Source organism: Stenotrophomonas sp. PS02301 (assembly GCF_029959485.1).
In the GTDB taxonomy this organism is placed as follows: domain Bacteria; phylum Pseudomonadota; class Gammaproteobacteria; order Xanthomonadales; family Xanthomonadaceae; genus Stenotrophomonas; species Stenotrophomonas maltophilia_Z.
In genome coordinates this window covers 1-88,371 of the sequence record NZ_JASCOO010000008.1, presented here as the reverse complement: position 1 = coordinate 88,371, position 88,371 = coordinate 1, and the positions used below count along the sequence as shown (strand labels likewise).

Here is an 88,371-nt window from a genome sequence, read left to right as displayed (position 1 = left end):
GATCGGAACCGGCCTGGCCGCGGGCGGTGCGATCGCGGCCGGGGCCGCTGCCGCAGGCGCGGCTGTTTCCGGCGGCGCGGCCCTTGCCGGTGGCGCTGCCGCCGCCGCCCGTGGCGGGGCGGCTTTGGCTGGTGGCGCATCGACCGCCTACAGCCTGGGCGCGGCCGGCCAAACCGGCGCATCCGCCGTCGCATCCGGCCTGCGCAATGTCGCCAGCGCGGGCGCACAGGCCACCGTCTCGCCGCTGAAACGCGCCGCTGGCCGCGCCGCCGACAGCTTGAAGCAGAGCTACCAATCCGGCGCGCGCTCCGCCTTCGCGGCGACAGGCGGGGCTTCGACCGCCGGCACGGTCGGCGGCGAAGCCGAGGCCGCTTCCCAAACCGCTTCCACCACCGACGGGCCGCCGGCCTGGGCCAGGCGCATGAAGCGCTCCCAGCAAATGACGCACGGCGTTCAAGCCGCCGCCCACGCCGTTCGCAGCGGCGACAGCCACGGCGGCGGCTCCACCGTCAATCTCTCCGAAGGCGACTGACCATGTTCAACCGACCCGCTACCCACTACGGCAAGTCCCCGCAGCCCGAGACGCCCTATCAACGCGCCGCCCAGGTCTGGGACGAGCGCATAGGCACCGCCCGCGTGCAGGCCCGCAATTGGCGCTTCATGGCCTTCGGCTCCCTCGCGCTGTCGATGGGCCTTTCCGCCGCGCTGGTCTGGCAATCCATCAACGGCTCGATCGTGCCGTGGGTGGTCCAGGTCGACCGCCTTGGACAGGCGCAGGCCGTCGCGCCGGCGACGGCCGACTATCAGCCGAACGATCCCCAGATTGCCTTCTACCTGGCGCGGTTCATCGAACAGGTCCGCTCGATTCCCGCCGACGCGATCATCGTGCGTCAGAACTGGCTGCGCGCCTACGACTTCACGACCCAGAGCGGCGCGCTCGCCCTCAACGACTACGCCCGGTCGAACGATCCTTTCGCCAAGGTCGGCAAGCAACAGGTGGCGGTCGAGGTGTCGAGCGTTATCCGCGCCTCGCCGTCGAGCTTCCGCATCGCCTGGATCGAGCGTCGCTATCAGGACGGCTCGCTCGCCTCCACCGAACGCTGGTCCGCCATTCTGACTGTTGCCGTGCAGCCCCCGCGCGACGCCGACACGCTGAAGAAGAACCCGCTCGGAATCTACGTCAACGCCATCAACTGGTCGAAGGAGCTTGGACAATGACGCCAGCACTCCGCAAAGCCGCCCCCTGGAGTGCAGGGCGTCCGGCTTTCCGCATCCACGCCAATCCGGCTTTCCGTAAGTCCGGCTTGCCGCTTGTGCTGCTCTGCACCTCGGCGCTCGCCGGCTGCGCCACCAGCAATATGCCGCCGCCCGAAATCGCCTACGACAACGCCATGCCCGCCGTGCAGGCGACCGAGCCGCCCAGTCCCGTGCAGGTCGTGGAACTCCCCAAGCCCCTGCCGCTTCCCGGCCAGTTGAAGCCGGTCGGCAAGGACGGCAAGCCCGTTCCCGAAGCCGCCGACCCGACCGTGCGCGTCAACCAGGCCAACGCCGCCGCGCGGGTCCAGCCCGTCCGCGACGGCTTCATCAACTCGATGCAGGTCTATCCCTTCGTCAACGGCGCGCTCTATCAGGTCTATGCCTCGCCGGGGCAGATCACCGACATCGCGCTTCAGCCTGGCGAGCAGCTCGTCGGCGCCGGACCAGTCGCCGCCGGCGACACCGTGCGCTGGATTATTGGCGACACCGAAAGCGGCGCAGGCGCCGCCAGGCAGATCCACATCCTCGTCAAACCAACGCGGCCCGAACTGCTCACCAACCTCGTCATCAACACCGACCGCCGCACCTACCATATGGAACTGCGCTCGACGCCTTCGACCTACATGGCGTCGGTCTCCTGGCAATATCCGCAGGACCAGCTCATCGCGCTACGGCGGCAGAATGCCGAGGCGCAGGCGGCGCAGCCCGTCGCCACCGGCATCGACCTCGCGCGGGTGAACTTCCGCTACGATGTAAGCGGCGATCGAGCGCCGTGGCGGCCGCTGCGCGCGTTCGATGATGGCCGGCAGGTGTTCATCGAGTTTCCGCGCGGCATCGGCCAGGGCGAAATGCCACCCCTGTTCGTCGTCGGCGCGGAGGGCGACACCTCCGAACTGGTGAACTACCGCGTGCGCGGCAATTACATGATCGTCGACCGGCTGTTCGCCGCCGCCGAGCTGCGCTTCGGGGCGGGCAAGTCCCAGAAGCGCGTGCGTATCTCCCGCACCGATGGGAGGCCGGCATCGTGAGCGACGAACGCGATCCCGAAAGGGAAGAGAGCCGGACGCCCGATGCGGGGCCGCGGCCGGACGCGGCCGACGAGACCGACGACCAGCCGCTCACCGGCGAGCCGGTCGCGCCGATGCGGCTGCGGCCCGAGCCTCCGCGCGTCACCCGCTTGTCGCGCAAAGTGCTGGCCGGGCTCGGACTCGTCGCCAGCCTCGGCGTCGGTGGCGCCCTGCTCTATGCACTCCAGACCCGCAACGCCGGCAATCAGGGACAGGAACTCTATTCCACCGACAACCGCAGCACGCCGGATGGCCTGAACGGTCTGCCGAAGGACTATAGCGGCGTTCCGAGACTCGGCCCGCCACTGCCCGGCGATCTCGGCCGCCCGATCCTCAGCGCGCAGAATGGCGGCCAGCCGATTCCCGCACCAGGCATGACCACGCCAGCGCCCCCCGTGCCGAGCCCGGAGGAACAGCGCCGCGCGCAGGAGCTGGAAGCGGCGCGCACGGCGCGTCTGTTCTCATCGACGGAGACACGGCCCGCCAGCTCCGTAACAACCGCGCCTGCGGCCGACCTCGCCAGCCTCGGCCTCGCGCCGCAGCCCGCGACGCCCTCGGCGCAGGATCGCCAGCTCGCTTTCCTAAACCAGGCGCCCGACAAACGCACGGTCTCGCCCGATCGGGTCGCGGCGCCCGCATCGGCCAATGTGCTTCAGGCCGGCGCGGTGATTTCCGCCGCGCTCATCACCGGCATCCGCTCCGACCTTCCCGGCCAGATCACCGCGCAGGTGACGGAGAACATCTACGACAGCCCCACCGGGCGCATCCTGCTGATCCCGCAGGGCACGCGCGTCATCGGCCAGTATGACAGCGGCGTCGGTTTCGGCCAGCGCCGCATCCTGCTGGTCTGGAACCGGCTGATCTTCCCGAACGGCCGCTCCATCGTCCTCGAACGCCAGCCCGGCGCTGACGCCGAAGGCTATGCCGGGCTGGAGGATGGCGTCGACTATCACTGGGGCGAGCTGTTCAAGGCCGCGGCGCTCTCGACCCTCCTCAGCGTCGGGGCCGAAGCCGGCTCATCCGGGCAGGAAAGCGACATCGTGCGCGCCCTGCGCAGCGGCGCGTCCGACAGCATCAGCCAGACCGGCCAGCAGATCGTCCAGCGCCAGCTCAACATCGCGCCGACGCTCACCATCCGGCCAGGCTTCCCCGTCCGCGTCATCGTCACGCGCGATCTCGTGCTCGAACCCTACGGAGGCTGACATGGGGAAGCTGAAACTCGGCCCGATCGCCGATGACAAGCCGGTCAAGATCACGCTCGAGCTGCCCGCCAGCCTTCACCGCGATCTCACCGCCTACGCGGAGATTCTTGGCCGCGAGGCGGGACAGGCGGCCACCGATCCGGTGCGCCTGATCGTTCCCATGCTGGAGCGGTTCATGGCGACAGATCGCGGTTTTGCGAAGGCGAAGCAGGCGGGTTCATCACCGCGTCCGCCTGCCTGACGGCCCTCCGATCGGTTTGCGACAGTATCCGGGCGAGGCTCAGAAACCTGCGGCAGGCCGGATTGTCGTTCCGGCGCGACCAGATCGCGCTGAACGGCAAGACCTCGCCCATGATCGGGCGATAGACGATACCGGGAATCTGAGCCCCTGTGGTCGCCTCGCTGGTCAGCGTCAGCCCGCGCCCGATGGCTACCATCGACAGCAGGACATCCCGGCCGACATAGTGCGGGTGGATATTCGGATGGTGGCCGAGACCGGCCAGTCGCTGGATCAGATAGTCATAGATCTCCGGCCCTGGCGCCGCATTGCTGACGATGAAGTTTTCGCCCGCGAGATCGTCCCAATGCAGGGTCTGCTTCGTCGCCAGGCGGTGTTCCGTCGGCAGGACGGCGAACACCCTCTCCGACCAAAGCTGTTCTCTCTCGCAATCGGGCCATTCGGACGTGCCGGTGATGAACGCCACATCGAGTTGAAGCTGGCGGACCGCCGCCACATGGACCGACGGATTGCCTTCGATCAGCTCGACCGCCACCCGCGGGTGCTCGTCGTCGAGCGTCTTCATCAACTCGAACAGAAAGCCCGACGCCAGCGATGAGAAGATGCCAACCTTGATGATTCCGTCCTCGGATCGGCCGATCGCGGCGACGTCGTTGAAGCCAAGCTCAATCTGCTGAAGGGCGACGCGGACGCGGCGAAGGAAACGCTGCCCTGCCACCGTGAGCGAAACCCCGCCGGGATGGCGGTGGAACAGGGAAGCGCCGAGCCGATCCTCAAGATCGCGGATGCGCCGGCTCACGGCAGACTCCTGAATGTGCAGAAGGGCGGCCGCCTTGCGAAAACTCCCCTGCTCGGAAGCCGTGACAAAGTATTGGATATGACGCAACCTGAGCATAGCGGGGCCACCTTTCTCCTATTCTGCCGAGCAGAAAGTTACATCACGGCGACTCCCCCACTCCTGAACAAATATAGTTTCAGTCCACGCGACCACCCACCATTGCTATGCTCTCATTCGACAGACTTCTCTATGAACCCGAGGGTATTGGCGTTCTCCACCAGAGTCCTCACTTTGGCGCGATCCAGACCGCCAGGCACATCGGCCTCGATCTCGAGCTTCAACTTCACGCGACTGCCCGGAAGCGTGGTGAGCTGCTCGACGATCGCCTCGACAATCTGATGAATATCCCGCGCCGGCCGCTCCGGTGAGATCATCACGGCGCCGGTGAAGCGCGTCGGATTCTTCTCCGTCGGCTGTGTCGCCGGCCCACTGCCTACATCGCGTCCGCCGGGCGTCGGCGTGCCGCCATCAGGGCTTCCAGGTGCGTCCCCAGGGCCAGGTTGCACCGGCGCGGGACGGTGCGCCTCGGCCTCATTCGGTTTGATGATGACGCTGTCGCTGTCGATGACCACGGGCGCGTTGCCCGCACGTTCGATCGCGAGTCCCAGATAGGTGCCCGTCTTTTCGTCCCACCGCTCGGCATAGGCGAAGGGACCGGGCAGCATGCCGCTGATCGCCGCCTGCACGGCCTTCACCAGGACATCCTGACCTTTCAGACGCGGCAGGTAGATGTAGCGATTGAGATATTCCCGCAGATCCTTGAGCGACAACCGCGGCTTGTCGTTCCAGATGTATTTCTGGAGATCACGATCGAGACGCGACGGCCCCAGCTCGACGAGCAGGCCCTCTTCAGCCACCAGCTTCTTGCTCGCGCGGGCCAGCAACCCGTCCTGCGCCGGAATCTTGCCGGACACCCACTCCCAATCCGCCTGGGCGCTCTCCTGAGCCGGATAGTGCAGATAACACCACGCCTCCTTGAGGCGCGTCTTCATCGTCTCGTTGGCTTCGGCCAGTTTCGTCTTGGCGAGCGCGCTGTCGCTCTGGGTGAGGTTCAGCCGCTCCGTGTCACGGACAATCTCACCCCAGGCAAGGGAGGCGCGCACCGCGTCTTTCAGATGATCGAGCTGACGGCTTTCCGCCGCGATGAACACCAGCATGTTGCGATAGACGCGCGGCGTACTGCCGCGCTGCGTGAGGATGTCCTTCGCCTCGACGAGCGCGTCGGAGCCGTCGCGCCCATTGTGCGGATATTTGACGCCCAGCACGACGGCGCGGACTCCGCCCGCTTCATCGGGGACTTCGGCCGACGAGGCCGGCGCGACCTGCACGGCGTCGAAATGCCCGCGATCGGCGAGCCCGTTAACATATTTGCCGAGTTCCGCGTCGATCGTCACATCGACGAGCGCCGCCTCGATCTGCGCCGCTTTGTCCGCCGCGATGCGGTTGAGGCTCGCGGACATCGAATACCAGTAACGGCCAAGATCGGCGTGCATGAACTTGGCCTGGTTGGTCAGCCGCCGCAGCGCGTCGCCGAAGATCGCCGGACGCTCACCGGGCTGCACGACGCCAAGATTGATCTGCTTGTCGTCGAGGCCGGTATTCTGCTGCTGATGCGTCGGCGCCGTGCCCATGAAGATCGCGCGCGCGACGCGCCGGGTCGCCGAATAACGGTTCAGGTTGGGCGCCGACTGATCGACCTTATACGGGGTGGATGCCGTGCCATCGACGTCGCCGGCGATGATCGATTGCCAGCTCACATCGAGATAGTGGAGCAATTCCGGCTCAACGCGCGGCGAACTCACCGCCACGCTGCCGGGCATAATCATCACCGACGGATCGGCGTTCATCCAAAGCTCGTGAATGGCCTGCGCCATTAAGCGCAGCACGCCGCGCGTGCGCTGGAACTTTTCGAGCGAGCCCCAGCTCGTATAGAGTTGGTCGAACAGCTCGGGATGGATCGGATAAGCCTTCTCCAGCTTGCGCCGATAGTCCTCGTCCGCGCAGCCCTGCGGGAAATCGTTGGCGTTCTCTCGATAGAGCTTGGCGAACTGTTTCAGCGTGTTGTCGCGGTGATGGAACTTGTCGCCGGGAATGTCCTTGAAGAGCCGCCGCCGGACGATCTCATAGCTCTCTTCCTGGCTCGCCGGCCGCCACGAGGATTCCACCCGGCTGAAGGTTTGCTTGAGGCGCGCCAGCGCTTCCTGCCCGCCTTCACCACCCACCTCGATCTGCGAGGCCGGCAAGGAAGCGACCAGCAGCGTGCCGGGGCTGGCCTTGACCGCCTCGGTCAGCGACTGGACGAAGGACAGGTTCGCATCGAACGACCCGGACGGCAGCCCCTCGACCTTGTAGATTTGCCGCAGATAGGCGACCCATTCGTCGATCAGGATCAGGCACGGCGCATACTTCTTGAAAAGCGCCTCAAGCAGGTTCGAGCCCGGCGCGATGCCGCTGGCGTCATTCTCCGCCACCATCGCATAGGCGTCGGCGCCGCCGAGCTGCCAGGCGAGTTCACCCCAGGTCGTGCGGATTTTCCGGTCGCCCTCGGCGTGGAGCACGTCCTGCGGCCCCCGCGACGTGCCGACGAGCACGGCGCGGTTGATGGCCTGCGGCACGCTGAGCCCCTGCTTTTCGAGCAACTGGTCCAGGCCGGAGAGATCCTGCACGGGCGTCGGCCCCGCCATGTGATAGAGCGCCAGCATCGAGTGCGTCTTGCCGCCACCGAAGTTGGTTTGCAGTTCGACGACGGGATCGCCGCCAGCGCCGGACAGCCGCTTCGCGGCCCCGATCAGCAGCGCGCTCAAGCCTTCAGTCAGATAGGTGCGGCTGAAGAACTGGCGCGGGTCGCGGTATTCCGGTGGCGCGCTGCCCGAATGCACCTTGGCGAGGTCGGCCGCGAACTCGGCCTGCTGGAACTCGCCGGTGGCGACATCCTGGTGCGGCTCGACCACCTCGCGCCACGGCAGAAGCCCCGCCACCGTCTCGACCGAGATTTCGAGGCGCTGGGTTTTCCGCCGCTCCTCATTGCGCTGAAGCTCGGTGAACTTCGTGCGCAGGATGGTATCGCGCATCTTGCCGAGCTGTTCGGCCGTCTCACCGGCGCTGATCGCCTCCATTAGCCGGCGCATAGAATCGAGCGCGCGTTCGGCGTCATCGTAGGTGAAAGTCTCATTGTGCGAGAGCTTGTTGCGGACATCGCCCAGTTCATTGACCAGCGAGCGTTCGGCGCGGCCGAGAACCGCCTTGAACGCCTCGCTCCAGAAGCGGTCCATCACATTGAACAGCGCAGCCTGATCCCAGCCGACCTCGCCGTTGCTGTTGGGGCGCAGGCTTGGGAGCTTCTCCAGAACCTGGACCTGCCAGTGCCCCTTGAGCGAGGTTTCGAGCCGCTTTTCGACGAAGGGGATCAGCGCCGAAGGCAGCAGCTCCATCCCTTCAAACACATATTGGCGGGTGCTTTTTGCCACGTTCCGTTCCCCCCTTAAATATCCAGCCGGATCTGACGATCGCCGCTCGTGTCGTGGATAGCCGCCGCTGCCTTCGTCAGCTCGGTCCAGTCGGCGATCAGGGCGTTGTAGGCTGTGGCCTCCTTCGCATCCTTCCGCTTGTTGGCGCTGATGTCGTAGAGGCAGTAGGCGAGATCCTTCACGGCCTCGGCGTGAATGTTGATCTTCTTCAGCAGGACGGCGGTATCGTGGGAAATGCCGTCCTTCTCATGCTGCCGGACGAGGTGCTGAAGGCACTCCCACACTGTCAGGTGGCGGTCGTCTTCCGGGTCCCAATCGTCGTCGAGTTCATCACGCGAGAGAATGCGGACCTTACCGGCAGCGCTTTCGACGATGCCCGCGTGCTTGACACTATCGACGGAAATACCTCGCGCACGGGCAAGGTTGTCGGCGACACCGTAATCCCCCTTGCCGGTCCCGTTCTGCTCGAACCAGGTGATGGCGAACCGCGTGTCCGCGTCGAACTCACCCTGGATGCCGCCAAGATATTCATCGAGTTCCCGATTGATGAGCTGGAGTGCGGTCTTCACGCTCATCGGGCTGTCGTCGGATTCAAGAACGGCCTTGAAGCGCGAGAACACCCCCATGCCGGGGCCGATGGCCGATTGCGGCATATCCGCTGGTGCGATATTGGCGGCCTGAAGTTTGGAGATCGCCGGCGGTAGTTCCCGTTTAAGGGCACGGATGAACTCCGCACGGGTAACACTTTCGGCCGTGGCTTCCTTTTTTCGACAAACGAGCACGACGGAGTTGGCCAAGGCATTGGTCCCCGAGGCGATCATGCGGTTCGCCATTTCCGTGCGTATCGGCCAAGTGCCGACAACGGCGTAGCCAGCCTCGACCACAGCTTGCAGAAAAGTCGCCCAACCAGTTGAGCTGATACCTTCCTGGGCAACCTCGCTCTGCTTGAAAGCATAGTAGATTGTCGCAGGGAACACGTCTGAGGACTGTCGGGCCATGCTTTCTATGGCGACTGTCATACCCTTCAGAAAGAAAGACTCCGCCGCCTCTCTCCCACCATGCCGATAAGGAGTTGCAACAAGTTCATCCGCTTTTGGAGTCGCCAGCAATGAGAAAAGGTCTGGATAAACGTCCCTGAGAGCCTTCCTAAGCCACACGAACAAGAAATCCGATAGATCGGCATATCCAATATTATCGTAGTAAGGCGGATCGCTCGAAATTACTTTTCCCTCGGCGATCCTCTGCGCTTGGGCATTCTCCTGAACCACTGATCCCGTTGAAAGCGATGGAAGAACCGAGACCGACATTGAAACCCAATTAACGCTGGGCTCCCAAGCTCCTGAAGATGAGCAAAAGACATTACCCTCGCCAAAATCCCACGTCATAGGAATGGACTGCCGGGCAAACGTGTTTCTGAGCTGTAGTTTAGTTGAACTTGAATCCCACGTTGCTATCGACGTATGCCGATCTGCAACTTTGTTGACGACCATTCCCAAATACACACTCACCGCTTCCGCGTAAGCCTTTGCGCCGTTGCCGCCATCACGCAGCGGGGTCGGATCGGATGATTGGTCGGAAGCCAATGCGTCGGTCTCGATCCGCGCCCGGGCCTCGTGCACGAGATCGCTGAAGGTGTTCAGAGCTACCAACTGACGGTCAGTGAACAAGTCGCCAAAAGTCGTCAGGCCGTAGTCCACCGTCCAGAAATTGCGGGGATCGTTCGGGAGGCTGGTTTCCGGCTTCCACTCGGGCTTTGCCGAGAAGGCTAACCTTTCGTCTGCCTCCGTGGGCCCGACATAGGCTCGACTGCGGTTTCCCTCGGCGACGATGGCGATCAGCGTCTGCCCCATTTTACCGGCACGCCCATTGCTCTTCACATAGTCGGGGGTGATCGCTGTATCCGACATAATGCAGCGGAAATTCGCACCGCGACCCGCCTTGGTCCCTTCCTTGGCAGCCGCGATCTCAGCCTTGGTGCCGCCATGCCTGATCCGATAGGAAATGGTTTTCGCCTGCTTATCAACGATAGGCTCGACCCAAGCCTCCTTGCCGACCTTGGTGCTGAGCAGGAAGCTCGACGCGATCGGCACCTGCACGTCGGAGAACGCAGGATCGGGGCTGGGCACCGTTCGCGCCCATATCCAGGCAATTACGGTTGCCTTGCCGCCACCATACTCCTTCGGCAAGTCCACCTGCGGGTAGAGACGCCCGATACGCTCCCACGCCTTCTCCCGCATCCACTCACCATAATATTTGACATCTTCAGCAAGTCCCTCGGCATTGCGGTAGAAATGCCGCTCCTTTGCGCCGGGATGGACCGGCTCCTTGTCCTTGAACTTCGGCGGAATCTCGATCATCGCCTTCCCGATCATCACCGCGACCGGGTTCAGGTCTGATCCATAGGCGGGCAGGCCGAGACGCTGCGCCTCCAGTGGGATCGATCCACCGCCCGAGAAGGGGTCATAGACCGGCGGCAGCTCGCCACCGCAGCTCTTGCGGATTTCGGCGCGGGCGCGCTCCAACACCTCCTCGTTAGTCGAGTTCTCCCACTTCACCAATTCCTCGATGATGCCGAACAGGCGCTTGCGCTCGGCCTCCTGAGCTTCGTGTGTGGGAAATTTGCCGGGGTCGCTCGACGGATCATCGACAAGCTGGGCGAAGAGCACGGCCCGGCACGCCGCCAGCGGCCGGCGCGCCCACCACAGATGCAGCGTGGAAGGATGCCCGTGCCGGATCGACTTCTCCCGCGCCGAGGCGGCGTTGATCGCCTCAAGGGGAATCGCAACCTCGATCAATTTCTTCTTGGTGTTATTCGTCGAGGTCATAAACGAGCCTGTAGGTTGCAGGGTGGATGGTCAGTTCGCCACCGTCACGCAATGCGCGCAGGCGGGCACCCGTCATCTCGACGGCATCACCCTCGGGGTTGATGAGAATGAACGAATAGAGGTCCGGCTTCTGGTCGAGCAGACCCCAGACGTCCGCTTCAAGCTGGAGCGGTTCGTGCTCCAAGCAATGGTCCTTTGGATAGTAGTGGCGAAGAATCTCACCACCCGCCGAGCGGCGCTCCCATGGAAAGCGCGCGCCGTTGCCGCGGCCGATCCAGCTCCCGTCCGCATGGAAGAAGCGATCCTCGCCGTCGACCTTGTAGCCCTGGGCCAACGCAAAGCGCGCCATGACGCTCGGGCGCGGGGGCTTCGGCGCGGCGCGCGGCCTGGTCGCAACCTCCGTTTCGATCAGCTCGCGATCTGGCTCTCCCGTGGGAGGCGTGGGTTCGGGGAGCGTCGCGGGCTCGTCCTCCTCCGCCAGGTGGAGATCGTCCGCATCGACCGGCTCGGCGTCGTCGCCCGCGCCTTCAGCAATCTCGTCGCCACCATCGTCATCGCCGGGAGCGGCGGCCGATTGGGCCTCGACGATTGGCGCGGCGACCATTTGCTCAAGCCCCAGAGTGAAGTTTTCCTCGAGATATTCCCGGATGTCCTCGGGCGAGCGCTCGAACGCATAGGCCAGGGCCGCGCGAATATCCGCGCTTAGGCTCCTGCCGATCTCTTCCGGGACCCGCTTCGCCAGCTTGGCCTTGGATAGCGGGCTGACGAACAGCTTGCCGTCGAGCCATAGGATGTCGGTGAGCCGAGCCGTTCCGGCGGGCACACCGTCGAGATAGGGAATGACCTCCAGCTTGGGGGTCTGGACCCAGCTCGTCGCCGCGATCGCTTCCGCCAGCGCCCGCACGCGCTCGGTCTCGGCGGCATCGGCAAGCTCGATCCGCGCGAGTTGGGTTCCGAACGCCGTCAGCCAGGCGCGACGATCTTCGATGCCGGCCAGCAGCGACGGCTGGTTGAAATGCTCCTCGACGAGGTCCGACAAGGCCGGCAACGCCGAGAATGGCGGCGCCTGCACGGTCTCCCCCGACAGCCGCTGAAAATCGGCGGTCTTGCGCTTGACCCATTCGTGCAGATGGCTCCACCGGAACAGGGTCTGCATGCTGAGGCCATAGGCAAGTGTATCGACCGGCGCCCACTCGCCCACGAGGTTCAGCCAGTGCCCGCGCTCCTCCCAGATGCGGATCGGGTATCGGACCAGCAAGGTGCGAACACGCCTGGCGTCGTCGGCCGAGAGCGCCTTCCCCGAGGCCAACGTCCCAAGCCATTGCAGCGCCAGGTCCGCGGAGGGGCGGTCGGCGACGCCGATACGGTGCCACAGGCTGAGGTCGAGCACGGAGGCGCGCACGACCGCCGCGCCAGGAACATCCTCTTCGTCCCCGGCCAGAAAGACGCCGCCGGACGTCGCCCACGTCCCGTCCTGGGCGAGGATCAGCTTCTCTGCCTGGAAGGCGTTCTTGATGTTCTGCGCGTCAGCGGTGGAGCACCCGTCGAGCATCTGATCCAGGCGGCGATACCATTTCTCGACCTCATGCGCCGGGGCCTTGTCGGATTTCGCCAGGGCGCGCAGGCGGTCGAGCAGGCGTCCGGGACCGCTCGGCGTGCTGCGGACACCGAGAAGATCGAGCAGCGGGCGCGTCGTTTCCCGATCGAGCAAGCCATGCACGAAAGGCTCGACGTCGATCAGTGCCTCCGTCTCCGGTGTCCTGCGCACCAGGTCGGCCGGAAGCTGGATCATGTTGCGGATGTCAGGAAGGCAGGGCTTGGCCCGCAACTTCAGCAACCAGTCCGCCAGCAACGGCTCCGAACTGACCGATCGCGTCGATCCGGTGGTCGCCACCTGCAACAGGCGAGCGCTCGACGCCCGCGACCAGTAGGCGTCGCGCTGTTCCAGAATCTTTCCAACCACCTTGGCCCAGATGCCGGGATCGGCCTTCGACAACGCCTCCCAATGCCGCCAGTAATCGGCGGGGAAGTCCCAGTCATCGAGAACGAAGCTCTCCGTGACATAGGCATAGTAGAGCGCCTGGCGTTGGCCGCGCGTCTGCGCCTCCGTCACCGCGCGCTGGCGTCCGTAGAGGCTGGTCCGCTTCTGCGCGAGCGGCGCCATCGTCTGAAGCCCCGAACGGCCCGACGATACCCAGCGCAGCCAATCCTCCCGCGTGCAGGATTTGAAACTCGCCACATAGTCACCGTGAAGGAGCTGCGTCTTTCGGACGGACTCCGGCAGCAACTCCTCGAGCGCGCCATTCTCGTCGAACAACACCCCCTTGCCGATCGGCCGAAGTTTCAGGTCGGCGCAGGCATACCGGAAAGAGTCGCCAATGGTGACGCCCAGCTTGGCCGCGATCTGGGCGAGTTGGACGCACTCCGCGAGCTTCGGCTGGCCGGCCGCGAAATAGTCGGCAGCGACCCGCTCGATCACGGCATTGACGTCGCTCGTTCCTTCGAGGCCGATCTCCTCCAGCACCGCGAAGGCCGCCTCAACCGGGTCGTTGCGGTTCTCTACCTCCGCCTTGTCACGGCGCTGCTCGGCGAGGAACCGGGTCCAGTTCTGGTTTAGGACGATCAGATGGCTGGCGAGAAACTCCCAATCCTCTTCCGACTGAAGCAGCTTCTTCTCGCCGAGCCGAACGATCTCCGACGCCGCGTAGAGCACCTCCTTGCCTTGCACAGGCACGATCCTCAGGCCGTCGGTGTCGTGACACTGCCAACCCGTCACCTCGGGCGCAATATAGGCCCACAGGTTCAACAGGTGCCGCCAGGTCGCGGGCCGCGGCAGATGATTGCTGCGCAGGCGCTCGAGCAAATCGGATTTCGAGAACTCCTCGACCAGACCCCAGTGAACCAGCTTGGTCCGGTTCTTGGCCGAGACATGCTGGCACAGCGCCGGCCGGGATTTGGCGTCGAGCAGCGCCATGGCCTGGTCAGCCGGCCAGATGTCGAAGACAGGCCGCGGCACGGTAATCGCGGCCTTGGCGTCGACCAGCCGTCCCTCTTCGGTCAGAAGCATCGGTCGGTCTTCGATGGCCGCGTCAAACGCCAGTTCGACGATCGCGCCGCACGCCCCTTCGAGCGTGGTCGCCTCGCGGTCGACGTCGGGCAGCAGACCATAGGCGTCCGCCCGATCCCGCGCGCTGGTCTTCGTCTGCTCCAGCCACTCCATCATGGCGCTGGCGGCCAATTCTCCAGCGCGGTTCAGGAGCCAGCGGTTGGTCGGCGATGTCTCCGGGTCCTTGATCTTGAGACGAGCGGGGTCCTGGATGAAGGGCGCGTTGCAGGCGAAAGGTAGCGTCGTTTCCACGCCGGTCGGCAGCACGACATAGAGCCGGCCCTTCGCGCCCAGCACGATCTCCACGCGGCAGGGCGGGAAATCGCCGCTGTCCTCGGCCCCCAGCATCCGCTCCTTGCGGATCTCATCGAGCGCTTCGGCCGGGAAGGCTTCCTCCCCCGACCGCACGAGGAGGAACGGATCATCCGCTTTCTCATCCAAAGCCATCCATTCGCTCTCGGCGATGGGGCCAGGCCCGAGACTTTGCCAATGCACCTCGCTGTCGCCGATCCGCAGGCGACGAATCTTCTTGAAGAACAGCAGCGACACCGGGCTCTTCAGCCACTCGTCGAGGTTCTTCTCGACCTCGCGGCGCAGCAGCGGGTTGGCGATCGCCACTTCGACGCGCGTGGTTGCCGATGTCTGGTGGCGGCTGTCGATCCAGTGCGGCTCGGTGAACCGAGCTCGCTCGAAGGCCACGGCCAGGGTCGGCGTGAACAGCTCGACCCGATCGCCCAGGCTGAACGTGCTCTTGAATCCGATCCCGCGGAACCCGATCGTGTGCAGCGCGCGCTTATTGGAATAGCCGAAGCGGCAGATCGAAGCGAAGTGGGCCTCGATGAAGTCCTCGCCATTGTGCTCGAATACGAAGCGATCGTTCTCGATCGAAACCCGCGCTTCGCTTGCGCCGGCGTCATCGGCGTTCTGGAGCAGCTCGGACAGGATATGACGGGGGCTCTGCACCTGCTTGAAGAGCTGGTGCCAAGGCCCAGCAAGCTCCGGGTCCGCCTCAAGCTGGTCCCAGCGCTTGGTGGCGCGTTCCTGGATCGACCGGAAATAGTCGGGAGGATTGGCGAGGATGGTCTCGATCTGGCGGCCCGCGCTCATAGCGGCACCTCCAGCGTCGACGGCGTGGCGACCAGTTCGGGTCCGCGCGGCGGGGCTGTCTTGCGCCAACCGCCCTTGACGGTCTGGATGGCGGAGATCGGCAACCGTTGCGCGGCCGGCAGCTCGTGCAGATCGCAAACGTGCCAGAACACCGCCCAGTGGCCCTGATTGTCGGACGTATATTGGCCCGTCGTCGGCGGGCGATGCGTCATCCCTTTTGAATGTTTGCCGTTTCCGCTTTCCTCGCAGCCGACATACCAACCCAGCCAGGACACCACAAAACTGAGCTTGGCGGCCACGTCCTCGTGCGACGGATAGATCAGGACCGGCACGCGCGCGCCACCGCGCAGTTCATCGACCTTGCGAAACAGCTCCCACTTCCGCGATCCGAAGGCGACGAAACCCGTGGCGCTGGCGATTGCGCGCCCGGATTGAAGGTGCTCCAGCGGCACGGGGGCCAGGATGGAAAAATCCGAAATACCGGTCATCTCGCCCCCTATGCCGGCTCTTGCGCCCGCTCCAGCAGGCGTCGGAGGTCAAACTGGATCGCGGTTTCGAGGAACGACGGTTCCCGCTCCACCAGAGGGCCGCGCACATAGCGCGGCGCATGGGCGGAACCCGCGGCGACCGAGACGATGGCGAGAATGAACTTATCCGGCTCGTGCAGCGAGGTGATGACCTCCTGCCGCGTGACCATCACGCTGTCGGCGCCGTCGATCCGCCCCTTGACCTCGATGAAGCGCAGATGCCCCGCCTTCGGATCGTGGGAAGCGATGTCGTAGCCGATCTTCTGGTCAGAGACGTCGGCCGGCTCATTGCCCAGCGCCCGCTCGGCCGCCATGACGGCTTCCATCGCCGCCAGCTCGATCGCCCGGCGCGCAGCGGGGTCTTCCGCGAAATGGTCCGGGACGCTTGACGTCTGACGTCCTTCCAACAGGCCCCGCGGGATGACGACCATGCCGCCGCGCACGCGCGGCGGCTGCGATGAGATGAACCGTTCCCGTTCAAGCTGGTCCATGCGGCGCTTCTGCCGATCCGCCAGGTCTTCGGCCCGGCGCTGCGCGTTCTGCCAGTTCACGCGCGTCTTCTTGCCGGCGCGCTCCTCTTCCTTCAGCTCGAAGGCGCGCGAGTCCCAGTAGTTGATCTCTTTCTTCAGCCGGGCGCGAACTTCCTGCTCGACCTTTTCGATCTCGGGCAGGCGCCGCGCCTTGACCTCGGCGACATGGCCTTGCGCCAGTTCGACCGTCGCAAACCGGATCGCGGCCTTTTCCAGATCGGTGGTCAGCCAGCTCTCGTCCAGAAGGTCGCGCACGCTGGCGACCTCCTCCGGTTTGGCGGGGCGCAGATTCAAATGCGGTGCGATGCCAGCGTTGACGGTATTTCCGGTCTTGTCGATCGCGGCGAACTGGAGGCGCTGCGAAATCACATGCGGCTTGCCGGCGCTGGTGACACGTCCGTCCTGGACCGTGTGCTCCAGCAGGAAAATCGCCGACAGCCCATCGCCGGCGTCGGTGTCGTCCACCAGGATCGCGCCCTGCCGCATGATCTGCTCATACTGCTCGCGGATCAGGCTGATCACCGCTTCGAGCAGCGGATGGCCGGGGCAGACGAAGGCGGCGACTGGCTGCTGATTGATCTTGTCCTTCTCGAAGCAGATCCGCTCATACTGGGTCTGAAGCGGGGCGCCGGTCCCGATCTGGCGATCCCGCTCGCGGATACGCACCGGGACATGGGTGATTTCCCAACGCCCTTCCTCGCGGCGCTTGATCCGGCCGCCCAGATGCTGGAACGCCTCGACGAAGAAGCTCTGGATGTGATGCGGCTGTAGGCGCAGCGCCTCGGCACGCTCCATTTCGAGCCGCAGTTCCTCGACCTTCGCCTCCGGCATGGTGTCGTTGGTCAGGGCGCGGCGACGCAGCAGTTCGAGCAGATTTGCCTGGTCGACAGCGCCATCGACCTGCTGGAAGAGACGCGCCTTGACGTCCTCTTGCTCGCCATACTGGATCGCCTCGAACAGCAAGTCCTTGAGCGCCACGCCGTCGAACAATTCGCCGAGCACGTCATAGACACGGCCGCCCAGCGCCTCGCGCGCAGCCTCCAGCTTTTCGAGCAACCGCGCGTAAACCTCGCCCTCGCGCGTATCGGCCGCGACGAGATTCCAGAGGTGGCAAACCTCGGTCTGGCCGATGCGGTGGATGCGGCCGAACCGCTGCTCGATCTTGTTCGGGTTCCACGGCAGATCGTAGTTGACCATGAGATGGCCGCGCTGAAGGTTCACGCCCTCGCCGGCCGCGTCGTTGGCGATCAGGACCAGCATGTCCTTGTCCTGCATGAAGCGCTCGACGACCTTGCGCCGCTCTTCACGCGAAACGCCGCCGTGGATCACCTCCACGGCCTCGGGATTGCCGAGCCGCGCCCGCACCTTGTCGAGCAGGTAGTGCAACGTGTCCTTGGGCTCGGTGAAGATGATCAGCTTGCGGCGATTGCCGGCCGCGTCGACCATCAGATCGTCGTCGAGGATGCGATTGAGCTGGCTCCACTTCGTATCCACGCCCGAGCGCAGCACGCCGAGCGCCATGGTCTCCAGGCCCTTCAGCGTCTCGACTTCCAGGGCGAGTTGCTCGACCGTCTCGGCCGTCGTCGCGCCCGTGGAGATCAGATCCTCAAGCTCGTCGATCTCTTCCTGGCCATATTCCTCGATGTTGCCCAGCATGTCGGCGTTGATCGTCGGTTCGCTCGCGCCGGCCCGTCGGCCCTTGGCCGCAAGGCGCGCTTCGCCCAGCTCGTTCTCCAGCCGCTCGCGGCGGCGCTTGAGGGACTGGTAGATGGCCGCTGGCGATGAGGCGAGACGCCGCTGAAGAATCTGCAAGGCGAAGCCGACATTGTTGCGCTTCTTCCCGTCACCTTCGGCGAAGCGCTGCACGCGGTTCATCTCGGTGCGAACATATTCGGTGACGGCGGTGTAGAGCGCGGCTTCCCCTTCCGAGAGCTGATACTTGACGGTGCGCGCCCGCCGCTCGGGGAAGAGCGGCCGGCCATCGAACTTGAGCAGTTCCTCTTTGGTCAGCCGCCGCATCATGTCTTCGGTGTCGGCATAATGGACGCCATCGCGGAACCGGCCCTCGAACCGATCGCCGTCGAGCAAAGCCATGAAGAGTTGGAAATCCTCTTCCTTGCCGTTGTGCGGCGTCGCCGACATCAACAGCAGGTGCCGGCAGACCTGACCGAGCTTCTGGCCGACCTGATAGCGCCGCGTGTATTTGACCTCGCCGCCGAAATAGGTGGCCGACATGCGATGCGCTTCGTCGCAGATAATCAGATCCCATTCGCGCGCGCTCATGAGCTTCTCCTGAAGCTCCTCGTTGCGCGCCAGCACGTCGAGGCGGACGATCAGCCGATCCCGGTCGCTGAACGGATTGCCCGACCGCGAGTTCTCGATCATGTCGCGGGAGAGGATGTCGAACTCGAGATTGAACTTCTGGCCGAGTTCGTCCTGCCATTGCTCGACCAGGCTGCCCGGCGCGACGACGAGGCAGCGTTCGAGATCGCTGCGGGCAATCAGCTCCTTCATCAGCAACCCGGCCATGATCGTCTTGCCGGCGCCGGGATCGTCGGCGAGGAGGAAGCGAAGCGGCTGCCGTGGCAGCATCTCGCCATAGACCGCCGAAATCTGGTGCGGCAGCGGATCGACCAGACTCGTGTGGATCGCCAGATACGGGTCGAAATAGTGCGCCAGCTTGATGCGGTTGGCTTCCGTCACCAGACGCAGCAACGCGCCGTCGGCGTCGAACGACCATGGCCGTCCGCTCTGCTCGACCTCAAGCCGGTGCTCGTCGTCCCGATAAAGAACGGCCTCGGCCACCGTGCCATTGTGATCGCGAAAAACGACGCTGATCGCCTGATCGCCGATCCAGTCCACCGAGATCACATGCACGGCCTGCGCCGAAGCAATGCCCCGCACGGATGCGCCGTTCTTTATTTCCTCAAGCCTTGCCGCCATTAGCCGGCGCCCCCCGATTCTCTCATAGCTGAAACTCCGCCTTCTCAAGCGCAGCCTCAGTTTCTTTGCGGTTTATCGTTACGATATGCTGCGTATGGGCGCTCTGTTTCGCGGCGTCACCAAGCAAACCCAGACGCTTCAAAACATAGAAGAGCATCGCGTAACGGACCGAGAGCACACCATTTCCCTGATCCAGCCCATAATCCTTGGCGACGACCTTCTTCTGGCTCGCCGTAAGCCCCGGATGCGGGCCGATGATGACATCGAAATAGTTATTCCAGAGCCAGTCCCCCTCGCCGGCTTCCCCAGGCTCGCCCTTCCCACCGACTTCGAGGATGCGCGGCAGCAGGAAGTCCTTGAACTTGTGCTCAAGGTGGCAATAGGCCCGCGCGTGCCAGCGGAACCCGTCATAGCCGAAGGCGTGCGGCGTGATCCGCCGCCAAATGGGGTCCGGCCGCACCTTGTTCATCGACTGGTAGAAGACGTCGATCGAGACGCCCTCGCGGCTGGCGTCGAGAATCCTGCGCAGCACCGCGATGTCGATGTCCCGCCTGGGGGTCAGCGCGACATCGGCGCTGGGAAGCGCCGAGATCCACGAATCGCTCGCGGGCACGGCGCCTTCGGCGACCGAACGAAGCTGCGAGAGATAGATGTAAGGGTCCGGCTCGAGGAAGCGCAGAACGAACTTTTCGGCGGCGACATAGCGCTTGGCGCGGGTGTCATACTCCATGTTTCCCGGCGCGCGCTCCTGATAGAGCGTCAAATCCTTGGACGCCTGCGGCACCGACACGCCGAACGCCTCAACGAGGTCGGCCCGGTTGATCGAGCCCTCCCAGAACAGCCGGAACTCGATGAACTCGAGCCGGCGCCCCACCCCCCATTTCAACGCCGTTGCGGCCTCTGCCATTGCTTCCGTCCCGCGTCAGTGAGCATAAAAACTATATGGACAATCCATCGTAGTCCGTGTAATTATTATTCCCATCAGAGGCGCTCGTCAATGGTGATCGGCGCACGGATTGGGAGGCAAGTCATGCCGAAACGCGGTTCCAAGGGCGAAGTCACCAGTAAGCGGGCGGCCAGTGCCGCCGCCAAGGTGTTGCGCAACCCCAACAGCAGCAAGGCCGCGAAGACGGCGGCTGCTTCGGCGCTGACTCAGCGTCCGAACAAGAAGTAGCACCCGAAAGGAGGGCAACCATGGCCGTCGCGAGTCGATCCACCCTAGTCGTTCACGGCCGCCTCGCCATGCGGGAGAGCCGCCTGGCGGCGGGCCGTCACGGTCGCCACGGCCTCCAGATCATGTCCTTCGAGCAGGCCGCCGTCCGGCTGGCGGGCGGCTTCGCCCGCCCTATCGACGACGAGAGCCTGCGCGCGGCCATCCAGGCGGCCTTGCCTGCCACGCCGATGGGGGAGCTGGAGAGCATCAAGGCTCTTCCCGGCATGATCGACGCGGCGGCCGACACGCTCCACAAAGCCTGGCGCGCGGGCATCGATCTTGCTGCATGCGCGGCCGATCATCCGCGTCTCGCCGCCATCGCGCGCCTGGAAGCGGCCGTCGTCGACCAGCTTCCGCCCGGCATGATGCGGCCTCTCGACATCGTCACCGCCGCAACCGCCCGTATCGGTCATGCCCCGGCGGTCCTCGGCCCGTTGGAGATCGTCGGCCTTACCGAACTCTCGCCCTGTTGGCGGCCACTGCTCCAGGCGCTCACCGCCCATATCCCCGTGCGATGGGCGGCCGGCCCGAGGAGCGTTCCCGCATGGCTGGACGGCACCGGCGTCACGGTCGCGCGCGCACCGGCGCATGCGCCGGGAATCAGTGCCGCCAGCGCGGCGACGGCCTATCACGAGGCCATTGAGGCGATGCGCTGGGCGCGCAGCCTGCTCGCCTCGGGCGTCCCGGCTTCGGAGATCGCCATCGCGACCGCCTCGCCCGCCGACTATGACGATCATTTCCTGGCCCTGCGCGCCGACGCCAACATCGACCTTCACTTCGTCCATGGCATCCGCACCGTCGCCACCCGCGAGGGCCAGGCGGCTGCGGCGCTGGCCGACATCGTGGTTCGCGGCCTGTCGCAGTCGCGGCTGCGCCGCCTCGCGGCGCTCTGCCGGGACAGCGGGCCTTTCGAGACCCTGCCCGAAGGCTGGCTGCGGGTGCTGCCGACCGATGCGCCGCTCTCGACGCCGAGCGCCTGGAACCGCCTGCTGGCCCGGCTGACGCCGGAAGACTGGCCCGACGGCGCCGACCATGTTCCGGCGCTGCGCACGGCGGTCGAGACCCTTGTGAAAGGATCGGAGGCCGCCAGCGAGATCGGAGAAGCCTTCCTCAAGGGCCGCGCGCTCGCGATCTGGCGCAAGGCTCTGCTCGCCGGCCCCGCCGCCTCGATCGACGCCACGCTGGAAACCCTGAAGCAGGATGATGGGCTGGAAGCGTGCGTCTCCGTCGCCTGGATGCCGGCCAGCGCGCTCGCGGCGTCGCCCCGCCGCTTCGTGCGGCTCCTCGGGCTCAATTCCTCGCGCTGGCCGCGCGGGATCGCCGAAGACCGGCTGATCCCGGACCATATCATCCCGACTCCGGTGCTCGACCCGCTGCCGGTCAACCTCGCCGACCGCCGCGACTTCGAGACGATCCTCGCCACGACGGCCGACACCGTCGTTCTGTCGCGCGCACGGCGCGACAGCGACGGGCGTCTCCTGGGTCGCAGCCCTCTGCTCGCCGGGCGTGGCGACGAAACCTATCTGCGCCGCAACGCGACGCCGGCGCACGCCTTCAGCGAAACAGACCGCCTCATGGCCCGGCCCCAAGAGTTCGCAGCCGATCCGCAAGCGGTCGGTGCGCAGGGCTGCTGGCGCGATTGGCGGCAGGCCAAGATTACTCCCCATGACGGGCTCGTGCGGGCAGATCATCCGCTCGTTCTCGCCATCCTCGGCCGCACCCAGTCGGCCAGCTCGCTTCGCCGCCTGCTGCGCAATCCGCTCAGCTTCGTGTGGGTCTATGCGTTCGGCTGGCGCGAACCGCAGAGCAGCGCCGAACCGCTCGTGCTCGACGCGCTCGGGATCGGCGATCTCGTCCACATGGTTCTCGACCGCGCCTTGCGCGACCTCGAAGCCGGAGGCGGGCTCGCCGCCGCCGACACGGAGACCGTCGAAGCGGCGGTGGCCCGCGCCGCGCAAGCCGTCGCCGGCGATTGGGAAAGCGAGCGTCCGGTTCCGCCGGCCGTCATCTGGAGCCGCACGATCGACGACGCCCGCGTGATGGCGGGCCGCGCCTTGTCCTATGGTGATGATGTCCTGCCGGGCGCACGCTCCTACGGAGAGGTGCCCTTCGGCGGCTTGGAGCCGAAATCCGACGCGGAAACGCCCTGGGATGCGAGCGCGCCGGTCACGATTCCCGACACGGGCTTCAACATCGCCGGCTATATCGACCGGCTCGACATCTCGGGCGACGGCAAGCGCGCCCTCGTGCGGGACTATAAGACCGGACGGCCGCCGCGCGGCGACATCCGCCTCAATGGCGGACGAGAGCTTCAGCGCTGTCTCTATGCCTTCGCGGTGAAGGCGCTCCTCGGCGACGATGTCGCCATCAGCGCCTCGCTGCTCTATCCGCGCGAGCCCGTCGATCTCCAGCTCGACGATCCCGAGGCCGTGCTCGAGGAGATTACGGGCTATCTGCGCGCGGCACGGTCGAGTCTCGCCGGAGGCGCGGCCCTGCCTGGCCCGGATACCGGCGGCGACTATGACGACCTCGCCTTCGCCCTGCCGGCCAACGCCAGCGCCACCTATTGCAAACGCAAAATGCCGGCCGCCACGGAGCGGCTTGGCGAAGTCGCTCAGGTCTGGGAGGCGGAATGATGAGCAGCGTGTCCAAGGTGCTGAAGGACGACGGCGCGCGCCGCGATGCGATCAGCCTCCATGATCACTCGATCCTGGTCGAGGCCGGCGCGGGCTCAGGCAAGACCGCCGTCATGGCCGGCCGCATCGCCGCCATGCTGGCCGAAGGCGTCGCGCCGCGCTCCATCGCCGCCGTCACCTTCACCGAACTCGCCGCGAGCGAGTTGCTGTCGCGTGTCCGCGAGTTCGTCGCCGATCTCTCGGCCGGCACGATCGCGACCGAGCTGCGCGTGGCGCTGCCCGATGGGCTGTCCCAAGCCCATCGCGACAATCTCGCCGCCGCCAGCGCCGCGATCGACGAAATCACCTGCTCGACCATCCACGGCTTCTGCCAGCGCCTAATCAAGCCCTATCCGGCGGAGGCCGACATCGATCCCGGCGCCGGCGTCATGGATCGCAACCAGGCCGACCTCACCTTCCTTGAGATTGTCGATGGCTGGCTGCGCGAACGCCTGTCCGGCGGTCAGGGCGGTATCCTGGCCGAGATGGTGCTGCACAGCCCCGGCGAGACCGTGGCGCTCATCCACAAGATCGCCGAGAATCTGCGCCGTCGCCCCACGCTCACGGCCCCGCCCGTCTCTCCGCTTGGCGGCCACCTCACGGCGTTCCGGCAGGCCACGGCGGATTTCGCGAACTTCATGGATGGCACGGCGGCGGCCGAGCCGGAAACGGTGACGATCGTCGAGCAGCTGGCCGAAATGGCGACCGCCGTGGCGAACGGTCCCGATCCCGCGACGCCCGCGGGCCTCGTTCGGCTCCTGACCGCGCGGCCCCACCCGGATCTTTGCACCAAGACCGGCGCCTTCGCCTCCTACCGCAAGAAGGGCAAATGGGCCGCCACGGCCAAACAGGCCGGTCTCTCCAAGGCCGATAGCGACCGGCTGAACGACGCAGCCGAGACCCACTACACCGCCTGTTGCGACGCTTGGGTCGCGTTGGCGCAGGCCGTCGCCGGCCATGCCCTGGCCGCGCTGATCGACGAAGCGCGTCCGATCCTGCAACGCTATCGCGACCACAAGCGCGCCAGCGCCCAGCTCGATTTCGACGATCTGATTTTCGCCGCGCGCGACTTGCTGCGCGACCACGACGCCGTGCGCCAGGCGCTGGGACAGCGTTTCGCCCATGTCCTCGTCGACGAGTTTCAGGACACCGATCCGCTGCAAACCGAAATCTTCTGGCGGCTATGCGGCGAGCCGGTCGATGGCGATGACGACTGGACCCGCTTCCAAATCCGGCCGGGCGCGCTCTTCCTGGTCGGCGACCCCAAGCAGGCGATCTATCGCTTCCGGGGCGCCGACGTCGGCGCCTATGTGCAGGCGCGCGACGCCTTCCGCGCCCAGGACCCCGGCGGCCTTCTCTCGATCTCCACCAACTTCCGCTCCTGCGCCTCGATCCTCACCTTCGTCAACGAGCGCTTCGAGGCCGTGCTCTCGGCCGATGGCCAGCCGGGCTTCACCGCTCTCGACCCGTTCCATGACGATCGGGGCGGCCTGTGCGTGGCGGCTCTCGACATCGCCGTGGCCGACGAAAACGGCAAGGCCAGCGCCGAACAGCAGCGCGACGCCGAAGCCGACGCCATCGCCGAGCTGTGCGCCCGGCTGATCGAAAGCCACCCCATCATCGACCGTCGCAGCGGCGCCGAGCGCCCCTGCCAGCCGGGCGACATCGCCTTGCTGGCGCCAACCGGCGCGGAGCTGTGGCGCTATGAGGAAGCCTTGGAACGCCGCGGCATCCCCGTGGCGACCCAAGCCGGCAAGGGACTGTTCCGCCGCCAGGAGGTGCAGGATCTGATCGCGCTGACCCGCGTTCTGGCCGACCGCCGCGACACGCTCGCGCTCGGCGCGCTGCTGCGCGGGCCTCTGGTCGGACTCACCGAAGAAGACCTGCTGAACATCATCTGGGGACTTCCGCGCTCGGAGGAACAGCCGGATCGGATTCCGCGCCTGGATCTCAGCATCGACCCTGCCGTCATCGCGCACCCACTCGCGCGCGACGTCATCGAGCGGCTGCAATCGCTCTCCCGGCGCGGCAACAGCACGACCCCGCACGAGCTGCTCTCGCAGGCCGTGGACGTGTTGCGCGTCCGTCCGCTCCTCCTCGAGCGCCATCGTGGCCAGGCCGAGCGCGTGCTCGCCAATCTCGATCTCTATCTCAGCCTGTCGACCGGCTACGCCGTGCGCGGTTTGCGCGCCTTCGCCGAGGCGATGACAGCGGCGTGGTCCGACGAGGCCCGCGCCGTCGAGGGACGGCCCGACGCCCAGGAGGAAGCGGTCGCGCTCTTCACCATGCACGCGGCCAAGGGGCTGGAATGGCCGATCGTCATTCCGGTCAACACCATGACCGGCGTCATGGCGCCCGACAGCGCCGTGATCGACCGCCAGACCGAGACCTTCTATTGCCCGGTCCTGGGCGTCGTGCCCGAGGGCTACGAAACCGCGCGCCAGGCGGAAAAGGAGGAGCTGGACCGCGAACGCATCCGACTCTGGTATGTCGCAGCCACCCGCGCCCGCGAACTCCTCGTCTTGCCCCGGCTCGACGCCACGCCGTCGAAATCGGCCTGGATCGGTCTCGTCGATCTGTCGCTCGCCGACCTGCCCGCCCTGGACGTCTCTCACTTGCCTGCCGGTCTCACGACCGCAGGTGCGGGCGCGGGCAACACCCAGACGCGCGCGAGCTTCGCCGCCGAAGCCGAAGCCATCGCGGCCGCGCAGACGCGGTTGACCTGGCTCGCGCCCAGCCGTGACGAAAACGCCACCGGGACCGTGCTGCGGGAAGAAGAAGCCGCGCTCTGGACGGGATCGGCCGACGATCAGCCCCCCGAGCTGGAAGCCGCCGTCCTCGTGCAGGGGGGCCGCGAGCGCGGGCTGATCCTCCACAAGCTCATGGAAGAGGTGCTGACCGGCGAAATCCCCGAAGCGGAAGCCGCCCTGACCGAACGGGCTGGCCACCTCATCCGAGCCCTCGGGCAGTCTCCGGTCGCCGACCCGGCCACGGGGCTGTCGGCGCAGGAACTGGCGGCCTGTGTGGTCCGGACCCTGGCTCTGCCTGACATCGCGGCCCTACGGCCGGGTCTTCTGGCCGAATTTCCCGTCTATTCCGCACAGGCGGCCGACGGCGTGGAAACCGCAACGGCCGGGATCGCCGATGCCCTGACCCTGACGGCCGAGGGCCGCCCCGCCGTCGTCGTGGACTGGAAAAGCGATGTGACGCCGGCAACGGGAACGCTCGATCACTATCGCGCGCAGGTGCGGGCCTATCTCGACATGACCGGCGCCGAGCGCGGACTGATCGTGCTGATGACCTCCGGCGCCGTCATTCCCGTCCTGCCGACGAAGCCGACCGAAAGCGAGGCGGCCTGAGTCCATGTCGTCTCTTGCCTGGATCGATTTCGATGAAGCCGAGCGGCAGCGCGCGCAGCGCATCATGGCGCTCTTTCAGGAGCGCGAGACCCGCGACGAGCTGGGGCTGGGGGCGATCCGGGATTCCATCGCCGATCACCTCTTTCCGGGCACGAGCACGATCCAGACGCGCCTGCGATACATGCTGTTCATTCCCTGGCTCTATCGGGCGCTGGAAAAGCGCGAAGTCCCCGAAGCGCAGCTCCGCACCGAGGCGCGCGACACCGAAATCCGGCTTGCCGACGCCCTGAAAGCCGGCGGTGAGTCCAACGGCATCATCGGCCGGGATGCAGGACCACGGCTCCAGCGGTTGCCGAGTTCCGTCTATTGGGCTGGCCTGGGCGCGTGGGGCATCCGGGTCTTTCCGGGCTCGCTCGACAGTCTGTTCGTCGCCTTGCGGGGCCGTGGCCGGTCGCGCGGCGCATCCAGCGGCGAAGACGCTCTGGCCGGCGCCCAGACGCCCGCCGTCTGGAATCCGGCCTTGCCCCAGATGCCCGGCGACCTGCTTGAGCACGCCGTCTTCCGCCTGACCACCGACGAGGCGCAATTCCTCATCGACCGCCTGATCGCCAGCCAGCCCACCGCACTGCTCACGATGCTGGCGCGCGAAGGCATCGACGCGGACTGCGACTATATCTGGACGCACCCCCATCTGTCGGCGTTTCCATCCGCAGCGCGCCGCCTCGTCCAGCATGGGGAAATCTTCTCCCATGTGATGCACGGCGCCGCGCTGCTCTATAACCTCGCGCTCAGCGAGCTGCGCCAGCGCGACGACTGGATCGAGGACTATCGCGCTCGGCTTGAAGCCTGGAGCGACGAACTCGATACCGGCGCCGTCCGCGCGTGGTCGCTCGATGATTTCTGGAATGTCGTGGAGCACCCGGCGCACGCCGTCCGACCGGCCGCCAAGCGGTTCGTGAGCGAGTGGCGCGATCTGGTTCTAGCCGGGACGGAGCAGGTAATCTCGGCGCCCGCGGCGCAGCGGCTCGTCGAGGAGCGCGAACGCCGGCTCAAGACCAGCCAGTCCCGCTACGCCAATCACGCCGTCCGCGACCGCTGGACCGGCGCATCGGGCGCCGACCGCCTCAGCTTCCGCTGGGCGCAGGCCAAATCCCACCTGCGGGATCTCGCCCATGCTGAATAGGCGCAGCCTCGATCCCGAACAGCGAACGCTCTACGGCGCCAATCTTCAGCCGCCGGCGGGCTATGTCTTCGACGCGGCGGTCGCCACGACCTTCTCGCTCGACTTCGAGACCGCGCTCGCCGTGCCGGTCAGTCTGGCGCTCTTCGCCGCCGAGAACCGCGACGAAATTCTCTCTCATCCTCTGGCGCTACTGGAAGGCGCCGAGCGCATCGCCGGCCGCCTCGTCGTCTTCACCGACGCCGGCCATATCCAGGCGAGCGCCCGGCCGCATTCCCGCCTTTGCTCGCTGCTCGAACGCATCATCGTCGAGGTCGCCGCCCCTCAAGGCGGGGCTTTCCATCCCAAGATGTGGGCGCTGCGCTTCACGCCATTGCGGCCCGAAGACCCCGCCCGCCTGCGTCTGCTCGTTCTCTCCAGAAACCTGACGCGCGATCGCTCATGGGACATCGCCGCCACCCTCGACGGCGTGATCACCAAGCAGCCCAAAGCCGTCAATCGCCCGGTCGCCGACTTCCTTCGCCAGCTCCCCGACCTCGCGACCGTCGGCGTTCCCGACGGAACGAAGACGCTTGTCGATGACCTGGCCGAAGACATGCGCCGCGCCGAATGGAGCCTGCCCGAACCGTTCCAGAGCGTCTCCTTCGCCGTTAACGGCCTCGGCGGAAAGCCATGGCGCCCGGAACCCTGCGTTCGGCTGGGCGTGGTGTCGCCCTTCTGCGACGATCAAACCTTGTCGATGCTCGCCGGCCTGGCCAGCGCCGAAAAGCCCATCTTCATCGGGCGATCCGACGAACTCGCCCAGGTGCCCGGCGCCACGCTCGATGGCTTTGCCCGCGTGGCCGTGCTCGAGGAAATGGCGGCCACGGAAGATGGCGAGGAGGAGGACGCAGCGGCCCTACAAGGGCTCCATGCCAAGGCGTTCATCGCCGAACGCGGCTGGGACACCGCGATCACGGTCGGCTCGGGAAACGCCACGCGGCCGGCGCTGCTGACCGGCAGCAATGTCGAGATCTTCACCACCCTGACCGGGAAGCGATCACGGGTCGGCAGCGTCGAGGAAATCCTCGGCGACAAGGGGTTTGGCCGGCTGACGCGGCCGTTCGTCCGCGACGAGACGGGAGCCGCCGATGCCGCGCAACGAGCCGCCGAGGCTCGTTTGGATCGGGCACGGCGCGAGATTTGCCGCAGCGGCCTCACGCTCCGTTGCGAGCGCGGCGAGCACGCCGCCGATGGCGCGCCGGTCTGGCGGGTCTGGCTGATCCCGTCCAAACCGCTGCCCCTTACCGGGCTCGGTGCGCTGCGAGTTTGGCCGATCACGCGGGGCGAAGGACATGCGCGCGATCTGCTGGAGCCGCTCCGGCAGGGACAGCCCGCCGACCTTGGCGCAATGCCCTTGGTCGACCTTACCCGGTTCCTCGCCTGTCACCTGACGGACGAGACGGAAGACGTCTCGATCCTGTTCAGCACCGGGCTCATGATGGAGGGGCTGCCCGCAGAGCGCCACGCCGCCATCCTGCGCTGGGTGATCGACAGCAAGGACGCCTTCTTCCGCTATCTCCGCCTGCTCCTCTCCGAATTAGGCGATCCCTTCGCCGCCGCCCTCGCGGCGCAGGACGGGTCAGGTCAGGGCGCTTGGCGCGCGGCAAGCGACGACGCGCCCATCCTCGAGGAGATGGTTCGGGCCTTCTGCCGGGGCGGAGACCAGCTTCGCGCCATCGAACGGCTGATCGCACGCTTGGAAACCGGCGACGGTGACGATACCGATCCGATTCCGGCCGAGTTCCGCGCACTCTGGAATACATTCCGAATTGCGCTCGCCACGCAGGATGCCGCGCATGCCGAATGAACGGTTTCGCGCCGACGCGGCGCTCGCTCCCCTCAAGGTCTTTCAGCGGCGCACCGTCGACTACGTCTTCGATCGGCTCTACGGCCAGGACGATCCTGTCCGCCAGTTCCTGGTCGCCGACGAAGTCGGCCTCGGCAAGACGATGGTGGCGCGCGGGGTCATCGCCCGCATGATCGAACACCTGTGGGACAGCACCAAGCGGATCGACATCCTCTACATCTGCTCGAACCAGGCGATCGCCGCCCAGAACCTCAACCGGCTGAACGTCCTCGGGCGGCGCGAGCTGGCCCTGCCGACCCGCATGACGCTCGTTCCCCTGCAACTGCGCGACCAGGCGGGCCTCGACGCCAACAGGGTGAACTTCATCAGCCTGACGCCGGGCACGACCTTCGATCTGCGCTCCGCGACGGGCGTGACGCAGGAGCGCGCCTTGCTGTTCCATCTCCTGCGCGACCTCGTTACGCGCCCGCGCGGCCTGCACAATCTGTTGCAGGTCACGGCCGGCGTCGAGGGTTGGAACCGCGCCGTGGACAACCTCACCCTCGAAGGCGTCGACAAGCGCATCATCGAGCATTTCCGCCGCGACGTGCAGGCGGATCGCGACATCTTCGAGGAACTCGAACGGATTTGCGAACTCTTCCCGCGCCGCCGGGACACCTATCCCGCAGAAATGACACAGCCCCGCAACAGCCTGGTCGCCCGGCTCCGCGCCAAGCTGTCCCACGCCTGCGTGGATGCGCTGCAACCCGACCTCATCATCATGGACGAGTTCCAGCGGTTTCGGGATCTGCTGCATGGCGACAGCGACGCGGCGATCCTCGCGCGCGAACTGTTCGACTACTCGGGAGGCGACGGGCACGCCGCCCGCACCTTGCTGCTCTCCGCCACACCCTACCGAATGCTCACGCTCGCCGGCGACGAGCCCGACGAAGGCGACCACTATCAGGACTTCCTTGAGACTCTGAGTTTCCTCTACGGCCGGGAAAAGGGGCCGGAGGTGGCAGCCACGCTGGCGCGTGAAATGCGCGCCTTCCGCGGCCTCTTGCATGCCCTGCCACAGTCACATGCCTCAGCGGTCGAGACCCGCCAGACCATCGAACGGCGCCTGCGCCGTGTGATCGCCCGAACCGAGCGGGTCGCATCCACGGTCGAGCGCGACTCCATGATGAGCGAGCCTCCCATCACGGTCTCGATCGCGCCCGCCGACCTCGCGCAGGCATCCGCCGTTTCTCAGGTGGCGCGCACGCTCGATGCGCCGGAAATCATCGAATACTGGAAGTCTTCGCCCTATCTGCTCAATTTTATGCGCCACTACAGCCTGAAGCGGCTGCTGGAAGACCAGATCGACGCGCCTTCGGCCGTGCTCCGCACCGCAATCCAGGCGGCTCGACCGGCCATGCTCGATCACGACGCCATCGACACCTATGCGCCGCTTGACCCGGCTAACGGTCGCATGCGCGCGATCATGGACGACATCTTCGGCCAGCATCTGGAACAGAACCTCTGGATACCCGCCGCCATGCCCTATTACGGCGAGGCGCGAGCCGGGGCGCCGCTGACCAAGGCGCTGATATTTTCGTCCTGGTCCATGGTGCCCGATGCGATCGCAGCCCTGCTGTCCTACGAAGCCGAACGGCGCATGGGCGTCGGCGAATCCGGCCGGCGCTATTTCGAGCAGCATCGCCTGCGTCCCTTGCAGTTCCGGCAGGATCATGGCCGGCTCGCGGGTCTGCGCGCGCTGCTGCTGATCTATCCCTCGCCGGCGCTGGCCGAGCTGGCCGATCCGCTGGCGGTGTTCAGCGAGACGGGGGTCGCCTTGTCGCTGGAGGGAATGCGCTCCGCTGTGGGCGACCGCCTCAAGCCCGCCCTCGGTGCTTTGAAGGAAGGCGCGGTGTCGCATCAGGACGCGCACAGCGCCGAGTGGGCCGCCCCAGCCGTGATCGATGACCTGCTGGGCGCGCGATCCCGCGCCTGGCTGGAAGCGACCCACGGCATGCGCGCCCTGGCGAGCGAAGACGCCTTCCACGATCATATCACCGAACTGGCGGCAGCGGTGAAGACGCACGACATCGGCGCTTTGTCCGACGATCTTTCGGACCTGCTGGTTGACGTCGCGCTCGGCAGTCCGGCCGTCTGCGCGCTTCGCGCCCTCAAGCGGATCGCGCCCGAGCTGGCGTGGGATGACCCACGCTTGCTCAGCGCCGCCGCTGAAGTCGCCTGGTCGTTCCGGGCGCTGTTCAATCAGCATGACGCGGTCGCCTTGCTGAGACGGGATACCGACGATCACTACTGGCGCCGCGTGCTGGCCTATTGCGCCCAGCACAACCTACAGGCCGTCCTGGACGAATACGCACATTACCTCGTCGATGCCGAAGGTCTCGGCGCCTACCCAGCCTACGACCGCGCAATCGGTGTCGCTCGCGCCATGGCCCAGGCCCTCGCTATCCGCCCGTCGCAGATCGACGTCGATGACGTGCAAGTCGATGGAGAGTCCCTCGCCATCAGCAAGTTCCAGATGCGCGGACGCTTCGCGATGCGGCTCGCCGACTACAAGGACGAAGACGGCGCCGTCGCGCGGCTCGGAGGCGTGCGTGACGCCTTCAACTCACCGTTCCGGCCGTTCGTTCTCGCCACCACGTCAGTCGGCCAGGAAGGGCTGGACTTCCATCCCTATTGCTATCGCGTCTATCACTGGAACTTGCCGGGCAACCCGGTGGACCTCGAGCAGCGCGAAGGCCGCGTCCACCGCTTCAAGGGCCATGCCGTGCGCCTCAATCTGGCCGAACGCCAGGCCGCGGTCGTCAGGGGCCGTGGGCAGGCTCCTGACGATCCGTGGAAGCTGATGTTCGAGCACGCGCGATCCGAGGCGGCGGTCGACACCGATCTCATCCCCTATTGGATCTACGAAGGTTCCGTGCGCGTCGAACGGCGCGTGCCGATGCTGCCGTTCAGTCGGGAAGTCACGCGACTCGCCTGGCTCAAACGCAGCCTCACGGTCTATCGACTGGCCTTCGGTCAACCGCGGCAGGACGATCTGCTCGACTACCTGCAAACCCTGGCCGGCGACGGCATGGACTCCAACCTGCTTACAGACCTGCAAATTCGGCTTGAGCCAGAGGTGTTCGACAGGTCAGCGTGATGACCTCACCGCGCCTGGCTCCAAATGCCCTTTGCGAGCGGGAAGACCACTCCGCATCCCCGCCTATTTATATCCCCCACCATCCGCCTTCCCTACGCCTGACGATTGATACTTCCCTGGCCACTTCCGCGCGCTCATGTTCGGTCGTGCAGGAGCGTGCGCCATCGAGGCTCGGCCAGCGTGTCGGTGCCTCTGAATGACCAACGCATTGCGAAATGCGTCTCGCGCTCGACCATCAACGATTATCAGCGGCAGGTCTCCTGCCGAAGGAGGGCGTATGTCAGAGACCACATTCCTCACGCCGGAAGAGGTGGCCGAACGCTATCGTGGCAGCGTTTCGGTCGGCACCCTTCGGAACTGGCGTGCGATGAAGATCGGGCCGTCGTTCGTAAAAATCGGCAAAGCGGTGCTCTACCGGATCGACGAGCTTGAGGCGTGGGACGACAGGAATCGTGTGCAGTGCCGCGCCCCGAAGCGAATTGAGCAAAGCGCCATGGATCGAGCTTGATCGCTCAGCACAAATGGCGGGCGCGCCGGTTGGCGCTCCCGACGCGCCCGCCCGCCTTCGGTTCATGCGAGGCGAACCGCCCCTCATGCGGCTGGACCATATGACGGCCAGCCTGGTGGGCCTCATGCGGGTTCGCCGCCATTCCCACCGCCATGCTTGATCCGCCCCACGGTGCGGCTTCTCCTATGGTCCCCGCGCTTATCGGGTCCGGGTCCCCATATCTGACTCAGTCGCTCGGCGTTTCCGCAATCGGGCCGAGCGTGTCGATCTCGGCGATCTTCTGAACCCACATTCCCCAAGTAAATCGCTGATTTTGCTGTCAGGATCTCAATATTTCCGATATAAATCATGGTGTTGATGGCCGTGAGGGGCGCGTTTGATGGATCACCCAGAGGGTGCGGGTTCGAAGCGGGCAGATCGGGTCGAGTTCGACCGCCGGGTGCATGTGGAGTTCCGAGGTGCGCAGCTCAGTTCCGACGGCGGCCTGCTGGTGATGCGCGAGCTGGATGACGCGCTCGGGCTGTCCGATCTGGCGGCAAAAGCATTGCGCGACACCCGGCGCGGCAAGAACACGGTCCACCGGCTTGACGGGTTGTTCCGGCAATCGGTGTTCGGGCGACTGGCCGGATACGAGGATGTGAACGACGCCGACCGCCTGGCCCTCGATCCGGTGATGCGCCAGGTCGTGGGTGGAAGGGCTGTCGATGCGCAAGCGGCCTCGGCCTCGCAGATGGGACGGTTCGAGACCGAGACACTGGCACAGCCCGAGAACCGTGCCGCGCTGGCCGACCTGAATGGCCAATGGATCGACCGGTTCCATGACCGTAACGGGCTGAAGTACATCGTTCTGGACATGGACAGTTCGGTCAGCCCCACCCATGGCGATCAGGAGGGCGCGGCCTGGAACGGGCATTTCGACTGCACCTGCTATCACCCGAACTTTTTGTTCAACCAGTTCGGCATGCTGGAGCGCTGCGCCTTGCGCCATGGCAACGTCCACAGCGCCGATGGCTGGCGGGACGTTCTCGACCCCGTCATCGCCCGCTACGCGGAGCGCGACCTTTGCGGCCGGTTCTTCCGGGCTGACGCCGCCTACGCGATCCCCGCGATCTATGAGCGGCTGGAAGAAGCCCGATTCTTCTACGCCATCCGGCTGCCTGCGAACAACGTCCTGCGCGAGAAGATCGCGCATCGGCTGACGCGCCCTGTCGGGCGACCTTCGCTGACCAAGGTCAAGCGCTTCTACGAAGACTTCGAGTATCAGGCGGCATCCTGGGACAAGGAACGCCGGGTGATCGCCAAGATCGAATGGCATCCGGGCGAACTGTTCCCGCGTGTCGGCTTCATCGTCACCAACCTGCCGATGGAGCCCGACTGGGTGGTGCGGTTCTATAACCAGCGCGGCACCGCCGAGCAGCACATCAAGGAAGGTAAATATGCCTTCCACTGGACGCGGCTGTCATGCCGGAAGTTCCGCGACAATGAGGTGCGACTGCAACTGCATGCGCTGGCCTACAACCTGGCCATCTTCTTGCGCTGCATCGAGTTGCCCGAGACGATGGCCGACTGGTCGTTGACCAGCCTGCAACTGAAGCTGATCAAGATCGGGGCACGTGTCGTCCGCCATGCCCGCGCCATCACCTTCCAGCTGGCCGAGGTGGCCGTCACCGGTCCGATGGTCCGCGCCATCCTCGCCGCCATCCGCCGATTGCGAGCGCCTCCGCTATGCGCATGACCGCCATCCACGCCCAAACTGAACGAAAACGGCAGGATGGGTCTGTCCGCTGCGCTGAAAAACACCGCCACCAGGGCACAACACGGCGGCTTCGCGGGCCGATCTGCCCTGTCTCAGCGCCTTGCGCGCCCGACGACGCCGCTCGGGACGGAAAATGATTGTCCTGCGGTCGGATTCAGGCGAAACTCACGTCAGACGGCATGCCACTTGGGGAATGTATGTTCAAAGGCGAGCAGTACAGTGAGGACTTCACCAAGCTCAATCCGCTCAAAGCCGTACCCTGCCTCGAGCTCGACGACGGCGCGGTCATATCTGAGGCTGTTGCGATTGCCCGTTACTTCGAGGCTACGCAGCCTGAGCCGTCTTTGCTTGGCAAAACACCGAAAGACCAGGCTTTGGTCGCGATGTGGCAACGGCGGGTCGAAGAAGGCCTGATCGGGGCGGCCACGACCTTTTTCCATCACGCCACTGACGGTTTGGGCGAGGCGGATCGCTATCGCAATAAAGAATGGGGCGAGGCGAACAAACCTCGCGTTGAAGAGACCATGCGCTGGTTGGACCAAGAGCTGGAGGGACGGGACTTCGTCGCTGGCGACACGTTCACCTTTGCCGACATTACGGCGCTCTGCGGTGTCGATTTTGCGGGTCTGTTTGGCATTTCGATCCCGGCTGACTGCACGCGTCTCGCGGCGTGGCACGCGCGCGTCTCTGAACGTCCGAGCGCCAAGGCCTGAAACTGATCAAGGAGAAATAACATGAACGATTCACAACAAAAGAAATCTGCGATCATTGCCGGTATGGCGCCGGGCTTTGGAGCAGCGATTGCAAAGACGCTGATCGCGGATGGCTACAACGTGTACGGCCTATCCCGGAAAAGCAGCCTTGAGGGAGAAGACCTCGGCGCGTCTTACACCCACCTGCCTTGCGACTTGAGCGATCAGGCGCGTGTCGAAAAGGCGATTGAGCTGATTGACGGGCAGGATGGCCCTGCAACGGTGCTGATCTACAACGCGATGCAGCTCATCCCGAAACCCTTTCTGGAACTGACACCAGAGGAGTTCCAGGCGTCTTGGGTGTCGACCTGCTTCGGTGCAATGATCACGGCGCGGGCCGTGCTGCCCGGCATGGTTTCTGCAGGTAGCGGCACAGTGATCTTCACCGGCGCAACAGCGGCTCTCAAAGGCAATCCGCGCTTTGCAGCCTTCGCATCAGCGAAGTTCGCGCTGCGTGGCCTGGCACAGTCCCTTGCCCGCGAATTTGGCCCGCAAGGGATTCACGTCGTGCATTCCGTGCTCGATGGCATCATCTGGGGACCCCAAGCCCAGGAACGCTTCAACATCAAGGAAGAAGATTGTCTCGACGCTGACGCGATCGCGACGGCCTATCTGCAGCTGGTCAATCAATCCCCCAAAGCCTGGACACATGAATTCGACATGCGCCCTGCGACTGAGAAATTCTGAGGACTTCATCATGACGTACAGTGTACCAGAGAGTGTAAACACTGATCTTTCTCAACCGGCCATCGTTCATTCTGCTGAACAAGAGTGGTCGCCTTCTCCGACAGCCGGGGTTGACCGCCGTTTTCTGGAACGCGACGGGGCCGAAGTTGCCCGGGCAAGCTCGGTGGTCCGCTATGCGCCGGGAAGTGCGTTTCCGGAACACACCCATGACATGGGCGAAGAATATCTGGTTCTTGAAGGCGTGTTTTCTGATGGCGACGGAGATTTCCGCACCGGGTGTTACGTGCGCAACCCTCCGGGCAGCAAGCACGCGCCCTTCACGAAGGATGGATGCACAATTTTTGTGAAGCTGCGCCAGTTCCAAGAAGATGATCGCCAGACCGTCCACAAGCATATTGATGACCTCGCATATGAGCCAACCGGAACGGACGGTCTGACCCGCGCGCAGCTCCATCGGGATGCGTCCGAGACGGTCGTTTCAGAGAGGCTTGCGCCAGGAACCAATTGGGCTGACCGCGGCGATCTTTCCGGCGAAGAGATTTTCGTCATCGAAGGGGAGCTGCTTTACGGCGACACCCTATGCGGCGCGGGCACATGGCTGCGGTTCCCGGCTGGGGAAGAATTGCCCATCCAATCCCCGTCAGGCTGTCGCATCTGGGCCAAGCGGGGCCACTTGGGGCATCTCACCTGATCGGCCGAATAACACGCCGCCCTGAAAGCGGGTTGCTAGAGCGACCCGCATTTCAGGCTGATCTCGTCATCGAAAGGAAACAATAATGACTGAAATCCACTGGATGGCCGCAACTGGCCTCATGACCGCCCTGTTTTGGATGGTCTATGTCTTGAACCGCTTTGCCGTAATCGGGATACCAGCATCGCTGGGAAATCCGAACCCTGAGCATAAGCCCTTGTCGGACTGGGCGCAGCGCGCGACGGCGGCCCATCAAAACGCGATGGAAAACTTTCCGATCTTCGCGGCTCTGGTGTTGGGAGTCGTCGCCCTGAATTTGTCCTCCAGCCTCACGATCACACTCAGCATGCTCTACTTCTTCGCCCGTCTGGCGCACTTTGTCGTCTACACGCTGGGTATCCCGGTCGCTCGGACATTGACCTTCGCCCTTGGGTGGGTCGTCCAAGTGGTGCTGGCCTTGGTCATCCTCGGGGTCGTTTGATCGTGGCAGCGAAACTCAGAGCGCGCGCCACTCGCTCCGGTGACGTGGCGCATCTCCTAGCTAGAGTCGTCGCGTCCTGCCACCCTCCCCAGTCGTGCAGCAACGGGGTGGAGTTAGTATTTGTTGCGGGATTGCATCGTGTCTCGACGCCTTAAATTAGGTGCAGGGGAACCGAGTTCTGGCATACCTCTTTGTATATCTGACTTGCAGTGTTTTCTGTCTGTCTGCGAGGCAGGTAGCATTCGCAAAGCGGCAGAGGCTATTGGCGTTGGCCAACCGTCTTTGAGCAGACGCATTCAGAAATTGGAGGAAATGCTTGGGTTGTCGCTCTTTGAAAGGCGTACGACAGGAGTGCGCCTGACGCCTTTTGGATGGCGTTTTATGTCACAATCCCGGATGCTTGTTGCCGGGGTTCAGGACGCTTTAGAATCCGCCTCTATGGCTGGGACTGCTATGACTGGAAAACTGGACGTTGGCATTGCAGCCTGCCTTTCCGGCGGACCCGTGCGAAACCTGTTTTCGGCTTTTATCGAAGCCCATTGCGATGTCGCCATTCAGGTGATTGGAGCGTCCAGCAACGAACTCTCCACTCTATTGAACCAACGCCTCGTCGACGCAATCATCACTTCACGTGCGCCAAAGCCAAGTGTCGAAGACAGTGTTTTACTTTCGCGCGAGCGGATGCTTCTTGCGGTCTCGACGGACCACGAATGGTCTGAACGTCATCAAATACTCTGGGAAGAGTTGAATGAGGCTTCTGATGTTCTTTGGGTGACGGAGCCATTTACGGCTTTCGATACACACAGGCTAGGGCACACTGCGGCTTTCGCAAAATCAGAACTCGTTCACCGAAATCGGCTGAGTCGCGAAGAGATCATGGGTTTGGTCGGTCTGGGGTTGGGCATCACATTTGTCTACGAGCACTGTAGAGGGATTACCTACCCTAATGTCACCTATGTTCCCATTGGGGGTGATGGTGAGCCAACTTCTTTTTCTCTGACATGGCTTCCAGAAAACGATAACCCGGCCCTTCGACGATTCATCAGTCTGGCGAAGATCGAAGCAAAGACGAACGGTTCTCTTTCTTGAGCTTCGCGAACCCGCGATCGGTCTTCATGAAACGCTCCAGCATGGGCGCGATGAGCTTGGCCGGTTCGAGTTTGCCCCCGTTCTCAGCCGCAAGAATCTCCGCATAAGCTGTCAGATCCCGATGCACCTGCGCTGGTAGCTCGATCGTCAGCTTGACGGGCTTGTCGTCGCGAATGTCGCCTAGCTTCAGCTTGCTCATCGGGCATCTCCTTGCGGTTCGAGGATTAGATCGCGCGTCACCATCACGCGTACCGGAAATCCTGGCCGGATCGTAAGTGTCGGCGGAATCTGAAGCTGGCGCTGGACGATGGCCTCGCCGGCGCGTCCGATCGTGTCCTGCGTGCCGTCTCTGATTGCCTCGGCGATCTCGTCGCCGCCATCTTCGCCGGTCTCAAGCCCAATATTGAGGATGGTCGCCAGACCCGCCGCGCGGAATAGTTGGCCCCAGTGATTGTCGACACCGTCTTCGAGCCCGGCGTATCCGGCCTGAAACTCGCTGAGATAGTCCTGCTGATGGGTCGCCAACCAACGGACCACGCGATTGTTCGCAAGGAGCTTGGCGACGTATCCACGCGCGACGGTCAAATGCAGATTGTCGATGCCGTAGGTTTCCTCGACCGACTTGACCTGCGTCTGGAGCGCCGCCAGTTCCCGCTCCATCCGGGCGATCTGTTGACCCGAGGGCGTCGGCTTGCCGCCGCCCTTTCCCCTCTTGGTGGCGGCAAGCTGGTTTTCGGATGTCGCCGCGCGCAACGCGCGGGCAAACATGACCGTGAAATTGTTCTGGCCGATCATCAGATCGGCGGCTTCGATCTGCCGCACGGCCGTCATCTGACGCAGAATGTCGAACACCTTCATCGAGCAAGGCGTGTCTTTCAGCATCTCGGCCGCCTCGGGGCTGATCCCTTCCAGCAGCCGGAAACGCCGCAGCACTGACTCGACCTGGAGGTTCAGGGCCGCGGCGATGTCGGCGGATGACACGCCTCGATCCATCGCGCGCGCAATCATCCGGTGCTCCTGGATCGGCGGGATGCGGTTGACGCGCTTGTTGTAGGTATAGGTGTCGTCGTCAGAGGCGAGCAGGCACTCCACCTCAACGATGCCGAGTTCCTTCAGCGCTTCCAGCCGAAGGTGGCCATCCAGGAGAAACCAGGTTCCGGGGTTCTTTTCATCCGCCATAACGACGGGCGCTTCGATCAGACCGATCGCCTTGATGGAACTTAGAACCTGCGAATAGGACCGGCTCGCCTTGGCGCCGTTCGGCAACGTCTTGAGCGGAACGATCGCCGCGACAGGAATTGTCAGGAAGTCTCGGTCGAAGGCGAGATGAATACGCCCATCCTCCCGTCCCCTCGGTTCATCTGCCATGATCGCCTCCCGAAACGCGGACTTTGAGCGCCCGAGGCATGGTCGCCAGCCCTTCCGCTCTCAGCAGATTGATGAAGCCGTCGTTGGCGAGCAGATCCTTCAGCGCCTCGACGACGAACAGCAGGCGGGTCTGCGTGAAATCCGACTTCTTGACGAGCAGGCGCTGCTTTTCCGCTTCACGTTGATAGACCTGCATGAGATCGGCGGCGGTCATTCGGCGGACCCCGGTGCCTTTCCGACCCAACCGCCCGGCAGGCAAACCTCCCTTGCGCTGGCTTCGCATCCGCATGTCGAGCAGGCGGCGGACGGCGGCCAGCTTCTTGCCCCTGAGCTTGCCGGTCTCATAGGCGTCAAGGAGCAGATTCTGTGCCTCTTCCGTCTCCGACTTGGAAATCTCCATCGCCAAGGTGATCGGAATGAGCCCGGTTTCGACCGCGGCCACCAACCGTTCCTCGCCGCGCTCAAGAAGCGAAGCGATCATATTCACCCAGGACGCCCCGACGCCGATCTTCTCGGCGATCTCGGCATCGCTATAGCCGCGAGACCTCAGAGCGCCGATCTCTTTCATGACGTCTATGGGCCGTGGGGTGCGCCGCGCGATATTCTCGACCAGGCTCATCACGAGGCACTCGCTCTCGCTGGCCTCGATCACCACGGCCGGAATCTCCGTCTGACCCAGCATCTGGAAGGCTTCCAGCCGGCCTTCGCCACAGACGAGATCGTATCTCGGCCCCCCGGCGCCATCACGGCGGCTCACCGTGATCGGACGCTTCAGGCCGATGGCCTCAATGTTGTTCACGATCTCCCGGTGCTGACGCTTGTTGCGCGCGCGTGGATTCAGAACGGTGATCCGGGAGATCGGGATCATTTCGACCCTGTTCGGACGGACGGCAGGCATCAAGCGGCCTCCCCAAGAGGAATGGGCGTGGCAATGTCGTAGAGAAGCTCGAGGCCGTCGAAGCGATAAGCGTCGAGCCCGAGCGTATTCTCCTCTCCCAGCCGCAGCTTTTCGGAGAGCATGTCGATACGCGGGAACAGGTAGTAGTCGAACGGCGCGCGATTGGCGCTGTCCATTCGCACGACGATAGTGATGTCGGGCGCGAGCGAGGTGTCGAAGCGCAGATGCCACCGCAGCAGCCCGGTCGGCGTCTCGACGCACCGGGCTACCACCACCGAGAGGCTGAACTCGCCGTTGACGATCACCCGGTCGGTCTGAAGATCCTGCCAGGCGTCGCTACCCGCAGCCCGCAATCCGTCGAGCACCTCGCGGACGATTTCGGGATGGAGCTTACGCAGCTCGCGGTTGATTTCGACATATCGGTAGTCGCGATCCGGCGTGAAGCCCACGAGGCCGTAGGCGCGAAGCAGGCTGCCAAAGCGAGAGCTATAGGCGCTACTGGATGGCATCTCCTCGCATTCGTCGATGACGATGCCGGACAGCAAACCCCTCTGTTGGTAGAGCTTCCTCAGAGATTGGAGCATCTCCTCGTCACTCAAACGGAAGGAGCGCGCGCTGATGATGGTCTTGGCCGCCTCGAACAATTCCCGTTCGACGACGGCCACGAAGGCGTCCGGCGACCTGATCCACATCTCGGGATCGTTCTGGACGCGCTTTTTCTTCAGCTTGAAGGAGCGACGATTCCATACGTTGTCGCCGACGTATTTCTCGTTGATCAGAATCTGATGGACCGTTCCCCTGGTCCAGGGTCGTCCAAGATCGGTCGGTAGGCCCCGTTGGTTGAGATCGGCAGCGATCTCCCGCTCGCTGTATCCCTGATGGACGAAGGCTTGGTAGATGCCGCGCACCAGATCGACTTCTTCCGCCGGGCCAAGCGTCAGGATCACCCGATCGGTCTGGATGCTCTTGTGCTCCCCACGGCCCAGAACCCCTTTGATGACGCCATGCTCGTCGATCAGGGTTCGGCGGAGACCGAAGCCGGCGGGTCCGCCCTGACGGTAGCCCTTCTCGATCAGCCGGCCCTGGCCCGCAAAGACCTTGGTCGATAGCTCGCGGCTATACTCGCCGGCCATCGCACGCTTGACGCCTTTAACGATGGTCGAGATCGGGCTGCCATCGTTGTCGAATTGCTCCGCGCAATACTCGACGGCGATGCCGGCGCGTCGGCAGATATACTCGTAATAGGCGCTCTCGTCGGCATCCTGAAAACGCCCCCAGCGGCTGACGTCATAGACGAGAACCAAGGTGAAATCGGTGTTCCCGGACTGCACGTCCTCGATGAGCTGTCTGAGCGCGTCGCGTCCCTCAATCTTGAGGCCGCTTTTCCCCGCATCGGCATAGGTTCTGACGATCTCTATTCCGCGGGCTTCAGCATACTGCTTGATCGCGTCGGACTGGTTTTCGGTCGAATATTTTTGATGGTCCGTGGACATGCGGACGTATTCGGCAGCCCGAAGAGGACGTTCAGGCTGCCCTGACCGATCATCGTAAAGTCGCTGGCCCATCACATTACGCCCTCCCGAAATTGCCTGCGGCGGTCCGGGCGACCTACCGCCGCAGCGCATGACGGGCCTCTGCCGCCACTCCGCACGGAAACCAGTTTAGCTGCGGAGAAAACGGAAGATGTTGCCGAAAACGGGCAGGAAATTTCCCCTATGGACAGGCGTTCTTGGCGGACGTGACACCTACGCGCAGACCATCGCCGAGCTGCTGCGCAAAGAGCATGGAGACAGCCGCCGTGCGATCAAGCAGCTCATGCGTCAGACGGATGCGAGCGAGAGGACCGTGAAGCATTGGCTCTCAGCGCAGCACGGGCCGGATACGGTGTATTTCCTGCGCCTGGTGGTTTCGTCGCCCGTCATCAGGGCCTTTGTTCTCGGCCTGCTCGAAGGCCCGGCGGCGATCCCGTTGACCGGCCCGGTGGATCGCATATCGCTTGCCAGAGCCCGTGAAGCCTATGCGGCCGGCGAAGCCGCTGGCGGACGTTCAGCAACGGGTGCGCGAGAATATGACCCTGAACGTGTCCCTGAACGTGACCCTATAAATGTCCCTGATCGGGCAGAGATCAATGAGCGACAACGCTGGTTTCTGAGCCGAGTCGTCGAGGGTCGATGCGACGCTAGGGAGATCGCAGCTGTTTGGGACGTCAGTCTGAAAACCGCGCGACGGGACATCGCCGCGCTCAAGGCGGCAGATCTCATATGCTATGTTGGATCACGGAGGAAAGGGCGGTATCGCAAGACGACTGGATAGCCGGAATGCCAGCTCGTGGATGCCCCGAGGGGCTCCGCCGAATCGGTGGGCTTGAATTGTGAGGCGGAAAGGATGAAGTTCGGTGCCGTGCGTGACGCGAACTCGCTGAGCGCGCTGATGATCGCCCGTGACGATCACGATAGCGCATTAAGTGCAGCTCCCAAACCCCGGCACCACCTTCAGGGGTTCTTCAAAAAAATCATTGAATATCAAAATGATAATGAACTCCGTGGGATGAGCCACAACCACCCCTCCGGCAGTGCCGAGCCCTCGTTGGAGGACCGCCGGATCACCGCGCTGCTGCAGCAGGCCTTGGCCCTGGTGGATATCCGTCTGCTTGACCATGTCGTGATCGGCGACGGGGCACCGGTATCGATGGCCGCGCGCGGCTGGATGGGCCCCGGAACCACCTGAGCCGGGGTGGGAAACGGCGCCGCTCGGCCCCGGTTCAATGGATCGGGGTGGCTTCTGGGCTAAAATTGCCGATTCCGCCGCTCCAGTCCCAAAGCAGGCCTTGTGAAAAATCTCCTCCGCGCCCTGATCAGCCAAGGCATCGAAGCCTTGCGCGCCAACGGCACTCTGCCGGCCGATACCCTGACCCCGGAATTCGTGGTCGAACGCCCGAAGACCCGTGAGCACGGCGATTTCGCCACCAATGCCGCGATGCTGCTGGCCAAGCCGGCGCGCAGCAATCCGCGCGCCCTGGCCCAGGCGCTGCTCGATGCCCTGCCCAAGAGCAATGATGTGCTGCGCGTCGAGATCGCCGGGCCGGGCTTCATCAATTTCCACCTCGCCCCCAGCGCCTACCAGCGCGAAGCGGCCAGCGTGCTCAAGGAAGGCGCCGATTACGGCCACAACCTGAGCGGCAACGGCCGCACCGTGGGCGTGGAATACGTGTCGGCCAACCCGACCGGTCCGCTGCATGTCGGCCACGGCCGCGCGGCGGCGATCGGTGACTGCCTGGCGCGCCTGCTGGAAGTGAACGGCTGGAACGCCAAGCGCGAGTTCTACTACAACGACGCCGGCGTGCAGATCGAAAACCTGGCGCTGTCCACCCAGGCGCGTGCGAAGGGCCTCAAGCCCGACGACGCCGGCTGGCCGGAAGCCGGCTATCGCGGCGATTACATCGAGGATGTGGCCAAGGCCTACCTGGCCGGCGCCACGGTGGAGCTGGAAGGCCACTCGGTGGTCGGCGAGCGCGACCCGGACAACCTCGATGCGATCCGTCGCTTCGCGGTGGCCTACCTGCGCAACGAGCAGAACCAGGACCTGGCCGCGTTCGGCGTGGATTTCGACATCTACTTCCTGGAAAGCTCGCTGTACAAGGACGGCAAGGTCGAAGAGACCGTCGCCCAGCTCAACGCGGCCGGCCATACGTATGAGGAAGGCGGCGCGCTGTGGCTGCGCTCGACCGACTTCGGTGACGACAAGGACCGCGTGATGCGCAAGTCCGACGGCACCTATACCTACTTCCTGCCGGATGTGGCCTACCACCTCTCCAAGTGGCAGCGCGGCTACGAGCGCGCGATCACCGAGCTGGGCGCGGACCATCACGGTTCGCTGGCGCGCGTGCGTGCCGGCCTGCAGGCGCTCGACGTCGGCATCCCGAAGGGCTGGCCGGAATACGTGCTGCACCAGATGGTGACGGTGATGCGCGGCGGCGAGGAAGTGAAGCTGTCCAAGCGGGCCGGCAGCTACCTGACCCTGCGCGACCTGATCGAAGAAGCCGGCCGCGATGCCACCCGCTGGTTCCTGATCGCGCGCAAACCCGATTCGCAGCTGACCTTCGATATCGATCTGGCCCGCCAGCAGAGCAACGACAACCCGGTGTTCTACGTGCAGTACGCGCATGCCCGGGTGTGCAGCCTGCTGCGCCAGGCGCAGGAGAAGAAGCTGAGCTACACGCCGGCCGAAGGTCTGACCGGCCTGTCGTCACTGGGCGATGAGGCATCGCTGTGGCTGATGGTGGAAATGTCGCGCTTCCCGGAAGTCGTCGAAGCGGCCGGCCTGGCGCTGGAACCGCACCTGATCGCGCAGTACCTGCGTGAATTGGCGCACGCCTTCCACACGTGGTATCACGGCACGCAGGTACTGGTAGCCGACGAAAGCGAACGCAACGCCAAGCTGACGCTGGCCTGCGCCGCGCGCCAGGTCCTGGCCAATGGTCTGAACATCCTGGGCGTTTCCGCCCCGGAAAAAATGTAAGCAGTGGAGAAGCAGTAAATGGCAGCACGACGCGGCAAGAGCCAGGCACGGCGCAACAGCAACCAGGGCACCCCGGGATGGGTGTGGCTGGTCGCGGGTGTGGCGATTGCGGCCGTGGTGTTCCTGGCGGCACCGAACCTGTTCAAGAACGACGGTGATGGCTTCCTGCGGGTCGGCCCGCAGCCGGACCCGAACGCCCAGCCGGCCCCGGTGAGCGATGCCGATACCGACGTCGGCACCGAGCTGCCCAAGCCCGGCGCCGCCAAGCCCGCCGAACCGGCCAAGCCGGCGGCGACGCAGTACGACTTCTACACCCTGCTGCCCGGCAAGGAAGTGGAAATGTCCGATGCCGAGCTGGCGGCCAGCGCACGCGCCGAAGATCAGCGCCGTGCCAAGGCCGATGCGCAGCGCGCGCAGGCGGCGCTGGAAGGCCGTCCGTTGCCGCCCGCACCGGCGCCGACCAGCACCGCCGCGACCACCACGCCTGCGCCGGTCAGTACCGCTGCGTTGCCGGCGCCGGTGAATGAACGTCCGGCTGCCACGCCGGCACCGGCGGCATCGGCCCCGGCCACGGTGGCCACCGCGCCGAAGCCGGATGCACCTGCGGCGACCGCCCCGGCTGCCGCCGCTGCCGCCGCCGATCCGGCCGCGGGCAACGTGCGTTACATCCTGCAGGCCGGCGCCTTCGGTGCCTCCGGTGATGCGGAAGCGACCAAGGCCAAGCTGGCGATGATCGGCCTGGCTGCACGCGTGGAATCTGCCCAGATCAACGGCAAGACGGTGTACCGCGTGCGCATGGGGCCGTATGGCAGCGCGGGCGAGCTGGCCGAAGCCAAGCAGAAGCTGGATGGGACCGGGCTTCAAGCTATGGCGATCAAAGCGCAGTAGCCGCGCTGCGACGTATACAGGAACGCCGGGCATTGCCCGGCGTTTTTTTTGATCGCCCAGAGCAGCCGACCAACGGTCGGCTCTACCGGGTGGCGGTCCGGTTGGATCAGTCGCGCGCGACCTGGAACCCGGCGAACGACTGGCTGACCGGCATCACTTCGAGGCGATTGATGTTCAGGTGCGCCGGCAGCGAGGCGACCCAGAAGATCTGCTCGGCGATGTCATCGGCGGTCATCGGGTTGGCACCGGTGTAGAGCTTGTCCGAGGCCGCCTGGTCGCCATGGGTGCGGACCACGGTGAACTCGGTTTCGGCCATGCCCGGCTCGATCGTGGTCACGCGCACGCCGCTGCCGTGCAGGTCCGAGCGCAGCCCCAGCGAGAACTGGCTGACGAAGGCCTTGGTGCCGCCGTAGGCGTTGCCGCCCGGGTACGGGTACACGCCGGCGACCGAGCTGATGTTGATGATCGCGCCCTTGCGTGCGACCAGCTGTGGCAACAGGCGATGGGTCAGCGTCACCAGGGCGGTGACGTTGGTGTCGATCATGGTGCGCCAGTCTTCCAGCGAGGCGCTCTGGGCCGGGGCGGTGCCCTGGGCCAGGCCGGCGTTGTTGACCAGCAGGTCGATGTCGGCGAAGCCGGCCGGCAGGGCGGCCAGGGCCGCTTCCATTGCCGCGCTGTCGCGCACGTCGAACACCGCCGCGTGCACGCGCTCGGGACCGTAGGCATCGACCAGCGGCTGCAGGCGCTCGGCACGGCGCCCGGTGGCGATCACGCGCCAGCCGGCCTGGGCGAAACGGTGGACAGCGGCGGCGCCAAAGCCGGAGGTGGCGCCGGTAATCAGAGCGGTACGGGTCATCGAGGTACTCCGTGGAGATCCCGACCATTTTCGCACCGATGCCCGCCCGGTGCAGAGCCGGGCGCTGCTCCGCTGACTGCCGCTACGGGGCGTCGCGTCAGCGGATGCGGAACACCCGTGCCTTGGGCAGGTCTTCATCCACCTGCAGGAACCAGCGGCCGGCAATGCCCGGCACCACGACAATCCCGGGGTTGCTGCGGGCGGTCTTGAGCGTCATCTCGCCCTTGAGCACCTGCCACTGCTGGCCGTTGTCGAGGGTGAACACGGTGCCGGGAGCCCAGCCGCTCACCTGGCCGGTGACCTTGGCGGTGATGGGGCCATCGTCCAGCCCGGGGAACATCGGGGCCGGCGTCGGCACACCCGGGCCTGCGGCAGGTCCTGCCGCGGCGGCCACCGGTGCCGGGGCATCGGCCTCGGCCTGGCGCAGCAGGCGGTTCAGCGTCTGCAGCTGGGCCGGGGTCAGCCCGACCTCGGCCAGCGCCTGCGGATCCAGCCGCTGCTCCAGCGCCACATACGGAACCTGCGCGCCCGCCTGGCCCGCCAGCAACATGCCTACACACCCGAGTACCTGCCACCTGCGCATTGCCTGCTCCACTGCCTGTCGATGCCTGATCGCGGCACTGTGCTTCACTTTCATGGCAGCCAGATGACAGCGACCACCGGTCGCAGCCGGCGGCGCGCCCGGCACGGGGTAAAATGGCCGCCAGCCGCGCAGCCGCGCCGGCGGTATTGGACGTCCCATGATCAACAACGATGTACTGCGCAGCATCCGCTACATGCTCGACCTCAGCGACGGCATGATCGCCGACACCTGTGCCCTGGCCGATCCGGCCTTCGTGGTCGACAAGGCCGATGTGGCCGGCTGGCTGCGCAAGGAAGACGAAGAAGGCTTCGTGCCCTGCGACGACCGCACCCTGGCGCATTTCCTGGATGGCCTGATCGTGCATTTCCGTGGCCGCGACGAGAGCCAGCCGGTGCGCCCGGTGGAAAAGCGCATCACCAACAACCTGGTGCTGAAGAAGCTGCGCGTCGCCTTCCAGCTGAAGGACGTGGACATGCACGACGTGTTCGACGCCGCGGGGTTCTCGGTCTCCAAGCCGGAACTGTCCGCACTGTTCCGCCAGCCGGACCACAAGAACTACCGCGCCTGCGGTGACCAGATGCTGCGCAATTTCCTCAAGGGCCTGACCCTGCGCGTGCGCGCCGCCTGAGTGAGGCCTTGGTGCGTGGCTCCGGTGCCGGGGCCACGTGCTGCAGCAGCGCCTCCATGAAGGCCCGCGCCGCCGGCGTGGGCAGGTGTGACCAGACCGCATGTACGCGCCGCGTCGGTGCGCCCTGGATCGCCACACAGGCAACATCGCTGAAGCCGGCCGCGATGGCCTGCGGCACGATGCCCACTGCCAGGCCCTGCTGTACGAAGCGCTCCACCAGCGCCATGTGATTGATCTCGAACGGTACCCGGTGCGGCAGCCCCGCGGCGGCGAAGGCTTCATCGGTCTGCCTGCGCGCACCACTCCCATGCGCGAAATCCACCAGTGGCAACTCGGCCAGTGTCGCCAGCGAGAGCCGTTTACGCCTCGCCAAAGGGTGGTCCGGAGGCAGCACGGCGACCATCGATTCCTCGGCCAGCAATCGGTGCTGGGTGCCCTCGATCGGGGTGCCCGGCGACAGCCCGACCAGCGCCACATCCAGCCGCCGCTCGCGCACATCGGCCATCAGCACTTCGCTCTTGTCCATGCGCAGGCGGAACTCGACCTGCGGATAGCGCCGGTGAAAGGCCGCCAGGCAAGCGACCAGATCCACCGCGGTCAACGAGGTGATCTGGCCGATGTGCAGGATGCCGCGCACCTGGCCACCGACGGCGGCAACGTCATCGCGCAGATGCCGCAGCGAGGCGAGCACCTCGCGTGCGTGCGTCAAGAGTGCTTCACCGGCGGGCGTTACCCTGACCTGACGCGGCAGGCGCTCGAACAGCGTGGCCTGCAGTTCGTCTTCAAGATGGGCGATCTGGTGGCTCAGCGCCGACTGCACGACGTGGCAGCGCTGGGCGGCACGGGTGAAGTTGCCTTCTTCGGCCAGCGCCACCGCGAACTCGAGTTGCTTGAGGTTCATCGTGCCATCTCATTTTCAGATGCATTGGATGATAACTATTCATTTCCCTCATTTGCCGATCGGGCGGACACTGGCGCCCCTTCTTTCCTGGAGCCCGTCATGACCCACGACGTGCCCTCGCCACTCAGCCGCTGGCAGGTCCTGCTGATGGCCTTCGCCACCGGTGTCGCCGTGGCCAGCAACTATTACGCGCAGCCGCTGCTGCACACCATCGCCGGGCAGTTCGGGGTGTCCTTCGCGCGTGCCGGGACGGTGGTGACCGTGGCCCAGCTGAGCTATGCGGCGGGCCTGATCCTGCTGGTGCCGCTGGGCGATCTGTTCGAACGGCGCCGGCTGATCGTGGTGATGTCGCTGCTGTCGGCGGCGGGGCTGGTGCTGAGCGCGCTCAGCCATCAGTTCGTCTGGCTGCTGGTGGGCACCGCGCTGACCGGGCTGTTCTCGGTGGTGGCACAGGTGCTGGTGCCGTTCGCGGCGACGCTGGCGCGGCCGGAAGAGCGCGGCCAGGTGGTCGGTACGGTAATGAGCGGCCTGCTGCTCGGCATCCTGCTGGCGCGCACGGTGGCCGGGGCGCTGTCCTCGCTGGGCGATTGGCGCACCGTGTACTGGATCGCCGCAGCCGCGCTGGTGCTGACCACGGGCATGCTGTATCGGCATCTGCCGCGCTTCCATCAAACCGCCGGGCTGGGCTATCTGCAGCTGCTGCGCTCGATCGGCACGCTGTTCGCGCAGGAACCGGTGTTCCGCCTGCGCACCGTACTGGGCGCGTTGAGCTTTGCGATGTTCGCGATCTTCTGGACGCCATTGGCGTTCCTGCTCGCGGCCGAACCGTATGGCTACAGCGATGCGACGATCGGCCTGTTCGGGCTGGTGGGTGCAGCCGGCACGCTGGCCGCCGGTGTAGCCGGGCGCATGGCCGACCGTGGCAAGGCCGCGTTGGCGACGACCGTGGCGCTGGTGCTGCTGGCCGCATCGTGGCTGCCGCTGGGCTTCTCCACGCACTCGCTGATCGCACTGGTGCTGGGCGTGATCGTGCTCGACCTGGCCGCGCAGCTGTTGCACGTGAGCAACCAGAACGTGGTGTACGCCCTGCGACCGGAAGCACGCAACCGGCTCAATGCCGGCTACATGACCGGGTATTTCATCGGCGGCTCGCTGGGCTCACTGGCCTCGGCGCAGGTGTTTGATCGCTTCGGCTGGACCGGCGTGTGCCTCACCGGTGCGGGCGTTGCGCTGGTGGCGATGGGCATCTGGGCGGTGTCGCAGGCAAAGCGGGAGCTTTGAAACCACGCCACCGCGGGACGTAGGCAAGGGAACGGTAGATCCACGCATGGTGTGGATCTACCCGAACGCGCCTCAGAAGGTGGTCTGTACCGCGACCTCGACGCGCGATCCCGCATTGCCCGGGAACAGGCGTTTCGCGGCGCCGCCGGTGTCGTGCCCGGTCACCCGCAGCTCCCACGGGCCGTGCACACGCCACACCACGCTGAGCTGGCCATGCAGGTAATCATCGGCCTGCGCGCTGTCCAGCCAGTAATGGCCCACCGCGCCCTCGACACGCCACTGCTCGCCCAGCGGCAAACGCGCGCCGAGCTGCGCATAGGTGCCGCCGTGGCCGCCGGCCAGCGCGTTGTCGGACACGCCGACCTGCAGCCAGGCGCGTTGCCGCCAGGTCACCGTGCCATTGAGCTCGGTCCAGTCCAGATCGACCGTGGTCGAGGGATAAAGGTAGCGGGTCAGATTGACGTCCACGCTCCAGTCCGGCGTCAGCGCACCGCTCCAGCCGGCGATGAGGTCGAATTCGCTGCGCGCGCCGTTGTCCGGGCGGAACGAGACGCCCGAGCCCCACGCCGAGGCATACCAGCCGTTGGCCGTACTGAGCTTCACGCCGGCCTGCGCGGCCGGATCGCCGTCGCTCTGCGAGCTGCCGCGCCAGATGTAATCCGAGGTCAGCGCTGCATTGCCTTCCACCGCGGCCGCGGCCGCCCCGCTCATGACCAGCCCCACCAGCACCACGCCGCAGCGCAGGCGCTGTTTCCACTGTTGATCCACCACGTGTCCCACTCCAGATGACGGCCGCGCCGTCGAGAGCGATAGTCTCCCCAGGTGGGCCGTAACGCCGCCATGGCCTACCCGCGCGATCGGCGCAACGTTTCTGTAAATCCTGCGTCAGGATGGCGCCCGCGGGTGCGCGGTATCATGGCCACTCTGACCTGTTGCGAGTAATGGCGTGGACGCGATCCTGACCCCGGTATCGATTGGCGAGCTGATCGACAAGATCACCATCCTGGAAATCAAGGCCGACCGCATCGCCGATGCGGGCAAGAACGCCAACGTCCGCAAGGAACTCGAGGGCCTGTGGCCGCTGTGGCAGCAGCAGGTAAGCGCTCAGCCGGGGCTGGAGGCATTGAAGACGCAGCTCAAGGCAATCAACGAGCGCATGTGGGAGATCCAGGATCAGCTGCGCGACAAGGAAGCGGCGCAGGTGTTCGACGATGCCTTCATCCAGCTGGCGCGCGGTGTCTATGGCACCAATGGCGAGCGGGTCAAAGTGAAGAACGAGATCAACCGCATCGCCGGCTCGCAGCTGGTCGAAGAAAAGCAGTACCAGGGCGAGTAAGCCCGCCGGTGCGCGCCGGGCTCAGTGCCCGGTCGCGGCCATGAAGCGTTCGCGGTCCTGCTGGGTGCGCCGGCGGATTTCAGCCAGCGCTTCATTCTCGGTGGCTTCCAGCATCGATTCGAACAGCCGCTGGAAGTGGTTGCGCATGGCCGACCGCGCCGCTGCCGGGTCGCGCTGGCGCAGTGCATCCAGAATCCGGGTGTGTTCCTCGTCGCGGGTGTCATCGTCGTTGTGGCAGACGTTGGCGTAGACCTGCTTGACCCGCGGCAGCTCGTTGCGCATCCGCCAGATCAGCTGCACGCAGTGCTCCACCACCGGGTTGCCGGCGATCCGCGCGATCGACAGGTGGAACTGCCGATCCGCCTCGCTGGCCGCTGCCTCGCCCGAATTCGGGTCGACCATGGCCGCGATCAGGCCGGCCAGGTCCTCCAGTTCGTCATCGGTGATGCGGCTGGCCGCCATCGCGGCCGCCTCGGCCTCGATCACCGCACGTGCCGCGGTCAGGTCGAACGCCGAGACGTCGGGCAGTGCGCCCGGCGCCTGCGACGGCTTGGCCTTCACGTACACGCCGGAGCCGGTCTTGATGGTGATCAGGCCCTGTGCTTCCAGCGCGATTTCTGCCTCGCGCACCGTCACCCGGCTCACGCCCAGGCGTTCGGCCAGGTCGCGCTCGCCCGGCAGGCGCGAGCCCGGCGGGAACTCGCCCTTCTCGATCAGCGCGACGATTTCGGCAGCAATGGACTGGTAAAGACGGGGTTCGGACATCATCAAAGGCCTGCTGACAGGTGGCTGGGGACCGACAGGCGACCGCGCCTTCAGAGAGCGGCGCGGTCGGAAAAACCGCGCCACTGACCTCAGAAGCGGTAGCGCACCCCCAGATAATACCGCCGCCCGTACGTGGTGTACTCGCGGAAGCTGCCGAGGATGGGCATATCCGACACCCGCGGCTCATCGGTGAGGTTGCTGGCCGACAGCGACAACGACAAGTGCTTGTTCACTTTGTAGGTGGCGCGGAAGTCCAGCGAGCCATTGTCCCGCACATAGCGGTTCTGCGACGGGTCGCCGACAAACTGCTGGTAATAGTCGGAGCGGTACTTGTAGATCGCCTGCAGATCGAGCTTGCCCAGGCCCCAGTACACCTGCGCCGAGGCCACATGCTTGGAGAGGCCGAAGATGTTGGCCGGTTCGACGATGCCCGGTGTCACCACGCCGGTCGAGGGGTCGGTGGACTCGCCCAGGCGCAGGTCTTCGGTCTTGAAGTTGGAATCGGCGTAGTTGTAGCTGGCCTTCACGCCCAGCCCGGAGAAGATGCCCGGCAGGTAGGAGAAGCTGTGCGAGGCGGTGAACTCCACGCCGAACAGATCGCTCTTCTGGTCGCTGGTGGCCAGCTGCTCCACCGGCACGGTCACGCTCTGACCGTCGATATCGAAGGTCTCGTTGACGATCACCGGCATCGAGCCGCCGTTGAATTGCTTGTAGTACAGCGCACCGGACAGCATGGTGTCTTCGTTGGCGTACCACTCCAGCGAGAGATCGCCATTCCACGACATCAACGGCTTGGCGCGCGGGTTGCCGGTGGCGGTGATGCTGCGCAGCGCATCGCCCACACTGTTGAACTCGGTATCCACCTCGCCCAGGTTGAAGGTGCGGCCGTAGCCTTCAGCGGCCAGGTCCGGGCGCGACATCGCCCGATACGCACCGACGCGCAGCAGCAGGTCCGGGCGCAGTTCGAAGGCGGCGTTGAAGCTGGGCAGCCATTCGGTATTGCTGGATTTGAGTACCTGCGAGGTGAAATCGCCGGTCGGCTCCAGGGTCACGGTGCCGTCGGGATTGTTGATCACATCCAGGCCGCTGCGCAGGCCGACCGAGCGCACTTCGGTCCGCACGCCGCGCACGCCGATGTTGCCGGTCACCGGCAGGCCAAACCATTCGGCGCTGTAATCGCCCATCAGGTACAGCGCGCTGGTTTTCTCGGTGACATCGTTATTGGCCGGGTTGCGCAGGTCCGCGCTCAGGCCGGTGTCGTCCACGCCGGTGAAGGCCTTGAACAGGCAACGGCTGTCGAAGCTGGCCCACTGGTCGATGGTGTTGCCGCTGGCATTGGCCAGGAAATCGTCCTGCGGGAAGGCTTGGCGGCAGGCCAGGTTGGCAGCGCGGATCGCAGCGACATTGGTGGTGGTCACATCCACGGTGTCGGTGTAATCGGTGTAGGTCGCCTCGGAGCGGCGCAGGCCGCCCTTGATCGCGGTGAAGAAGCCGCTTTCCGGGGTGAACGTGGCATCGAAGCGGCCGGCACGGATGGTGTGCTCGCGATGCTGCTGGCGACGACGCACCAGCGCCGAATCGGTGAAGTTGTCCGGGTTGTTCACATCGAACGCGGGATCAAGATAGATGCTCGGCACGTCACCGCTGTAGTCATAGGTGTAATCGACGTAACGGGTGTTCTTGATGCCGCCGACCGGCCGACCGCTGACGTCGGTGCGACCGGCGCGCAGGCGGGTGCTGCGTTCGATCTGATCGCGCTCGGTGTTGGAGTAGGACAGATCGGTGGACAACGTCCACGCCGGGCTCGGCCGGAAGATCACGTTGAGCCCGCCGCCGGTGTATTCCTCCTGGCGCTCCAGGAAATTGCCGGTGGAATCGACCGTGGTGCTGCCGGTGTGGTGCAGCAGCGCGCCGTCGTCGGTGACCACGCGGTTGTTGAGGTTGCGCATCATCGAGGACAGCGACAGATCCGAGCGGTCTTCGGTGTAATCACGCTTGGAGTGCTGGTAATCCAGGTTCACTTCCACCGTATCGCTGGGCCGCCACTGCAGCGCGGCGAACTGCGAATCGCGCTTGTCGTGCTCGATGAACTGGCGGTAGATGCGGCTGCTGGGCACCAGGTAATACGGCACGCCGTTGGCGACCTGGTTGCCGTTGACCTGGGTGCAGTTGCGCGTCGCGCCGACCACTTCACGGCCATCGCAGGCCACCCAGGTGGAGCTGCTGGAGAACATCTCTTCCGGGTTGCTGCCTTCCAGCGCCTGCACACCGATGGAGACACCGAGCTTGCCGGCGTTGCCCATGTCGAACTGGTCGATGTAGCTGGCGGTACCGCGCCAGCCGACGCCGTCCTTGTCCTTCAGGCGGTCATCGTAGTCCTGCCAGGTGCCCCGGCCATCGAGCTGGAACGTGCGTTTGCCGTACTCCAGTGGTTTGACCGTCTCCATGTTGATCGTGCCGGCCACGCCACCTTCGACGAAGTCGGCGCGCTGGGTCTTGTAGATCGCCACGGTGTTGATCAACTCGGACGGGAACTGGTTGAAGTTCACCGAGCGGTCGCCACTGCCATTGGTGGCCTCGCGGCCATTGAAGGTGGACGAACCGAGGAACGGGCCCAGGCCACGGATCGAGATTTCCGACGCACCGCCCTTCTCGCGATGGGTGGAGGCACCGGTGATCGTCTCAATCGCTTCACCGATCGAGAGCGCCGGCAGATCACCGATGTCGTCGGCGGCCAGCACATCGGAGACCACGGTCTCCTCGCGCTTCTTGTCGATCGAGGTCTGGATGGTACTGCGGATGCCGGTCACCTGGACCTGATCCAGGGTGGTGGCTTGCCCCGGCGGCGAGGCCGGTGCGTCGGCATCCTGTGCGTGGGCCAGCGGCAGTGCCGCGGTGGCGCACAGGGCATAGAACAGCGCGCTGTGCAGCGCGGTGCGGCGGAGGCCTCGTGGTGAGGCCGTACGGCGGTCATGCAACATCGTGATCTCCCTCCCAGGATGGATCGTCCGATTACACGGATTCGATCCGGACGATTCACGACTGATGAACCAATGTCAATGAATTGGTACTAAAGTCTACCCCGCACCACTGTCCAGACCACTTTGCATGGAATTAATGTGCGGATGCAGCAGAAAAATGCGCAAACCACATACCACATTCATCTAAAGTGGTATGCGATTGTGGTTGACGTGCGCGCCCGGCAACCTGTTAGGATCGTGGCTCGCGTCAGTCGCCACGGTTCATCTGGGAGGGTAAGCCCGTGACTTTGCAACACTCGCATGCGCCGTTGGCGCGGCGTCCCATGGCCAAGGCCCTGCTGTTGAGCCTTTCCCTGGCGGCATTCCCTGCCGTGGCGGCCGATTATCTGGTGCGCGACGCTGCTGCCTATGCCACCGCCGTACGCGCCCTCGCCCCCGGCGATACGGTGATCCTGGCGAACGGCGTCTGGCGCGACGTGGACCTGCTTTTCCGGGGCACCGGCAAAATTGGTCAACCAATTAAGTTGACGGCGCAGACGCCCGGCAAGGTGATTATCAGCGGGCAGTCCCAGCTGCGTCTGGCCGGTGAGCACCTGGAGGTGTCCCATCTCGTCTTCCGGGATGGTTGGGCGCCTGGCGGTGAAGTGATCTCGTTCCGGCGGTCAGCCAGCGAATGGGCCAACCACAGCCGGGTGACCGGGATCGTGATCGACCGCTACAACAAGCCGGATCGCCAGCAGTCCGATCACTGGGTGGCGCTGTACGGCCAGCACAACCGCTTCGACCACAGCCAGCTGGTCGGCAAGACCAATGCGGGCACCACCCTGGTGGTGGTGCGCAACGCCACCAGCGGCCTGGACAACCAGCACCGCATCGACCACAACTGGTTCGGCCCGCGCCCCAACCTCGGCTCCAACGGCGGCGAGACGATGCGCATCGGCACCAGCCACGACTCGCAGTCCGATTCGCGCACCGTGGTGGAGAACAACTGGTTCGAGCAGTGCGATGGCGAGGTGGAGATCGTCTCCAACAAGTCCGGCGGCAACACGTACCGCGGCAACGTCTTCCAGGACTCGCGCGGCTCGCTGGTGCTGCGCCACGGCCACGGCAATCAGGTCGAACGCAATGTGTTCCTCGGCCATGGCAAGGCGCATACCGGCGGCGTGCGCGTGATCAACCGCAACCAGACCGTGCGCGACAATTACTTCGAAGGCATCGCCGGCGACAACTTCGCTGCGGCGTTGAGCGTGATGGCCGGTACCCACAACGCGCCGTTGAACCGCTACGAGCAGATCGATCACGCGGTGATCGAACGCAACAGCTTCATCCAGGTCGGCACGCTGTTGCTGGGCGCGGGGCTGGATGAAGAGCGCAATGCGATGCCGATGAACAGCCGCATCGCCGGCAACCTGTTCATCGGCGATGGGAAACGCGATCTGCTGCGTACGCAGGGCGATCTCTCCGGCATCACCTTCGCCGGCAACGTGCAGAGCCCTGCCGTGTCACCCGGCTTCCCCGGCGGTGTCAGCGGCCAGTCCGTGTCCCTGCAGCGCGCGGCCAACGGCCTGCTCTACCCCACCGCCGCCATCGATGCCGGTGCCCCGCGCGATCTGAACCCGATTCCCCGCGACCAGGTCGGCGTGGACTGGTACCCCAAGACACTGCCCAGCACCGCACTGGATAGTGGCGCGGTGCGCAGGGTCGCACCGGGCGAGGACACCTTGACCGCCGCCGTGGCGGCCAGCGCCCCCGGCGACCGCCTGCAGCTGCAGCGCGGCCGCTACACCGTGAGCCAGGTGCTGGCGGTGAACCATCCGCTCAGCGTGGTCGGCCCCGCACATGGCCAGGCCAGCGTGCAGTTCTCGCGGCCGAGCCTGTTCGAGATCGGCGCGCGTGGTTCGCTGCGCCTGGCGCGGCTGGATATCGATGGTGCGCTCGCCCCGGATGCCGCCGGCAACGCGGTGATCCGCGTGCCGCCGGGCAGCCAGGCCTTCAACTACACGCTGCGCATCGAGGACAGCCGCGTACACGGGCTGACCGCCAACAAGGCCTTCGATGTGATCGCCACCGGCAAGGGCAGCCTGGCCGCGCAGATCGCACTGGCCAACGTCACGGTGGAGGACATCACCGGCAGCGTGATCGCCGCGGCCGCCGAGACCGATGATCTGGGCACCTACAACGCTGAGCAGGTGGATCTGCTGGACTCCACGTTCCGCCGCATCGGCGGGCCGGTGGTGAACCTGTATCGCGGCGGCACCGACGAAAGCACCTTCGGTCCGGCGCTGCAGGTGCACGGCAACCAGTTCGAGCAGGCCGGGGTGGCCGATGACACCAGCCTGCGCCTGCATGGCGTGCAGTTCGCCAGCATCCGCGGCAACCGCTTCGAGCGCAGCGGCCGCATCCGTTTCAGCCATCGCGTCGGGGAACCGACCCTGCGCATGGGCGACAACCCGCTGACGGCCACCGCGCCGTTGCTGTCTGATACCCCTGTTGAGGCCCTGCCATGAATCACGCCCCGCCCCTGATGCTGCTGCTCGCCGCCACCCTTGGCGGGGCCGCGTTGCCCGCTGCGCAGGCCGCACCCGCCGCCCGGCAGGCGCCCGCCGAGGCCGCCACCGCGCCGGTGCTGGTCACCGCCGCGCAGTGGACGCAGATGCGTGCCGAGGGTGCGCGCTCGCCGCTGTTCGCCAAGGAACAACAGCGTGCCGAACAGCGCGTGCGCGCGATGATGAAGGCCGGCATCGACGTGCCGGTGCCCAAGGACAAAGGCGGCGGTTACACGCACGAACAGCACAAGCGGAATTACCAGGCCATCCAGGCCGCCGGCGCGCTGTATCGGCTGACCGGTGACAAGGCCTATGCCACCTTCGCCCGCGACCTGCTGCTGGGCTACGCCAAGCTCTACCCGGGGCTGGGCGCGCACCCGCAGGGCCGCGGCCAGATTCCCGGCCGGCTGTTCTGGCAGACCCTCAACGATTCGGTCTGGCTGGTCAGCGCGGCGCAGGGCTACGACGCGATCCGCGACACGCTCAGTGACGCGGATCGCAAGACGATCGACGACAACGTGTTCCGCGCGATGGCCGATTTCCTGTCCGGCACGCCGGAAAATTTCGACAAGATCCACAACCACGCCACCTGGGCGGTCGCTGCCGTGGGCATGACCGGCTACGTGCTGCGCGATACCAGCTACGTCGACAAGGCCCTGCAGGGCAGCAAACGCGATGGCAGCGCCGGCTTCCTGAAACAGGTGGATCAGCTGTTCTCGCCGGACGGGTATTACGAAGAAGGCCCGTACTACCAGCGCTATGCGCTGGCCCCGTTCATCCTGTTCGCCAACGCCATCGAGCGCAACGAACCGCAACGCGGCATCTTCAAGCGCCGCGATGGCGTGCTGCTCAAGGCCGTGGATGCGCTGGTGCAGAGCAGCTACGGCGGCTACTTCTTCCCGATCAACGACGCCATTCTCGACAAGGGCCTGGACACCGAGGAACTGGTGGCCGGCATCGATATCGCCTACGCGCAGACCGGTGATTCACGCCTGCTGTCCGTCGCCAAAACACAGAAGCGCGTGCTGCTCTCGCCCGAAGGCCTGCAGGTGGCCCAGGCACTGGCAGACAACAAGGCCAAGCCGTTCGCCTTCGTACCGACCCTGCTGCGCGATGGCCCGGACGGCACCGAAGGCGCACTGGCGATCCTGCGCATGGGCGGCGAGAACGGCCAGGCGCTTGTGATGAAGAACACCAAGCAGGGCATGGGGCACGGTCACTTCGACAAGCTCAACTGGTTGTTCTACGACAACGGCCAGCGTGTGGTCACCGATTACGGCGCCGCGCGTTTCCTCAATATCGAAGCCAAGGCCGGTGGCATCTACCTGCCGGAGAACAGCAGCTGGGCCCGGCAGACCATCGCGCACAACACGCTGGTGGTGAACGAACAGAGCCACTTCGGCGGCGACTGGAAGCAGGGCCAGCCACTGGCGCCGACACCGCTGCTGTTCGCGGTCAGCGACGACACCCAGATCGCCTCGGCACGGATGGAGGGCGCCTATGACGGGGTCAGCTTCACCCGCACCCAGGCCCTGCTCTCGCACCCTGCGCTGGGCGAGCCGGTGGTGCTGGACCTGCTGCGCGTCACCGGCACCAAGGCGGCGCGCTATGACCTGCCGCTGCACTTCAACGGTCACATCATGGACGTGGGCTTCAAGACGCAGTCCGCGGTCGCCGCACGTCCGGTGCTGGGCAAGGCCAACGGCTACCAGCATGTGTGGATCGATGCGGCCAGCGAGCCGACCCGCGACGCACGCAGCCTGACCTGGCTGCTGGACGGTCGCTTCTATACATACCGCTTCGCCAGCACCGCGCCCTCGCGTGCGTTGATCGGCGAGAGCGGCGCGAATGATCCCTCGTTCAACCTGCGCCGTGAGCCGATGCTGCTGCAGCGGGTGGATGGCCAGGCCGCCACCACGTTCTACGGCGTGCTCGAACCGCACGGCCAGTACGACGGCACCGCCGAAACCGTGCGGGGCGCCAACAGCCGCATCGACCGCCTCACCCACTACCGCGGCAAGGATGCAGACGTGCTGGTGCTCGACCTGGCAGGCGGCAAGCAGCTCGCCGTGGGCATCGCCGATGATCCGGCCAAGGGCGGATCGCATGAAGTCAGCGGCGGCGGACACAGCTGGCGCTGGGACGGTGGCTGGAAGCGCTTCGATACCGGCACCCGTACCGGCAAGGACGGCAAATGAAGGTCACCACGCAGGCCCGCACCTATGTCCGTTGGCTGATCGTGGCGCTGATCGCCATTGCCACGGTGATCAACTACATCGACCGCAACGCGTTGGCCGTGATGTGGCCGCAGATTTCCAAGGACGTCGGTGCGACCAAGGAAGACTACGCGCTGCTGGTCACGGTGTTCATGCTGTTCTACGCCGCCGGCCAGTTCGTGTTCGGCCGCCTGTTCGACATCATCGGTACGCGCCTGGGCTTCGCGCTGTCGATCGCGGTGTGGTCGATCTCGATCGCGCTGCACTCGGTCACCCATTCCATCCTGTCCTTCAGCATCGTGCGCGCCATGCTCGGCATCAGCGAAGCCGGCGCGTGGCCGGGTGCGGTCAAGGCCAATGCCGAGTGGTTCCCGGCGCGTGAGCGTGCGCTGGCACAGGGCGTGTTCAATGCCGGCGCGTCGATCGGCGCGATCGTGTCGGCACCGCTGATCGCCGTGCTGTTCCTGTGGCTGGGCTGGCGCGGCACCTTCATCCTGATCGGTGCGATCGGCTTCATCTGGCTGCTGCCGTGGCTGATCATCTACCGCGCCGGCCCGGACAAGCACCCGTGGGTGAGCGCGGCCGAGCGCGCGTTGATCCTGGATGCACCCACCGAACAACCAGCCGTGCCGGTCCCCGAGTACGTGCCCAGCATGCGCCAGCTGCTGGGCCATCGGCAGACCTGGGGCATCCTGATCTCGCGGTTCTTCCTGGACCCGATCTGGTGGCTGTTCGTGTCCTGGCTGCCGCTCTACCTGGCCGATACCTTCGGTTTCGACATCAAGCAGATCGGCATCTTCGCCTGGGTGCCGTATGTCGGCGCGATGATCGGCAGCCTCGGCGGCGGCTGGTTGTCCGGGCGCCTGATCGGCGCCGGCTGGAGCGTGGACAAGGCCCGCAAGGTGGTGATCACCCTGGGCGGCGCGATCATGGCCCCGGCGCTGCTGGGCGCGGTGCTGGCCACCGATCCGGTCTGGGCCGTGGTGACCATCGCCTTCGTACTGTTCGGCTTCCAGATCGCCATCGGCAACATCCAGACCCTGCCCGGCGACATCTTCAGCGGCAAATCGGTCGGCTCGGTCGCCGGCCTGGGCGGCATGGCCGCGGTGGCCGGCACGCTGATCACCACCTGGCTGGTGCCGGCGATGACCCACGAATCCTACGCACCCATTTTCATCCTGGTGGCCGCCCTGGTGCCGGCCTCCCTGCTGGCGCTGTGGCTGGTCACCGGTCGCGTGGAAAAACTCCACGGCCCGGTCGAGCGCCGCTGAGCCCGCTTCTTCCCTTTCCCCCAACGCATCAAAGGAGTGTTTCATGACCCAATTCAAGGACAAGGTGGCGATCGTCACCGGTGGCGGCCGCGACATCGGCCGCGAGATCTCGCTCAAGCTGGCCGCGGCCGGTGCCAAGGTCTGCATCAACTACGCCAACGACGAAGCCAGCGCGCAGGAGACCCTCAAGCAGGTCGAAGCCGCCGGCGGCACCGCGATCGTGCATCGCGCCGATGTCACCGATGCCAAGGCCGTGGCGGCCATGGTCGCTGCGACCCAAGCCGCGTTCGGCCCGCAGATCGACGTGCTGGTGAACGTCGCCGGTGGCATGGTCCAGCGCCGTCCGCTGGCCGAGATCGATGAGGCGTTCTTCCACAAGGTGATGGACCTCAACATGAGCTCGGTCTACCTGACCACGCATGCGGTGGTGCCGCACATGCCCGAAGGCGGCGCGATCGTGAACTTCGCCTCGCAGGCTGGGCGCGATGGCGGTGGCCCGGGCGCGGCGATCTACGCCACAGCCAAGGCTGCTGTGATGACTTTCACCCGCGCCATGGCCAAGGAACTGGGCCCGCGCGGCATCCGTGTCAACGCACTGTGCTGCGGCATGATCGCCACCCGCTTCCATGACGAATTCACCAAGCCGGAAGTGCGCACCGCCGTGGCCGGCAACACCCCGCTGCGCCGCCAGGGCCGACCGCAGGAAGCCGCCGATACCGCGGTGTACCTGGCCTCGGATGCGGCCGGTTTCATCACCGGTGCCAACGTCGACGTCAACGGCGGCACCTACTTCTCCTGATTGACCCGCTGACCGCCTGGGAGGGCCGCCATGCTGCGCTGGATCACTGCATTCTCTCTTGCACTTGCCACCAGCGCTGCGGCGCTGCCCGCCCAGGCCCAGGTCTGGGTGCCGGCCTGGACCGCCTCGCCGGCGCCGGATCGTCTTGATGGCACCCCCGAGGCCCCGGTGCAGTTCGCCAACCAGACCGTGCGCCAGGACATGCGCCTGGCCAGTTCGGCCCGCGCCCTGCGCTTCCGCATCAGCAATGAACTCGGCCAGGCCCCGCTGCATATCGGCGGGGCCTCGGCCCACCTCACCGGCACCGCCACCGCGGCCAAGCCGGTCACCTTCAATGGTCGCGGCGAGATCGTGGTGCCGGTTGGCGCTGCGCTGCTCAGCGACCCGGTCGCGATCACGGCGCCGGCGCTGGCCGACATATCGTTCACCGTGTATTTCCCGGATGCCACCCGCCCGGCCGTGCGGCGTACCGCGCTGCGCATCGCCGACGGCCGCCAGGCCACTGTGGGCGACGCGGTCAAACTCGCCTACCGGCAGAACGTGGTCTCCGCCGTGCTCGCCGAACGCACGCGCACGCCGATCGTGGTGGTTGCCCTCGGCGACTCCATCACCGAAGGCGCCACCGCCACCCGCGGCAGCAATGGCGACTGGCCTGCACTGCTGTCCGCCCGTCTGCAGCAGGCGTGCCCGGATCAGGTGGTGGTCGTCAACGCCGGCATCAGCGGCAACAAGGTCATGGACCACGGCCGCAGCCACAGCGCGCTGGCGCGGCTGGACCGCGATGTGATCGCGCTGCCGAACGTGGACCGCGTGATCCTGTTCGAAGGCATCAACGACATCCGCCATGATGGCGGCACCCCACCCGTGGCCGGCCGCAACGCAGAGGACATGGTGCTGGGCTACCGGCAGATCGCCGAGCGCCTGCACAGCAACGGCATTCGCCCGATCGCCGCCACGATCACGCCCTTCGGTGGTTCGGACCGGTACGAGCCGATCGCCGCCGCCACCCGCACCACGCTCAACAGCTGGATGCGCGGCGGGCGCAGCGGTTTCGATGGCCTGATCGACTTCGACCAGATCCTGCGCGATCCGTCCAATCCGGAGAACCTGCCCGAGGAGATCACCCGCGACCACCTGCATCCCAACGACGAGGGCTACCGGCGGATGGCCGAGGGGATCGATCTGGCGCTGCTCGGGTGCCCGGCGCGATGAGTGCCCTGACCTTCCAGGTTGCGGCCGAGAATGGCCAGCGTTGGGACGCGCTGGCGCTAGGCGAGGTGATGCTGCGCTTCGATCCCGGCGAAGGCCGGATCCGCAGCGCCCGCCAGTTCAACGTGTGGGAGGGCGGTGGCGAGTACAACGTCGCCCGCGGCCTGTGCAGCACCTTCGCCCATCGCACCGGGGTGCTCACCGCCCTGCCGCGCAACGAGTTGGGCCTGCTTGCACAGCAGCTGATCCAGGGCGGCGGGGTGGATGCCAGCCAGATCGTGTGGCGCGACTATGATGGCATCGGCCGCAACACCCGCATGGGCCTGAACTTCACCGAGCGCGGTTTCGGGGTGCGTGCGCCGCTGGGTATTTCCGATCGCGCGTACTCGGCGGCCTCGCAGCTGCAGCCGGAGGCGTTCGACTGGGATGCGCTGTTCGGGCAACACGGCGTGCGCTGGCTGCACACCGGTGGGATCTTCGCCGCGCTGTCCGAGCACAGCGCGCAGACCGCGATCACCGCGGTGCGGGCCGCACGCCGGAACGGCGTGGCGGTCTCCTACGATCTCAACTACCGCGCCAGCCTCTGGAACAGCCATCCCGACCCGGATGCCGCGCGTCACGCCAACTGCGCCATCGCGGCCGAGTGCGATCTGTTGATCGGCGATGAGTATTCGTTCGCCGCGTGCCTGGGGATGGACCTGAGCGATCTTGGTCGCCGCCACACGCCGATGGATGTCGGTCCGGCGGAGGCAGCCGCCGTGCGCGCGATGGCGCAGTTCCCGGCGCTGCAGGCGGTGGCGTTCACGCTGCGCGACGCCGCCAACGCCGCCCGCCACGGCTGGGCCGGTGCGCTGCGCACACGGTCGCAGCTGTATGTCTCCGACGCACGCGAAGTGGATCTGCTCGACCGTGTCGGCGGCGGCGATGCCTTCGTGGCCGGCGTGGTGCATGCCCTGCTCAGCGGCAAGGGCGAGCAGGCGGCCGTGGATCTGGGTGCGGCACATGGCGCGCTGGCGATGTCCACGCCGGGCGACTACGCCATCACCAGCCTGGCCGAAGTAGAGGCCGTGGCGCGGGGAGATGGCGCCGCCGCACGACGCTGAGCGCCCTGCGCGCGAGGACTCAGTGCGCGATCGAGAGGTGTTCCAGGGCCTTGCGCGTAGAGAGTGTCAGCGGCGCGGGCAGTGCATCGGCGGTGAACCAGCCCAGCCCGAGCAGTGCCTCGGGCTCCTGCACGGACGCGATCGTGGTGTCCTGGGCGCGCACCAGATACACCGGGGCGACCCAGTGCTGGGCAAGCGCCGGCTCGAAATGATCGACCACGCATAACAGACGCTCCACCGTCACCTGGAGTGCGGTCTCCTCCTCCACCTCACGGATCACCGCGTGTTCGACGGTTTCCATCCAATCGACCTTGCCACCGGGCAGCCCCCAATGCCCCTGCTCGGGCGGACGCCCACGCTGGACCAGCAGGATCGCGCCGTCGGCGCGCTGGATCACGGCACCACAGCCGAGGCGAGGCTGCTGCAGATCGGAGGACGGGGGCATTGGGCATCTCCATGAGGGTGCCGCATTATCCCTCGCGCCCGCTGCGGACATCGCGCTCACGAAAAAGGCCCGGCAATGCCGGGCCTTTCCTGCCACGCCGGTCAGGCACGTGGCGATGCGGTCACGCTGGGATTACCAGCTGAAGCGCGGGCCGACCGACCATTCCTTGTCACCATGGCGATCCATCTTGATGTCGCCGTTGATGCCCCAGTTCTGGTTCAACTTCACCTGGCCACCCAGGCGGCCGTAGAACTGGCCATCCGGATTGACGCCGTGCTTCTTGCTGTAATCCTCGTAGCCGGCCATGGCATAGACTTCGGCGTGCTGGCCGAACGCGGTACGGATACCGGCTTCAGCGCTGTAGCCGTTGAAATCCAGGCCTTCCTTCGGGTCGAACTTGTTGTAGGCAACGCGGCCCACGAAGTCGGTGCTGTTGCCGATTTCCTGGTTGTAGCCGACGCCGACGCGCCACTGGTCAACCTTGAAGTTGCCGATGTCGGTCTTCTGCTGGTTGTACTCACCGAAGGCGTGGAAGTTCGGCAGGAAGGCATAGGAACCCTTCACGCCCCAACCGTCGGCCTTGCCGCCATCTGCGTCGGTCTTGACGTAGTCGGCTTCAGCGTAGTTGTAGGACAGGCCTTCAGCCGCCGAAGCGGTGAACGGGAGGGCGGCGGCCAGGGCCAGAGCAATCAACGAAGTCTTCATGGGGGTACACCTTTATGTCTTGGACTACTTGCACCCGGCATGGAGGCCGGACTGCATCGGGAATGTAAATTCTCCGTTATTCGACACAACCCGCCCTGAAGTTGACCGCGTCGACAAAAGTGAATTTTAGGGCGCCGTTCAGACGCGCTCTGGCATACGCGCGTGGCCTTTTTCAGGCGATGAGGACGTGAATGCCCGTCCTGCGCGGCGATCACGCGGGTAACTGAAAAGGGGCGGGGCGAAGGCCACGCGCGGGAACCGCGCGGGGAAAGGATTCTGGTCACGACGGTGCCCTTTCGGGGCGTCACGCGCTGGGGAAGCCGCTCTTGGGGAGTTATCGGCTAACGCGTCCATCCTCCTGGATGCACCGAGGTCCGTGCCGTGGGGCGTTGGACCGCAGGGCGCCGTGGGGCGTCCTGCCCGGCAAGGCCATCATGTGCTGAATGCGTCAGCTGGCCTATCAGGATGTTCCGCACCATGACTCAGAGTTTTCTGACGTTTGTCCCGAAGGCCGCCGAAATTGGCGGATTGGATGCTGAATTTGTTCACTTCGTGACCGTCCTGGACAGATTCACCGCCCGCAACGGCCACCGCGCGCACTGTCGATGTTCCATCCCCCGGTTCGTCGTATGTCATGAAGGCGCCCATCCCGGCGCGTCATCTGGAGCTTTTGCCATGGCCTATATCGATGGTTTTGTACTTGCCGTGCCGACCGCGAACAAAGCGAAATTCCTGGAACACGCGCACATGGGCGATGCGATCTGCATCGAGCATGGTGCGCTGCGCGTGGTGGAGTGCTGGGGCGACGATGTCCCGCACGGCAAGCAGACCGACTTCCATCGCGCGGTAGCGGCCAAGGATGATGAGGCCGTGTTGTTCTCCTGGATCGAATGGCCGGACAAGGCCACGCGCGATGCCGGCATGCAGAAGATGATGGAGGACCCGCGGATGAACCCGGAGAACAATCCGATGCCGTTCGACGGTAAGCGGATGATCTACGGCGGCTTCGTGCCGGTGGTGGAACTCAAGAGCTGAGCGGTTCTGCTATCGCTCAACGCGGGTGTGCGGATTCGTCGTCGCTCTGGAATCCGCCGCCCGTGCCGCCACCGCCGCCCATTCCTCCACCACCACCGCCGGTTTTTCCACTGCCTTTTTCTGCCGCATCGCCCTTTCCCTTCGCACCGGCCGAGGGCCGTGCGGGACCCTGGCGCGGGATGGTGACCGTGGTTGGAATCGGATCCAGGTCCAGCGCCTGACGGATGAAGTCACGCAGCGACACCACCAGCTCGGCCGTGGGAACGAGGCGACCCTGGGCCATCTCGTTGGCGGCGTGAGCGGCCAGGCGCACCTGCTCGTCGGTGCCCAGCAGCACGATGTCCGACAGGGCCGCTTCCACCGCATCACGGATCCGCCGCGCACGCTCGCCACCGTTCTCGGCCTCCGCCGGCAGGTGCAGCGCATCGCCGTCTTCGCTGCCGTCGGGCAGCGCGCGGAAATCCCGGCGATGGCGTGGATCGACATCGAGCGTGCCGGTGAATGAGCCGCCAAGGACCTTGTAAGCGGCGATCAGCGTACGCAGACGCTCGTTGATCTGACGATTCTCGCGTTCGCGGCGCTGCTGCATGGTCTGCATGACCAGGAGCCGGATGCCGACGCCGATCAACGTAATGATCGCCAACCCGACCAGGGTGGAGAGCATGGCCTGCCAGGAGCTGAAGTCGAGACCGCGCATTGCATCTTCCCGTGAACGTGTGCCGGTCAGGTTAGCAACAGACGCAGGGAGGTGATGGTGATGGCCGGGTCCGGGAGCCTGATCGCACAGTGACGCGATGCGCTCGACCGGGATGCCAACATGACCGTGGGCGGGCACAGGCCCACCCCACCATGCCGCTCCCGCCCTCAGGCAGGAGCAGCACGTTACAACTTACTTACTTGCGCGCGCGCTTGGCCGGCGCCTTGCGTGCAACCGGCTTGGCGGCAGCACGCTTGGCCGGGGCGGCCTTGCGGGCCGGAGCCTTCTTCGCCGGGGCCTTCTTGGCCACAGCCTTCTTGGCGGTAGCGACCTTCTTGCCGACGATCTTCTTGGCCGCTGCGGTCTTCTTGGTCACGGCCTTCTTGGCGGTGGCGACCTTCTTGCCAACCGACTTGCGGGCGACGGCGGTCTTCTTGCCGGCCACCTTCTTGGTGGTCGCGGTCTTCTTGGTCACCGCCTTCTTGGCGGTCGCCGACTTCTTGACCACAGCCTTCTTGGCGGTGGCGACCTTCTTGCCGACGGTCTTCTTGGCGACGGCGGTCTTCTTGCCGGCCACCTTCTTGGCCGCTGCGGTCTTCTTGGTCACGGCCTTCTTGGCGGTCGCCGACTTCCTGGCAACAGCGGTCTTGGCAGCGGCGACCTTCTTGCCGACGGTCTTCTTGGCGGCAGCGGTCTTCTTGGTCACGGCCTTCTTGGCGGTCGCGGTCTTCTTGGCGACAGCCTTCTTGGCGGTGGCAACCTTCTTGGTCACGGTCTTCTTGGCAGCAGCCGCCTTCTTGGTCACGGCCTTCTTGGCGGTCGTGGCCTTCTTGCCGGCAGCCTTGGTGGTCTTGGTCACGGCCTTTTCAGCGGTGGCCTTCTTCTTGGCGACCTGCTTCTTGATGGCAGTGGCTTCGGCCTTGGCGTTCTTCTTGGCCGCTTCCAGCTTCTGCTTGGCGGTGGCCAGGGTCTTGCCGACCGACTTGGCCGCCTTGTCAGCCTTCTTGGCGACGGTCTTCTCGACCTTGGTCACGGCCTTCTTGACCTTGGCGACCTGGGTGGTGGCCGCCTTGCGGGCGCGCTTGGCGGTCTTCTTGACCGAAGCGACGGCATCTTCCGCAACGTGTGCGATGGTCTCGCCGACGTTGGTGGCGGTTTCTTTTGCATCTTCGACGGTCTGCGAGAGAACCGTGGTCACACCATTACCGTTGCTCATTGAGTGCCTCCTGAGGGGCCTGGTTAGTCAAATCGCTGGCGATGCTATACCGGCGCGGTCCATCGTGGAACGGTCTTGATGCGATGCTCGTGCCACGCCGACAGTAGCACCCCCATCGTCGGCAGCAAGCAACGCACCAGCCACTTGCACGAAACCCCTTGAAAACAGCATCAGCGCTCCAGCGCGTGGCGCACGCGATGTGTCTCGATGCGCATGTCGGCTGCATTCAATGAGCCCATGATTGATCGTCGCACTTGATCCATTCCCTGCCCTCGCACCCGGCATTTGCGCTGGTTTCGATGACGCGGATGCGCCTTGCGGGTGCATGACCCGGGTGCGCCTGGACGTTGCCAGGCACACCACACCGCCCTCCTTCGCACCTCGCCACCGGCCCATATCGGCCCCGCCATCCGTGCCCAGGCAACGTCACCGCAAGGCCGACGACGTGGCGAATTTCATCCAAGGTTTAGCCGATTGCGGACACACTCATTCAGGTTGAATTACCGTATACGTGTTTTCCCTGCCCCGTCCCCTCCGACACGGAACCGCCGGACCATGCGACCGCTCCCGACCCTGCTCACGCTCGCCCTCGCCGCTGCCTTCGGCGGGTTCACCGCCACGGCCATCAACGCGCACCTGGACAACCGTGCCGAAGCGGCGCCGGCCGCGTACACGATTCCAACCACGGCCGCGCTGCCCGCAGCGATCGCCGGCCAGGCGGTGCCCTCGCTGGCGCCGATGCTGGAGCGGGTGATGCCGGCAGTCGTCAGCGTCAACACCAAGCAGGTGGTGCGCGTGCGCAACCCCTATTTCAACGACCCGTTCTTCCGCCGGCTGTTCCCGGAAGTGCCGCAGGAACGCATCAACGAATCACTGGGCTCGGGCGTCATCATCGATGCCGCCGAGGGCCTGGTGCTGACCAACCATCACGTCATCGACAACGCCGACGACGTGCAGGTGACCCTGGCCGACGGGCGCACGGTGAAGGCTGAATTCATCGGCTCCGATGCCGATACCGATGTCGCGTTGATCCGCATTCCGACCGGCAACCTGACCGAGATCAAGCTCGGCGACAGCGCCCAGCTGCGCGTGGGCGACTTCGTGGTGGCGATCGGCAACCCCTTCGGTTTCAGCCAGACGGTCACCTCCGGCATCGTCTCTGCGGTGGGCCGCAGCGGCATCCGCGGGCTGGGCTACCAGAACTTCATCCAGACCGATGCCTCGATCAACCCGGGCAATTCCGGCGGTGCGCTGGTCAACCTGCAGGGGCAACTGGTCGGCATCAATACCGCCAGTTTCAATCCGCAGGGCAGCATGGCCGGCAACATCGGCCTGGGCCTGGCGATCCCCTCCAACCTGGCGCGCGATGTGGTCGACCAGCTGGTCAAACACGGCGTGGTGGTGCGTGGCACGCTCGGCATCGAGGCGCAGAACCTGACCCAGCAGATCGCGCAGGGCCTGGGCCTGACCGAGACGCGGGGCGCGCTGGTGACCCGCGTGCTGGCCGGGTCCAGTGCCGCGGCCGCCGGACTCAAGCCGGGCGATGTGGTGGTGTCGGCCAACGGCCAGCGCGTGGACAGTGCCCAGGCGCTGCACAACGTGGAAGGCCTGCAACCGGTCGGCAGCACGCTGACCCTGGACGTGCGCCGTGAGGGCAAGCCGCTGCAGATCAAGGCCACGCTGAAAGAACAGGCACGCGCGGTCACCGGCGAGTCGCTCGATCCGCGCTTGGGCGGGGCCACCTTCGTCGATCTGCCCGAGTCGCTGCGCCAGGCCGGTGTCAGCGGGGTGTTGGTCAGTGACGTCAAGCGCGGCAGCCGCGCGGCAGCCTCCGGGCTTGCGCAGGGCGACGTGATCACCGCGGCAACGGCAGGTGAGTTTGCCGACCTCGCCAGCTGGCGCGCCAACTTCCAGCAGCGCCCGGCGCAGCTGGTGCTCAGGATCATCCGGGGAAATGGCGGCGGCCAGCTGGTGATGCGCTGAACGCGGCGTCAGCCGTAACGTCGCTTACACCCGGCCGATGCTATTACCTTGTGTTCGTTGCCGTCGGATCGTCCGCGGTCACCTTCCCCATCGCATAGCAGGAGATACACGATGAGCCCCACCAATACCGAGAACCTGAAGGAACACCTGGGCGAAGCCGGCTCGCACCTGAAGTCGGCGGCCACCGCTGCCGGCGGTGCGATCAAGGGCGCCACCGGCGCTGCCGGTGATGAGCTGCGCCTCGGCAAGGCCAACGTCAAGGCCGAGCTGTCCGATACCGCGCTGTCCGGTCTGGCCGCAGCCGAGTTCGGTGGTGCCGCCGCCAAGGAACAGGTCGATGCACTGATGGACAAGGGCAAGGACCTGGTCGACAGCGCCGCCGAACTGATCCGTGAGCGTCCGCTGGCCTCCTTCGGCGTCGCCTTCGCCGCCGGCTGGATCATCGCCAAGCTGGCCCGCAGCGGCGGCGACAAGTAAGCAGCGGCGTGAGCGATCAAGCCCAGTCGCCCGCCCCCGGTGGCGCGGATACCCCGCCACCGGACAGCGGTGAAAAAGCACCCCGCCTGGACGAGAGCATCCGCCAGGTGGGTGAGGCCGGCCGCGAGACGGTGGATTCGGCCAAGCACACGCTGCGCTCCCTGCGACGGTTGGCCTCGGCCGACTTCGCATTGGCGCGCAGCGCGTTTGGCCGGGCACTGGCCTGGGCCGGCGTGGCGATCGTATTCGGCGCGTCGGCCTGGTTGTTGCTGGCCGGTACGCTGATCGCCCTGATGCAGCGATGGGGCCTGTCCTGGTTCCATTCGCTGCTGATCACGTCGATCGTCAGCCTGCTCGTCACCGGTTACGCGATGTGGCGGGTCTCGTTCTTCTTCCGCCATACCGGCATGCATGCCACCCGCCGCCAGTTGTCGCGGCTGGGCCTGTATGACGAACCGAGCGATGAAGATCCCGATGCCGACGTGGATACCACGGGGGTGAAGCGATGAACTTCGAAGCCTTGCGGCAACGCGTCCAGCGTGCCGAGCTGGTGGTGGCGGTGCGGGTGGAGAAAACCCGCAGCAGCTGGTTCACCCTCAGCACCGTCTGGCGTACCGGATGGACACCGCTGCGCATCATCACCGTCGGTCTCGCCGGCGGCTTCCTGGCCGGCAAGCTGGAGCCGACCGGGCTCGGCGCGAAAGTGCAGGGCGCGCGTTGGCTGCAGATGATCGGCTCGGTCTCCAATCTGGTGGCCAGTACCCAGGCCGCGTTCGCCTCGATGCAGGCCAGCGAAGCGGCTGACACCGCCGAGCAGGCGGCCGACAAGGTGGATGACGCCACCGATCAGGCGCCGCGTCAGGCGGCTCGGGCTCCGGCAGCAGCCGCGCCACGGCTCACTCCGGAACGGCGTGCCGATCCGGCCTCGCCGCATCAGCCGCAACCGGCGGAAGCCGCCACGGACCTGTCCGAACGCTGATCGCACCGCGCTCGGACGCACTATCCAAAGGCCCTGCGATACCCGTCGCGGGGCCTTTCTTCGTCTGCACGCCCCCCACACGCCATGCGCACCCGGCTTGCCCAATAATGACGCTCCTTTCCAGTGTGCGACCTGCATGAGCGTTCCGGTATCCCCTTCCGCTGAAGCCGCTGTCGCACCTTCCCCGCCCCGGCCACGCGCGCCGATGTCGCTGGTGATCCTGGCCACCCTGGCGGTGGCCTTTACCCTGTGGGCGGCGCAGGACGTGGTGCTGCCGATCCTGCTGGCGATGTTCTTCGCGCTGGTCGGCAACCCGATCCTGCGGGTGCTGCAGAAGATCTGGATCCCCCGTTTCCTCGGTGCGGTGCTGGTGCTTGGCGTGGGCCTGAGCGGCGCTGCCGCACTGGGCGTGCAGTTGGTGGGCCCGGCGATGGAGTGGGCCCAGGAGGCACCGCAGCAGCTGCGCAAGGTCGCCCGCCAGGTACAGAACCTGACCAAGCCGGTGCAGCAGGCCAACCAGGCCGCCGAGAACTTCGCGCGGGTGGCCGGTGGCGAAGGCAGCCGCCGGGTGCAGATCGTGCGCACCCAGATGGATGATCCGTACAAGGTCCTGACCCGTGCACCACGGTTGGCTGCTTCGGTGCTGGCGGTGGTGCTGTTGACCCTGTTCTTCATGATTTACGGGCAGAGCCTGCAGAAGCACGCCATCGCCCTGTTCCCCAGCCGCCAGCAGCAACGGTTCACGACCGACATCCTGCGTTCGATCGAACGCGAGGTGTCCCGCTATGTGCTGACCATCACCGTGATCAACACGCTGGTCGGCCTGGTGTTCGCCGGCATCCTGCTGCTGCTCGGCATCTCGCTGCAGGAGGCGCTGCTGTGGGGCACCGTGGCGGCGCTGCTGAACTTCGCGCCGTATGTGGGACCGCTGATCGGCGTGGCGCTGATGCTGCTGATGGGCTTCGTGGAGTTCAGTGATCCGTTCCAGGCGCTGCTGCCGGCCGCGTGCTATCTCGCCCTGCATACCGTCGAAGGCCAGGTGGTGACGCCGATCGTGCTCGGCCGCCGGATGGCGATCTCACCGCTGATCCTGATCCTGGCGCTGATGGTGTTCGGCTGGCTGTGGGGCATGATCGGCCTGCTTCTGGCGGTGCCGCTGCTGGTCTGCATCAAGCTGGTGCTGGCGCGGCTGGATGGCACCCAGGGCTGGGCCAAGCTGCTGGAATAAGCGGTTCAGGGCAAGGATACGGCTGGGCGCGCGATCCCCGGTGCTGCCAGAATACCGGCACCTTTTCGGATGGATCCCGGCCCTGATGTCTTCCCTCGCTGTCCGTTGCCTCGCCCTCGCCGGCCTTGTCACCCTTGCTGCCCCGACGTTGGCCGCTCCCCCACCCAGCGCCGAGGTGGCCAGCCGCCAGCTGATCGAGGCGGTCACCTGCAAGCGTCACCTGACGCCTGCGCAGTTCGCCGCGCTGGCAAAGGTGCTCAAGCCGACCGAGCTGCAGGCGTACGGCGAACTGTCCGATGGCGAGTATGCGCTGACCAAACCATTGCTCGTGCTGGGCCAGCCGGTGAACCGCCTGCACCTGTACGACGGCGCCAGCGGCGAGGACAGCATCGACAGCTATACCGCCTACTTCAGCACGGCCGGTATCGACCAGATCGCAGCGCTGGCGAAGATTCCGCGCAATGAAGCCGGCGACTACACGCTGGAAGTGGGCCGCCACGACCTGAGCGTGCGGCAGGACGAGGGCCAGGCATCCATCGCCTGCTCCTACGACCTGCGCTGAAGCACCTCACCTCGGCGCCTGCGCGCGCCATGAAAGCCCGCGCGCGCAGGCGTAGAATGGCGGGGTGAATTTCCCCGTCCAAGCCATCACCCTCGACCTCGACGACACCTTGTGGCCGTTCGCCCCCATCGGCGCCCGCATCGACCAGGTGTTGTACGAGTGGATGCTCCAGCACAGCCCCGCCACCGCCGCGATGTATCCGGTGGCGGCGATGCGCGAACTGCGCGAGCGCTCCTTCCATGACAACCCGCACCTGCACTACGACCTGAGCGCGCTGCGCCGGTTGACGCTGAGCGAGGCGCTGGACAAAAGCGGCGCCGATCCGGCGCTGCTGGAACCGGCCTACGAGGCGTTCTACGCCGCGCGCAACCAGGTGGAGTTCTACCCGGATGCGATGGACGCACTGGCCCGGATCGCCGCGCGCGTGCCGGTCGCCGCGCTCAGCAACGGCAATGCCGACCTGCAGCGGATTGGCGTGTCCCACCACTTCACCTTCCAGCTCGGCTCGCGCGAGCACGGTGCGGCCAAGCCGGCCGCCAGCATTTTCCACGCCGCCTGCGATCGCCTCGGCATCGCACCTGCCCAGGTACTGCACGTCGGCGACCACGCCGAGATGGACGTGGTCGGTGCGATGCAGGCCGGCCTGCGCGGCTGCTGGATCAACCGCGAAGAACACACCTGGACCCACCCTTCACTGCAGCCCGATCTGCAGTTCGACACCCTGACCGGGTTGGCCGACTGGCTGGATGCGAACGCATCCGCCCAGCACGCGTAAGCCGCCGCCCAAGGAGCACTCGAATCCCATGTCCCAGATCAACGGTTTCACTTCCGAGACGCGCAACGCCCTGCCGCTGCACGTGATGACCCGCGAGCAGTACGCCGGCTGGCGTGCGCAGCAATCCGACGCGCTCGGCGCGTGGCTGGATGCGCAGCGGTTCAACGGCAGCGGTGGCAGCGTGGTGCTGCTGCCGGGCGAACACGGCCTGGCCGGCGCCATCGTCGGTGTGGGCGACCCGGGGGATGTCTACAGCTACGCGCATGCGCCGTTCGCGCTGCCCGAAGGCACCGTCTGGACGCTGGCGGATGCACTGGCACCGGAGATCGAGACCCTGCTGCAGCTCGGCTGGGGCCTGGGCAGCTACCGCTTCGCGCGGTATCGCAAACCGAACCGCGCGCCGGCCCAGCTGGCCGCCACGCCCTCGGCTGAAGTGCGCGACGTGATCGCCGCCAGCCTGCGCGTGCGCGACTGGGTCAACACCCCGACCGAAGACATGGGGCCGCAGCAGCTCGAAGACGCCGCGCGCGAGCTGGCCACCGCGCATGGTGCGCAGATCGAGGTGATCACCGGCGATGCGTTGCTGGAGCAGAACTTCCCGTCCATCCACGCGGTGGGCCGCGCCTCGCATCGCGCGCCGCGCCTGATCGTGCTGCGCTGGGGCAACCCGGGCCAGCCGCATGTGGCGCTGGTCGGCAAGGGCGTGTGCTTCGATACCGGCGGGCTGGACATCAAGCCGGGCGACGGCATGCGCAACATGAAAAAGGACATGGGCGGCGCCGCGCACGCACTGGGCCTGGCCGGCCTGATCATGGCCCAGCAGTTGCCGGTGCAGCTGACCCTGCTGATCCCGGCGGTGGAAAACGCGATCGGTCCGGATGCGTTCCGCCCGGGCGAAGTGATCGCCACCCGCAAGGGCCTGAGCATCGAGATCGACAACACCGACGCCGAAGGGCGCGTGATCCTCGCCGATGCACTGACCTATGCCAGCGAGCAGCAGCCGGAGATCGTGCTCGATTTCGCCACCCTGACCGGCGCGGCCCGCATCGCGCTCGGCCCGGATCTGCCGGCGCTCTTCAGCAACGACGACACCCTGGCCCAGCAGTGGCTGCAGGCCGGTGAATCGGTGCGCGATCCGGTCTGGCGCATGCCGCTGTGGCGCCCGTACCTGCGCTACCTGCACAGCAACATCGCGGATCTGGCCAATGCCGGTTCGCGCATGGCCGGCTCGGTCACCGCCGCGCTGTACCTGGAGCGGTTCATCGCGGAAGGCCAGACCTGGGCGCACCTGGATGTATACGCCTGGAACGACGGCGAACGCCCGGGCCGCCCGGCCGGTGGCGAGGCGCTGGCGCTGCGTTCGGCGTGGGCGATGCTGAAGATGCGGTACGCCTGAGGCTGCACCGGGTAGTACCCGGTACGCGCTGTTCCCACGATCCCCGCTCCGGCGGGGATCGTCGTTTCTGCAGAGTTGTCGAAAATGTGAATATCGGCCTGCGCCGGGTTCTGACACCATGCTCCTGTCGCCCACCCACACGCATCGTGAAGGCAGGAATCCGGACATGTCGCTCTTCGGCTATACCCGCGCTGGTCGCGAACCGGGCGCCCCACGCCCTCCCTCACCGTTGCTGTGGATCGCCCTGATCGCCCTGATCGCCGGCGGCCTGGTGCTGGCCTTTGCCTGGCTGGCCGGCTGGATCGGCCGCGACCGCGTCACCGCGCAGACCTTCACCGATGCCATCGAGGCGACCGGCCCCCCGCAGCCCGGCTTCCGCCGCGCGCATACCAAAGGTGTCTGCGTCAGCGGCGTGTTCCAGGGCACACCGGAGGGCGCGGCGCTGAGTTCGGCACGCGTGTTCCGCCAGCGCCAGGTACCGGTACTGGGCCGCCTCTCGATCGGCGGCGGTGACCCGCATGGCGCCGACAACAAGGCCCGCGTGCGCAGCATGGCGCTGCAGCTGGTCAGCGACGACGGCCAGGAATGGCGCATGGCAATGAACAGCTTCCCGTTCTTCGCGGTGCCCACTGCCGAGGCCTTCCTGGAACAGACCCGCGCCGGCATCCCGGACCCGGCCACCGGTAAACCAGACCCGGCAAAGATGGCCGCCGTGCTGGAGAAGTACCCCTCCGCGCGTGCCTTCCAGCAGTGGGCCAAGACTGCCCCGTGGTCGAACAGCTGGGCCAACACCACCTACAACGGCGTCAACAGTTTCCGCTTCACCGCCACCGATGGCAGCCACCGCTTCGTGCGCTGGAGCATGCGCCCGCAGGCGCCCTTCGAGGACATGACGCCGGAGCAGCGCGCGCAGTCCGACGATGATTTCCTCAGTGAGGAGTTCGCGCAGCGGCTGGCGCAGGGCCCGGTGCGCTGGGATATGTGGGTGACCCTCGCCAACGATGGCGACCCGGTCAATGATCCCTCGCAGGTCTGGCCGGAGGACCGCCGCCAGGTGAAGGCCGGCACACTTACCCTGAGCAGCATGCAGCCGCAGGCCACCGGCGCCTGCCGCGATCTCAATTACGATCCGCTGATCCTGCCCAGTGGTGTAGCGGGCACGGATGATCCCATCCTGGCCGCACGCTCGGCGGTGTATTCGCAATCGTTCAATCGCCGCGAGCGCGAAATCGCCAGCGGCAAAGCACCCGTTGCGACGGGCAAGGAAGGTGCGCGATGAACCGTGATGCCGGCCATTTCAATCTCCTCGCACGCGTCCTGCACTGGCTGATGGCGGCGATGATCCTGACCATGCTGTTCGTCGGTGTGACCATGGTCGCTTCGCTGCACTGGCGGCCGATGCTGATCGATCTGCATCGACCACTCGGCATCGCGATCCTGCTGCTGGTGCTGGTGCGCCTGTACAACCGCCTGCGGCATCGCCCACCGCCGCTGCCAGCCGATCTGCCCGCCTGGCAGGCCGCGGCCGCGCATGCCTCGCACTGGGTGCTGTACGGACTGATGCTGGCGATGCCGCTGGTCGGCTGGGGCATGCTCTCTGCCGGCGGCTACCCGATCGTGATGGGAGGAGGCGTCCACCTGCCGGCGATCCTGCCACACAACCCGGCGCTTTACGCCGCCCTGCGCAACGCACACAGCCTGCTCGCCTATGTGCTGTTCGCCACGGTGGTGATGCACCTGTCAGCGGCGCTGTTCCACCTGTGGGTGCGCCGCGATGGCGTGTTCCAGGCGATGGCGAAGGGGCCGGAGAAAGAGCGCAACGATGATGCCGGATAGATCAGGCTGCCTGGCATCCTGGTAGCCACCGACCGCGTTACAGCCAGCCTTTCTGCCGCGCCAGCCGATACGCTTCGATGCGGTTGGCGACGCCGAGCTTGCCGATGCACTCGGACAGGTAGTTGCGCACCGTGCCGTGCGAGAGGCCGAGCTGGGTGGCGATCTCGCTGGCCGAGCGGCCGTCGCCGGACAGGCGCAGCACCTGACGCTCGCGGTCGTTGAGTGGATCGGCCTGCGACCATGCATCCAATGCCAGCTGCGGGTCGATCGCGCGGCCGCCGTGCTGCACCTGGCGCAGCGCATCGGCCAGGCGCTCGGCCGGGGCGTCCTTGAGCAGGTAGCCGCAGACGCCGGCATCCAGCGCGCGGCGCAGGAAACCCGAACGCGCGAAGGTGGTGACGATCACCACCTTGATCGGCAGCCCCTGGCGGGCGATCCGCTGCGCCAGCTCCAGCCCGGACAGCCCGGGCATTTCGATGTCGGTGACCAGGATGTCCGGTTTGAGCTGCTGCAGCATCCGCCACGCGGCCTCGCCGTCGGCCGCACTGCCGAGCACCTCGATGTCCGGCTCCAGCCCGAGCAGCGCGGACAAGGCGCCACGCACCATCGCCTGGTCTTCAGCGAGCACGATGCGGATCATGATGCGCCCCCGGCAGGCAGCGACGGCGCGGTCGGCACCTCCACCGGCGCCACCACGGCGGTGGTCGCGGCCGGCAAGGTGACCCGCACCGTCACGCAGGTGCCCTCCCCTTTTGCCGACTGCACCGCCAGGGTGCCACGCAGTGCAGCGACGCGTTCGCGCATCCCGGTCAGCCCGTTCCCATCAACGTGGACGCCGCCGCGCCCGTCATCACGGATCTGCATCAACAGACTGCGCCCGTCCTGTTCGAAGGTGATCCACGCCTGCCGCGCCTGCGCATGGCGGGCGACATTCGTCACCGCCTCGCGCAGCACCAGCGACAGCGCACGCTCGGTATCGACCGGCATCGGCGGCGGCGGCGCGTAGTGCAGATGCACATGCTGGTACTCCAGCAGCAATCGGGCCGAAGCCAGTTCGGCGGCCAGATCGCTGGCGCGGATACCGGTCACCGCGCTGCGCACTTCGGCCAGCGCCTGCCGCGCGATCGTTTCAGCCTCGTCCACTTCACGGCGCGAGCCCACCGGATCGCGGTCGGCCAGCTTGCGCGAGAGCTCCAGCTTCAAGGTGATCAAGGACAGCGTATGCCCCAGCAGATCGTGCAGATCGCGGCCGATGCGCTCGCGTTCGGCAGTCGCCGCCAGCCGGCGCACTTCATCCTGGGACAGCTGCAGCGCTGCATCCTGTTCATGGCTCGCGGTTTCGAAATTGACCACCAGGCTGATGATCATTGCCATGCTCGGGATCCAGATCAGCGCCTGCCACGGATAGTGGGCCAACAGACCCACCACCACGAACAACGCGTTCAAGCCCACCAGCTGCAGCAGATAGCGCCCGTAGCCACTGCGGCGCGAGACGCGCAGGGTGACACAGCCGAAAATGAAGTAGCTCACCGCCGAGGGGTACCACGCCAGCGGCACCAGCCCCAGCACCACCATCGACAGCGCATAGCGCGGTGCGTGGCAACGCGGTGCGAGCAGCACCCCGGCGTACAGGACCAGGAACACCGGGTAGGTCAGCAGGGTCAGCGCCGCCCAGCGCCACGTGTAACCACCGCCGAACAACGGCGTCAGGAACACCCACAGCGTCCACAGCAGATGGATCGCATCGACCCACGGCGATCTGCCGCGCCGCAGGTTCTCGGCCACGGCCGAATCCGGCGCAGGGCGCAACAGGGAGGCGGGCCGACTGAAGGACACGGACGATTCCAGGGCAGAACGAACAGGCGCGATCATGCCACTTCAGCCGATCCGCCGCAGGCGGCGCCGTGCCAGCCCAAGCGCCATGACGGTAATGCAGAGCAGCACGGCCACATGCACCCAAGCACTGCCCTGCGCCGGCTGGCCGACCGCCGGCAATGCCAGTTGGGCCAGGTGCCAGGTCGGCCACAGCGGTGCCAGCGAAGGCAGGCCACTGGCGAGGCAATGGATTCAGTCATGGCGGACTCCCGAAGAGGACAGCCACAGCGTCCGTCATCGGCGCGGCCCACCGCAGTGGCCGTCGTCAGCCCATGCGGGTGACAGCTGTCACTGCCGGCGCCGCAGGCTGCCGGGCATGCTGTGCACCACCCCGGCCACCGTGCCGGTTTGCCCCTCGGCCGCCGATGCGGTCACACTCGGCCCGATTCCCCGTCCAGACTCACGATGAACGCATCCGCTGAACTGCTCAAGGAACTCCGCATCGACCGCAAGGCCGGTTCGCCGCCCCCGTCGCCCTCGCGACGTGGCCGCTGGATCGTGCTGGCGATCGTCCTTCTCATTGTGCTGGCCGGCCTGGCCTGGTTCGTGCTCGGCCGCGAGCGCCCGATCGCTGTGACCACCGCGCCCGTGGTGGCGATCCAGCAGGGCGGCGCCAGCAGCTCGGTGCTCGACGCCAGCGGCTACGTGGTCGCCCGGCGCATGGCCACCGTCTCGGCCAAGATCACCGGCAAGGTCCGGGAGGTGATGATCGAGGAAGGCATGCGCGTGGAAGAGGGCCAGGTGATGGCCACACTCGACCCGATCGATGCCAACGCCCAGCGCAGCCTCTCCGCCTCGCAGCTTGAAGCCGCACGCAGCCAGTTGGCCGGGCTGCAGGCCCAGGTGGCCCAGGCCGACGCCGAAGCGGGCCGCCTGCAGGCACTGGTTGGCCAGCAGCTGGTCTCGCGCTCGCAGTACGACCTGGCCATCGCCCAGCGCGACAACCTCCGCGCCCAGCTCAGAACCGCCCAGCGCAACACCACCGTGGCCAGCGATTCGCTGGCGATCGCCGACCTCGGCGTGGACAACAACATCGTGCGCGCGCCGTTCTCCGGCGTGGTCACCGCCAAGGCTGCCCAGCCGGGCGAGATCGTCTCGCCGCTGTCGGCGGGCGGCGGCTTCACCCGCACCGGCATCGGCACCATCGTGGACATGGATTCGCTGGAGATCGAAGTCGAGGTCGGCGAATCCTTCATCGGCCGCGTGCAGCCGAAGATGCCGGTCGAGGCCACGCTCAATGCCTACCCGGACTGGAAAATTCCGGCCGAGGTGATCGCGATCATCCCCACCGCCGACCGCGGCAAGGCCACCGTGAAAGTGCGCGTGGCGCTGAAGACAAAGGACCCACGCATCGTTCCCGAGATGGGCGTGCGGGTCAGCTTCCTGGAGAGCGCCCAGCCTGCCGAAGCCGCCAAACCGCAGGGCGTGCGCGTCCCGGCCTCGGCGATCGTGGAGCGCGAGCAGAAGACGGTCGCCTTCGTGGTCAAGGACGACGCGCGGGTGGAACAGCGCGCGATCACCGTGGGCACCACGCTCAACAACGACCGCCAGGTCACCCGGGGCCTGAGCGCCGGCGAGGTCGTGGTGACCACACCACCGGCCGAGCTGCACGACGGCAGCAAGGTCACCGAAACCCCCTGACGGGTCAGCAGCTGCGTCACGCGAGCCACTCTCACGCTCGCGGCAAGTGCGATTCCCTCGTGCCGTCACGGCGCGCACGGTGGCGGCTGCCCGTCACTGTGGAACCCGGCGGCCCTCGCCCGGACGCGCCGGATGCCCTTTCTTCCCGATCCACGGAGAACCACCCATGTCCACCCTGGTTTCGCTCCGCAACATCACCAAGACCTACCAGCGCGGCCCCGAGAAAGTGCAGGTGCTGCACGGCATCGACCTGGACATCCAGGCCGGCGATTTCGTCGCGTTGATGGGCCCGTCCGGCTCGGGCAAGACGACCCTGCTGAATCTGATCGGTGGGTTGGATACGCCCACCGCCGGCGAGATCGAGATCGAAGGCGAGCGCATCGACCGCATGAGCGGCGGCCAGCTCTCGACCTGGCGCAGCCACCACGTCGGCTTCGTGTTCCAGTTCTACAACCTGATGCCGATGCTGACCGCCCAGAAGAACGTGGAGCTGCCACTGCTGCTCACGCACCTGGGCGCCGCGCAGCGCAAGCGCAACGCGGAGATCGCACTGACCCTGGTCGGCCTGGCCGACCGCCGCAGCCACCGCCCGAATGAACTCTCCGGTGGCCAGCAGCAGCGCGTGGCGATCGCCCGTGCGATCGTCTCCGACCCGACGTTCCTGATCTGCGATGAGCCCACCGGTGACCTGGACCGCCAGTCCGCCGAGGAGATCCTGGGGCTGCTGCAGCAGCTCAACCGCGAACACGGCAAGACCATCATCATGGTCACCCATGATCCCAAGGCCGCCGAGTACGCCACGCACACGGTGCACCTGGACAAGGGCGAACTGGCCGACGCGCCAGCGGCCCACTGACGGAGGATGCGGCGATGAAATACTTCTCGCTGGTCTGGGCACAGCTGTTCCGCAGCAAGACCCGCACCCTGCTGACGTTGTTGTCGGTGGTGGCGGCCTTCCTGCTGTTCGGCATGCTCGATTCGGTCCGGGTGGCGTTCAACTCCGGCGGTGACACCATCGAAGGCGCCAAGCGGCTGGTGGTCTCCTCCAAACTCTCGATCACCCAGAGCCTGCCCCTGCGGCTGCTGCGCGATATCGAAGCCACCCCGGGCGTACGCAAGGTCAACTACGCCATGTGGTTCGGCGGCATCTACCAGGACCAGAAGAACTTCTTCCCGAGCTTCTCGGTCTCGGACAACTACATGGACCTGTACCCGGAGTTCGAGCTGCCGCCCGAGCAGGCCGAGGCATTCAAGAACACCCGCACCGGTGCACTGGTCGGTGAAGCCCTGGCCAAGCGCTTCGGCTGGAAGGTGGGTGACACCATTCCGATGCAGGCCACGATCTTCCCGCGCAAGGGCAGCAACGACTGGCCGCTGGAATTGAGCGGCATCTACCGGGCCAAGGACCGCAACAACGCCGGTGCGGAGAACCAGATGATGCTTCACTGGAGCTACTTCGATGAATCCAACGACTACATCAAGAACCAGGTCAGTTTCTACACCGTGCAACTGGAGAACCCTGCCCACGCCTCACGCGTGGCGCAGGCGATCGATGCGCTGTCGCTGAATTCGGATCACGAAACCAAGTCGCAGACCGAGGCTTCGTTCTCACAGGCCTTCGCCAAGCAGTTCGCCGATATCGGCCTGATCGTCACCGGGATCATGGCCGCGGTGTTCTTCACCCTGGTACTGCTGACCGGCAACACCATGGCCCAGGCCGTGCGCGAGCGCGTCCCGGAGCTGGCGATCCTCAAGACGCTGGGCTTCAAGGATGGCACCGTACTGGTGCTGGTGATGGTCGAGTCGGTGCTGCTGATCGTGCTCGGCGGGCTGATCGGCATGGGCCTGGCCTCGATCGTGATGCCGGTGATCAGCGCCAGCAGCCAGGGCATGATCAGCCTGCCCGGCGTGCCGGCGCAGACGTGGGTGGTGGCGCTGTGCCTGATGGCGGTGATCGGGATCGTGGTGGGCCTGCTGCCGGCATTGCGCGCGCAGCGGTTGAAGATCGTCGATGCACTGGCCGGGCGCTGAGGAGACCACCATGAAGACGCACTGGATGTGGAACGTATTGACCGTAGTGGCGCTGCTGGTCGCCCTGGTGGTGTGGATCGTGCTGCCGTGGTGGATGGTGTTGGCGATCGCGGTGCTGCTGGCCGCGTGGCTGGTGCTGACCCGCAGTGGCCGCTTGTCGCTGGCGGCTGCACGGATCGGCATTGCCAGCCTGCCGCAGCGCTGGGGTGCCTCCTCGGTGATCGTGGTCGGCATCGCCGGCGTGGTCGGGGTGCTGGTGGCGATGCTGGCCATGGGCGATGGCTTCAAGGCCACCCTGGAGCGCAGCGGCAGCGATGACGTGGCGATCGTGCTGCGCGGCGGCTCGCAGGCGGAAACCAACTCGGTGATCATGCGCGACCAGGTCCCGCTGATCGAGAACCTGCCCGGCGTGGCCCGCGGCAGCGACGGCAAACCGCTGATCTCCGCCGAGCTGTCGCAGGTGATCAGCCTGCTCTCGCGCAGCGACCACAGCGATACCAACGTGCAGTTCCGCGGCGTCGGCGAGCAGGCATGGGCCGTGCGCGACAACGTGCGCATCATCGCGGGACGCAGGTTCAAGCCGGGCCTGCGCGAGATCGTGGTCGGCAAGGGCGCGCAGGCGCAGTTCGAGGGCCTGGAGATCGGCAAGACCCTGCAGCTGGGCAAGCAGGAATGGACGGTGGTGGGTGTGTTCGCCTCCAATGACGTGCATGAGTCGGAGCTGTGGTCGGACACGCAGACGTTGTCCACCACGTACAACCGCAGTGCGTATCAGTCGGTCAACGTGCGCACCGAAGGGGCGGCGGGCTTCAAGCAGTTCAAGGACGCCATGGAGGCCGACCCGCGCCTGAAGCTGGATGTGGAGACCACCCGCGACTACTACCGCAAGCAGTCCGGCGGCCTGAGCAAGCTGATCAGCATCCTGGGCACGGTGATCGGCGCGATCATGGCGATCGGCGCGGTGTTCGGTGCACTCAACACCATGTATGCGGCCGTGGCGACACGGGCGCGTGAGATCGCGACGATGCGGGCGATCGGTTTCCGCGGCGTGCCGGTGGTGACCGCAGTGATGCTGGAGACGATGCTGCTGGCCCTGCTCGGCGGCCTGCTCGGTGGGCTGGTGGCGTGGCTGGTGTTCAACAACTACACCGTCTCCACGCTGGGCAACAACTTCAGCCAGGTGGTGTTCCAGTTCCAGGTCTCGCCGCAGCTGCTGTGGACAGGCTTGAAGTGGGCGCTCGGCATCGGCCTGGTCGGCGGCCTGTTCCCGGCCCTGCGCGCAGCGCGGCTGCCGATCACCACGGCGTTGCGTGAGACCTGAGCGATACGTTTGAACAACGCGCCTGCGCGTGATCGCGCACGCGAAATAGCAACTTCGGAACCGCACTTGCAAGAGTGCGGTTCTTTTTTTGTGCGTGCGTGTTCACTGCACGTTTAGCTGCGGAGCGCGCAGCTGTACGCACGCTGCGACGGCAGGTCGTATCCACTCAAGTTGCTTCGCACCCCGCCGCTATTGCTGCCTCGGCCCCACGCGAGGGTGCTGTTTGGTGTGCACCTCACGACGATGTGAAAAAGGTTTCGTCTGAATGCGTGGTTTTGTCAGCCATCGTTCATTTACAGCGCTTTTTACGCTTTCAAATGAAAGTAAAAAATTTGAAAAGTCATTAGACTCCCGCCCCCCACGTCGTGGTGTGTTGTTCCCCACGCCGCCCCAACGGGCGAATGTTTTTACAGAGAAAGAGAAACGCACGGATGTATTTGAAGACCAATCCGCTGCGCAACGCGATCGCCATCGCGCTTGTCGCCAGCTGCAGTGCCCCCGCCTTCGCACAGAGTGCCGATGACGGCACCACCAACCTGGATCGCATCGAGATCACCGGCTCGCGCATCCGCCAGGCCAGTGTCGAATCGGCCCAGCCGGTCGTCGCGCTGAACCGCGCCGAGATCGAGAAGAAGGGCTACGTCAACGTCGCCGACATCCTGCAGGACGTCACCGCCGCCGGCTCGCCGAGCATGAGCCGTGCCTCCTCGCTGGAATCGGGTCGCGACTTCGGCGGCATGTACGTGAGCCTGCGCAACCTGGGCCCGGAACGCAGCCTGGTGCTGATCGACGGCCGCCGCATGGGCGTCAGCGCCGGCGGTTACTCCGATCTGGCCTCGATCCCGTCCTCGATCGTGGAGCGCGTGGAAGTGCTGACCGACGGTGCCTCGGCCCTGTACGGCTCGGACGCCATCGCCGGCGTGGTCAACATCATCACCCGCAAGAACTTCGACGGTGCCGAAGTCAGCGCCTACGTCGGCCAGTACAGCGAAGGCGACGGCCAGAAGACCGCCTACAGCGCGACCTTCGGCAAGACCTTCGAGCGTGGCTGGGTAACGGTGGGCGGCGAGTACACCGACGAAGATCCGGTCCTGGGCGGCGCACGTGAGTTCACCGCGTACCCGAATGGCCCGCGCCACACCGGCGACGGCCTGAGCGGTGTCACGCCGTGGGGCTACGCGACCGTGGATGGCAAGAACCTCAGCGTGGGCCCGGGCGGCGATCCGACCCAGCTGGGCAATTTCAAGCCGGCGGACAAGGCCAACGACGCCAACACCAAGACCAACATGAGCCTGGTCACCGGGCTGCAGCGCAAGTCGGTGTTCGCCAACGGTGGCTTCTCGATCACCGATGACCTGCGCCTGGTCGCCGATGCGCTGTACAGCGAGCGCGAGTCCAGCAAGCAGCTGGCCGGCTACCCGTACCAGAGCACCGGTTCGCGTGCGCTGCTCTCCAAGGACAGCGCGTTCAACCCGTTCGGCCGCGACGTTGCCTTTGCGCACCGCACCGAAGAGCTGCCGCGCGGTACCGAGAACAACCTGACCACCAAGCGCGCCAGCCTGGGCCTGGAAGGCAGCTTCGAGACCGGTTCGCGGTACTGGGACTGGAACGTCAGCTACATGTACAACCGCAACGAAGGCGAGCGCATCGGCACGGGCAGCATGTACCAGCCGAACGTGAACCAGTCGGTCGGCCCGTCGTTCCTGGATGCCAACAACGTCGCCCATTGCGGCAGCGTCGGCAACGTGATCGCCGGCTGCACCCCGTGGAACCCGCTGGCCCCGATGGGCTATAACGGCCCGGGCTCGCTGAGCAACCAGGACGTGCAGGACTTCCTGTTCACCCGCTTCACCGACACGATGCAGAGCACCACCAAGGTGGCCAGCGCGAACATCTCCGGCTCGCTGTTCAGCCTGCCAGCCGGTGACATCCTGGGTGCACTGGGTGTGGAGCACCGCAGTGAAGAAGCCAGCTACTCGCCGGACCTGATGGTCCAGAAGGGCCTGATCGCCGGCACCACCGGCCAGCCGACCCAGGGCGATTACTCGCTCAACGAGGTCTACCTGGAACTGCAGGTCCCGCTGCTGGCCGACATGGCCTTCGCGCGTGAACTGTCGCTGGACATGGCCGGTCGCTATTCGGACTACAACAACTTCGGCTCGACCACGAACACCAAGTTCGGCCTGAAGTGGAAGCCGATCGACAGCCTGCTGGTGCGCGCCACCTACGGCACCGGCTTCCGTGCACCGACCGTGGAAGATCTGTACGGCGGCACCACCAGCACGCGCGATTCGTACACCGATCCGTGCGACACCAGCTTCGGCGCGGCCGCCAACAATCCGCAGGTCCTGGCGCGCTGCCTGGCCAACGGTGTCCCGGCCAACTTCCGCCAGCTCGCCGCTGACGGCACCGCCGCGACGGTACCGGGCCAGCAGGGTGGCACGGACTTCAGCTCGGGCTCCAACGCCGCACTGAAGCCGGAAACCGCCAAGACCTGGACCGTGGGCGTGGTCTACAGCCCGGAGTTCGTCTCGGGCCTGGACCTGAGCCTGGACTGGTGGAAGATCCGCATCAATGACGTGATCGTCGGTGAGTCGGCCACGGACATGCTCAACCAGTGCTACGTGCTGGGTGTGGATGCCGCATGCGACCGCTTCACCCGTGCCAAGTCGGGCCGCACCATCGGCCAGGTCAACGGTCTGGACCGCACGCTGTTGAACGCGGGCTATCAGGAAACGGCCGGCTATGACCTGTCGGTCCGTTACCGTCTGCCGGAGCTGGCGATCGGCAAGTTCGCGGTCTCCTGGAACACCACGTACGTGGATTACCTGGAGCGCAAGAACGACAACGTCGACACCACGCCGGTGCGTCAGTACACGGGCTGGGAAGGCAACTTCCGCGTGCGTTCGAACCTCAACCTGGACTATCAGTACGGCAACTTCGGCCTCGGCTGGACGGCGCGTTACTACTCCAGCATGAAGGAGAACTGTGCCTACACGACCGAGTGCAGCAATCCGGGCTTCAGTTCGGCGTACACGGGCCGCCAGGGCGTCAACAAGGTGGGTTCGAACACGTTCCACGATATCCAGGTGCGTTATGTGCTGCCGTGGAATGGCACGGTCTCGATGGGCGTGAACAATGTGTTCGACCATCAGGGCCCGATCATGTACAGCCAGCCGAACAGCAGTTTCACGTACTACGGTGGGTTCGATATCGGCCGCTACATGTACATGAAGTATCAGCAGCGTTTCTGATCGGGTTCGCCTGATCAACCTTTTCTGATCTGCGGCTTACTCTCTCCAAGCCGCTGAGTGGAAGTAAGACGGCGCCTTCGGGCGCCGTCTTTTTTTTTGATCTTCGTTATTGGAGCAATGGCTCTTAGAGTGACGGCCCTTAGAGCGACGGCCTTCAGAGCAAGAGCCTTCAGTGCTGGACTCGCTCTGGCTTGGGCGGGCACGGGTGGGTTGTCGGGACCCGCTGCAAGTACGTCCATGTAAGCTCATATGCCGCCATCCATGGCGGCATATGGTCCCGCC

Annotated in this window: 68 protein-coding genes and 2 pseudogenes; 47 read left to right on the top strand and 23 right to left on the bottom strand. The window is 65.7% G+C overall.

Annotation, left to right across the window (positions count from 1 at the left end; genetic code table 11):
• The 5 genes and pseudogenes from QMX81_RS03870 to QMX81_RS03850 all read left to right on the top strand — a co-directional run.
• Positions 1-532, top strand: a pseudogene (locus tag QMX81_RS03870) (P-type conjugative transfer protein TrbL); the annotation flags it as partial.
• 2 nt (positions 533-534) lie between these two features.
• Complete coding sequence (gene trbF / locus QMX81_RS03865; protein WP_282258847.1) at positions 535-1,218, top strand: conjugal transfer protein TrbF; 684 nt, start codon at positions 535-537, stop codon at positions 1,216-1,218.
• On the top strand, positions 1,215-2,285 hold the full coding sequence (gene trbG, locus QMX81_RS03860; protein WP_063987319.1) for a P-type conjugative transfer protein TrbG: 1,071 nt from the start codon (positions 1,215-1,217) through the stop codon (positions 2,283-2,285). Before trbF ends, trbG begins: the two co-directional genes overlap by 4 nt.
• Positions 2,286-2,398: 113 nt before the next feature.
• Positions 2,399-3,526, top strand: a complete 1,128-nt coding sequence (locus tag QMX81_RS03855; protein WP_282258853.1) for a TrbI/VirB10 family protein — start codon at positions 2,399-2,401, stop codon at positions 3,524-3,526.
• A 1-nt stretch (position 3,527) separates the two neighbouring features.
• Positions 3,528-3,767 (top strand): DUF2274 domain-containing protein, encoded by a 240-nt coding sequence (locus QMX81_RS03850; RefSeq protein WP_282258844.1) that lies wholly within the window; start codon positions 3,528-3,530, stop codon positions 3,765-3,767.
• On the opposite strand, the gene QMX81_RS03845 is transcribed toward QMX81_RS03850, so the two are convergent.
• The 7 genes from QMX81_RS03845 to QMX81_RS03815 form a co-directional block, all read right to left on the bottom strand.
• Positions 3,700-4,659 (bottom strand): LysR family transcriptional regulator, encoded by a 960-nt coding sequence (locus tag QMX81_RS03845; RefSeq protein ID WP_063987322.1) that lies wholly within the window; start codon positions 4,657-4,659, stop codon positions 3,700-3,702. The two genes, QMX81_RS03850 and QMX81_RS03845, sit on opposite strands and share 68 nt — an antisense overlap.
• A 113-nt stretch (positions 4,660-4,772) precedes the next feature.
• Complete coding sequence (locus QMX81_RS03840; RefSeq protein ID WP_282258841.1) at positions 4,773-8,069, bottom strand: DUF499 domain-containing protein; 3,297 nt, start codon at positions 8,067-8,069, stop codon at positions 4,773-4,775.
• Between the two features lie 14 nt (positions 8,070-8,083).
• The gene (locus QMX81_RS03835; RefSeq protein ID WP_282258839.1) at positions 8,084-10,894 is read right to left on the bottom strand and encodes a DUF1156 domain-containing protein; all 2,811 of its coding nucleotides are present in this window, start codon (positions 10,892-10,894) and stop codon (positions 8,084-8,086) included.
• Positions 10,878-15,107, bottom strand: coding sequence for an ATP-binding protein (locus tag QMX81_RS03830; RefSeq protein ID WP_282258837.1), 4,230 nt, complete (start codon positions 15,105-15,107; stop codon positions 10,878-10,880). Before QMX81_RS03830 ends, QMX81_RS03835 begins: the two co-directional genes overlap by 17 nt.
• Positions 15,104-15,595: a hypothetical protein gene (locus QMX81_RS03825; RefSeq protein ID WP_282258835.1), complete on the bottom strand. Its 492-nt coding sequence runs from the start codon at positions 15,593-15,595 to the stop codon at positions 15,104-15,106. Before QMX81_RS03825 ends, QMX81_RS03830 begins: the two co-directional genes overlap by 4 nt.
• A gap of 8 nt (positions 15,596-15,603) precedes the next feature.
• Complete coding sequence (locus tag QMX81_RS03820) at positions 15,604-19,107, bottom strand: DUF3883 domain-containing protein (RefSeq protein WP_063987327.1); 3,504 nt, start codon at positions 19,105-19,107, stop codon at positions 15,604-15,606.
• Positions 19,108-19,129: 22 nt separating this feature from the next.
• Positions 19,130-20,014 (bottom strand): WYL domain-containing protein, encoded by an 885-nt coding sequence (locus QMX81_RS03815; protein WP_063987328.1) that lies wholly within the window; start codon positions 20,012-20,014, stop codon positions 19,130-19,132.
• A gap of 123 nt (positions 20,015-20,137) precedes the next feature.
• Here QMX81_RS03815 and QMX81_RS03810 point away from each other — a divergent pair, with 123 nt between their 5' ends.
• The 13 genes from QMX81_RS03810 (at position 20,138) to QMX81_RS03750 (ending at position 38,486) form a co-directional block, all read left to right on the top strand.
• On the top strand, positions 20,138-20,281 hold the full coding sequence (locus QMX81_RS03810; protein WP_165608586.1) for a hypothetical protein: 144 nt from the start codon (positions 20,138-20,140) through the stop codon (positions 20,279-20,281).
• A gap of 20 nt (positions 20,282-20,301) precedes the next feature.
• A complete protein-coding gene (locus QMX81_RS03805; protein WP_063987329.1) occupies positions 20,302-22,956 on the top strand; it encodes a PD-(D/E)XK nuclease family protein in 2,655 nt (884 codons plus the stop codon).
• A gap of 8 nt (positions 22,957-22,964) precedes the next feature.
• Positions 22,965-26,354 carry a UvrD-helicase domain-containing protein gene (locus QMX81_RS03800; RefSeq protein WP_282258820.1) on the top strand — a complete coding sequence of 1,130 codons (3,390 nt, stop codon included), beginning with the start codon at positions 22,965-22,967 and terminating at the stop codon, positions 26,352-26,354.
• A gap of 4 nt (positions 26,355-26,358) precedes the next feature.
• Complete coding sequence (locus QMX81_RS03795) at positions 26,359-27,537, top strand: DUF6361 family protein (protein ID WP_063987336.1); 1,179 nt, start codon at positions 26,359-26,361, stop codon at positions 27,535-27,537.
• Positions 27,527-29,383, top strand: a complete 1,857-nt coding sequence (locus QMX81_RS03790; RefSeq protein ID WP_063987330.1) for a phospholipase D family protein — start codon at positions 27,527-27,529, stop codon at positions 29,381-29,383. The genes QMX81_RS03795 and QMX81_RS03790 overlap by 11 nt, the downstream gene beginning before the upstream one ends.
• A complete protein-coding gene (locus tag QMX81_RS03785) occupies positions 29,373-32,522 on the top strand; it encodes a helicase-related protein (protein WP_282258813.1) in 3,150 nt (1,049 codons plus the stop codon). The genes QMX81_RS03790 and QMX81_RS03785 overlap by 11 nt, the downstream gene beginning before the upstream one ends.
• Positions 32,523-32,799: 277 nt before the next feature.
• A complete protein-coding gene (locus QMX81_RS03780; protein ID WP_036288946.1) occupies positions 32,800-33,030 on the top strand; it encodes a helix-turn-helix domain-containing protein in 231 nt (76 codons plus the stop codon).
• A gap of 379 nt (positions 33,031-33,409) precedes the next feature.
• Positions 33,410-34,765 carry an IS1380-like element ISKpn23 family transposase gene (locus tag QMX81_RS03775; RefSeq protein WP_003168745.1) on the top strand — a complete coding sequence of 452 codons (1,356 nt, stop codon included), beginning with the start codon at positions 33,410-33,412 and terminating at the stop codon, positions 34,763-34,765.
• A gap of 218 nt (positions 34,766-34,983) precedes the next feature.
• Positions 34,984-35,499, top strand: a complete 516-nt coding sequence (locus QMX81_RS03770; protein WP_020820341.1) for a glutathione binding-like protein — start codon at positions 34,984-34,986, stop codon at positions 35,497-35,499.
• A gap of 21 nt (positions 35,500-35,520) precedes the next feature.
• Positions 35,521-36,225 carry an SDR family NAD(P)-dependent oxidoreductase gene (locus QMX81_RS03765; RefSeq protein ID WP_031286494.1) on the top strand — a complete coding sequence of 235 codons (705 nt, stop codon included), beginning with the start codon at positions 35,521-35,523 and terminating at the stop codon, positions 36,223-36,225.
• A 10-nt stretch (positions 36,226-36,235) separates the two neighbouring features.
• Complete coding sequence (locus QMX81_RS03760) at positions 36,236-36,916, top strand: cupin domain-containing protein (protein WP_084511095.1); 681 nt, start codon at positions 36,236-36,238, stop codon at positions 36,914-36,916.
• 85 nt (positions 36,917-37,001) lie between these two features.
• Positions 37,002-37,397 carry an MAPEG family protein gene (locus QMX81_RS03755; protein ID WP_020820344.1) on the top strand — a complete coding sequence of 132 codons (396 nt, stop codon included), beginning with the start codon at positions 37,002-37,004 and terminating at the stop codon, positions 37,395-37,397.
• A 138-nt stretch (positions 37,398-37,535) separates the two neighbouring features.
• Positions 37,536-38,486, top strand: coding sequence for a LysR family transcriptional regulator (locus QMX81_RS03750; protein ID WP_162693403.1), 951 nt, complete (start codon positions 37,536-37,538; stop codon positions 38,484-38,486).
• On the opposite strand, the gene QMX81_RS03745 is transcribed toward QMX81_RS03750, so the two are convergent.
• Genes QMX81_RS03745 through QMX81_RS03730 form a run of 4 tightly spaced genes read right to left on the bottom strand, consistent with a single transcriptional unit; the run spans position 38,440 to position 42,317 of the window.
• Complete coding sequence (locus QMX81_RS03745) at positions 38,440-38,685, bottom strand: DUF2274 domain-containing protein (protein ID WP_088185013.1); 246 nt, start codon at positions 38,683-38,685, stop codon at positions 38,440-38,442. The two genes, QMX81_RS03750 and QMX81_RS03745, sit on opposite strands and share 47 nt — an antisense overlap.
• Positions 38,682-39,854 carry a plasmid partitioning protein RepB C-terminal domain-containing protein gene (locus QMX81_RS03740; RefSeq protein WP_282258656.1) on the bottom strand — a complete coding sequence of 391 codons (1,173 nt, stop codon included), beginning with the start codon at positions 39,852-39,854 and terminating at the stop codon, positions 38,682-38,684. Before QMX81_RS03740 ends, QMX81_RS03745 begins: the two co-directional genes overlap by 4 nt.
• Positions 39,844-40,722, bottom strand: coding sequence for a plasmid partitioning protein RepB C-terminal domain-containing protein (locus tag QMX81_RS03735; RefSeq protein WP_205780399.1), 879 nt, complete (start codon positions 40,720-40,722; stop codon positions 39,844-39,846). Before QMX81_RS03735 ends, QMX81_RS03740 begins: the two co-directional genes overlap by 11 nt.
• A 29-nt stretch (positions 40,723-40,751) precedes the next feature.
• Positions 40,752-42,317: a recombinase family protein gene (locus QMX81_RS03730; RefSeq protein ID WP_282258655.1), complete on the bottom strand. Its 1,566-nt coding sequence runs from the start codon at positions 42,315-42,317 to the stop codon at positions 40,752-40,754.
• A gap of 118 nt (positions 42,318-42,435) precedes the next feature.
• Here QMX81_RS03730 and QMX81_RS03725 point away from each other — a divergent pair, with 118 nt between their 5' ends.
• From QMX81_RS03725 to QMX81_RS03710, 4 genes and pseudogenes are all read left to right on the top strand, one after another.
• Entirely contained in the window at positions 42,436-43,065 is a 630-nt protein-coding gene (locus QMX81_RS03725; RefSeq protein WP_082911965.1) for a hypothetical protein, read from the top strand.
• 234 nt (positions 43,066-43,299) lie between these two features.
• Positions 43,300-43,479 (top strand): annotated as a pseudogene (locus QMX81_RS03720) (JAB domain-containing protein); the annotation flags it as partial.
• A 102-nt stretch (positions 43,480-43,581) separates the two neighbouring features.
• On the top strand, positions 43,582-45,270 hold the full coding sequence (gene argS, locus QMX81_RS03715; protein WP_121044099.1) for an arginine--tRNA ligase: 1,689 nt from the start codon (positions 43,582-43,584) through the stop codon (positions 45,268-45,270).
• 18 nt (positions 45,271-45,288) lie between these two features.
• Positions 45,289-46,158 (top strand): SPOR domain-containing protein, encoded by an 870-nt coding sequence (locus QMX81_RS03710; RefSeq protein ID WP_121044102.1) that lies wholly within the window; start codon positions 45,289-45,291, stop codon positions 46,156-46,158.
• Positions 46,159-46,264: 106 nt separating this feature from the next.
• Here the strand turns inward: QMX81_RS03710 and QMX81_RS03705 are convergent, their stop codons facing one another.
• Positions 46,265-47,014: an SDR family NAD(P)-dependent oxidoreductase gene (locus QMX81_RS03705; RefSeq protein WP_121044105.1), complete on the bottom strand. Its 750-nt coding sequence runs from the start codon at positions 47,012-47,014 to the stop codon at positions 46,265-46,267.
• A gap of 97 nt (positions 47,015-47,111) precedes the next feature.
• The gene (locus QMX81_RS03700) at positions 47,112-47,564 is read right to left on the bottom strand and encodes a hypothetical protein (protein ID WP_121044107.1); all 453 of its coding nucleotides are present in this window, start codon (positions 47,562-47,564) and stop codon (positions 47,112-47,114) included.
• 190 nt (positions 47,565-47,754) lie between these two features.
• Between QMX81_RS03700 and QMX81_RS03695 the strand changes: the two genes are divergently transcribed.
• Positions 47,755-48,225, top strand: a complete 471-nt coding sequence (locus tag QMX81_RS03695; RefSeq protein WP_152152868.1) for a DUF1456 family protein — start codon at positions 47,755-47,757, stop codon at positions 48,223-48,225.
• On the opposite strand, the gene QMX81_RS03690 is transcribed toward QMX81_RS03695, so the two are convergent.
• On the bottom strand, positions 48,191-49,126 hold the full coding sequence (locus QMX81_RS03690) for a LysR family transcriptional regulator (protein ID WP_282258635.1): 936 nt from the start codon (positions 49,124-49,126) through the stop codon (positions 48,191-48,193). The two genes, QMX81_RS03695 and QMX81_RS03690, sit on opposite strands and share 35 nt — an antisense overlap.
• A 99-nt stretch (positions 49,127-49,225) precedes the next feature.
• On the opposite strand from QMX81_RS03690, the gene QMX81_RS03685 reads away from it, so the two are divergent.
• The gene (locus tag QMX81_RS03685; protein WP_121044113.1) at positions 49,226-50,407 is read left to right on the top strand and encodes an MFS transporter; all 1,182 of its coding nucleotides are present in this window, start codon (positions 49,226-49,228) and stop codon (positions 50,405-50,407) included.
• 72 nt (positions 50,408-50,479) lie between these two features.
• Here QMX81_RS03685 and QMX81_RS03680 read toward each other — a convergent pair whose 3' ends face one another.
• Complete coding sequence (locus tag QMX81_RS03680; protein WP_121044508.1) at positions 50,480-51,118, bottom strand: TorF family putative porin; 639 nt, start codon at positions 51,116-51,118, stop codon at positions 50,480-50,482.
• Between the two features lie 235 nt (positions 51,119-51,353).
• Here QMX81_RS03680 and QMX81_RS03675 point away from each other — a divergent pair, with 235 nt between their 5' ends.
• Positions 51,354-51,743 (top strand): DUF6165 family protein, encoded by a 390-nt coding sequence (locus QMX81_RS03675; protein ID WP_121044117.1) that lies wholly within the window; start codon positions 51,354-51,356, stop codon positions 51,741-51,743.
• A 21-nt stretch (positions 51,744-51,764) separates the two neighbouring features.
• On the opposite strand, the gene QMX81_RS03670 is transcribed toward QMX81_RS03675, so the two are convergent.
• Together QMX81_RS03670 and QMX81_RS03665 are read right to left on the bottom strand one after the other, a co-directional pair.
• A complete protein-coding gene (locus QMX81_RS03670) occupies positions 51,765-52,508 on the bottom strand; it encodes a FadR/GntR family transcriptional regulator (protein WP_152152870.1) in 744 nt (247 codons plus the stop codon).
• An 89-nt stretch (positions 52,509-52,597) separates the two neighbouring features.
• Positions 52,598-55,489: a TonB-dependent receptor gene (locus QMX81_RS03665; RefSeq protein WP_282258627.1), complete on the bottom strand. Its 2,892-nt coding sequence runs from the start codon at positions 55,487-55,489 to the stop codon at positions 52,598-52,600.
• 323 nt (positions 55,490-55,812) lie between these two features.
• Between QMX81_RS03665 and QMX81_RS03660 the strand changes: the two genes are divergently transcribed.
• The 6 genes from QMX81_RS03660 to QMX81_RS03635 are packed head-to-tail and all read left to right on the top strand — an operon-like array spanning position 55,813 to position 64,633.
• A complete protein-coding gene (locus QMX81_RS03660; RefSeq protein ID WP_282258625.1) occupies positions 55,813-57,996 on the top strand; it encodes a polysaccharide lyase 6 family protein in 2,184 nt (727 codons plus the stop codon).
• On the top strand, positions 57,993-60,233 hold the full coding sequence (locus QMX81_RS03655; RefSeq protein ID WP_282258623.1) for an oligoalginate lyase: 2,241 nt from the start codon (positions 57,993-57,995) through the stop codon (positions 60,231-60,233). The genes QMX81_RS03660 and QMX81_RS03655 overlap by 4 nt, the downstream gene beginning before the upstream one ends.
• Positions 60,230-61,522 (top strand): MFS transporter, encoded by a 1,293-nt coding sequence (locus tag QMX81_RS03650; RefSeq protein ID WP_121044130.1) that lies wholly within the window; start codon positions 60,230-60,232, stop codon positions 61,520-61,522. The genes QMX81_RS03655 and QMX81_RS03650 overlap by 4 nt, the downstream gene beginning before the upstream one ends.
• Before the next feature lie 43 nt (positions 61,523-61,565).
• Positions 61,566-62,321: a glucose 1-dehydrogenase gene (locus QMX81_RS03645; protein ID WP_019185567.1), complete on the top strand. Its 756-nt coding sequence runs from the start codon at positions 61,566-61,568 to the stop codon at positions 62,319-62,321.
• A 30-nt stretch (positions 62,322-62,351) separates the two neighbouring features.
• The gene (locus QMX81_RS03640; protein ID WP_282258616.1) at positions 62,352-63,533 is read left to right on the top strand and encodes a GDSL-type esterase/lipase family protein; all 1,182 of its coding nucleotides are present in this window, start codon (positions 62,352-62,354) and stop codon (positions 63,531-63,533) included.
• The gene (locus QMX81_RS03635) at positions 63,530-64,633 is read left to right on the top strand and encodes a sugar kinase (protein ID WP_282258614.1); all 1,104 of its coding nucleotides are present in this window, start codon (positions 63,530-63,532) and stop codon (positions 64,631-64,633) included. Before QMX81_RS03640 ends, QMX81_RS03635 begins: the two co-directional genes overlap by 4 nt.
• 19 nt (positions 64,634-64,652) lie before the next feature.
• Here the strand turns inward: QMX81_RS03635 and QMX81_RS03630 are convergent, their stop codons facing one another.
• Together QMX81_RS03630 and QMX81_RS03625 are read right to left on the bottom strand one after the other, a co-directional pair.
• On the bottom strand, positions 64,653-65,078 hold the full coding sequence (locus QMX81_RS03630; protein ID WP_121044139.1) for an NUDIX domain-containing protein: 426 nt from the start codon (positions 65,076-65,078) through the stop codon (positions 64,653-64,655).
• Between the two features lie 132 nt (positions 65,079-65,210).
• On the bottom strand, positions 65,211-65,783 hold the full coding sequence (locus tag QMX81_RS03625) for an Ax21 family protein (protein WP_121044142.1): 573 nt from the start codon (positions 65,781-65,783) through the stop codon (positions 65,211-65,213).
• 675 nt (positions 65,784-66,458) lie between these two features.
• Between QMX81_RS03625 and QMX81_RS03620 the strand changes: the two genes are divergently transcribed.
• On the top strand, positions 66,459-66,818 hold the full coding sequence (locus QMX81_RS03620) for a DUF1428 domain-containing protein (RefSeq protein WP_282258849.1): 360 nt from the start codon (positions 66,459-66,461) through the stop codon (positions 66,816-66,818).
• Between the two features lie 16 nt (positions 66,819-66,834).
• Here QMX81_RS03620 and QMX81_RS03615 read toward each other — a convergent pair whose 3' ends face one another.
• Both QMX81_RS03615 and QMX81_RS03610 read right to left on the bottom strand, forming a co-directional pair.
• Complete coding sequence (locus QMX81_RS03615) at positions 66,835-67,515, bottom strand: hypothetical protein (protein ID WP_282258608.1); 681 nt, start codon at positions 67,513-67,515, stop codon at positions 66,835-66,837.
• 196 nt (positions 67,516-67,711) lie between these two features.
• Positions 67,712-68,731, bottom strand: coding sequence for a histone (locus QMX81_RS03610; protein ID WP_282258606.1), 1,020 nt, complete (start codon positions 68,729-68,731; stop codon positions 67,712-67,714).
• Positions 68,732-69,286: 555 nt separating this feature from the next.
• Between QMX81_RS03610 and QMX81_RS03605 the strand changes: the two genes are divergently transcribed.
• From QMX81_RS03605 to QMX81_RS03560, 10 genes are all read left to right on the top strand, one after another.
• Positions 69,287-70,714 carry a Do family serine endopeptidase gene (locus QMX81_RS03605; protein WP_121044158.1) on the top strand — a complete coding sequence of 476 codons (1,428 nt, stop codon included), beginning with the start codon at positions 69,287-69,289 and terminating at the stop codon, positions 70,712-70,714.
• A 111-nt stretch (positions 70,715-70,825) separates the two neighbouring features.
• On the top strand, positions 70,826-71,191 hold the full coding sequence (locus QMX81_RS03600; RefSeq protein WP_121044161.1) for a hypothetical protein: 366 nt from the start codon (positions 70,826-70,828) through the stop codon (positions 71,189-71,191).
• Positions 71,192-71,199: 8 nt separating this feature from the next.
• Positions 71,200-71,700 (top strand): phage holin family protein, encoded by a 501-nt coding sequence (locus QMX81_RS03595; RefSeq protein ID WP_193222801.1) that lies wholly within the window; start codon positions 71,200-71,202, stop codon positions 71,698-71,700.
• Positions 71,697-72,170: a protein sip-5 gene (locus QMX81_RS03590; protein ID WP_282258601.1), complete on the top strand. Its 474-nt coding sequence runs from the start codon at positions 71,697-71,699 to the stop codon at positions 72,168-72,170. Before QMX81_RS03595 ends, QMX81_RS03590 begins: the two co-directional genes overlap by 4 nt.
• A gap of 136 nt (positions 72,171-72,306) precedes the next feature.
• Positions 72,307-73,398, top strand: coding sequence for an AI-2E family transporter (locus tag QMX81_RS03585; protein WP_121044167.1), 1,092 nt, complete (start codon positions 72,307-72,309; stop codon positions 73,396-73,398).
• A gap of 85 nt (positions 73,399-73,483) precedes the next feature.
• Positions 73,484-73,960 (top strand): hypothetical protein, encoded by a 477-nt coding sequence (locus QMX81_RS03580; protein ID WP_282258598.1) that lies wholly within the window; start codon positions 73,484-73,486, stop codon positions 73,958-73,960.
• A 64-nt stretch (positions 73,961-74,024) separates the two neighbouring features.
• Complete coding sequence (locus QMX81_RS03575; protein WP_121044173.1) at positions 74,025-74,735, top strand: HAD family hydrolase; 711 nt, start codon at positions 74,025-74,027, stop codon at positions 74,733-74,735.
• Between the two features lie 28 nt (positions 74,736-74,763).
• Complete coding sequence (locus QMX81_RS03570; RefSeq protein WP_121044176.1) at positions 74,764-76,131, top strand: leucyl aminopeptidase family protein; 1,368 nt, start codon at positions 74,764-74,766, stop codon at positions 76,129-76,131.
• 166 nt (positions 76,132-76,297) lie between these two features.
• Positions 76,298-77,410 (top strand): catalase family peroxidase, encoded by a 1,113-nt coding sequence (locus QMX81_RS03565; RefSeq protein ID WP_121044180.1) that lies wholly within the window; start codon positions 76,298-76,300, stop codon positions 77,408-77,410.
• Positions 77,407-77,967 carry a cytochrome b/b6 domain-containing protein gene (locus QMX81_RS03560; RefSeq protein WP_121044183.1) on the top strand — a complete coding sequence of 187 codons (561 nt, stop codon included), beginning with the start codon at positions 77,407-77,409 and terminating at the stop codon, positions 77,965-77,967. Before QMX81_RS03565 ends, QMX81_RS03560 begins: the two co-directional genes overlap by 4 nt.
• A gap of 37 nt (positions 77,968-78,004) precedes the next feature.
• Here the strand turns inward: QMX81_RS03560 and QMX81_RS03555 are convergent, their stop codons facing one another.
• The gene (locus QMX81_RS03555) at positions 78,005-78,607 is read right to left on the bottom strand and encodes a response regulator transcription factor (protein WP_046274363.1); all 603 of its coding nucleotides are present in this window, start codon (positions 78,605-78,607) and stop codon (positions 78,005-78,007) included.
• Entirely contained in the window at positions 78,604-79,839 is a 1,236-nt protein-coding gene (locus QMX81_RS03550) for a sensor histidine kinase (RefSeq protein WP_282258585.1), read from the bottom strand. The genes QMX81_RS03555 and QMX81_RS03550 overlap by 4 nt, the downstream gene beginning before the upstream one ends.
• Positions 79,840-80,247: 408 nt before the next feature.
• Here QMX81_RS03550 and QMX81_RS03545 point away from each other — a divergent pair, with 408 nt between their 5' ends.
• The 5 genes from QMX81_RS03545 (at position 80,248) to QMX81_RS03525 (ending at position 88,089) form a co-directional block, all read left to right on the top strand.
• Positions 80,248-81,483, top strand: coding sequence for an efflux RND transporter periplasmic adaptor subunit (locus QMX81_RS03545; protein WP_121044189.1), 1,236 nt, complete (start codon positions 80,248-80,250; stop codon positions 81,481-81,483).
• 166 nt (positions 81,484-81,649) lie between these two features.
• Positions 81,650-82,339: an ABC transporter ATP-binding protein gene (locus tag QMX81_RS03540; RefSeq protein WP_102788867.1), complete on the top strand. Its 690-nt coding sequence runs from the start codon at positions 81,650-81,652 to the stop codon at positions 82,337-82,339.
• 14 nt (positions 82,340-82,353) lie between these two features.
• Entirely contained in the window at positions 82,354-83,514 is a 1,161-nt protein-coding gene (locus QMX81_RS03535) for an FtsX-like permease family protein (RefSeq protein ID WP_282258582.1), read from the top strand.
• 10 nt (positions 83,515-83,524) lie between these two features.
• Entirely contained in the window at positions 83,525-84,835 is a 1,311-nt protein-coding gene (locus QMX81_RS03530) for an ABC transporter permease (protein WP_121044514.1), read from the top strand.
• Between the two features lie 431 nt (positions 84,836-85,266).
• Positions 85,267-88,089 carry a TonB-dependent receptor gene (locus tag QMX81_RS03525; RefSeq protein WP_152152891.1) on the top strand — a complete coding sequence of 941 codons (2,823 nt, stop codon included), beginning with the start codon at positions 85,267-85,269 and terminating at the stop codon, positions 88,087-88,089.
• Positions 88,090-88,371: the final 282 nt, after the last annotated feature.

Excerpts from the sequence above, each read along its gene's own strand:
- trbF (WP_282258847.1), top strand. The coding sequence starts at position 535 with ATGTTCAACCGACCCGCTACCCACTACGGCAAGTCCCCGCAGCCCGAG.
- trbG (WP_063987319.1), top strand. The coding sequence starts at position 1,215 with ATGACGCCAGCACTCCGCAAAGCCGCCCCCTGGAGTGCAGGGCGTCCG.
- QMX81_RS03855 (WP_282258853.1), top strand. The coding sequence starts at position 2,399 with ATGCGGCTGCGGCCCGAGCCTCCGCGCGTCACCCGCTTGTCGCGCAAA.
- QMX81_RS03850 (WP_282258844.1), top strand. The coding sequence starts at position 3,528 with ATGGGGAAGCTGAAACTCGGCCCGATCGCCGATGACAAGCCGGTCAAG.
- QMX81_RS03845 (WP_063987322.1), bottom strand. The coding sequence starts at position 4,659 with ATGCTCAGGTTGCGTCATATCCAATACTTTGTCACGGCTTCCGAGCAG.
- QMX81_RS03835 (WP_282258839.1), bottom strand. The coding sequence starts at position 10,894 with ATGACCTCGACGAATAACACCAAGAAGAAATTGATCGAGGTTGCGATT.
- QMX81_RS03830 (WP_282258837.1), bottom strand. The coding sequence starts at position 15,107 with ATGAGCGCGGGCCGCCAGATCGAGACCATCCTCGCCAATCCTCCCGAC.
- QMX81_RS03825 (WP_282258835.1), bottom strand. The coding sequence starts at position 15,595 with ATGACCGGTATTTCGGATTTTTCCATCCTGGCCCCCGTGCCGCTGGAG.
- QMX81_RS03820 (WP_063987327.1), bottom strand. The coding sequence starts at position 19,107 with ATGGCGGCAAGGCTTGAGGAAATAAAGAACGGCGCATCCGTGCGGGGC.
- QMX81_RS03815 (WP_063987328.1), bottom strand. The coding sequence starts at position 20,014 with ATGGCAGAGGCCGCAACGGCGTTGAAATGGGGGGTGGGGCGCCGGCTC.
- QMX81_RS03810 (WP_165608586.1), top strand. The coding sequence starts at position 20,138 with ATGCCGAAACGCGGTTCCAAGGGCGAAGTCACCAGTAAGCGGGCGGCC.
- QMX81_RS03805 (WP_063987329.1), top strand. The coding sequence starts at position 20,302 with ATGGCCGTCGCGAGTCGATCCACCCTAGTCGTTCACGGCCGCCTCGCC.
- QMX81_RS03795 (WP_063987336.1), top strand. The coding sequence starts at position 26,359 with ATGTCGTCTCTTGCCTGGATCGATTTCGATGAAGCCGAGCGGCAGCGC.
- QMX81_RS03790 (WP_063987330.1), top strand. The coding sequence starts at position 27,527 with ATGCTGAATAGGCGCAGCCTCGATCCCGAACAGCGAACGCTCTACGGC.
- QMX81_RS03785 (WP_282258813.1), top strand. The coding sequence starts at position 29,373 with ATGCCGAATGAACGGTTTCGCGCCGACGCGGCGCTCGCTCCCCTCAAG.
- QMX81_RS03780 (WP_036288946.1), top strand. The coding sequence starts at position 32,800 with ATGTCAGAGACCACATTCCTCACGCCGGAAGAGGTGGCCGAACGCTAT.
- QMX81_RS03775 (WP_003168745.1), top strand. The coding sequence starts at position 33,410 with ATGGATCACCCAGAGGGTGCGGGTTCGAAGCGGGCAGATCGGGTCGAG.
- QMX81_RS03770 (WP_020820341.1), top strand. The coding sequence starts at position 34,984 with ATGTTCAAAGGCGAGCAGTACAGTGAGGACTTCACCAAGCTCAATCCG.
- QMX81_RS03765 (WP_031286494.1), top strand. The coding sequence starts at position 35,521 with ATGAACGATTCACAACAAAAGAAATCTGCGATCATTGCCGGTATGGCG.
- QMX81_RS03760 (WP_084511095.1), top strand. The coding sequence starts at position 36,236 with ATGACGTACAGTGTACCAGAGAGTGTAAACACTGATCTTTCTCAACCG.
- QMX81_RS03755 (WP_020820344.1), top strand. The coding sequence starts at position 37,002 with ATGACTGAAATCCACTGGATGGCCGCAACTGGCCTCATGACCGCCCTG.
- QMX81_RS03745 (WP_088185013.1), bottom strand. The coding sequence starts at position 38,685 with ATGAGCAAGCTGAAGCTAGGCGACATTCGCGACGACAAGCCCGTCAAG.
- QMX81_RS03740 (WP_282258656.1), bottom strand. The coding sequence starts at position 39,854 with ATGGCAGATGAACCGAGGGGACGGGAGGATGGGCGTATTCATCTCGCC.
- QMX81_RS03735 (WP_205780399.1), bottom strand. The coding sequence starts at position 40,722 with ATGATCCCGATCTCCCGGATCACCGTTCTGAATCCACGCGCGCGCAAC.
- QMX81_RS03730 (WP_282258655.1), bottom strand. The coding sequence starts at position 42,317 with ATGGGCCAGCGACTTTACGATGATCGGTCAGGGCAGCCTGAACGTCCT.
- QMX81_RS03725 (WP_082911965.1), top strand. The coding sequence starts at position 42,436 with ATGTTGCCGAAAACGGGCAGGAAATTTCCCCTATGGACAGGCGTTCTT.
- QMX81_RS03710 (WP_121044102.1), top strand. The coding sequence starts at position 45,289 with ATGGCAGCACGACGCGGCAAGAGCCAGGCACGGCGCAACAGCAACCAG.
- QMX81_RS03705 (WP_121044105.1), bottom strand. The coding sequence starts at position 47,014 with ATGACCCGTACCGCTCTGATTACCGGCGCCACCTCCGGCTTTGGCGCC.
- QMX81_RS03700 (WP_121044107.1), bottom strand. The coding sequence starts at position 47,564 with ATGTTGCTGGCGGGCCAGGCGGGCGCGCAGGTTCCGTATGTGGCGCTG.
- QMX81_RS03695 (WP_152152868.1), top strand. The coding sequence starts at position 47,755 with ATGATCAACAACGATGTACTGCGCAGCATCCGCTACATGCTCGACCTC.
- QMX81_RS03690 (WP_282258635.1), bottom strand. The coding sequence starts at position 49,126 with ATGAACCTCAAGCAACTCGAGTTCGCGGTGGCGCTGGCCGAAGAAGGC.
- QMX81_RS03685 (WP_121044113.1), top strand. The coding sequence starts at position 49,226 with ATGACCCACGACGTGCCCTCGCCACTCAGCCGCTGGCAGGTCCTGCTG.
- QMX81_RS03680 (WP_121044508.1), bottom strand. The coding sequence starts at position 51,118 with ATGAGCGGGGCGGCCGCGGCCGCGGTGGAAGGCAATGCAGCGCTGACC.
- QMX81_RS03670 (WP_152152870.1), bottom strand. The coding sequence starts at position 52,508 with ATGTCCGAACCCCGTCTTTACCAGTCCATTGCTGCCGAAATCGTCGCG.
- QMX81_RS03665 (WP_282258627.1), bottom strand. The coding sequence starts at position 55,489 with ATGTTGCATGACCGCCGTACGGCCTCACCACGAGGCCTCCGCCGCACC.
- QMX81_RS03660 (WP_282258625.1), top strand. The coding sequence starts at position 55,813 with ATGGCCAAGGCCCTGCTGTTGAGCCTTTCCCTGGCGGCATTCCCTGCC.
- QMX81_RS03655 (WP_282258623.1), top strand. The coding sequence starts at position 57,993 with ATGAATCACGCCCCGCCCCTGATGCTGCTGCTCGCCGCCACCCTTGGC.
- QMX81_RS03650 (WP_121044130.1), top strand. The coding sequence starts at position 60,230 with ATGAAGGTCACCACGCAGGCCCGCACCTATGTCCGTTGGCTGATCGTG.
- QMX81_RS03645 (WP_019185567.1), top strand. The coding sequence starts at position 61,566 with ATGACCCAATTCAAGGACAAGGTGGCGATCGTCACCGGTGGCGGCCGC.
- QMX81_RS03640 (WP_282258616.1), top strand. The coding sequence starts at position 62,352 with ATGCTGCGCTGGATCACTGCATTCTCTCTTGCACTTGCCACCAGCGCT.
- QMX81_RS03635 (WP_282258614.1), top strand. The coding sequence starts at position 63,530 with ATGAGTGCCCTGACCTTCCAGGTTGCGGCCGAGAATGGCCAGCGTTGG.
- QMX81_RS03630 (WP_121044139.1), bottom strand. The coding sequence starts at position 65,078 with ATGCCCCCGTCCTCCGATCTGCAGCAGCCTCGCCTCGGCTGTGGTGCC.
- QMX81_RS03625 (WP_121044142.1), bottom strand. The coding sequence starts at position 65,783 with ATGAAGACTTCGTTGATTGCTCTGGCCCTGGCCGCCGCCCTCCCGTTC.
- QMX81_RS03620 (WP_282258849.1), top strand. The coding sequence starts at position 66,459 with ATGGCCTATATCGATGGTTTTGTACTTGCCGTGCCGACCGCGAACAAA.
- QMX81_RS03615 (WP_282258608.1), bottom strand. The coding sequence starts at position 67,515 with ATGCGCGGTCTCGACTTCAGCTCCTGGCAGGCCATGCTCTCCACCCTG.
- QMX81_RS03610 (WP_282258606.1), bottom strand. The coding sequence starts at position 68,731 with ATGAGCAACGGTAATGGTGTGACCACGGTTCTCTCGCAGACCGTCGAA.
- QMX81_RS03605 (WP_121044158.1), top strand. The coding sequence starts at position 69,287 with ATGCGACCGCTCCCGACCCTGCTCACGCTCGCCCTCGCCGCTGCCTTC.
- QMX81_RS03600 (WP_121044161.1), top strand. The coding sequence starts at position 70,826 with ATGAGCCCCACCAATACCGAGAACCTGAAGGAACACCTGGGCGAAGCC.
- QMX81_RS03590 (WP_282258601.1), top strand. The coding sequence starts at position 71,697 with ATGAACTTCGAAGCCTTGCGGCAACGCGTCCAGCGTGCCGAGCTGGTG.
- QMX81_RS03585 (WP_121044167.1), top strand. The coding sequence starts at position 72,307 with ATGAGCGTTCCGGTATCCCCTTCCGCTGAAGCCGCTGTCGCACCTTCC.
- QMX81_RS03580 (WP_282258598.1), top strand. The coding sequence starts at position 73,484 with ATGTCTTCCCTCGCTGTCCGTTGCCTCGCCCTCGCCGGCCTTGTCACC.
- QMX81_RS03570 (WP_121044176.1), top strand. The coding sequence starts at position 74,764 with ATGTCCCAGATCAACGGTTTCACTTCCGAGACGCGCAACGCCCTGCCG.
- QMX81_RS03565 (WP_121044180.1), top strand. The coding sequence starts at position 76,298 with ATGTCGCTCTTCGGCTATACCCGCGCTGGTCGCGAACCGGGCGCCCCA.
- QMX81_RS03560 (WP_121044183.1), top strand. The coding sequence starts at position 77,407 with ATGAACCGTGATGCCGGCCATTTCAATCTCCTCGCACGCGTCCTGCAC.
- QMX81_RS03555 (WP_046274363.1), bottom strand. The coding sequence starts at position 78,607 with ATGATCCGCATCGTGCTCGCTGAAGACCAGGCGATGGTGCGTGGCGCC.
- QMX81_RS03550 (WP_282258585.1), bottom strand. The coding sequence starts at position 79,839 with ATGATCGCGCCTGTTCGTTCTGCCCTGGAATCGTCCGTGTCCTTCAGT.
- QMX81_RS03545 (WP_121044189.1), top strand. The coding sequence starts at position 80,248 with ATGAACGCATCCGCTGAACTGCTCAAGGAACTCCGCATCGACCGCAAG.
- QMX81_RS03540 (WP_102788867.1), top strand. The coding sequence starts at position 81,650 with ATGTCCACCCTGGTTTCGCTCCGCAACATCACCAAGACCTACCAGCGC.
- QMX81_RS03535 (WP_282258582.1), top strand. The coding sequence starts at position 82,354 with ATGAAATACTTCTCGCTGGTCTGGGCACAGCTGTTCCGCAGCAAGACC.
- QMX81_RS03530 (WP_121044514.1), top strand. The coding sequence starts at position 83,525 with ATGAAGACGCACTGGATGTGGAACGTATTGACCGTAGTGGCGCTGCTG.
- QMX81_RS03525 (WP_152152891.1), top strand. The coding sequence starts at position 85,267 with ATGTATTTGAAGACCAATCCGCTGCGCAACGCGATCGCCATCGCGCTT.